This window comes from Acidimicrobiia bacterium (assembly GCA_009694375.1).
Lineage (GTDB): Bacteria > Actinomycetota > Acidimicrobiia > Acidimicrobiales > VFJN01 > VFJN01.
The window spans coordinates 1-112,903 of the sequence record SHVB01000007.1 but is presented as its reverse complement, the minus strand read 5'-3'; the positions used below and the strand labels follow the sequence as shown (position 1 = coordinate 112,903).

Below are 112,903 nucleotides of genomic sequence, written 5' to 3'. Positions count from 1 at the left end.
TCCTGGTCGGCGCCACGGGCCTGATCCCGGACGAGCGAAGCCGAACCCAGTGTTTCCGAAACCCTCACCACCGCCGCCATCAGTTGATCGATGGTCACCGGCGCAGCCAGTACGTCTTTCACGCCTGATCGCAGGGCTACCTGGAGCAGTTCGGTAGACAGCTCGTCCGTGACGAGGATCGCGGCCACCTCCGGGTGATCAGTCAGGAACGGCAGGATCTGACCAATCCCTTCTGTGCTGGCAAAGGAGGGACCGAGCAACAACACCAATGGCCCACCATCGGTGCTCAAGGTGAGTTCCTGAACTGATGCCAAAGACTCCGCGGGACCCGTAAGTTGACCCATGAGCAGGGAGCGAGCCGAGGGGTCAGCCTCAAGAACGATGAGAGGTACCTGATGGAGCGGGTTCGTAGCGATGTCAGCGGTCCTTCGAAGCTGTCGTGTGAGTCGGGATTCCGCCGGAGGAAACACTAGGAGGGCGGACGCCCTTCGGGGCCATAGGGCGTCACCTGACCGGGAGCCTCGCCCGGTAATGGCGCCGCGGTGTCAAGAGGCGGAAGAGGAGTGGGCTGATAATCCTTGGGGACCAATGTGAGGTAGAAGTCCGATCCGGCCACTGAGGCTATGCGTTGGGCAGCCTCGGCAGGCACTGCGAAGGTAATCAGGCCCGAGGAAATCCCGGTCGCCACAGGAGATCCGTCCGGAGTGGTAACGGCAGTCTCACCGGGCTCAAGTTTACGGTCCTGACCCACGGCGAGAATCTGAATCTTCTGGTAGAGGAAGCGGGCCGGCCGGGAGTAGACGGATGCGGCACCTTGGAGGTCCGAGTTCACCAGCATGTTCACGAAGTCACCGGGCACGAGTAGTGCCGCCACTCCATGAACCTGATCGACCGATATCGTGATGGCCACTTCGTTGTTCTTCAGAAGACTCGAGAACGACGAGAGAGATTCGGCCTGGGACACAAAATTATTTCCGACCACAATCGCATTGGCAGGCAAGTCTGAGATGGCCACCAAGCCCTCGATCTGACGCGGATCGGTGATGGCCGTAGCCGGGAGGTACTCCTTGGAGATGATGTCCTGTTCAATGAGACCCTGGGCAAAGGCTTCGTCGCCAAAGGTTCCTTTAGGAATGTCCTGAACGATCTTGAACATCTCGACTCGCTCAACATTGCGGTTGGCGTTGTCTTCAATACCGCCGACGTAAGTGTAGAGGGCAAAGGCCGACAAGAGCCCCACCACAACCGCCACTATCAGAATCAAAGTCCGTCGAGAACCCACGCATTCCTTCTTTCGCTGCGGTCAGTTGCAGTATCGGGCGTAGGTTACCCGCACCTTGAACACTACATCAGGATGCATTGACGTCACGGCGTCTGCTCATCGGAAGGCTACCCGCAAAACTACTCCGAGACGTCGTCAACTTCGACCACCGACGCAGCCTCGGTCGGCGCGGCGGAATCCACAAAATACTCGGCCCAGGCCGCCTCAGCTTCCTCGGAGTGCTCGATGGCGGGGCCGACGTAGTTGCCTTCGCTGTCGTACATCTGTTCCCCAAAATGATCCTGGTACTCCGCCGCCACCACGCCGCCCTCCGCGGCCTGCTTGATCGAGAGGCTGATGCGGCGACGCTGGAGGTCCAGATCGATGATCTTGACCCACAGCTCCTCGCCGGGAGTCACGACCTGCTCCGGCAGTTCCACGTGATGAGCCGACATCTCTGAGATGTGCACGAGGCCTTCGATCCCTTCCCCCACCTGCACAAAGGAGCCGAAGGGCACCAACTTGGTGACCCGGCCGTACACGAGTTCCCCGGCCTGATGGGATGTGGCGAACTCCTGCCATGGATCCTGCTGCGTGGCCTTGAGGGACAGGCTGATCCGTTCACGCTCGAGATCGACCTCAAGTACCTGGACGCTCACCTCGTCGCCGACCGCAACGACCGAACCGGGGTGGTCCACGTGCTTCCATGAAAGTTCAGATACATGGATCAGGCCGTCCATACCTCCCAGGTCGACGAACGCACCGAAGTTCACGACGCTGGATACGACGCCATCACGCACCTCACCCGGCTTCAGATTGGCCAAGAAGTCTTCGCGTTGCTCCTTCTGGGTCTCCTCCAGCCACCCCCGTCGAGACAGGACGACGTTGTTGCGGTTCTTGTCGAGTTCGATGATCTTCGCTTCGACCATCTTCCCGATGTAAGGCTGCAGGTCCCGCACCCGACGGAGCTCCACGAGAGAGGCGGGGAGGAAGCCGCGTAGTCCGATGTCGACGATCAGGCCACCCTTCACGACCTCAATAACCGGACCGGTGACGACGCCATCTTCTTCCTTGACGCGCTCGATATCTCCCCAGGCCCGCTCGTACTGGGCCCTCTTCTTAGACAAGACGAGGCGACCCTCCTTGTCCTCCTTGGTGAGAACGAGCGCCTCGATCTTGTCGCCCAGCGCCACGATTTCGTGTGGGTCGACGTCGTTGCGAATCGACAACTCGCGGCTGGGGATCACTCCCTCGGACTTGTAGCCGATATCCAGCAGGACCTCGTCCCGGTCCACCTTGACCACGGTGCCTTCTACGAGTTGGCCATCCTCCACTGATACGAGGGTGCCGTCGATGGCGTCCCCGAAGGCGCCGCCGAGGTCGTCGAAGGCGATCTCACGCGGGATGTAGGTGCCGTCCTCGGCAAAGGTGCCGAAGGTGGGAGGAGCGTCGGTCGCTTCCGGGCTGGGCTCGTAGGTAAGGGTGTCGTCGGACAATGTAGGGGGCCTTCAGGATGAGGGAATAAGGGATCGCAACGGACGCTGAGCGGATACCCAAGCGGACGTCGTATCGTACACCTGCACCGCCCGTCGGGTCACGGCCGAGCGGCCACCAAGAGCAGCTCGGGGGCATCCACGGAGACCTCCGAACGGGCGTAGGCACCAGGGGCAACCGACCACATGTGCTCCACTCGCAGACCATTCGCCGAGGCCAGTAGCCGAAGTTCCCGGGGAGTGAAACAGGTTGTCCAGAGCTCAACTTCCACCGCCCGACCCTGTTCATCCCGCACCTCCGTCCACTCATGATTGACCCCCGCCGCCGCGTCGAAGGTGTCGCTCTCCTCCAGAAATCGGACCTGGAAATACGCCGAGAAGGCGGAAACCGCTAGCCGACCCCCCGGACGCAGCGCCCGAGCCATCCCGTTGAGGACCGCCCCATCCCCGTCGAGGGGAGCCCCCGGTCCTCCGGTGAGGCCAAAGGCGCCCTGGCATAACGAGATGGCGGCGTCGAACTCGGCCACAAAGGTCAGCGATCGGCCATCAGCCCGCCGGAAGGTGGCGCCGGGCATTTCGGCCGCTATGGCGATGTCCACGAATCGCTGGCTGATATCGACACCCACCACCTCGATCCCCCGAGCCGCCAGGGCATGGGCATGACGGCCCGGGCCACACCCCACGTCGAGCACCCGCATGCCCGGCTCGAGATCGAGCACATCCACCAGAAACTCCACTTCCTGGCTGGTGCCCTTCGTGAAGGAGTAACGCAGATACGCGGCGCCGAGATGATCGGCCAGCGGCTCGAACCAGTGGTCCGGTGCCGTCACGTGGTGTAGCCCTGGGTCCGATCTATCTGGCAATGCCACCCGGGCGGCATAAACACCCACTGCCGGGTGCGGTATCCACAAGCATCGCTCGTGCCCAGCGCCACGGCCAGCGAGAATAGGCAATAGATGACGATGACGAGAATCAACCAGAAGGCCCACCAACTCATCCCGGGTTCTTTGAGCCTTATTTTGCTCCTTGCCATTCGTACCCTCCCTGTCCAGACAAGACGTCAACCTTTGGCTTCGGCCCAACTTGCACCCACCGAGAGGTGTACCTCCAGGGGCACCGTGAGGTCGGCTGCGCTCGCCATAACCGATACGACAAACTCGGTCACAGTCTCCACCGCCGGCGGTCGCACCTCAAGGAGCACCTCATCGTGCACCTGCAAGATCAGCCGACTGCCCAGCCCCTCGCCCACGAGACGCTCGTCCAGTCGCACCAGCGCTACTTTGAAAATATCCGCCGCTAAACCCTGGATCCCAGCATTCATGGCCTGACGCTCTCCCGCCTGACGTATCCGAGCGTTCGATGAAGCCAACTCTGGGATCTGACGGCGGCGACCGAAGAGCGTTTCGGTATACCCCCGCTGTCGGGCCTCGGCGACGGTGTGCTCCATATAATCCTGCACGGCCGGGAAGGCGCTGAAAAAGGCCTCCAGGATGACCACCGCCTCCGCGGTGGGGATGTTCAGGCGTTGTCCAAGCCCGTAAGCTTCCATGCCATACGCCAGCCCGTAGGAGACCATCTTGGCCTTCGAACGCATCTCTAGGGTGACCTCGCTGGCCGTCACGCTAAAAATACGCGACGCCATTTCGGTATGAATGTCACGACCAGACTCGAAACTCTCGATCAGTCCTGGGTCCTGTGCCAGATGAGCGATGCACCGCAACTCAATCTGGCTGTAGTCCGCCACCAACAGTTCATAACCCTCCGCCGGAACGAACGCCCGGCGAAACTCCCGACCCAGTTCGGACCTCACCGGAATGTTGTGCAGATTGGGCCGGTCCGAAGACAGCCGCCCGGTGCGGGCCACGGTCTGATTGAAGGTGGCGTGGATACGTCCGTCGCGCCCCACCTCCGCTAAGAGGCCCTCACCGTAGGTAGACCGCAACTTCTCCACCTCTCGATAGGCCAGGAGGTGCTCGATAATCGGGTGTTGTCCAAGCAGTTTTTCCAGGCTGGCCGCGTCGGTCGAAAAACCGGTCTTGGTCTTTTTCTGGGGGGCCAGTCCGAGTTCGTCAAAGAGGACCTGACGAAGCTGCAGTGTTGAGTTCACGTTGAAGTCGTGGCCGGCGGCCTTCACGATGGCCTCCCGATGCAGTTCAACATCAACGACCAGCTGGTCGCGCAGGCGTTGCAGTTCGCCGCGATCAACCCCCACGCCAATGTCTTCCATGCGGGCGAGCACGCCCACCAGCGGTACCTCGATGTCGTCGTGCAGCGACCGAAGACCTTGGGCATCGATGGCACCGAACAACGGGGCTATCAGAGCGTCTACCGCCAGCGCCCGCCGCGCCGCCACGATCGGGGTCGGGGTGGACGAGCCACCGAGGTCCAATTCACCCACGGCCGCGGCATCGCCTTCGGGGATGCGGGCCCCGGCATAGCGAACCACCAATTCCTCCAGGAGGTAGCGGCTCTCCGCCGGATCGAGGAGGTAGGCCGCCAGCGCCGTGTCGATGACCAGGCTCCGAACCTCAATGCCGGTTCGAGCCAGCGCGCGCACCAGGCGCTTGGCCTGATGCGCCGCGATGGGACGACCGCCCCGGCCCACCAGGGCGGCGAGCGCATCGGCTACTGCGATGTCATCGTGATAGGCGGCCGGCAGCCAGAGCACGGCTCGGGATGCCCCGTCGCGCACGAGGGCCAGTCCCTCCAGATCGTCGTGGCTGTCTTCGCCGGCCCACGCCCCCGCCACCGCCAACGGCGTCGCCTCCTGCGCCAGCGCGGCCAACGCCACCGCAGCCGCCCCGGAGGTAGCGGGGATTTCCACCACCGCCTCGAGCACCATCGATTCGGCGGTGGGAGGCCCCAGGTTGGTGTCGAGTGCCCCGGCCAGGCGGTCGAACAGCGTGGCGAACTCGAGGAACTCGAAAAGACGACGCACCTCGTCCACGTTGATGGCCGCCGGGTCGAAGGCGACATCGACCAAGGCGACATCGAGCGCCACATCCCGCACGAGGATCATCATCTCCAGGTTCTGGCGAGCCTGCGCCTCGTGAGTAGCGAGGTTCTCCCGCAGCTTCGGCGTCTGCTCATCAAGGTGTTGGAAGATCCCATCGAGACCGCCATAGGCCATGATCAACTTGGCGGCGGTCTTCTCCCCCACTCCGGGTACACCAGGGAGGTTGTCGGATGGGTCGCCCCGCAACGCGGCGTACTGCGGATAGAGCCTGGGCGGCACTCCGGTGCGCTCCGCAATACCGGCCTCGTCGTACAGAGCGTAGTCCGACACACCGCGCTTGTTGTAGAGCACGCGGATGTGTGGATCCTCCACCAGTTGGTAACTATCCCGATCACCGGTGACCACAAGCACGTTGTCGCCGGCGTCACGCGCCTCGGTAGCGAGAGTGGCGATGACATCGTCGGCCTCAAACCCGACCACCTCCGCGATGGGAATCCCGAGGCATTGCACAACCTCGCGAACGAGGCCCATCTGCTGTCGCAGAATGTCGGGGGCAGCCTCACGATTCGCTTTGTAACTCGGGAGCCGCTGGTGTCGGAAGGTGGGCTGCGGAAGATCGAAGGCCACCACGACGGCGTCGGGATGATGGTCGCGCAGCAGATTCACAAGCATCGAAGTGAACCCAAAGACCGCGTTGATCACCTGACCTGATGCCGTGGACAGATCAGTGGGGAGCGCGTAGAAGGCGCGATAGGTAAGCGAGTTGCCGTCGATCAGGAGGACGGATCGCCCTGCCAACGAGGCCTAACCCTCCGGCGACAAGTCGCCGACAAGCACGTCGTCGGCAACGGCCCGCATCGGCCGACGGTCCTGCATGGCCCGCTTCTGAATCCAGGAGAACGCGTTGGACTCGCTCAGTCCGTGCTGATCCATCAGTAATCCCTTGGCCCGATCCACCACCTTTCGGGTCTCGAGTTGATCTTCGAGGCTGGCGTTTTGGTCGAACAGGGCCTGGATCTCCCGAAAACGACCCAGCGCCACCTCCACGGCGGGGATGAGTTCCGATCGCTGAAACGGCTTCACGAGGTAGGCCAGCGCGCCGGCATCACGAGCCTTCTCGATCAAATCGCGTTGTGAGAAAGCCGTGAGAATGAGCACCGCAGCCCGGCGTTCGGCACTGATGGCGCGCGCCGCTTCTAGGCCATCGAGCCCCGGCATCTTGATATCTAAAATGGCGACATCGGGGGCGAGATCCCGAACGAGCTCAACGGCTTCATCACCACGACCCGTTTCGCCCACCACTTCGTAGCCCTCTTCTTCCAGAGTCTCCCTCAAATCAAGCCGAATGATGGCTTCGTCTTCGGCGATGACGACGCGGGTCTTCACGAGCGGGATCCTTTCATAGCGGGCGGTTTCCTAGGGCTTCATCTCGGCCAGCAGCCGGTCGAGGAGCTCGTCCTGCTGCTGTTCAAGGCGGGCGATCTGCTCCACCAGATCGTTGCAATGCCGTTGCATGGCCTCGGCGTGGCGTCGGGCATCGTGATGCTCGCGGTCCGCCAGGGGTGTCTCGGAAACCAACGACCGGAGGCGCGCCTCGTCGACGGCCTCGATCAGCGGCCCCTGTTGCTCCTCCGACACGGCCAGTTCCTCTCGAAGCTGACGCAGACGCGTACTCAGTTCCGATAGGCGCCGCTCCACCAAAGACTTAGACATCCCTTCGATCGTACCCCTCGCTGAGCCCGCGCCCTGATCTGGCATCCTGTGGGCACGGCATGGTTGGGAATGCCCGCAGGATCGAGCCCATCACCGCCACGCTGGCGGCGCGCAGCCACGGTGCCACCTCGGCCGGTGGTGGCGGTCCGATCACCATTCACACCCTCGATCCGGCCTATCTGGTGCACGTTTTCCACGACGACCTCCTCCGGTGATCCGCCTCTAATCCACCCACCTCGAGGGTCCATCAGCCCTTGCCCGCCGCGAGACCGCTAACGCAAGGGACGGGGCCGCCGGGAGAGCAACCCTGGCCTACCGGCCCATGGACGCTGCAGGTGTCCTCGGACGGCCCATCCGTCGCTGACCGCAAGGCTTCCCCCGGGGGGTCGCTCGCCCTACCTGCGTGCCCGGAGCGGGATTTGAACCCGCAAGCCCTTACGGGCAGCGCAGTTTGAGTGCGCCGTGTATGCCATTCCACCATCCGGGCGTGGGCGCAGAGCGTACCTCCCGTCCTCGCAGCATCCGCACCGTGACCCTGATCACATCTTCACGACCGGGCATGGCATTACCCGACGGGAACTTCCTCCCATTGTGAAACGCCAGCGGCCTTCACACAGTCAGACCACCAATGCTCGCTTTCATCTTCCCCGGCCAAGGTTCCCAAAAGCCCGGTATGGGCCGATCCTGGATCGACCACCCGTCGTGGTCTCTCGTCGCCCTCGCCTCCGAAGCCAGCGGCCGCGACGTCGCCGCTCTGCTCCTTGACGCCGACGCTGACGAACTCCGCCGGACCGAAAATGCCCAACTCTCCACCTACGTGCTGAGCCTCGTCATCCACGATGCTGTGCGAGCGCTTGGCGTGCGCACCGCGGTGGTGGCGGGACACAGTCTCGGCGAATACTCCGCCCTCACCGCCGTGGGGGCGCTTTCCCTCACTGATGGGGTACGCCTTGTGGCGGCCCGGGCGACCGCCATGCAATCGGCGGCCGATGCCCGCCCGGGCACCATGGCCGCGGTTCTGGGGGCCGACGATGACGTAGTGGCCGAAGCCTGCGCCCGCGTCGCGGGTGATGTGTGGGTGGCGAACACAAACGGCGCTGGCCAGGTCGTTATCTCGGGCGACGCCGACGCCATCGCCAGCGCCAGCGCCCTCGCCAAGGAGATGGGGGCCCGCAAAGTGCTGCTATTGAGCGTGGGCGGTGCCTTTCACACTCCTTTCATGGCACCCGCCGCCGATCGACTCCGGGCCGCCCTGGACAACACGCCCTTCGCCAATGCCGAAGTACCGGTCATCGCCAACGTGGACGGCCTCCCCCATCAGCACGCCGATCAGTGGGCCGACCTTCTGGAAGCGCAACTCACCGCCCCGGTGCTCTGGCGCCAAACCATGCAACGCATGGTGGCCGATGGCATCACCACCTTCGTGGAACTCGGCCCCGGCTCGGTACTAACCGGCCTCGCCAAGCGATCGGCGAGCGCGGGAACCGCCATCACCACCACGGAACCCGGTGACCTCAACGCCATCGTGGCCTCAGCGGCCGCCCGCGACGACCTCGACCATCACGGCGGCGAGCACCTCTTCGCATCCGAACGGCTGGTGGTCAGCCCCACGGCCGGCCTGTTCGTGCCCGCGTCGGACCTAGCCGAAGGTCAGCACATCGAGCGAGGGCGCATCATCGGACATGTGGCGGGCCACGAGATTCGCTCGCCGTTCCACGGCACCGTCAAAGGTCTTCTGGCCGTAACCGGGGAGCGGCTCACCCGCAGCCAACCGGTGGCCTGGCTGCGCACTGCATGATCGCAGAACAACCGGCCTCGACACGCTCCGGCCATCCAGCATGATGGGGGGCGTGCCGTCGTCCACCACGCGAATCATCGGGTGGGGCAGCGCCCTGCCCGACAAGGTCATTACCAATGCCGACCTTGAGCGCACGCTCGATACCACCAACGAGTGGATCCTGTCCCGCACCGGCATCCGGGAGCGCCGCATTGGCGGCACCACCACCGCACTGGGCATCGCCGCCGGCCGAGTGGCCATGGACCGCGCCGGGGTTACCGGCGATACCATCGACCTGGTGGTGTTGTGCACCTCCACCCCCGACGCCGCCCTCCCCGCCAGCGCCAATGTCATCCAGCACGAACTAGGCGTGCGCGGCGGCGCCGTTGACCTCAACGCTGCCTGCTCCGGATTCGTCTACGGACTCGTCGCCACCGACGGGTTCCTGCGGGCGGGGTTGCGGCGCATCCTGCTCATCGGGTCCGAAACAATGTCCCGCCTCGTCGATTGGGACGATCGCGGCACCGCCATCCTCTTCGGCGATGGTGCTGCGGCCGTGGTGGCCGAGCGCAGCGAAGGCCCCGGTGGACTGTTGGGCTTCGACCTCGGATCCGACGGGTCGATGAGTCACCTCCTGACCGCCGAGGTGGGCGGCACCATCCGCATGGAGGGCCCGGAGGTATTCCGCCAAGCGGTACGCGTCATGGTGGAGTCCGCCCAACGGGCCCTCCACCACGCCGGGTTAGGTATCGATGACGTTGCGCTCTTCGTGCCCCATCAGGCCAACGCCCGTATTCTCACTAGTGCCTGCACGCGCCTCGGCATCAGTGAGGACCGCACGATGAACAATCTCGCCAACGTTGGTAACACCTCAGCCGCCTCCATTCCCTTGGCCCTGTCCATGGCGGCTGAGGCCGGTCGATTGGCTCCGGGCGACCGGGTGCTGCTCACCGGTTTCGGCGCGGGCATGTCCTGGGCGTCCGCCGTGATCGAATGGGCCACATGACCATCGAGCCGACCCCTCGCACCATCCTGGTTACCGGTGGCAGCCGCGGTATCGGTCTCGCCTGCGCCCGCGCCTTCGCGGCCGATGGTCATCGTGTGGCGGTCACCTTCTCGTCCACGGCGGTAGACGAGCCAAGCCTGACGGCAGTGGCCTGCGACGTGACCGACCCGGCCCAGGTGGACGCGGCGGTGAGCGAGATCGAGGAACAACTTGGTCCCGTTGAGGTACTAGTGGCTAACGCCGGGATCACTCGCGACGGGCTCCTGGTGCGCATGTCGGAGAGCGACTTCAGTGAGGTAATCGACACGAACCTCACGGCCACCTGGCGCATGACCAAACGCGTGCTCCCGGGCATGATGAAGGCCCGGTGGGGGCGCATCGTGATCCTGTCGTCGGTGGGTGCCTATGTGGGTGCCCCCGGGCAGGCCAACTACGCGGCATCCAAAGCTGGCCTCATTGGCCTGGCTCGCTCCATCGCCCGCGAGTACGGACCCCGAGGTATCACCGCCAACGTGGTGGCGCCGGGCCCAATCGACACCGACATGCTCCGCACGCTGCCGGAGGACAGGCGGGCCGCTCTCGCTGGTGTTGTCCCGGTCGGCCGCATCGGCACGCCCGAGGAAGTAGCCGCTACGGTCGGCTTCCTCGCATCCGACCCCGCCGCCTTCATCACCGGCGCCGTCGTCCCCGTGGACGGTGGCCTCGGGATGGGCTTCTAACTCCCCCACCCACTCACCCCTACGTAGAGGAAACCCACCATGAGCGACACCTTCGAGCGATTCCAGGCCTTGGCGGTGGAGGTACTGGCGGTTGATGCCGCCGCCGTCACCAAGGAAGCCAACTTCGCCGATGACCTCAACGCCGACAGCCTCGATCTCGCCGAATTGATCATGGCCATCGAGGACGAGTTCGACATCACCGTGGAGGAGAGCGAGTTGGAAGACATCACCAGCGTGGGACAGGCCTTCGCCATGGTCGAGGGCAAACTCAGCGCTGCGTCCTAGCAATGGAACGGCGACGGGTTGCCATTACCGGTACCGGGGTTGTGTCCTCGTGCGGCACCGGGGTGGATGCGTTTTGGCAGGGCCTCAACGCTTCACCCCCCTCAGGGGAACGCCGCGTGCACGACTTCGATGCCTCGGCGATCTTCGACAACCCGAAGGAAGCGCGCCGAACAGACCGCGTCACCCAACTGGCCCTGGCGGCCGCTACGCAGGCCCTCGCTCAGGCTGGCGTCATCGACGGCGATCCACTGCGGCGCGGTGTGCTCATCGGTACCGGCATTGGTGGCATCGGCACCCTGGAGGAACAGATTCTCCTGTACGCCGAAAAGGGCGCCCGCCGGGTATCTCCGTTCCTGGTGCCGATGATGATGCCCAACGCCCCCAGCGCCACGGTGTCGATGCGGTGGGGTTGGCAGGGGCCGTGCCAGACCGTGAGTACCGCTTGTGCAGCGGGCACCCATGCCCTGATTGACGCGGCCGGGTGGATCGCCACCGGGCGGTGTGATGTGGTGGCCGCCGGTGCCTCGGAGGCCGCCATGACCCCGGTCGGCATCGCCGGATTTACCAACATGACCGCCATGTCGTCGCGTCAGGTCTCCGAGCCGTTCTCCGCCACCCGGGATGGCTTCGTGATCGCCGAGGGTGCGGCGGTACTCATCTTGGAGGCCTGGGAGAGAGCCGAGGCACGAGGCGCCACCATCCTCGGGGAGGTACTCGGCGGGGCTTCTACCGCCGACGCCCACCACATCACCGCCCCCGCCCCGGGTGGACGCGGGGCGTTCTCGTGCATGGAGATCGCGCTCGCCACTACCGGCCTCACCCCCGCCGACATCGCCCATGTAAACGCCCACGGCACTTCGACCCCGCTGAACGATGGTGCCGAAGCCGAGGCCATGGCCAGGCTCTTCGGCTCGACGGGACCGCCGGTGACATCCATCAAGGGCGTGACCGGCCATGCCCTGGGCGCCGCTGGGGCCATTGAGGCGGTGGCAGTGGTGGAATCAATGCGACGGGGCCTCATCCCACCTACTGCGGTTACCACCGAAGTGGACCCCGACCTCCCTGCCATCGATCTCGTGCTCGGCGATGCCCGGCCCTGGACCCCCGGCCCCACGCTGTCGAACAGCTTCGGCTTCGGCGGCCACAACGGCACCCTCATCCTCGCCCCCGCGTAACCCCTCGCCAGCGGTGATGCTTGGGCATCCACCCCCGCCCACCTACCGCTAGTGCCCCCAACCTCGCCCGCCCCGGCGATTAGCGTGTCAGGCACCGGCTTCGAGTTCGAGGAGTTGGGCCTTGACGGACAGACCGCCGCGATACCCGCCGAGGTGCCCACTGGAGCGAACGACGCGATGGCACGGCACGACGATCGGGATTGGATTCGTGGCCATCGCGCTGCCGACCGCCCGACTGGCTTTGGGGCGCCCCGCCATGGTGGCGAGCTCGAGATAGCTCACCGTGTGGCCGAAATCGACCTTCGCGTAGAGCGTCTCGCGCGCCGTGCGCCGAAATCCCGGCGACGCCCACCAGTGGATCGGCAGACTGAAGCGTCGGCGCTGGCCGGCGAAGTATTCGTCGAACTGACATCGGATCTGGTCGAGCGCGCCGACGGTGGCGACGGGGCAGGTACCGAAACGCCGCGCGAGGTCGGCCAGTACCTCGTCCCAACTCTCTCCGGCGAAGGCCACCCGCACGAGGCCCACGGGCGTGGCCGCCACCAGCAGCGGGCCGATGGGGGTGTCGGTGGCGGAGTGAATGACCGGCACCCTCGCGCCAGTCATCGCCGCCCGGTCATCACCCGTCGACGATCACAAAGAGCAGATCGACCTCACAGGCCGTCTCGCCATCCACCGAGGCCCTCCCGTGGCCCTTGCCGGCCCGGGCGGAGAGCCGACCCATCTCGACGTGGAGGTCGAGTGTTTCGCCCGGTTGGACCTGACGCCGAAAACGCACACCATCGATGCCCCCGAACAACGGGAGCTTGCCGGCGTAACGCGGCTCCAGCAGCACGGCGATTGCCCCCACCTGAGCCAGTGCCTCCACCATGAGCACGCCCGGCAAGGTGGGTCGCCCCGGGAAGTGGCCGGCGAAGAATGCCTCCTCGCCGCGGAGGTGCCACCGCCCGGTGGCTGAGATGCCCGGCGCTACCGCCAGCAGTTCGTCGACAAAAAGAAACGGGGCCGCATGGGGCAGCACCTCCGCTGGCGAAGGTAACTCAGGCAATGGTTTTGAGGAGGTTGGCCGGCGTGTCCTTGGGGCTGACCTTCGGCCATGCCTCAGCGATCTTGCCGGTCTCATCGATCAGGAAGGCCGAGCGGACAATGCCCATGTATTTCTTGCCGTACATCGACTTCTCGCCCCACACCCCGTAGGCCTCGGCGAGGGCGTGGTCCTCATCGGATAACAGCGGGAAGCCGAGCCCGTACTTCTGATCGAACTTGGCCTGCTTGGCTGGCGGATCCGGACTGACCCCGAGCACGACGATCTCGCCGATGTCGTCGAGCACGTCACGCATCCCGCACGCCTGGGTGGTGCATCCCGGCGTGTCGGCCTTCGGGTAGAAGAAGACGAACACCTTCTGGCCCTTGTAGTCCTTCAATTGCACCGTGTGGCCCGACTGATCAGTGAGCTTGATGGCCGGGGCTTTGTCACCAGGGTTGAGCGCCATACGACGACCGTAGCGCCCGAGAAGACCGCTGGGATCCGAACCAACCGAGAGGACTCGCCCCGCCCCCGCCACATTCCCTTCCTTTCCGACCATTTCTGTGGGTAATGTTCGTCTATGTCCATCGACCCGGCCGTCTCCCTCGCCGGGCTTCTCGTGGGCTTTACCGTGGGACTCACCGGGATGGGGGGCGGTGCGCTCATGACGCCCGTGCTGATCCTCTTCTTCAACATCAACCCGCTCGCCGCCGTATCGAGCGACATTGTGGCGTCGGTGGTCATGAAACCGATCGGCGGTTCAGTGCACCTGCGGCGAGGCACCGTGCACACCGGCATCGTGAAATACCTCGTCATCGGATCCATTCCCAGCGCCTTTATCGGAGTGCTCCTGCTGCAACTCCTCGGCGATGGAGCCGAACTCGAATCCCGCCTGCGCACGCTGCTCGGCGCCACCCTGCTGGTGGCCGCCACCGCTATGACGATCAAGACCTTGATCCAGGCCAAACGACCGGAGCAATCTGTGCCCGTCGATCAGGTACTGGTGCGAGCCATGCCCACCATCGCGGTAGGAGTGCTCGGTGGTCTCGTGGTGGGGCTCACCTCGGTGGGTTCGGGTTCGTTGATCATCGTGCTGCTGCTGCTGCTCTACCCCCGACTCCAAACCTCAACCCTCGTGGGCACCGACCTGGTACAAGCCGTACCCCTCGTGGCCTCCGCCGCCATTGGCCATCTCCTCTTCGGCGACTTCCAACTGGCCCTCACAACCTCACTTCTCCTCGGCTGTGTGCCGGGCGTGTACGCGGGAGCCCGCCTCTCAAGTCGTGCCCCCAGTCATGCCCTTCGCCCCGTCCTGGTAGCCGTCCTGGTGGCCTCTGCCCTCAAGTTGCTTGGCGCCCCCACGGCCATCGCGGCCGGAACCGGCCTGGGCCTGGGCCTGCTGACCACCGCCATCACACTGCGAGCTTTGCGGTCGGCGCGAGCCCAAGCGGAGGCGGAGGTGGTCCCCCTCAACGCAGAAATCGTTAGCGAGCGTTGACGAGAAAATCGGCAGCATTCACGAAATACTCCACCATCTCCGCCTCTCGTTCGGGAGCGATCCCGCGTGCGGTAACCACCGCGTCAAGGGCTGCCGTCATGGCGATGAGCCAGGCATCTCTCTCGGCCTCGCCGATGACGAAGGGCATGTGGCGGCCCCGCAGACGCGGGTGCCCACGCTCCTCGCTGTAGGTACCCGGTCCGCCCCAGTACTGCTGCAGGAACAGGACCAGGTGGCGCTTCGGCTCAGTGAGATCATCGGGGTAGAGCGGTCGCAGCAGGAGGTCGGAGGTCACCCGTTGGTAGAAACGATCCACCAGATCCACAAAGAATCCCTCTCCTCCCACCGCCTCGAACATCGTCACCTCGGAGGCGGCCATTACTTGTCCCGGCGGTGACCGTGACCGAAGAATCCCCCGCTCGGCCGGGCGTGGGCGTGGTAATGGTCGGGGATGTTACGCATGTTGTCGTCTACGTAGTGGTCGTCGAACACCGACGCACTCACCCGGGCCAACTCGGCGTGCATGTGGGCCAAATCATCCACCGAGGGGTCGATTCCGTGCCAGCGCCAGACCACCATCGGAGTGTCGCAGATCTCACACTCGGCGATCCAGCAAACGTCGTCTTCGTGGAACCAGCGGGTGATCTTGGCGGCCTCACAGAGATCACACTCCTCGGCTTTCTCTCCTGCGGGCATGGGGTCAATCTATCGGCCGCCGCTACCGTGCCCGCATGGATCCCCGGCGAGCCGGTACCGGCTACCTCGCGCTACCCGATGATGATCAGGGACCAGGTGTCCTGGTTCTCCACGCCTGGTGGGGCCTGACCCCGGCAGTACGGGCGGTGTGTGACCAACTCGCCGAAGCCGGTTTCGTGGCCCTGGCCCCCGATCTGTTTGACGGCGTGGTAGCTGAGACGATCAGCGAGGCCGAAGCCCACCTGGCATCGGTGGACGCCAATGAACTCGCTCACCGCACCCGCTCCAGTCTCCAGACCTTGCTCGACCTGCCCGCTACCACCGGCGCGAGCGTCGGGCTGTTGGGCTACTCGATGGGGGCATCGATGGCCCTGTGGCTCGCCGCCCGGGTACCGGCTCCGGTGGCGGCAACCGCGGTGTACTACGGAGGGCAGGACATCGACATGGGCGAGGCCACCAGCGCCTTCCTCGGCCACTACCTCACGAGCGATCCGTACGTCGACGACGACGAACTCGCTCTCCTCGAAGCCGAACTTCACCTCGACGGCCTTTCGGTGGAGTTCCATCGTTACCCCGGTGTCGATCACTGGTTCGCCGAGTCCGACCGCCCTGAGTACAACCTTGCCGCCGCCACCCTCGCCTGGGACCGCACCCTGGCGTTCCTCGCCACCCATCTCCCCCGCCCCTGAGGGCCCCGGGTCGCTCAGCGGGGCTCGTCGAGGCCGGCGCGCAGTTCGGCGACCGCCGCCCCCAGATCTTCCGGGCCTGCCCCATCAAGACGGAGACGCATGAGCGCCGACGCCACGATCACCCCGTCGGCTTGCACGGTGGCCGCCCGGGCATGCGACACGGTGCCGATGCCGAAACCCATGATGACGGGAAGATCGGTGGTGGCCTTGAGGCGCCCGGCGAGCACGGTCGAGGACTCCGAGAGATCCTGACGGGCGCCGGTCACCCCGAGCAGATTCACGCCGTAGACAAACCCCTGTGATCGAGCGCAGAGCCGAGCCAACCGCGCGTCATCGGTGAGCGGCGACGCCAGTTGTACCGTCGCCAGTCCGGCCTCGACGGCGTGGGGCTCCCACTCCCCCAGTTCCTCCAGGGGCAGATCGGGCAGGATCACCGCACTCACATTGGCCGCCACCGCCTCGGCGGCGAAGCGGGCGTACCCCATATGGAACACCAGGTTGACGTAGGTCATCACCACCAGCGGCACACCGGCGTCGATCCCCCGCAACTCCTCCAAGATCCCGGGCAGGTTGGCGCCCTGATCAAGGGCGACCTCGCTGGCCTGTTGAATCGTGGGCCCGTCCATGACCGGATCCGAAAAGGGAATGCCGATCTCCACCGCGTCGGCCCCGGCATCCGCATAAGCCCGCACCACCTCCGCCCAGTCGTGGCCGAGCCCTCCGGTGATGTACGGAACGAGGAGTTTTCGGCCGTCGTCACGCCGGGTGCGCAGATGCGCTTCCAACGACACCACTTCAGCCATCGGATTCCCGGTCCAAAATCTCCGCCACTTGGGCCACGTCCTTGTCGCCCCGGCCCGACAGGTTGAGCAATACCACCTTCCCCGCCAACTCCTCCTTGGCCCGTAGCACCCAGGCCAGGGCATGAGCAGGCTCGAGGGCAGGGATGATCCCCTCGGTGCGAGACAACACCGCAAAGGCGTTGAGTACCTCTGCGTCCGTGACCTTCTCGTACCGAGCCCGCCCACTGGCATCGAGGTGGGCGTGCTCCGGACCGATGCCGGGGTAGTCCAGACCGGCCGAGATCGACTGTGCCTCAATCACCTGCCCGTACTCATCCTGGAGTAGGTAGGACTTCGAGCCGTGCACAATCCCCGGGACACCCCGACCTACCGCCGCGCCCCCATCGGGCTCTACCCCCACCATCTCCACGGCAGGGAGTTCGGCAAAACCAGAGAACAGTCCGAGGGCATTCGAGCCGCCCCCTACACAGGCGGTCACGACGTCCGGATCACGCCCGAGAAGCGCTCGGCACTGTTCGCGAGCTTCGTCGCCGATCACCCGATGCAACTCGCGCACCATCCACGGATACGGGTGCGGGCCCATCACCGATCCGAGCAAGTAGTGACTCGTCTCCACACTCGCCACCCAATCACGCATGGCTTCGTTGATGGCATCCTTCAGCGTGCGGCTACCGGAGAGCGCCGGCCGCACCTCGGCGCCGAGCAGACGCATGCGAAACACATTGAGCGCCTGGCGCTCCATGTCCACCTCGCCCATGTAGACGACGCACTCCAAACCCATGAGCGCCGCCGCGGTGGCACTCGCCACGCCGTGCTGGCCGGCGCCGGTCTCCGCGATCACTCGCGGCTTACCCATCCGCTGGGCAAGCAAGGCCTGACCCAGGACATTGTTGATCTTGTGCGAGCCGGTGTGGTTGAGATCCTCACGCTTGAGCAACAACGTGCAGCCGATCGCCGCCGAAAGCCGCTTCGCTTCGTAGAGCAGGGACGGGCGCCCGGCATAGTTGGTGAGCAAGCCATCGAGTTCAGCCCGGAACAGGGGATCCACCCAGGCCGACCGGAACGCTCTATCCAGTTCCGCACAGGCCGGAATCAACGTCTCAGGAATGTATCGGCCCCCAAAGTCGCCAAACCGACCGGTGGTCCCGGGATCTCCCATGACAGGTGCAATGTCGCTCACCCTCCCAGGATCGACCGAGAGCATCGCTACGCGCCAGTTCATTGCCTCCCCGCACCCCGCCCGGAGCGCCGATCCGGGGAGGGCCGCCCATTCCGCCGACCCCTCCTTAGTCGTCGAGCATCCAGTCGAAGGGTCGTTCGGGAGCTTCGCTTTGGTAGGCGGCGGGTTCGGCGCCGGTGGCAGCACTAATAAAGCGACGCATCAACGACGGGTCCTTCACACCGGGAGCGGACTCCACCCCCGACGCAACGTCCACTCCCCACGGGCGCACTCGCCCGATAGCGGTCGCCACGTTGTCTGGTGTGAGTCCCCCGGCGAGGAGCAACCGGACACCCGAGGGGGCACCCTCGGCCAAGGACCAATCGAATACCTGCCCGGAACCCGGACTGGCGGAGTCCAGCATGACGACGTCGGCTCCGTAGGCCACCGACCGGCCTAAGGCGGGATCCCCACCGGAGAACGCCTTGATCACCAGCGACAGGCGTTGACGCACCCACCGGGTGTCCTCCACACTCTCGTAACCGTGCAGTTGGGCAGCCCGCAAGCCCGCCTGGTTCGTGAGTTCCACCACGCGCTCACGGGTCTCGTTGCGAAAGACGCCCACCGTGAGGATCTCGGCCGGAAGCCGCTTGGCGATATCGGCAGCCCGGCCCACGGCCAGAAAGCGTGACGAGGACGGAACGAAATTGAAGCCCACCGCGTCGGCTCCCATGGCGACGGCCAGGAGCGCATCTTCCTCACTGGTGATCCCACAAATCTTGACGAACACGCCCCCAGGTTAGCGACGGCGAACCCGCAGGCGGGTGACTGAACCGGCGCGGTCGCCACTGGTCACCACCGACTCGCCCACCAGCACGGCGTGAAAACCCGCCGCCGCCAGCACCACCGCATCGGCGGTACCGGCGATCCCCGACTCGGCCACCCGGACGATGCCTTCCGGCATCAGGCGAGCCACGCGGACGGCGCGTTCGGTATCCACGGCGAAGGTCACCAGATCTCGTTGATTCACCCCGATCATGGTGGCACCCACCGCCAGGGCGCGTTCCAGTTCCGCCTCGTCGTGCACCTCTACCAGCACATCCAGACCCAGTTCTTGGCCTAGCCCATGCAGATCAGCCAACTCGGCGTCGTCGAGGGCCGCCACGATCAGCAACAGGGCATCGGCGCCCATCAGTCGGGCGTCGGCCACGTCCCGGGCCGCCACGGTGAAATCCTTCCGAAGCACCGGGAGATCAACCGCCGCTCTCGCCGCTTGCAGATCGGCCACCGACCCCCCGAACCACTCCGTGTCGGTGAGTACCGACAAACAAGTGGCACCACCGCGGTCGTAGGCCAGGGCAACTTCGGCCGCATCTAGATCTACGGCCAGATCACCCCTCGATGGCGAACGTCGCTTTACCTCGGCGATCACCGCCAGTTGCCGTTCCCCCGTGAAGGCCAGGGCCGCCTCGAACGGACGGGCCGGCTCGCATTGGCGAGCCTCGTCCAGAAGCGCTTCGAGGGGCCGCAGGTCGGCGGCGGCGGCGGCCCGATGGCCCGCCAGAATGCGATCAAGATAGGTGCCCATGGCCCGACCGAACCTACCGGGTCGTGCGCCGGGAGGCGTACAGGGCAACGAAGGGCGATATCAGAAACAGCCCACAGGACAGCAGGAAGGCGAACACCGCCACGGTGATGAGGGTGGAGGCCATGAACAGCATGCCGAACATACCAACCACCAGCGACGACACAAACACCGCCACCGGCAACAGCGCCATCCAGCGCGGCAAACGGACGGTGCCCCCGATGGGACCGTCGTCGGCTAAGTCGGCCAGCAGATCCTCCTCCTCGCTGAGGATGTGGTGTCGGACCGGTTCGGCCGCCGGCACCGGCGCGGTTGCCCCGATAACCCGGTCGTACTGCGCCCGTCGTCCCGGATCACTCAACGCCGCCCAGGCCTCATTGACCACCCGCATCGCGCCGGGGTCGCCGCCGCGATCGGGGTGATGACGCCGGGCCTGTTCGATATAGGCCGAGCGCACCTCCGCCACCGGCGCCGATGGGGCCACCCCGAGCACTTCGTAGTGGTTCATCGGCAGTCAGCGCATCGGGAGGAGCGTGACGGTGGCGGACGCCTCGCCCACTGCCACCACCGCTCCCACCTCAACGGCACGCGCGAGCGGCACTAGGGCGATCGTGCCCAGCGCGGCGGAATGAGCCACTGAGGTCACCGTCCCCACCACGGCATCACCGGCCGTGACCGGAGCGCCAACGCGGGCATCAGGGGCATCAATACGCAGCCCTCGCAACGGCCGCGGCACGTTGCCCCCACGACTGTCGATACGTGCCACCAATTCCTGGCCCGTGTAGCAGCCCTTGGTAAAACTCACCGACGCATCGATCAGCCACTGCCCAGCCTCGGCGGGAATCGTGTCGCTGGTGAGTTCCGCGCCCATCGCCGGAACACCACACTCGATCCGCAGCGCCTCGAGGACATCTCCCGCCACCACCGGCCCCGGCGGCGGGGAGGCACCTGTAGGGGCGATCAGGTCGTAGCCCTCCACCCCCGGCCAGGCCGCCGCCCAGCCCGCACCGGATGCGCCCGGCCCACGCACCGCCCAGCCCGCCCACGTCTCCAGATCCAGATCCGCCTTGGTGCGGAGTTTGAAGCGCCGCAATCGGGCCAGCACCGCCGCCCCGAAGCCCGCTTCCACATCAAGCAGCACGGCTGCGTCCTCGACGCGGGTGGCCCGCAGCCATGCCTCCACCTTGCCGGTGGGTTGGAGCAGCAACGTGGGGACACTGGCCCCGACCGGAAGACCATCGATCTCCTGGCTCAACTGACCCTGCAAGAACCCGATGGCCTCGGGGCCGTGCACCCGAATCACGTCGCGCTCCAGCGGAGCCACCCCGAGCGTGGCGTGTAAATCGACGTCGCCCATGGGCTCGATGCTACCGGGGCGTCGGCGGCGTAGAAACGGCGTGGGCCCCGCGCCGGATGGTCATTCGCCGGGCCGCCGGGATAGCGGCGAGCAAGGCCTGGGCCTTGTTCCGACACTCGAGGTCCTCCTCCTCGGGGTCGCTGTCCGCCACGATGCCCGCGCCTGCCTGAACCGATGCTCGGCCGTCGTCACCCACTACCAGAGTGCGAATGGCGATGGCCGTGTCGATGTTCCCCGAGAAGTCGAGGTAGCCCACCACCCCCGCGTAGGGCCCTCGTTTGGTGGGCTCGAGCGCGTCGATGATCTCCATGGCGCGCACCTTGGGCGCCCCCGACACGGTGCCGGCGGGGAGGGTGGCGCGCAGAACGTCGATGGCGGTACAGCCATCCTTGAGTTTCCCCGACACCTGCGAGGTCATGTGCATCACGTGGCTATAGCGCTCCAACGTCATCATCTCGTCTACCTGCTCGGTGCCGAACTCCACCACCCGGCCCACATCGTTGCGGGCCAGATCGATGAGCATGATGTGCTCGGCCACCTCTTTGGGATGCTCCTTGAGTTCGGCGCCCAAGCGACGGTCTTCATCGTCGGTGCGGCCCCGACGGCGGGTGCCGGCAATGGGCCGGGAGATCACCGTGCCATCGAGCAATTTTACAAGAGGCTCGGGGGAGGAGCCCACGATCGTCACCCCGGGCTGACGCAGAAAATACATGTACGGACTCGGGTTCACCTGGCGGAGTACCCGGTAGACGTCGAACGGATCGGCGTCGAGGTCGAGGTCGAAGCGCTGGGCCAGCACCACCTGGAACACGTCGCCGGCCACGATGTGCTCCTTGGCCGCCACCACCGCTTGGCGGTAGCCATCGGAGCCCATGCTGGAGCGCACCTCCGGCAGAGGATCCTGGGGATCGGGGGGCTCCACCAGGGGCTCATCGATGAAACGGGCACCATCGCGACCGAGGGCGTCGATCCGGGCGACGGCGGCGGCGTAGCGGGCGTCCAGTTCGGCATCGGCCAGGCCCGGTTCCACGATTACGTTTTCAATCAGGTGCACCCGCTGACGCCAGTGGTCATAGGCCGCCAACTGCCCAATGACCGACACCATGGCATCGGGGTAGCCCAGGTCGTCGCCCGGCACGTCGGGCAATCGCTCCACCTCCCGCACCACGTCGTAACCGAGGTACCCCATGATGCCGCCGTGCAGAGGTGGGAGGCCAGCGAGGGTGGGGGCCTTCCAGGCAGAGAGGATGTGCTCCACGGCGGCGAGAATGCCCTGATCCACCGGCACCCCATCGGGCAGGGTGCCGGTGATGGCCACCGAACGCCCGCGGGCCACCAGGGTGGCGAGCGGATTCCGCCCAATGAAACTCCAGCGGCTCCACCGCTCGCCGTGTTCCACCGACTCCAACAAGAATCCCGGCTCATCGCCCACGAGGCGCAGAAAGGCCGACACCGGCGTAGAGAGATCGGCCAGCACCTCGCGCCACACCGGGATCACGGTGTGCTGGCGCGCCAAGGCGCGGAACTCCTCCGGCGAGGGTCGCAGCGTCACCCGAACGCTCGGAAGAAACAGGAGCGCTCCCCGGTGTGGCAAGCGCCCTTGCCCTCTTGCTCCACCACGAACAGGAGTGTGTCGCCGTCGCAATCGTAGGAGGCGTGTCGCACGAACTGGCGGTCGCCGGAGGTGTCGCCCTTGCGCCATACCTCCTGTCGGCTGCGCGACCAGAACACCGTGCGGCCCTCGGCCAGGCTCTGGCGGAGGGTCTCGGCGTTCATCCAGGCCATCATCAGCACGTCGCCGCTCCCCTGCTCCTGCACGATGGCCGGCACCAGGCCGTCGCCATCGTATTTCACCCGAGAGAGTTGGTCGTCGGTCACAGGGATCGGGGTAGCGACAGGCATGGGTCGCATCGTACGGGCCACCGAGGCGGAGATGAAACCGATATTGGGTGCCCCCCGCCACCGGCCAACCGCCAACAACCACGGAACCGGCGGCAGGGTTCCTAGGCTACGGCGGTGCCCGACCCGTGGATACGTTTCGAGGACGAGCAAGTGCTGGCCGTAGCCAAACCGGCGGGGGTCAACACCCACCGGGCCGACACCCACGCGCAAGACGGCATGCACGAGTGGGTCCAGCGGCAACGACCCAACGAACCGCTCTCGGTGTTGCACCGGCTCGACAAGGCCACCTCGGGGGTTCTGCTCTTCGGAAAGACCCCCCTGGCCAACCGCTCCCTCACCGAACAGTTCACCGACCGGTCGGTAACCAAGCGCTACGAACTACTCATCGCCCGCGATGATCACCGAGCACAGTCCATCATCTCCCGTCGTCCCATCGACGGTGCGGCCGCCCAGACCGACCTCCGCCACGAAGCCACCGGGCGCGCCCTCGAACGGTGGTCGGCTCACCCCCACACCGGCCGCACCCACCAAGTGCGGGTGCACGCCATGGAAGCCGGCATCCCGATTCTGGGCGACGCCGAGCACCACGGTTCCCCCGCCCCCCGCCTGTTTCTCCACGCCACGGCCATCGGGGCACGCCACCCGGTCTCGGGGGACCTGACCATCGCCAGTGATCCGCCCGAGAGCTTCAACCTCGCGCTGGCAGGCACCGGCGACGACGCGTCGCTCGCCGCCCTCGTGGCCCACGAAGCCCGGGCCTTGCTCTTCGATCCGGCCGACACCAACGCCTACCTGTGGATCGACCGTCACCACGACGGCTTCCCGACTACCCGGGTGGAGCGACTAGGCGATGTCGCCCTCGTCCTGCGCTATGGCGACGAGGCCCTGACCGCCGCCTGGCTCGACGCGTGGGGTGCCACTCTGCCGCTCACGAGCATCTACGAACAGCCCAAACCTCGCGGCGGGGGGGCCGGTCCCGCCCAGGTGGTGAGCGGCCCCCGCAATGATCGCTTCGAGGTATCCGAACTCGGGTTGCGCTATCTCATCGACCTCACCGCTAGCGCCACCTCTAGTGGGCTCTTCCTCGACCAGCGGGAGACCCGCCGGGAACTCCTCGCCATGAACCTCACGGGCAAGACCGTGCTCAACACCTTCGCCCACACCGGCTCGCTCTCGCTGGCTGCCGCCACCGCCGGTGCCGAAACGCTCACCCTGGACCTCAGCCCGCGCTACCTCGAGTGGGCGGCCGAGAACCTGCGGGCCAACGGCATCGACCCGGCCGACCACGACGCCATCTACGGCGACGTCGCTGATTGGCTCGACCGCTTCGCCAAGAAGCGCCGCACCTTCGACATGGTCTTGGTCGACCCACCGAGTTCCAGCACGGCGCGAAAAAAGGGTGGGAGCCGCTGGGTCCTGGATCGCGACCTCCACACGCTGGTGACGCGAGCGGCACGGGTGACCAAGCCCCACGGACTGTTGTACGTCTCGACCAACCTCCGCCGCATGACCTGGCCCACCTTCCTCGATCAGGTGGAGGCGGGGGTGGCTGCTGCTGGTCGCCTCGGGAGCATCGCCACGCGCACCGTGCCGCTCGACCATCGCAGCGGGCCTGGCGATCCGCCCTATCTCAAGGCGGCGTGGATCCACCTTGATCGTTGAGGGCCACCACGGCCCTAAGCCCTAGAGGTAGAGGCCCGTACCGGACTCCTCGAGGCGCTCCGCCGCCACGGCGTGGATGTCGCGCTCGCGCAAGATGATGTAGTCGTCGCCGCGTACCTCAACCTCGTAACGGTCCTCCGGGCTGAACAGCACCTGGTCACCCGGCTCCATCGTGCGCACGCTGGGCCCAGTGGCCACCACCTCACCCCACACGAGGCGTTTCTTCAACTCGGCCGTGGCAGGAATGAGGATCCCACCGGAGCTGCGCCGCTCGCCCTCCGGGTTCAAGTCGACCAGGATGCGATCGTTCAGCATCTTGATGGGCAGCTTGTCGCGCTTACGGGAGGCAGCCATGGCCCCACGATAGGTTCCCCGCCTCTCCCTGACGACCTCGCGGCGCCGCCGAACCCCCCTCAGGCCGGGCGGACGGCGATCCCGGCGGCGGCCATCGCCGCTTTCGCTTCAGCAATGGTGTGCTCCTCGAAGTGAAAGATCGAGGCGGCGAGCACGGCGTCGGCCTGGCCGGCGGTAACGCCTTCCACGAGGTGCTGCAGCGTTCCCACTCCCCCCGAGGCGATGATCGGGATGCCCACCGCGGCGGCCACGGCGGCGGTGAGGGTCGTGTCGAATCCCGTCTTGGTGCCGTCGCGGTCCATCGATGTGAGCAGGATTTCGCCCGCCCCGAGTTCCTCGGCCTGCTTCGCCCACTCCAGTACGTCCCGACCGGTGGGGGTACGGCCACCATGAATAAACACCTCCGCCGAGCCATCCGGCCGTCGCCGGGCGTCGATCGCCACCACACAGCACTGCACGCCAAACTCCCCGGCTACCTCTCCAATGAGCGCTGGCCGTTCCAGGGCGGACGTGTTGATCGAGACTTTGTCGGCCCCGGCCCGCAACAGTTCGCGGGCGTCGGTCACCGAACGGATCCCCCCACCGATGGTGAAGGGGATGAAAACCTGCTCGGCCACGCGGGCAGCCATCTCCACGGTGGTGTGTCGGTCTTCCGACGATGCCGTGATGTCCAAGAACACGAGTTCGTCGGCGCCCTCGGCGTCGTAGCGGGCCGCCAACTCCACCGGATCGCCCGCATCGATCAGATCCACGAAGTTCACGCCTTTGACTACCCGCCCAGCGTGCACATCCAGACAGGGAATAATGCGGGCGGTCTTCATGACCGGCGGGCCTGCAGAGCCGCAACGGCCTCGGCCAGGTCGAGGTGGCCTTCGTAAAGAGCGGTGCCCACGATGACCCCGGCCAACCCCCGACCCTCAACGCTGACTGCGTTGAGGGTCAGTAGATCCGCCAGGTTGCCCACCCCGCCGGAGGCAATGACCTCCAACGAGGTGGCGCCCAGCACTTCCATCAAACCGGTGGCGTCGGCGCCCCCCATGAGGCCCTCGACCTCAATCTGGGTTATCACCACCGCCTCCGCACCGACATCGGCCAAGCGGCGCAGCGCAGCCGGCCACTCCACCCCCGATCTCTCCCCCCACCCGCGCACCGCCACCTCACGGCCCCGCACGTCGAGCCCCAGCGCCACCGGTTGGCGGGCGGCAACCGCGGCGACCAGATCAGGGTTCTCCAGCGCAGCGGTGCCCATGATCACGCGAGCCACCCCCACCTCAGCCAGGGCGGCGGCGGCCGCTACGCTGCGCACGCCCCCACCCGCCTGCACCGGTACCTCCACTGATGCGGCGATAGCGGCGATGAGGGGCCGGTTCACGGGCTCACCGGTGCGGGCCGCGTCAAGGTCCACCGTGTGAATCCACGGGGCTCCCGCCGCCGCAAAAGCCTGGGCGACGGCCACCGGATCATCACCATGAATCTGCTCGCGCGAAAAATCGCCCTGGGTGAGTTGCACGACCTTGCCACCGCGCAGATCGATCGCCGGGTAGAGCAGCATCAACCCGGAACGGCCACAGGTACCGCGCATCGGTCCACGAAGGCCTGGAGTACCGCCAGGCCGGTACGGGCCGATTTCTCCGGGTGGAATTGAGTGGCCCACACCGACCCGCGACCCACCGATGCGACCACCGGCCCGCCGTAATCCACCGTGGCGGTGATGAAAGCGTCGTCGGTCTCCGCGGCGTAGGAGTGCACGAAGTACGCCCACGCCGGATCAGGGGCGAGGCCAAGTAACTCCGGGTTGCCCCGGCGTTCCAGGAGATTCCACTGCATCTGGGGGCGCTTGAGGGGACCGCGGAGCAAGCGCAGCGTGCCGGGGAAGATCCCCAAACCGGTGGCCCCGACCGTTTCTTCCGAGGCCTCGAACAACATCTGCATTCCAACGCAGATGCCGAGAAACGGCACGCTCGCCGTTACTGCGTCGTGCACCAACGGCTCCAGGCCTGCCCTGCGCACCGCATCCATGCAGGCCCCGAAGGCCCCCACCCCGGGCAGCACGATCCCCTCGGCCTCCCGGATCAGCCCGGGGTCAGCGGTGAGGCGGGCGTCGGCCCCGAGAAACTGCAAGGCCTTCTGGGCCGAGCGAAGGTTGCCGATCTCGTAGTCGAGAACGGCGATAAGTGTCACCCCTAGATCACGCCCTTGGTGCTCGGCACGCCGCCACCTTCGAGACGCACGGCGTCGCGTAGACAGCGGGCCACGCCCTTGAAGGTGGCCTCCACGATGTGGTGGGTGTTGCGCCCCTCGCGCAGGCGGATGTGCAACGTGATGCCGGCCGCCGTGGCGAAGGACTGCCAGAAGTGCTCGGCCATCTCCGGGTTGAAGGGCGGGTCGCCGAGGGGAAGCACCTCACCGAAGGGCACCTCGTAGGCGATGAAGGGACGGCCGGAAAGATCCAGGGCCACCTCCACCAGCGCCTCGTCGAGCGGGAACAACCCGCTGGCAAAGCGACGAACCCCGGCTTTGTCACCTATCGCTTGGCGGAATACCTCGCCGATAGTGATGGCCACATCTTCCACCGTGTGATGCCCGTCTACCTGCAGATCACCGGTGGCTTCCACCACCAAGTCGAAGCCCCCGTGACGCCCAAGTTGATCGAGCATGTGGTCGAAAAACGGGAGGCCGGTCGTAGCCGACACCACCCCGGTAGGGCCATCGAGGTCGAGCACCACCGAGATCGTGGTCTCCTTCGTGGTGCGCTGCTGGCGGGCTGATCGACTCATCTGAGGGCTACCTCCAGGGCGGCGATAAAGGCGTCGTTCTCAACGGGTGTTCCGATCGTGACACGGAGGCAGCCTTGGAGGCGAGGCCACGACGAACAATTCCGGACGAGGACCGACTGCTCGAGTAGGGCCTGCCACACGGCATCAGCGGGTCGTTCCTCGGGCCGGAACAGCACGAAATTGGCGGCCGAGGGCCACACCGTGACGGGAAGATTCGTCAGTCGTTCCACCACCGCCGCTCGCTGCGCCACCAGGGCCACCGTGCGGGCCTCCATGGCGTCGAGGTAGTCCAGGGCCAGGCGACCGGCCACCTGCTTCACCGCATCGAGGTGATAGGGAAGCACGACCTGGTCGAGTTGGGCCACCATCGAGCGGGGACCGATCAGATAGCCGAGGCGAGCTGCCGCCATCGACCACGTCTTGGAGTAGGTGCGGGTCACGACAAGCGGCACCTCTTCCTCCACCAACGCCAGCGCGCTCCAGGGGGCGAACTGACCGTAGGCCTCGTCCACCACCAGCACCCCGGGCACCTCACGCAACACGGCGCGCACCGTGGCTTCGTCCTCGACCATCCCGGTGGGGTTGTTCGGCGAACAAAGGAAGGTGATAGCCGGTTGCGCTTCGCGGGTGACGCGATCTACTTCGGCGAGGTCCAAGGCAAACTCGGCGGTGCGTTCCCCGATCGCCACCTCGGTGCCCGTGATGCGAGCAATGTGGCTATGCAAGGCATAGGTGGGCTCGAACACCGCCACCGACCGGCCCGGACCGCCGTAGGCCAGGCAGAGTGTCTGGAGGACCTCATTGGAGCCGTTGGCCGCGAAGACCTGGGCGGGATCGACGCCGTGATGAGCGGCGATCGCCCGCCGCAGCGCGGTGTAGGAACGGTCGGGATAGCGGTGCCACTCCAACGTGGCGATCTCCGCCGCTAACGCGTCGGTAAACCCGCTCGGCGGCGGCTCGGGGGCCTCGTTGGTGTTGAGTCGCACCGCCACCGCCACCTGAGCCGAGTGGTACCCCGCCAACAGCGCAAGATCCGGTCGCGGGGTGATCATGTCGGACCCTGGCGGATGCGGATCGACTCGGCGTGGGCGGGAAGGCCCTCGTAGGTAGCCAGGGCGATGACGTGCTCCCCCACGGTGGCCAGGCCGACCTGATCAACCGATACGACGTGGACATGCTTGAGGAAATCATCAACCCTCAGCGCACCGGAGAACCGGGCCGATCCGTAAGTGGGTAGGACGTGGTTAGGACCGGCGAGATAGTCGCCAAGCGAGGCTGGCGCGAAGGGGCCGCAGAACACCGCCCCGGCGTGACGGACCATGGCCAGCAGGGCATCACTGTCCTCGACGAGCAACTCCAAGTGTTCCGGGGCAATGGCGTTCGCCACCGCCATGGCCTGCTCGGGACCATCCACCAACACCAGGTAGCCCCCCTCCGCCAGGGTGGCCTCGAGATGCTCTCGCCGGGGTGAGCGCGGCACGATCTCGGCCACCGCCTCCGCCACGCCGTCGGCCACCGCCTCGTCCCAGGTAATCAGCCAGGCCAGACCGTCGGGGCCGTGTTCGGCTTGCAGCACAAGATCAATGGCGGCGTAGCTAATCGGCGTGGTGTCATCGGCTATCACCACCACCTCGGAGGGTCCGGCGAAGGCCGAGGGCACACCCACCAACCCCGAGGAGGCGACCTCCCGTTTGGCTTGCGCGACGCGAGCGCTCCCTGGTCCTACGATCACGTCGACGGGCCGGATCGATTCGGTGCCGTAGGCGAGCGCGCCGATCACCGCCGGGCCGCCAACGCGATACAACTCATCCACCCCCGCCAGGGCTGCCGCCGCCAGGATGCCCGGGGAAACGGTGCCGTCGGAACGCGGCGAGGTCACGAGGACCACCTCGGCTACACCGGCCACCTTCGCAGGGATCACTGTCATCAACACGGTGGACACCAAGGGAGCGAGCGCCGAAGGCACGTAGCACGCCACCCGATCCACCGGCCGCTGCATTTCACGTACGGCGATGGCACCGTTGCGGTGTTCCGCGTCGGGGTGACGTTGCGACTGGTGGTAGGCAGTGATGTTCCGATGGGCCACCTCCAAGGCGGACCGGAGATCCGGCGGGATCCGCGCCAGCGCGACCTGCAGCGCGGACGAAGGCACCCGCAACTCATCGATCACGGCGCCGTCGAAGCGCTGAGTCATCTCGCGCAGGGCAACGTCGCCGCGCTGGGCTACCTCGGCCAGAATGGCCCGCACCTCGTCAATCGGCGGCTCAATTTGCGCCGTCGGTCGGGGTAGCACCCCGCGAAAATCGCCAGAAACCCCACGGAGATCAAGACGCTGTAGCACAAGGCCCCAGGATAGATGCGCACTGGGAGAGGCCCGAAACCGGTTTGGTCTGGAAGGCTGCCGGAATGGATCTGGACATCGCCCATCTCTCATCCCTGTCAAGTTCCCTGCGGGAACTCACCGAACGCGTCACGGCCCTGGCCGAGGGCCTCCAGGGATCACCCCGGGCCAACGTGGCGGCGGACCTTTTCGATGTGGAGCGCAGCCTCAAAGCCGCCAGCCGAAGGCTGGCGGCTCTAGTGGCGAAGCTGGACTGACCGCCAATGGGCCGTTGGTCCCCCGAACGCGAAGAGGGTGCCCTCGAAAGAGCACCCTCGTTCGTGGTGACGCCAGGCGGCGGATCCCGACGTCACATGCCGGCGATCAGACGAATCCGATCAGCCAGGCAAGGGGATCTTACTCGGCCCACCTCGCAATTCCTCAACCCCATCCAACCTTTCACCTCAGGACCGCCGCCCCCGCCGGGTCGCTACGGCCTCAGCCGATCCCGGCGCTCGGGCAAAAATCGGCCAAGCCGCACTCGCCGCAACGGGGCCGCCGGGCGGCGCACACCGCCCGTCCGTGGAGAATGAGGCGGAGGCTGAACATCCCCCGCTCGGCGGCTGGAACCATCGGGTTGAGCTCGAGTTCCACCTTCACCGGATCTGTCTCGACGGTGAGGCCGAGGCGGCGTGCCAACCGCCCCACGTGGGTGTCCACCGGCAAGCCGGGCAGGTCCATGGCCACGCTGCGCAACACGTTCGCCGTCTTTCGGCCCACCCCTGGGAGGCTCACCAGATCGGCCATGGTGCTCGGCACCACACCGTCGAACCGCTCCACCACGGCCACCGCCATCCCGAGGAGGCTCTTGGTTTTGTTGCGGTAGAAGCCGGTGGACCGCACGAGATCCTCTACCGCCGCCGGTTCGGCGTCGGCAAGGGAGGCCGGCGTGGGGTACCGGGCGAAGAGACCAGGGGTGACCATGTTCACCCGCTCATCGGTGCACTGGGCCGACAAGATCGTGGCGGCCAAAAGTTCGTAGGGATTGCGATGGGTGAGGGCGCACAGGTCCCGGGCCGTCCCGGGGAACTCCACCCCGAGGCGCTCATGGGTGCGCCGAGCCCGGCCCGCCGCACTACGCGGTGAGCGGGAAAGGGGCGGAGGGGCGGCAGCGGGCATCGGTGGTGGAGGGTACACACCGGTACGGTGGAGGTATGCCCCCGTTTGAGATCTCTGCCGCGGCGGGAGGGGCTCGGGTGCGCCAGAGCGGCACCGAATGGGCGATCGAGGTCGATCCCGGTCTCGGCGACGCCGCCATCACCCATCTGCTGGCCGCCGCTTTGGCGTATGTCGCCAGCCAGGGTGGAGGCCGCGCTCGCCACTGGGGCCCCGCCGAGGGATCGCCGGCGGCGAGTTTGGGGTTCCGCGCCGATCGCCATCTCCACCAGATGCGCCGCACCCTCCCGGTAGGCATTCCCTGCGGCCTCACCACGCGTCCCTTCGTGGTGGGCCAGGACGAGCAGCAGTGGCTGGCGGTGAACAATCGGGCTTTCTCGTGGCACCCCGAACAGGCCGGCTGGACCCTTGATGACCTCCTGGCCCGCCAAGCCGAAGGTTGGTACGACCCCGCCGGATTTCTGCTCCACGAAAATGACGGCGCCCTCGACGGCTTCTGTTGGACGAAGGTACATCACCACCACGAGCCTCCCCTGGGAGAGATCTATGTCATTGCCATCGATCCTGGCGCCCAGGGCACCGGCCTCGGGCGTGCCCTGGTCCTGGCGGGCCTCGACTACCTCCATCAGGCCGGCATGGAATGGGGAATGCTCCATGTCGAAGACACCAACACCGCGGCCCTGGACCTTTACCGGCGGTTGGGATTCGAGATCGACCACACCGAGGTCAACTATGTGATCGACGTCCCCACCCCATGACCACTCCTGCTCCCACCCCCACTCGCTATGGCGCCAGTCGAGCCGACCTCGCCACCGTGCTGGCCGGGCAACCGGCCTACCGGGTGGACCAGGTGTGGTCGGGCCTCTACGAACACTTCGCCGACCCGTCCGAACTCACCGCCGTACCCAAGACACTGCGCGCCGAAGTGGCCGACGCCCTACCCCTAGCTCTGGATGTGGTGACCGAATCCACCAGCGACGGTGGCGACACGGTGAAGTGGCTCTGGGAACTACGCGATGGGATGCAGGTCGAAACGGTGCTCATGCATTACGCCGAGCGCTCCACGGTGTGCGTGTCGAGCCAGGCGGGCTGCGCCATGGGGTGCGGGTTCTGTGCCACCGGGCAGGCTGGATTCGACCGCCACCTCACCACCGGGGAGATCGTGGAACAGGTGGTGCGAGCCGGCCGACGGGCCCTCGACGACGGTCGGCGCCTCTCCAACGTGGTCTACATGGGGATGGGCGAGCCCCTCGCCAACTACGACGCCACCTGGGCCTCAGTGGAGCGCCTCCACGGCGATGTCGGGCTCTCGGCCCGCCACCTCACCGTGTCCACCGTGGGCATCGTGCCGGGGATCCGAAAACTAACGACCGAGACGCTCCCAGTGAACCTGGCCGTTTCCCTCCACGCCGCCGACGACGACCTGCGCGATGACCTCGTGCCGATCAATAAGCGCTACCCCCTCAGCGCCCTGATGGATGCCTGTGCCGACTATTTGTCCATCAAAGGTCGGCGCTTGTCATTCGAGTGGGCCCTCATCGACGGCGTGAACGACCGGGACCGCGACGCCCAGCTCCTCGCTGAGCGAGCGCGGTCCCTTCCGCTCCCCGCCCATGTCAACCTGATTCCGCTAAATCCCACGCCGGGCTATGCGGTACGCGGCACTCCGGCACGCCGGGTGCGCGAGTTCTGCGACCAGCTCCGCCGCCACGGCGTGAACGCCACCGTCCGTCGCACCCGCGGTACCGAGATCGACGCCGCCTGCGGCCAACTGCGGGCCACCCACGCCGGCGCTGCCCCGGTGACGATCCGCCCCCGGCCCCCCGCTGAGCGGGTCTGATCAGCGCACCAACACGGTGACCCCGCCGGGCAGTCGGATGGCCCGATGGAGCGATTCCTGGCGGTGAACCACCGCGCCGGACCACACCACGCACCCCTCCACTACCCCATCCACCTCGGCCCCGTCCTCCACCACGCTGCGGCCGCCACTGGCGAGCAGGTTGGCCGCCAAGTACTGGGTCGGAGTGCCGCAGTCCACGAAGGGGCCGTCGTGGCGCACCACCTCCACCCGGCCCTGCTGCTGGGCCTCCCGCCAGGAAACCTCGTACAGACCGGTGGACTCGGCCGCCATCACGGCTACCTCCGACCACGGCATCAGCGCCCCGGCGATGCGGCTGCGGGGATGCAATACCTCCTCCCCCACCACCAAGAGCCGGATGCACTCCCCGTCCCACCCCTGCGCGAAATCCGCCAGCGAGCCCGGACACCATGCATCGGCGTTCACCACCAGCACCGGGCGACCATCGAGCCAGGGCCGCATCAAACCGAGGGCACCGGCGGTGCCGAGCGGCTCGACCTTCTCCCAGGAGCGGTGCACCTCGGGCGGGAGATGGTCATCCAGGGCGCGTCCGCCATAATGCAGGTTCACCGCCACCTCGGCCACCGACGGCCGCACTCGCTGCACGGCGAGATCGACCAGCGCCACATTGCCGACCGGGCAGAGGGCCTTGGGCCGCCCGCGGGTGAGGGGACGCAGACGGGCGCCCGCTCCCGCTGCCAACACCACTCCCACGAGGTCGTCCATGGCGCACCATCCTCGCGCGTGCGGCATGATCTCGACATGACCACCACCGTGCACGGCATCGCCGAACTCAAAGAACTCGTTGGCCAGCACCTCGGCTACAGCGACTACCTCGAAATCACCCAGGAACGGGTGAACCTCTTCGCCGAGGCCACCGGTGATCACCAGTGGATCCATGTGGATCCAGAACGGGCCATCGCGGAGAGTCCGTTCGGCGGACCCATCGCCCACGGCTACCTCACCCTGTCGCTCGGCCCGGTGCTGGTGCCACAGGTAGTGAGGGTGGAGGGCATCAAGATGGGTGTGAACTACGGAGCTGAAAAAGTGCGATTCCCCTCGCCGGTACCGGTGGGTGCCAAGTTGCGAGTGGGCGTCGATCTCGCATCGGTCACCGACATCCCCGGGGGCTGCCAGGTGCAGATGCGCTTCACCTTCGAATGTGAAGGGGCCGCCAAGCCAAGTTGCGTGAGCGAAAATCTCTTCCGCTACTACGAGTAACCCACCGCGTCGCTAGCGGAAGTGCGGAACGACCTTCTCGGCGAAGAGACGCAGGGTCTCCGTCTCGGGGTAGTCGCTACACCAAGGATAAAAGCCGGTACACCCGATGTCGATGTATTGCTGGATCTTCTCCGCCACCTGCTCGGGCGTGCCCACGATATTGCCGGCCGTCCACGCCTCTACCGGCTCACCCCAGAAGGAACGAGACCCCGCCGCCCGCACCTCGGCCTCGGTCTCGCGTATGAAGATCTCCGCTGACCACGTCTTTTGGATCTCGTCGTAGTCGCGTCCGACCTCACGGCAGTGCTGCTTCAGAATCTCGGTCTTGGACGCGAACTCGGCCAGGTTGCCTTGGAAGTTCGACGCATCGGCGTGGCGGGCCACCACCCGCAGGGTGAGTTGCTCGCCCCCACCCCCGATAAGTATCTGGGGATGCGGTTGCTGTAAGGGCTTGGGATCACACTGCGCTCCCTCGAGTTGGAAGTGCTTCCCGTTGTAGGAGACATCGGCTTGGCTCCACATGGCCTTCACAATCTCCACGGTCTCACGCATCACCCGAATGCGATCAGACGCCTTCGGGAAGTCGTAGCCGTACCCCTTGAACTCGTGCTCGTACCACCCCGCGCCGATCCCCCAGATCAGTCGGCCACCCGACATCACATCGATGTTGGAGGTGATCTTCGCCAACAGCGCCGGACTGCGATACGGAGCGCACCCCACCATCTGCCCGAGCATGATCGTGCTCGTGCGTTGGCTGATCGCCGCCAGCGTGGTCCAGCACTCGAACATTGTCTCGTGGGCCGGCACCGGGACGTTGTGAAAGTGGTCGTAGGTCCACAGTGAGTCCAGCCCGAGTTCCTCGGCTAGCACCGCCACCTCAATGGCCTTGGCCCACTTGGCCTGCGGACCACTAATGGAGGCCAGTTCCATCTTCCAACCCTGTGGAATGAACACACCGAAGGTACGCGACATGCCTCTCCTTCTAGCGTACGCGTGCCGCCGCCGCGCACTTGAGGGCTGCAGACCTCCATCGGGGGGTGGTCCAACTTCACCGACGGCGCTTGATGCGCGTACTGTCCGGTGCTTCGATCACAGCATCCAGGGGAATGAGTCACATGGAGTTCAACCTCGCACAGGTCCACGATGCCGTGAGTCAGGCGGTGCCCGAGCGCGAATGCATCGTGTGGCGCGATCGGCGCCTCACCTACGCCCAGGTCGCCGAGCGCACCAACCGTTTGGCCAACCATCTCCTCGGCCAGGGCCTCGGCCACCGGACCTCGCGTGCCTCGCTGGCGGGCCATGAATCGGGCCAATCCCACCTGGCGTGCTACCTGCACAACGGCAACGAGTACCTCGAGGCCATGCTCGGCTCCTACAAGGCCAGGGTGGCGCCAATCAACGTGAACTACCGATACGTGGCCGAGGAACTCCGCTACCTGCTCAACGACGCCGGCGCCGAGGCCATCATCTTCCACTCCGCCTTCGCCGCCCGCCTCGCCGAAGTGCGACCCGACCTCCCCGCGCTTCGCGTGCTGCTCCAGGTCGACGACGGCACCGGGGCGCCCTTGCTCGACGGGGCCGAATGGTACGAGGAAGCCCTCGCGGCCGCGCCGCCAACATCGCCCGCGGTAGAGCACAGTCCTGATGACCTCTACATCCTCTACACGGGCGGTACCACCGGCATGCCCAAGGGAGTCCTGTGGCGCCAAGCCGACATCTTCGTGGGGGCGATGGGCGGACGGAATCTGGCCACCGGCACCGAATGGGAAAGCCTCGATGAAGTGGTGGAGGCGGCCATCAACGGCGGTGCCCGCCTGCTGCCGGCGCCCCCGTTCATGCACGGCGCCGGCCACTGGCTGGCCTTCAACGCCTTCACCGGCGGCAATACAGTCTGCATCCAAGACGACACCGTCGGCTTTGACGCCGACGACATCTGGCGCACCATTGATCGCGAGCAGGTGAACATTGTGCTCATCGTGGGGGATGCCCTCGGACGCCCCCTGGTGGACCAACTCGAAGCGGCCCTGGCCACGCCGAGTGCCTACAACGTCTCCTCCTTGCTGATGGTCGTGTCGGGGGGAGCGCCACTCAACTCGACGATCAAAGACCGCTTGCTGGCGCAGTTGCCTACGGCCATGGTGATGGATGCCGTGGGCGCCTCCGAGACCGGGAGTCAAATGTCGCAGATGAGTGCCGCCGGGCAGTCTGCGAGCACCGGCACGTTCACTCCCGGACCGGGAGCCGCCATTGTCAGCGAGGATTTTTCTACTGTGCTCGAAGCTGGGCATCCCGAGACCGGCTGGTTGGCCCAGCGAGGCCGGGTGCCGCTCGGCTACCTCGGTGATGCCGACAAATCGACCCGCACCTTCCCGATGATTGACGGTATCCGGTACTCGATACCCGGCGACCGTGCTCGCCTCACGGCGGCGGGCATCATCGAGTTGTACGGGCGCGACTCAGCCACCATCAACTCCGGCGGGGAGAAAATCTTCGCCGAGGAAGTGGAGCAGGCCATCGCCCACCATCCCGATGTGTACGACGTGGTGTGCGCCGGTCGCCCGTCGGAGCGTTGGGGCCAAGAAGTGGTGGCAATCGTGCAACTCAGGGATGGGGCGATGGCCACCGAAGCCGACCTCTTGGCGGTCGCCGGCACCCATGTCGCCCGCTACAAACTGCCGAAAGCGTTCGTGATGGTGGAGCAGATCATGCGGTCACCGGCTGGGAAGGCCGACTACCGCTGGGCCAAGGAACAGGCCAGCGTCTCCCCCTAGGGCACCCACGCCCCCCGAGCCCGCCTCAGATCAGGCGGACCCGCAGCGATGCCCAGCGAGGGTCCTGGCGCACCAACGCCAGATCGGGCTCACCGTCCACCACCGACGCGGCTCGGAAGCCGGCATCGGCAGCGCGACCGAGCCACTCCACCGCCTCTGACACCGCGCCCGCCTGCGACCAACTGCAGGCCACCTCGAAGGCGGTCTGGGCCGCGCTGGCCGGATCGGCGGCGTACACCGCTTCGCCCACCTCGGCCGCTTGAGCGAAGTGACCGGCGTAGTGCAGGTGGGTTTGTAAACTGATGGCGCCGTCTCGGCCCCGGCCGTCGGGCCGATCCAGGAGCCGATGAGCCAAGGCACCCGCAACCCCCGCCCGGGCCAGTGTCTCGGTGGCCACCAGATTGGGCGGACCCCCCGGCGCGGCTAGATAAGCGGTTTCAAAGAGTGCCAGTGCCTGGGAATCGCCTTCGATGAGGCTCACCGTGGCTCGGAGATACGCGTCGGCGGCCGGGCCGAGACTCACCACCAGCCGCCGGCCGACGGCAGTATCGCCATCCCGCAGGGCCTTCCACGCCATCTGTTGCACCAGGGCGGGATCCGGCGGCGATGGCACGGCCCCCGGCCCGATGGCAGGCACCGAACGCAGTTTGGCTCGCTTCGGGGCCACCGCCGGGGCCTCCACCGCAAAGACGTCGACGCTCTCACCACCGCGCTCTGCCCGAATCTCCTGCCAGTTGTTGTAGGCCAGAAAGAGGAGGAAGAACGCAGCGTAATTTGAGCCAGTGAACAGGGCGATCACGCCTCCGAGAATGGCTGCGCCAATCGAGATGCGTCGCGCCCGGTGGATTCCGAACAACTCCGCCGTCACGTTCCCGCCATCGAGGGGACGAATCGGGAGCAAGTTGAGTACCGACCACCACAGGTTCTGGAAGGCGATGAATTGCACGCCGGCGAACAGCATCTTGGGCAGGTCGTACAGCGACCCGGAGGCGGAGGCCATCCCGATGTAGGTGCGCGCCGGCAGCCACAACACCACCATGGCGGTGAGCGAGCCCGCCACGCTGACGAACACGCTGCGGGCCTTCGACAAGCCCTCACGCCGGTTGCTCACCGTTACGCCGCCGAACCCGTGGAGCACGATGGCCGATGGCTCACCGAGCACCTTGAGCGCCACACCATGACCGAGTTCGTGCACGAGGATGGAGACGAACGAGGCCAGAACCCAGACCCCCACCACATCGAGGCCGATCTGGAGATACGTGAGGCCCCACAGGGTTGAGATGACAAAGAACACCGGTTCGACCCGAACCGGGATGCCGGCGATGGAAAAGTGGGGACGAGATGACAAGACGGTAAGCCTAGGGCGCGGCGCGCAGAACGGCGACGGGTTCAGCGCCCCCCAGATCCGACGTTCGGGCATCGAAGCGATACCCCAGCGGGTGCTCAAAGTGCACCAGCGCTTCCGGACCAGCGGGCTGCTCGGTGAGCAACCATCGCACCAGCGCCCCCTTCAGCAGTTTGTTCCAATGACTCACCAGCCGGCCATCTCCATCCAGGAATCGCACCGTGACGCGCCGGGAGGGACGGGTGAGGCGCCAATCCAACGCGGCTCGATGCTCAAGGGGAAGGAGGTCCCACACCACCGTTCCCTCGACCAGGTCTGCCACCACCGGAGTCAGACGCGGTTTCCACCATGTCGCCAAACGACCGAGGTCGGGAAGGGAGGCAGACATCTTCAATTTGTAGAAGGGAATGGGATCAACCGGAGCCACCACTCCCCACAGGCCCGATACCGTGCGTAGTTGCGCCGTACCGCGACGCCGGGCGGCCACGGGCAAGGTGGCCCACGCCAGTTCCCGGTAGAGCACCCCGGTGTAGCGCTCCATCGCCGGGCACACCCCCTCGGGCGGCGGGGCGGCCCCCGCCGCCCGGGCGGCGGAAAGCACCGTGGCCCGGGCCTGGTCCAGACCCCCCTCGGCCATGGTCCCCGCGGCCCACGAAGGGCCGGCGGCGCCAGGTGCTTTGCCCTCGGAGGGGGGCAAAAAGATCGTGAGTGGTGGCTTCGGCACGGCAGGTTCCTACCATGAGGGCGATGACAAAAACGACCGTGCCTGAGGTCCTTCCCGTGGGCGAGGAAAAAGTGGAGGCGGTGCGGTCGATGTTCGACGCCATCGCCCCGCGTTATGACCTCGTCAACCGCATCATGACGTTCCGCCTCGATGTGCGCTGGCGACGACGCACCGTGGCCGCCCTCGGCCTCCCCGCCGGAGCCACCGTGGTGGACTTGGCCTGCGGTACTGGAGATCTGTGCGGCGAACTCCACCGGCAGGGCCTCACCCCCGTGGGGGTAGATCTCTCGTTTGGCATGTTGGCCTCGGCGCACACAAGCGCCCCCCTGGTCCACGGCGACGCGCTGCGTCTGGCGTTCCCGGCGCGATCGCTCGACGGTGCCACCTGCGGATTTGCTCTTCGTAACATTGCGGCCCTCCCACCCTTTTTTGCCGAACTCGCTCGCGTCGTACGCCCGGGGGGTCGCATTGCCCTCCTCGAGGTGGCTGAACCCCCCAACCCGCTCCTGCGAGCTGGCCACCGGCTGTACTTCGGCAAGGCGGTGCCGCTGGTGGGCGGGTGGCTCTCCGATCCCGCCGCCTACCGCTACCTGCCGCGCTCGGTGGCCTACCTGCCCCCGGCTGGGGTCATGTTGGGCGAATTGGCCGCCGCCGGATTCGTGGACGTGGAGCGGCGGTTGCTCTCGGCGGGCATCGCCCAACTCGTGACGGCCACCCGCCGCCTCGATCCCTTGCCCTCGTGACCCACGGGCCGCCTCTGCTGGCCCGTACCCGGCGGGTAGACCACGACCTCGACCTCCTGGCGCTGGCCGGCGGCGAGGGGGTGCTGCTCGAACGGTCCCGAGTGGGACTCGCAGGCCGCGGGGTGGCCCGTCGGGTAGGTCAACATGAAGTAGAGGCCGCCCTCGCCGCCATCGAGGTTGATAACCCCCTCGCCCTCCCCGGTACCGGCGCGGTGGCCTTCGGCGCATTGCCCTTTGTCCGTACCGAACACGACACGCACGATGAAATGGTGATCCCGGAGGTGGTGTGGGGACGAGACGCCGAGGGCACGAGGTGGGTCACCACCATCGGGGCCGCCGATGCCCCCCGTCGCGAGTTGGCCGACTTGTGCGAGGCTCCCCTCACCGCGCCGACCCCCCTTCCCCAGCACATCAACGTCACGCCTGTTCGTTCCGCCCAATGGTGGTGCGAGCGGGTGGCGCAAGCCACCGAGGCCATTCGTGCCGCGGGCCCCGACGGACTGGCCAAAGTGGTGTTGGCTCGAGAGATCCTCGTCGAAGCCGACGTGCCCTTCGATCGAGCCATGCTGCTGGCCCGGCTGCGGAAGGCCTACCCGGGGTGCTTTCTCTTTCACGTCGATGGCTTTCTGGGGGCCAGTCCCGAGTTGCTGGTGGGCCGAGCCGGCGACGTCGTGACGGCCCAACCCATGGCGGGCACGGTTCGTCGAGGTGAGAGCCCCGACGACGACGCTCGGTTGGCGGCAGGGCTGTTGGGCTCCCGCACCTACCGCGGCGAGCACCAGATCACCATCGACATGGTGTTCGACACCTTGCTGCCATGGTGTTCCTACCTTGATTACGAACCCGAACCGTCGGTGGTGACCATCGCGAACCTGCAACATCTCGCCACCCTGGTGGAGGGGCGCCTCTCTCATCCCGCCCCGTCCGTCCTGGAACTGATGGCGGCGTTGCATCCCACTCCGGCGGTCAACGGTTGGCCCCGCGATGATGCGCAGGCCTGGATTGCCGCCCACGAAGGGTTTGCCCGAGGCCGCTACGCCGGCACCGTGGGCTGGGTGGATGGGGAAGGCAACGGAACCTTCGCGGTGAGTATCCGCTGTGCTGAGGTGCACGGCACCACCGCTCGGGTGGTCGCGGGCAACGGGATCGTGGCGCACTCGGACCCCCGGGCCGAATTGGCCGAGACCGAAGTCAAGCTGCAGGCCATGCTCGGTGCACTGACGCAGGAGTAGAGCCCGCTACCGCACCCGCACGAGACGCAACGTATCGGTGGAGGGCTCGGTGGTGGACGGTGAGCCCACCAACACCCCCACGAGATCGCCGGGCCGCACCACGCCGAGACGCATGGCGGTATCCACGGCGTGCCACACGGTCTCGTCGGGCGTGGCATGGGCCGCACCCACCACCGGCTGAATACCCCACGCCATCGCCAATTGACGGGCCGTGCTCCAGTGCGGGGTGATGGCCAGGATCGGACAGATGGGCCGGAAGCGGCTGATCATGCGCGCCGTGGTGCCGCTGTTGGTGCAGGCAATGATGGCAGCGAGTTCGGCGTCTACCGACGCCCGCCAGGCCGCCGCCGTGATCGCCGAGGTGGTGCGCACCATGCTGGACGCCGTTGCGAGGCCCGCCATTTGCTGCTGACCGAGGCGGGTGCCCCAGCCCTGGTAATCGAAGTCGTGCTCGGCCCGAGCCGTGATGCGAGCCATGGCTTCCACGGCCAGAACGGGGTGAGCCCCGATGGCGGTTTCACCCGAGAGCATCACGGCACTGGTGCCGTCGAACACGGCGTTGGCAACATCGGATACTTCGGCGCGAGTGGGAGTGGGGGCCGCGAGCATTGATTCGAGCATCTGCGTGGCGGTGATCACCGGTTTTCCATGAGTGACACCGCGGCGAATGATCTGCTTTTGGATATGGGGGACGTCCTCTAAGGGGAGTCGCACACCAAGATCTCCGCGGGCCACCATCACCGCATCGGCGACGTGGAGGATGTCCTCCATGTGGTCTACGGCCGAGCCGGTCTCGATCTTGGCAACCACCACCGGCCCACCCGACCCGATGGCTCGTTTGATGGTGACCACATCATCGGCGGTCTCCACGAAGGAGACCGCCACCGCATCGACACCCGCTTCCAACACACGCTCCAGCATGCGCAGGTCGGCTTCAGTGGGCGAGCGTTGGGTGACCCGCGCCTCGGGCATGGTCACTCCCGGGCGCGCTCGGAGCACTCCGCCGCCCACCACCGTGGCCACCACGCCGTCGTCACGGCACTCCTTCACCACCAGCGCCACACCACCGTCGCCCAACGCCACCCGGTCTCCCGGCTCGAGGGCCTTTACCGCCCCAGTCAACTGCACCGCCACCACTTCCGCAGTGCTCACATCTCCCTCGGTGGCCTCGGTGAGGCGAACCTCCGCGCCGGTGGACAGCACCACGCCATCACCACTGAAGGGGGCCGTGCGAACCTTGGGCCCGGGCAGGTCCACCAGAATCCCTACCGGGCGCGACGCCCCGATGGCGGCGGCGCGCACCCGACTGATGCGCTCCAGACTCGCCTCGAGGGGGCCATGGGCGAGAGACAGGCGAGCTACATCGGCACCGGCCGCGAAGAGGGCTTGGAGTACCTCCGGCGGATCCGAGGCCGGACCTACGGTGGCGATGATCTTGGTGCGGCGACCGGACATGGCTTAGACGCTACGACGTTGACGTGGCGCGGCGGAGCCTATGCCCGCGACAGGGCTTCCACCGCCAGGACCACTGCGTCGTTCAATCGGCGGTGAACGGCCACGTTGGCGAGCCGATCCGTGCGTACCAGCAGCACCTGCACACCCCCCCTTCTCAACGCGTCGAGAACCGCGGGACCGAGATCATCCACTCGGCGAGCCTCAACTCCATAGGCCTGCGCCAACGCCACGAGGTTGAGGCCGTGGGGCGTGCCGTAGAGGGCTTCGAACTGATCGGTGGCCAAGACGTCGGCGGGCGGAAGGAACGAGAAGATCCCGCCACCATCGTTGTCCACCACCACCACCACGAGGTTGAGGCCACGCTCGGAAGCACCCAACAAACCGTTGCTGTCGTGGATGAACGCGATGTCGCCGATGAGCAGCGCGGTGGGCCGGGTGGGAGCGGCGAGGGCGATCCCCACCGCGGTGGACACCACGCCGTCGATTCCGTTGGCACCCCGGTTGGCATACCCCTCCAGTGCCACCTCAGGGCGGACATACCATTCGAGGTCCCGGATGGGCATTGACGACGACGCCACCAGCGCCGCTCCCGTGGGCAGAACACCAACGAGGGCACGGGCGATCCCCGGCTCGGTGGGCTCGATCTCCGCCGCCAACGCGGCGCTCACCGCATCGGCAGCGGCGTCACCATGCTCGCGCCAGCGGCGCGCCCAGGCACCGCCATCGGTGGGCGTGATGGTGGCCACCTCCAGGAGCCAGGAATCGAGGAGATCATCGGCAGTCAAGGGAAGGACAACGCTGGCCGTGCCGTGGGGATCGGCCCAGCGCAACGCGCCGGCGGCCACCACCTCGGCGGCACCACTAGCGGCCAACCACTCGCCCACCACCCGCGACGCCAGTGGTCCGCCCAGTCGCACAATCACCTCGGGCGCCAGGTCCACCCGACTGGCGCGCAGGAGGGCATCGGGGGCGGGGACTACCGGCGCCCCCGGCTCGCTCCACACGGCGGCCGCGGGCGAGGCCATCACGGGCCAACCCAGGGCGTTGGCCACCCGGGCCACGGCGGCTCCGGAACCCGATCCCGCCCCCGCCACGATCACGCCGCGTCGTCCTGCGAGGTCGTCGGCCAACCCCACCGCGGGCACGGTCGGCGCACCCGCCGCCGGACGCCATGCCCATGCTCCACCCCCGGGCCGAGCCGGGGGGAGGTCGCCAGGGGTGCCAATGAGTGGCTCCCGGAAGGCCAGGTTCAGATGCACCGGTCCCGGAGCGCCCCCGGTGGCCTCGGCATAAGCCCGCGCCGCCAGGGCCCGCCAACCCCCCATCGCCGCCGCGTCCGCCACCCCGGGGGCGTGAAACCAGCGCGTCGAGCGGCCGTAGAGATGGGTTTGGTCGATGGCCTGCGGGGCCCCCACGCCGATGAGTTCGGGGGGCCGGTCGGCGGTGCAGATCAGCAAAGGCACCCCGGCGAGGTGGGCTTCCATCACGGCGGGATGCAGTTCCACCGCGGCGGTCCCGCTGGTGGTGAGCACCACGGTGGGCTCACCGGTGGCGGCGCCCAAGCCCAGGGCCATGAACCCGCCGCTGCGCTCGTCGTGATGCACATGCACGGTGATTCGCCCCTCGGCCCACAAGGCGAGGGCCAAGGGGGTGGAGCGCGAGCCGGGGCACACCACGGCGTGGACCACGCCGTGGCGAGCCCATTCATCCACCAGGGTGGAGCAGAAGGTGGCTTGGAGATCTTCGGTTGAATCGACCATTGCACCCCTATCCGACCACATGCCGTGTGCCAGCATCCATGCCGTGGAGTTGTACGCCGATCTTGAAGGGGCCGGACCCCGCATCGTGCTGGTGCACGGATTTACCCAGACACGCCGCTGTTGGGGGGCTGAAGCCAACGATCTGGCGGCTGACCACCAGGTCATCCGCGTCGATGCTCCCGGTCACGGACGGTCCCAGGCCGTAGACGCCAGCCTCGCCACGGGCGCGCAACTCATCGCCGACCGGGGCGGCGAGGCCATCTACCTGGGGTACTCGATGGGCGCTCGTTTCTGCCTGCAGCTGGCGTTGGACCACCCCTCTCTGGTGCGCCGACTGGTGCTGATCAGCGGGACGGCGGGCCTGGAGGATCCTGCCCAACGGGCGGAGCGGCAGGAACGCGATGGGCGCACCGCTCGTCGCCTCGAAGCAGAGGGAGTAGACCAGTTCCTGGAATGGTGGCTGTCCCAGCCGTTGTTTGCGGGTCTGCCTCCCGAGCGGGCTTTTCGGGCGGAGCGAATGGAGAACACCGTGGCCGGGCTCGTATCGAGCCTGGAGTGCGCCGGCACCGGGGCCCAGGACCCATCGTGGTCCCGCCTGGCGGGCCTGACCATGCCGGTGCTCGTGCTCGCCGGGGCACTCGATGCAAAGTTTGCCGCCCTCGCCGAGCGCCTGGCCCGCGAGATCGGGACCAATGCCACCGTGACGTTGGTACCAGAGGCGGGCCATGCCGCCCACCTCGAACAACCCGCTGCCTTCCGGTCGATCCTGCGCTCCTGGCTCACCGAGCACCCCTGAGAACCCGAGTATCGCTCGGGGCGCACGACGGTAAACCCGATGAACGCGTTTCTCATCCACCAACCAGAACGTGGTGAAATCAGTTAGATAGCCCGACCCTGCACACCGCACTGACGCGGTGGCTTCATTGAGACCGCCGTCGCCGCATTCGGAGCCGGGAACTGGTTCGAAAGCAGGGTGAGGGCGTCTTGGGAGTCCGGGTTGGGGACAGCAAAAGTGTCCGACAGGTCGTGTCTGTCGTGCACGCTCTGGTAACCAGCGAAGACCAGCAGAACGACCCACACCAGCAGGGTCCGGCGGTGATGCACGGAAACGAACCGTCCGAGCCGTCCCAGGAAACCCAGATTGGCCGGAAGGCTAGATCGGCGGCTGTTACCTCAGGCTTGGTTCGTCGGATTCATGGGGCAAACCTAGTGAATCGAGCACTGGCGACCGCGAAAGGTGGGGAATCCGCCGCCGTCCCTACGTGGCGGCGAGAAAGCCCCTAACGTTCGGTTCTGACTGCAGGTAGCTGGTCTTTCGACGTAGTCGGCGATGAAACGGAGTTTCTCAATGAACATGACCCCATTGCGTGCTGCGAGCGCCGCTGCTTGAGCCCTGGCGCTTTTTGCCGGGTCTTCCTGTAGCAAGAGCGATTCAACCACGGAGGCCGCGGAGACCACCGAGCCCACGGAGACCACTGCCGGCGGCCAGGTGGACGCCACCGGCCTGCTGGCCAGATTATCGGCCGTCCTGCAGAAAAATGGTGATGACTACAGTAAGGAGAAGAGCGACTGCGTTGCCAAATTAATTGTCGATACGTTGGACGCGGACGACCTGCAAGGCTTCGATATCGACGGATTGGAGAACAATTCCCCTGATGCGGCTACCGCCCTAGCCCTCAAGGAAGCCTCCGAGAAAGTTGTGCAGGAAGCCACTGATCAGGCAATGGCGGCAGTCGCCAGCGGCCAATCGATTCCGTCGAACCCTTTGCCCGCCGCCTGCGTGGAGTGACCCCCCCAACTAGCCCACTCCACTGGAAAAACCGATGGGATCCTACCCGGGAGCCAACTCCCCCGCTCTCCCATTCCCGCCATGGGGATGACTATCGTCGTCTCCGTGGCACTCACCCTGTCGGCCTGCAGCAGCACCAGCGACAGCGGCGAGAAAGAGGCGGCAGCTCTCAAGGGCCAGCTTTCAACACTCCTTCAGCGCAAAGACAACGCCGGAATGAGTAAGGAGGTTGCCGACTGCTACGTCAACATCGTGGTGGAGGAAGCCGGTGTCTCGGCCCTGCAAGCCATCGACTTTACCTCCGGTGAATCACCCCCACCGGAGGTGGGGAAGGCCATCGACGCCGACTTCCTTCGCACCCAGACGGAAGGCCCGGGCATCGGGGACTAGGGCAAAGCCAGCCCCCCCGGATTCGTGATCGTAGACCGCATCGGATCCATGCTCGATTTGATCCCGAACATTCGCGAAGCGAACCAACGGCCGACCGGCCACCGCGGTGCTCTGTTCTGGTTCCGGACAGGCTCGAAGGTGATCAGCAAAGCGGCGCGGTGCATGTCGGACGTGCCGACTACCGCCTAAAAGCCTCCCGTCGGCCCGTTTCATCCCCCCGCCCCCGGGGCGGCCGGGTTCGACCGTCTTTGATCTCTGGCTGACCGTGACCGAACGAACCATTCCCGAAGGACCGCAGCTGAAGAAACTCCCACCCCGGCGGAGGTTCTAGGGAGCGCCGATCCAGAGACCGGCGGCGAGCAGCGCGCCGGTGACCAACTGCACGCGTCCGGTGGCGCCCAGCACCGGAATCAGCGCCACCCCGCGGGCCCCTTCGAGCACGCGCGCCACCGGCTGGCGGGCCAGCACGATGCCTACCAACGCCGCCGCCGCCGGACCGCGCCCAAAACCACCAGCCACCAACGGCACGGCCATGAACGCCAGCACGAGCAAACCCACGTAGAGCACACGAGTGCGGCGATCACCGAGGCGCACCGCGAGGGTCCTCTTACCCGAGCGGCTGTCGCCGGGGATGTCCCGCAGGTTGTTGACCACCAACAACGCAGTGGCGAGGAGACCTACCGGCACCGCTGCCACCGCCGAGAGGCCAGTGAGGTACCCCGTCTGCACATAGGCAGAGCCAACCGTGGCTACCAGTCCGAAAAACACGAACACGAACACTTCCCCGAATCCGTAGTAGCCGTAAGGCCGCGAACCACCGGTGTAGAACCATCCTGCGGCCACCGACGCCGCGCCGACGAGCAACAACTCGGGGCCCACTGCCACCGCCAGCGCCAAGCCGGCCACTACGGCGATGAGAAACGACGCCAGGGCGGCGCGCTTCACGGCGGCGGCCGGTTTGATCCCCCAGCCCACCAGACGCACCGGACCAACCCGCTCGGTGGGATCGTCGGTACCCCGCACCCCGTCGCTGTAATCGTTGGCGAAGTTCGTGCCGATCTGGAGCCCGAGGGCTACGACCCCGGCGGCGACCGCCCGCCACGCATGTATCTCCGCCACCCCGACGGCGCACGCGGTGCCCACGAGCACCGGCACAATCGCGGCGGGTAGGGTGCGAGGGCGGGCCCCGGCCACCCAACAACGCCAGCCCACCGGCGGGGACGGCGAGGCGGCAACAGTCATGACATCGCCGAGTCTCACCCAGGAGTCCGTAGCCTGCCAGCCATGGCCCGCCTGGTGGTGCTCGACACCGATGACCCCACGTTCCTCAACGGCCTCCGCCGGGCCTGGGACGACGGCGATGCGATACTGCCGGTCGATCCCCGGTGGCCGCCCCCCATCCGCGCGGCGATCCTGGACACCGCCCGGCTCGCCGAACCCTGCGGACCGGGCGACGCGGTGGCCATCGCCACCAGCGGGACCACCGGCGCGCCCCGGGTGGCCATGCTCACCCATGCCGCCGTGGCGGCCTCGGCGAGCGCCACCAGCCGCCGGTTGGAGGTAGATCCCGCTCGCGACCGTTGGCTGGCCTGTCTTCCCCTCGCCCACATCGGCGGGCTGTCGGTGGTCACCCGGGCCCTACTCACCAACACGCCCCTCACCCTGCAACCCCGCTTCGATGCCGGGGCGGTAGGGCAAGCCGCCGCCGATGGTTGCACCCTCACGGCGCTGGTTCCCACCACCATGAGCCGCGTGGATCCGGCCCGGTTCCGAACCATCCTGGTGGGCGGGCAGGCCGTGCCCGAGCAGCGCCCGCCAAACGTCATCGCCACCTATGGGATGACCGAGACGGGCAGTGGGGTGGTGTATGACGGGGTACCCCTCGATGGGGTGGAACTACGCATCAGCCCTGCCGGCGAGGTGCAGGTGCGGGGAGCCATGCTACTGCGGGCCTACCGCGACGGACATGACCCCAAGGATGCCCACGGCTGGTTACCCACCGGCGACATGGGCAGCCTCACCAAGGGCATCCTCAGCGTGTACGGGCGCGGGAGTGACCTGATCATCACGGGCGGTGAGAACGTGTGGCCCGTCGCGGTGGAAGAGGCACTGCTCCACCATCCGAAGGTGGCCGAGGTGGCAGTGGTGGGTCGCCCCGACCCCGAGTGGGGAGCACGGGTGCACGCGGTGGTGGTGCCCGTCGAGGCCACCGATCCCCCCACGCTGCACCAACTCCGCCAGCACGCGAAGGAGTGGCTCCCGACCGCTGCCGCTCCCCGCTCGCTGCAGATCGTGGCGGCCTTGCCCCGCACCGCCACCGGCAAGATCATCCGCGCCGACGATTAGCGGCGGGCCGCCGGACCCAGCAACGCGCCGCCGTCTACCACCATGACGTGGCCCGTGATCCACGACGCCAAATCACTGGCCAGAAAGAGCGCAGCATTGGCGATGTCGACCGGCTCGCCAAGGCGGCCCAAGGGCATAGAGGCCGCGATACGCGCCTCGTTCGGCTCCCAGAGCGCCCGGGCCATGTCGGTTTTCACCAGCCCGGGGGCAATGGCGTTGACCCGCACCTTCGGGGCCAACTCAGCGGCCATGGTGCGAGTGAGGTGCAACAGGGCCGCCTTCGTGGCGTTGTAGATCCCGATCGTAGGTTCCACCGACAGGCCCCCCACCGACGCGATATTGAGCACAGATCCACCCCGTTGCGCTAACGACCGCTGGTAGGCGAACTGCGTCCACACCAGTGGGCCGCGCAGGTTCACCTCGAAGGTCTTGTCGTATCGAGGCAGATCGATATCCATGGTAGGACCGCTGTAGGGATTGGTGGCGGCGTTGTTCACCAAGATGTCAATGCCCCCGAAGCGTCGCACGCAGTGTTCCACCGCCGCTTCGGCCTGATCGGGATCGCCGGCGTTGGCGGCCATCACGTCCACGTCGCCACCGATCTCGGCGGCTGCCGCGATGAGGTCGGGTAACTTGCGCGATGTGAGGAGCACCGAAGCACCCGCATCGGCGTAGGCCCGAGCGATGGCTTTGCCGATACCGCGTGATGCCCCGGTGATGAGAGCGACCCGTCCTTCTAAAGAGATCTCCACCCCAGGACCGTACCGTGCGCCACGGGTTCCTAAGGTGGGCAGGTGAACCGCCTCGCCACTGAGACCAGCCCATACCTCCGCCAGCATGCCGACAACCCCGTAGACTGGTACCCCTGGGGGGAGGAAGCCTTCGCGGCGGCCGCCCTGACGGATCGCCCGATCCTGCTGTCGATCGGCTATTCGGCCTGCCACTGGTGCCACGTGATGGCCCATGAGAGTTTCGAGGATCCGGCGGTAGCGGCGGTGATGAACGAGAGATTTGTGAACGTGAAAGTGGACCGCGAGGAGCGGCCCGATGTGGACGACATCTACATGGAGGCCACCCAGGCCATGACCGGCAGCGGTGGTTGGCCGATGACGGTGATCTGCACGCCCGATGGCCGTCCCTTCTTCGCGGGCACTTATTTTCCCAAGGAGCGACGCGGCGGCATGATCGGCTTCGTTGAGTTGTGCGAGAGGATCGACGAACTGTGGCAAACCCGGCGACCTGAACTCCTTGCGCAAGCCGATCAACTCACCAGCGCCCTCGGACGCTCCGCTCTCCTGGAAGCCACCGGCAACCTCCCCACCGTGGCCGACCTCGACGGAGCCATCGACATCCTCCTGACCGCCAGTGATCCGCACTGGGGGGGCCTGGGTCACGCGCCCAAGTTTCCCCAGCCGATGGCCCAAGAGGTCCTCGCCACCGCCGCCGCCCGCGGCCACACCGCAGCCCTCGCCGCCCTCACGACCAGCCTGGATGCCATGGCCGCCGGGGGCATCTACGACCACCTCGGCGGCGGCTTCTCCCGTTACGCCGTGGACAACGTATGGCTCGTGCCCCATTTCGAAAAGATGCTCTACGACAACGCTCTCTTGATCCGCCTCTATCTCCATGGCTGGCTCCTCACCGCCGAGCCACGGTTCCTCCAGACCCTCACCGAGACCATCAACTACACCATCACCGAACTGCGCCAACCCGGGGGCGGCACCAGTTCGGCGGAGGATGCCGACAGCGAAGGCGAGGAGGGCCGGTTCTATGTGTGGACCCCCGAGCAGATACGCGACGTGCTGGGCGAGGATGCCGATGCCGCCATTGCCTTCTACGGCGTCCAGGCTCCCGGCAACTTCGAGCACAACACCAGCATCCTGAACCGGATGCACGCCCGCGGGGTGCTCGATCGGCCCGTCGAGATCGAAACCGCCCGGCAGGCGTTGTTCGATGCACGTGCCACCCGGGTGCGCCCCGGCCTCGACGACAAGGTGCTCACCGAGTGGAACGCATACCTAGTGGCGGCACTGGCTGAGGCTGGGGCCGCCTGCGATGAACCGTCCTGGGTGGCCGCGGCGGTGGAAACCGCCGAGTTCCTCCTCACCCACCTGCGACGGCCCGATGGGCGCTGGCTGCGGTCCTGGCAGGCCGATGCGGGCGCGCGTCACCTGGCCTACGCCACCGATCACGGAGCGCTCATCGATGCCTTTACGCGTCTGGCGGAGGCCACCGGCGAGGCCCGCTGGATCGCCGAGGCGCGCCGGGTGGCCGACGCGCTGATCCACCTGTTTTGGGATGAGGAGCGAGGTGGTGTGTTCACCACCGGCCACGACGCCGAGGCCCTCATCACCCGCCCGAAGGATCTGATGGACAACGCCACGCCGGGGGCCAACGGCCTGGCGGCGGTGGGGTTGCTGCGCCTGGCGGCCCTCACCGGCCACGAGCCCTACCGGGCCGGCGGCGAGGCCATCGTGGCCCTACTGGGCCCTCTGGCGGTGGCCCAACCCACGGCCTTTGGTCAGGTGCTGGCGGCGGTGGATCTTCTGGTGCGGGGGACCACCGAGATTGTGATCCCCGGCCATCGTCCCGATCTGGTGGCCGCCACCCGGGCCCGTTACCTCCCCGGGGTTGTGCTGGCGTGGGGGGAACGCTACGACTCGCCGCTGTGGGAGGGCCGGGAGGATAACCGCGCCTACCTCTGTCGGCACTACACCTGCGCACTACCCACCGACGACGCGGCCGCCCTGACGGCCCAACTCATCGCCTGAGCTACCGCGCCGAGGCCGATCCGCCCGGGCGGATCAGACCCTGACCACGATCTTGCCGATGTTCTCACCGAGAAACATCGCGTTGAGCGCCCGGGGGGCCGAGGGGAGGCCCTCGAAGATGTGACTGCGGTGCTCAAGACGCCCATCAGCCACCCACTCCCCCAGAGTGTCCATGATGTCGGCGTAGCGGCCCCAGGAGTCCCAGGAGATGAAGCCCTCCATGCGGGCCCGCCGGGCGATGAGGTTGAGGTAGTTGGCCGGGCCGGGCGGCTTGAACAGATCGTTGTAGGAGGAGATGGCCCCACAGAGAACGACCCGAGCGTGATCGGCCAGTCGGCCGAGCACGGCCTCAAGGATCGGGCCGCCGGTGTTGTCGAAGAACACATCCACCCGCTGGGGACACAGCGCCCGCAGCTGGGCGGGGACATCGTCGGTGCGGTGGTTGATGGCACCGTCGATCCCGAGGCCCTCCACCAGCCAGGCGGCCTTCTCATCGGTTCCGGTGATCCCGATCACCCGGCACCCCAGGATCTTGGCGATCTGCACGGCGATGGATCCCGTGGCCCCGGCGGCGGCCGACACGACCACCGTCTCGCCCTGGGCGACCCGGCCGATCTCGGTGAGGCCCACATAGGCGGTGAGCCCGTTGGCGCCGAACACGCCGAGCGCGGCGAGGGGGTCGATCCCTTCGGCAAGGGGCGTGGTGAGCATCGGGTCGTCGCTCACCACGGCGTACTCCTGCCATCCGGTGAGCGTGGACACCAAGGCGCCTTCGCGTACACGATCGCTACGCGACGCCACTACACGGCCGACGCCGCTACTTCGCACCACTTCCCCGATCTCGACCGGGGGGATGTAGCCCTCCGCTTTCGACAGCCAGGTGCGGACGGTGGCGTCGATGCCGATGTACTCGGTCTGCACCAACACCTCGCCGCTGGCCAGATCGGCCACGTCCACCTCGTCGTGGCCGAAGTCGTTTTCGGTCACCAAGCCTTCGGGACGTCGAGCCAACACGACACGACGGTTTTTCAGGTCTCCCACGGCGGTGACCTTATCGGGCAACCCGACCGGCCCGAGGCAAGGCTGGGTGGGGTGGGAGGGCTACCAGGCCCCGCGGTGAAGGACGTCGGCGAGCGGCAGACGGCCCCGGCTCTGGGAGCGGCCCGGCCGATCTGGCGCCGGGTGCCCCAGGGCGACTGTACCCACGCTTCTCCATCCGCTGGGTACGCCCAGGGCGGCCAAGACGGCCTCCTCATGGTCGAACAGACCAAAGAAACAGGCCCCCAAACCGGCCTCAACCACGCCCAGCAACAGATGCTCCACCGCCATGCCACCATCCACCCACCAGTAGGGCACCGGCCACTCCTGTCCCCTGCCGCCCAGGCCCGCCGAGGCCTTGTCGGGCTCGGCGTAGCGGTCGACCCATGTATCGGGCCGGATGAGGACCACGATCAGCACCGGGGCGGTCACCAGCCCGGGCCAGCGAAAATCGACCCGTCGCTCCGGGGGCAGGGTGACATCCCAGTAGCGATCGGTCTGGCTCGCCCCTTCCAGCACCACGAACGCCCACCCCTGACTGTTTCCAGCCGATGGGGCGCGCCGGGCCAAGTCGATCAGGCCATCGACCACGCTCGGGTCGATGGGCTCGGGGGTAAAGGCCCGCACCATGCGACGCCGCCGGACGGCGTCGCTCAGGTCCAAGAGCGAATCAGCCCAGTTTGGCGAGGTCTTCGGCCATAGCCCAGCCGAAGGCCACGAGGGAGTCGCCCCGCTTGAGGTTGAACCCCTTGAACAACGCCACCACCCCGGCCGGAATGGCCTCAGGCTTCAGGCTGTCGTGGTCGAACACCTCCGGGTGCGACCCGGTGCCCTTGGCGGTGAAGGTCCGATCGTCGTAGGACGCAGTATCCACGCCGAACCGCTTGGCCAACCGTCGACCCCAGGCCCGCTCCTCGCCGCTCGCCTTGTGGTCAGGCCGGGGCACCACATCGTTGAGGGCCCGCAACGCATCGAAGCCTGACGGCACGATGAAACGTGTACCCACCAAAACGTCTTCGTCGGGGAAGGCCAGCATGGCTCGGCGCAACTCGTCTTGCATGACGGCGCGCAGCACGGTGTCGCGCTTGGCGCTGCGCTTCACTGACGCCAATCCCACCAGCACGGCGGGCGTACCGCCGATGCGCTCGAGGGTGGAGAACGCGAAGCCCTTGAGCTTGCCGTTCTCGCGGGCCTGAGTCACCAGCACCCAGGCCTCGGCCTGCTTGGAGAGCAGTCCGGCCTCGTAGGGAATCGGGCCCTCGGCGCACAGGTCGGCCAACTCAGCGAGTTCGGCATCTCCCAGTGCGGTGCAATCTTTAGTTTCGACCTGGATCGACATTCTCTTGCCTGCCTCCAGAAACCTCGTGGTTAGACCTCTACAGTCCAGTAGACGCGGCCGCCGAACGCAATTCGACGGCGTAACTGCCACCGACAAACCACCTGCTCAATGGGCGTGACCAGCGGGTCAGGAAGCCCCTTAGGCCACGATGGCACTCGCTCCCAGCATCACCCGTAGCTCGGCCAGGAGTGGGGGCACCACCTCCACCGTCCAGGCCTCCGGGAGGCGCAGGACCTGCCGCTCGCCGAGATGCAAGAGCACCGGCGACTCCCCCGGATAGGCCGCCAGGACGCGCTTGAGTTCCTCGATCAACGTCTCCGACACCGCCGCCGCGGGGATGTTCACCTGCAGCGGAAACCCCTCGCCCGACATCGGCTCGAAGATCTCGATATCCATGGCGATCAACTTGGGTTGATCGTCCCGGGCATCGACGCGCGCCTTCACCACGACGATGGCATCCTCGGTCAACTTGTGGCCGTGCTCCGACATCGACTTGGGGAACACAATCACCTCAACCGAACTCTGCAGATCCTCCAGCACAAACACTGCCATCAGATCGCCCTTCTTCGTCCATTTGCGCTGCAGGGTCGTAAGCACACCGCCGAAACTCATGACGTGCCCGTCGGGTAGCTCGGCCAGGTCGGCCAACGTCGCATCAGTGCGACGACGCAACGACGCCTCGGCCCCCATCAGCGGATGGTCGCTGACGTAGAGGCCCAGCATCTCCTTCTCGAAACTCAAGCGTTCCCGTTTGGCAAACTCAACCATGGGGATGGGCGGGCGCTCATCGAACATCTCGCCGGCGTCCTCTACCTCACCGAAGAGCGACATCACCCCCATGTCGCGTTCTCGGCGCCGGGCGATGGTGGAGTCGATGATGTGCTCGAAGGATCGCAACAAACCCTGACGGGTGTGCCCCAGGCTGTCGAACCCCCCGGCCTTGATCAGCGACTCCATGGTCTTCTTATTAAGAACCTGAAAATCCACCCGTTCCACGAAATCGTAAAAATCCTTGAACGGCCCGTTGGCGTCGCGCTCGGCGATGAGCAGACCCACCAGGCCCCCGCCCACGTTACGAATCGCCGACAGGCCGAATACGATGGAACGCTCGTCGCTGCTGGCCCCCGCCACCGGCGTGAAATCAGCCACCGACCGATTCACGTCGGGCACGAGCACCAGGACCTTCATGGTGCGACACTCGGAAAGGTAGATGGCCGCCTTATCGAGGTTGGTCTTCACGCTGGTGAGGAGGGCGGCGAGGTACTCGGCGGGGTAATGCGCCTTGAGGAAGGCAGTCTGATAGGCGATGAAGCCGTACCCGAAACTGTGCGACTTGTTGAAGGCGTAGTCGGCGAACTGCTCGATCGTGATGAACAGCGAAGTGCCCAACGCCTCGCCGTAGCCGGTGGCCTCCACCCCCTGCACGAAGGCCGCCTTCTCCTTCGCCATGACCTCACGCGATTTCTTACCCATGGCCTTACGGAGGTTGTCGGCCTGAGCGAGGGAGTAGCCGGCGAAGCGTTGCGCCACCCGCATGATGAGCTCTTGGTAGATCATCAGGCCGTAAGTGTCGGCGAGCAGTTCCTCGGCATCGGGATGGAAGTACTCAATGGGCTTGCGCCCGTTCTTACGGTCGGCGTAATCGTTGTGCATGTTGGCCGCCATGGGCCCCGGCCGGTAGAGCGCCACGAGCGCCGCCACGTCTTCGAAACTCGATGGGGCCAACGACCGCATCAGCGCCCGCATCGGGCCGCTCTCCAGTTGGAACACTCCGATGGAGTCGCCCCGGCACAGCAGCCCAAGGGTCTCGGGATCGTCCAGCGGGACGCCGTCGATGTCCAGTTGGATACCACGAGTCTCCTCAAGAATCACCAGGGTGTCGCTGATCACATCGAGGTTCCGTAGGCCCAGGAAATCCATCTTGAGGAGGCCCAGTTCTTCCACCCCGTGCATCTCGTACTGGGTGACTACCGGCGTGTTGTCCGTGGCCTCGCCCCCCACGGGCTTGCGCTGGATGGGAAGGTAGGTGGTGAGCGGCTCCTTGGTAATCACCACGGCGGCGGCGTGAATGCCGTCCTGGCGTCGCATGCCCTCGAGCCCCTTGGCCACCTCGATGACCTTGGCGGCATCGGGATCTTCGTCGCGCATCTTGCGCAGATCCCCCGCCATGTTGAAGCCCTCCTCGTACTTCGGATCGAGATCCAGACAGGCCCGCAGCGGCGTGTCGCGGCCCATGATCAGCGGCGGCATGGCCTTGGCCACCTTGTCGCCCACGATGTAGGGATACCCGAGCACTCGGGCGGCGTCGCGTACCGCCGCCCGAGCCTTGATGGTCGAGAAGGTAACGATCTGAGCCACATGGTCGCGCCCGTACATCTCCGCGGCGTACCGGATCATCTCATCCCGGTAGCGGGAGTCGAAGTCCATGTCGATGTCGGGCATCGAGACCCGACTCGGGTTCAAGAACCGCTCGAAGAGAAGGTCGTAGCGGATCGGATCGAGGTCGGTGATCCACAAGGCGTAGGCCACGGCGCAACCGGCCGCACTCCCCCGGCCCGGGCCCACCCGGATGCCGTTATCGCGGGCGTGTTTGATGAGGTCCCACACGATGAGGAAGTACGACGAGAAGCCCATCGTCTCGATCACCTGAAGTTCGTACACAATCCGATCCACGGTGGCATCGGCAAGGCCGTCCCCCCAGCGGCGACGGGCTCCTTCCATCGTGAGGTGGCGGAGGTACTCGGAGTCGGTGGCGAAGCCTTCCGGCAGGGGGAACATCGGTAGTTGCGGCTTGCCGAACTCGATCTCCACATGAGCCCGCTCGGCGATCCACAGCGTGTTGTCGCAAGCCTCGGGAATCTCCTCGAACAGACACCGCATCTCCTGGGACGACTTCAGGTAGTGCTCAGCACCGTGGAATTTCAAGCGATCCGGATCGCTCATAAGCGACGAGGTCTGGACGCACAACAAGGCATCGTGCGCGACGGAGTCCTCTCGCGCCACGTAGTGGCTGTCGTTGGTGGCCAACAGGGGCGCTTGCAGTTGCTTGGCGATCTCGAGCAGGGCCGGATTCGTGCGGTGCTGCTCGGGGATGCCGTGATCCTGCATCTCAATGAAGAAGTTGTCGCGTCCGAAGATGTCTTGGAATCGCCCCGCCGCTTGAAGGGCCCCGTCGTGGTCGTCTCGGAGGAGTTTCTGCAACACGTGCCCGCCGAGACAGCCCGAGGTGACGATCAATCCCTTGCTGTGCTCCTCCAGTAGTTCCCAATCCACCCGAGCCTTGTAGTAATAGCCCTCGAGATAGGCCCGAGAGCTCAGCTGGATCAGGTTCTTGTAGCCCTCGTTGGTCTCGGCGAGAGCAGTGAGGTGGTAATAAAGTTTTCTCCCACCATCCGCTTCGCCACCTCCGTCATCCATGCGGCCGCGGCGGGAGGGGCGCTCGCTGCGGTGCTCGTGGGCCATGTACAACTCGGAGCCGATAATCGGCTTGATACCCTGCTGCCGGCACTCTTTGTAGAATTCCAGCACCCCGTACATGTTGCCGTGATCGGTGATCCCGAGCGCCGGTTGGCCGTCGGAAACAGCTGCCCCCACCACTTCGCTGATCCGAGCGGCCCCATCGAGCATCGAGTACTCGGTGTGCACGTGGAGGTGGGTGAAACTATCTGCCACTCCCGACCCCACCTCCTTCCACGGCCACAAGATGCCCACAAGGACATATCCACAACCTGTGGACGAATCACACGGGTGTGATTCGTGACCGTAGCACCGCCATCCCTGACCGGTCTAGGGGAAAAAGTCAGCGGTGCTGATCGGCGTCGAGTTGGCGGAAGGCGGCCCGCAATTCCTCCATCTCGGCTTCGTCACCGGGCAAGACGATGGCACGCGCCGCCCCTGCGGAATCCAGGGCCACTCCCCGGGCGGCGAAGAAGAGCCGAACCCGCTCATCGAACCGTCCGCGAAAAACCTCCGCACCCTCAGGACCCGTCTCGGGAAGGATCGCCACGAGTCGGTGCAGGTGGTGATCGGAGGCGTGCACCACATGGTCCACCGCGCGCACCCCCTCCGCTAGTTGCCGACCTAGATCACGCAACACAGCCCGGCGTTGGCGGGTGGAGAGCGACTGAAAGGACGTGACGGGCACGTCGAGGGCCACCACGGAGAACAAGGTCTGGTACCGGAGGGCGCGCGCCATTTCTAGATCCGTCTGGTGGAGGAGGTAGCGGGCGTTGTGGAGCCCGGTCTCATCATCGATCTCGTCGTAGAGCGCCAGTTTGTCGAGGGAACCCTCCAGCACCTGGGTGGACCAACCCCCCAGCGCGCCAAAGATCAGATAGGCCGCAGCCCGCGCGGCGAGCAGACCGGTGAACTCGCCGATACCGATGGCCTCGATGGCTGGGGTCCGCAAGGCTGCGTAGATACCCGTGGCCACCACTGCCGCCCCCACGCCGCCGCGCATCCCGCCGTACACAAAGGCCAGAAAAATCGGCAGGAACAGCAGGGTGGCGACCACCTCCACGGTGTCGACCCCGCGCACGAAGGACACCAGTGCCACCAACCCCAACACGGTTAGCCCGGTGATCAGCAACACCCTGCGGGCCTGGGTGTAACTGAGCCGAGTCAGTCGATCTGACAAGGGTGCGGTCACGAGGCGCCAGGCTAGTCACCCCCTAGTCCTCCACAGGGTTTATGGTGACGCCATGCCATCAGCACTACGGGCCCAGGTCGCCCTTGTGGTACTCCTGGCCATTCTGCTGATCCCCATCGGCACTTCCTCGCTGCGAGGGTTAACCCATGTGCTCACCTGCAACGAGGAGGCCGCCGCCGACTTCAGCGTGAACTCCGGGGGCGACGCCCCCTCCATGGTCACCTCCTCGATGACCATCACCCGAGGCGATGTCAACGACGGCACCACCAACGCAGAGGGGGATGTGACGGTCAACGAATTGTGCGGCGGACTGACCCTAGATCTGGCCGTGGGCACAACACCCCAGGCTGATCGGTTTCCCGTCACCCTCACCATCACCAACAACAGCGCCTACGGGTGGCGGGGTTCGGTACAGATGCAACTCGACAACACCGACATCCCGATCACCATCGGCCGCATCGATGCGGGCGGTGTCGCCAAGAACACCTTCGTGCTCCGGGTAGACCCCGACCGGCGCTACGACCTCAAGGGCTCGCTACTCATCGGCCCCTGAGCCTGGTTAGAGGTAGGCGCCCGGGGGGACGCTGGGCGTCCCATCGACAGGAGGGGCCATGCCGGGGGGCAACTCGCCTCGCATCTGCTCGAGTTGCTGACGGGCCACCATCTGTTGGGCAAACAGCGTGGCTTGGATCCCGTGAAAGAGCCCCTCGAGCCAGCCCACCAGTTGCGCCTTAGCGATCTTCAATTCCGCGGCACTGGGGGTGGCCCCCTCGTCGAAGGGAATGGTGAGGCGAGCCAACTCCTCCTGCAGATCAGGCGACAGCGAGCCCGCCAACTCCTCGATAGACGTATCGTAGATTTCACGGAGCCGATCTCGGCTGGGTTCGTCGAGTTCGCTCTGGTGGACCTCATCGAGCAACTGCTTGATCATCGAGCCGATCCGCATGACCTTGCCGGGCGACTCCACCGCTTCGTGGGGGCCATCGGGGGTTTCGGGCACGACAGCGGGGACGAGTATGTCGTCGAAAGCAGTGGGAACGGTATCGGACATGGCCTGTACCCTACCGACCAAGACGAACTAGTGGGCCACGCCCGCCAGCAAAGGCACCAGCATTTCGTCGGCGGTTAGAGACCCATGGCGACCCACCAGTTGAAAGGGTCCTGTATCGGTGGGGTCCCCGAAGGCCACTGTGCCCTTGGCCGCGAGCAGCACATCACCGAGTCGACTGGCCGCCGCCTCAGTCACCACAGGGCCATACCACCCCTGCGCGATAGCCTCGGCCCGGGTACGCACCCAGGCGTGGTCACCCAGCCGAGCCCGACACGCCTCTTCGAGATCGGTGCGACGCCCGGCCCGGGCGTGGAGCCACCGAAAGCGACCCTCACCCGATTGCTGGCCCACATGGGCCAGCACGTCCCCCGGCAGGGACACCACGTTGTCGCCGGTCTCCACCTGCCCATGGTCGGCGGTAACCACCAAGGCAGTGCCGGACGGAAGTGACTCCAGAAGGGTGGCCACCAGGTGATCGACCCACCGCAACTCCTCGTCGTACTGGCTGCCGAGGCCGTACTCATGCGACACCGTGTCGAGCCCGTCGTAGTAGGCGTAGAGGAAGGGCTCGCCGTCCGTGGCCAGTCGGATGATCTCCGCCGCCAGGGTGCCCACGGTGCGATAGCCGGTGAAACGCACCTGGTGGAGATGCGCCTGGGTGAAGCCCGACGTCGCAAACTCCGCCCGGGTGATCACCGGTGGACGCTGACCTCCGAAACAGGGCTGCGACTGCATCCGGCTCGGGGCAATGGTGCGACGGGCATCACCGGATTCCACCGACCAGCGCAGCACGTTGAGCACCTCGCCCTCTACCGCCATCCGGTACCCCATGATGCCGTGCTCACCCGGCGGCAAGCCGGTGGTGATGGAGGTGAGGGCGGTGGCGGTAGTGGAAGGCGCCACGGTGGAAATGGGTCCTCCCTCGAGGCCCGACAGGGCCGGTGCCACCTGACGGCGGGCCTCGAGTTGGTTCCAGCCCAGGCCATCGAGCACCAGCAGCACCACCCGAGGGGCCCCAAGCGCCACGGCGGGCATCCACGGCGGGATCTGGGCCGGGGGGTGGAGCAAAGTGGGTACCACGTTGGTAATGCAGGCGCCGTCATAGGCAGGGAGGTGAGGGGCATCGGACATGAACGGTACGAGCGTACCGTGACCGCGCCCCCTGCCCTAGGGTTGGGCCTGTGAAGGTGTCCACCCGGGGTGACTACGCCAGCCGAGCACTTGTCTCCTTGGCCCTGCAACCCGACGGTACCAGCCCCACTTCTGTGCGAGATATCGCGGAGCGCACCGGCCTACCCCAGCCCTACCTCGAACAGATCCTCCTTGCTCTCAAAGGTGCCGGCCTCGTGCATTCCAAACGCGGCGTAGGCGGTGGCTACACCCTCGCCCGCCAGCCGGAAAAAATCACCCTCGGCGAGATCGTGTCGGCCGTCGATGGTCCGATTGGGCTGGGTGATTTCGGCGAACCCCACCAGGACGGCGCCTGTGACCACGAAGGCCAATGCGTCCTCCTCGCCGTGTGGGCCGGGATCAGTGGTCGCATCCGCACCCACCTGGACAGCTTCACCCTGGCCGACATCGTGGCCATGTCCCGAGGGCAGGCCGATTGGCCCGACCCTATCTTGGGCTAAGGAGCCCTCAGCGCAAGCGGCCGAGGACCTCAACGAGGTCGGCGGGAATGGGCGAGGAAAACGACAGCGGGTTCCCCGTGACGGGGTGGGCCAGTTCGAGGAGTTCGGCGTGGAGGAAGGGTCGGCCCATGGGGAGGGACTGGCGGGCGCCGTCGTAGCGGTTGTCGCCCACTACCGGGTGACCGATCGAGCGCAGATGCACCCGGATCTGATGGGTACGACCCGTCTCCAAGGTGCAGGCAAGTTCGGTCACCGCCACCGGCTCGGTGAAGGTAGCGAGGACCTCATAGCGGGTGCGGGCCTCCTTGCCCCGCGCGTCGATGGCCTGCCGGGTTGGTTCTCGCATCGATCGAGCGATGGGAGCGTCGATGAGGCCGCGGACAGCATCGAAGGTGCCCCACGCCAGCGCCCGATACCGGCGGTGAACTGACCGAGCCGCCAGCGCTGCCACCAGGGCCTCATAGGCCGCGGGGGTGCGGGCCACCAGCAGTAATCCCGACGTGCCCTTATCGAGACGGTGAACAATGCCCGGCCGGGCTGCGTCCACTCCCACCGCCACGATCTCGGGATAGCGGGCCAGGAGACCGTGCACGAGGGTGCCCGTGCGCTGACCGGCCCCCGGATGCACCACCAGACCCGCAGGCTTGTCGATCACCAACAAATCGTGGTCCTCGTAGACCACCGGCACGACCAAGCCGGGTTCGGGCACCAGACGGGCCGCCTCGGCCCGATCCGGCACATCGACCTCCACCACCGCACCGGCGCGGAGCCGCGCCGAGCGCGACCCCACCACCGTTCCGTCTACCAACACCACCCCGGCCGACACCAACTCCGCCACCTCAGACCGACTGATCCCGGTGATCATGGCGACGATGCGATCCACCCGTTCACCCGCCATCGCCTCGGGCACGACGTCGCTCACGATCATGCTGGCTCCGCCGCACCCCGAGAAGACAACACGAGCAAACCAATCCCGATCCATAGCGCCGCGTCGGCCAGATTGAACACTGGCCACCACCCCAGGTCCGCGAAGTCCACCACCTGCCCACCAAAGAATCCATTGCCGGCTCGCAGGGCCCGGTCCACTTGATTGCCGAGCGCCCCGCCCAGGATGATGCCCAGGCCCAGCGCCCGAGCACGGTTGTCGGCCCGCCAGGCCAGCACCGCCACCACCGCCATAACGGCCAGCCCCCCGAGCACGATCACCGGCGCCCACCCGCCGCCGCTCCCGATACCGAAAGCCACTCCGGGGTTGAACACCAGGCGCAAATCCATCGGCCCGGCTACGCGGATCGGGCCATCGGCGAGAGCCGAGAGGGCCCACTGCTTGGATAGTTGATCCAACACCACTACCGCCGCAGCCGCCCCAAAGGCCAGACCCGGATAGGAGGCCGGAGCGGTAACTGACTCAGCGACGGGAAAAGCCCGCGCTCTTGCACTGCACGCACAGGGCAGCATGTGGAAGGGCCCGCAGGCGCTCCTTCGGGATGGTGGCGTGACACTGCTCACACCACCCGTAGACACCGTCTTTGATCTTGACCAGGGCCGTGTCGATGTCTTCGACGGCGATCAGTGCCTGAGCGCTGAGGGTGAGGTCTCGTTCGCGTTCCACCGCAATGGTGTCGCCCTCCCCGGACTCCTCATCGAACTGGACATCGCCGGGATCTCGCTCGAACACCAACGAGTCGGCCTCGGCCTTGAGGGTGGCGGCCTGATGAACGTAGACGGCTCGCTCTGCCTTGAGCGCCTCCACCTGGTCGAGGAGGAACTTGTCCAACTGACCGGTGCGCTTGGCTGGGGCCTTTCGGGCGGAACGGGCACCGAGGGCATTCACTTCGGCCAGGCGGGGCGGTGATGCCACCAGACGAGCCACCGGCGCCTTCTTCACCACGGCCTTCTTCACCACGGCCTTCTTGACCACGGCCTTCTTCACCACGGCCTTCTTCACCGGCGCCTTCTTCACCGGCGCCTTCTTCACCACCGCCTTCTTCACCGGCGCCTTCTTCACCACCGCCTTCTTCACCACCGCCTTCTTCACCGGCGCCTTCTTCACCACGGCCTTCTTCGCCACGGCCTTCTTCGCCACGGCCTTCTTCGCCGGAGCTTTACTGGCCTGTGCCTTGGTTGCCACGTTCACTTCCGTCCTGTCGAAGCCCCGCCGGTGTCCGGAAAGGGTGGCGCATCTTAGGCACGGACGCTCCGGAGAACAACCTACCGCTCCCCCGCACCGAGCCTGCCCGGCGGCCCGGTAGCCTGCGCTGATGCCATTCGGCCCCGTCGACCCCAACCTCGACCTCGTCGGCCTTGAGACCGCCGTCCTCGCCCGCTGGCGCGACGAGGACGTGGTGGAGCAGGTTCGCCGCAGCCGCGAGGGGGCCAAGCCGTGGGTGTTCTACGAGGGCCCACCCACCGCCAACGGCAAGCCCGGCCTGCATCATGTGTGGGCTCGCGCCTTCAAAGACCTCTACCCCCGCTTCCAAACGATGCGTGGCCATGCCGTCCCCCGCAAGGGGGGATGGGACTGCCACGGCCTGCCGGTGGAACTGGAGGTGGAGAAGGAACTGGGGCTGTCCACCAAGCCCGAGATCGAGGCCTTCGGCATCGAGGCCTTCAACCAGCGCTGCCGCGACTCCGTCACGCGTTACGTCGAGGACTGGTCGGCGCTCACCACCCGATCCGGCACCTGGATCGATACCGATGATGCCTATTGGACCCTCAGCAACGACTACGTCGAGTCGGTCTGGTGGCTGGTCAAACAACTATGGGACAAGGGCTTGTTGTACGAGGGCCACCGGGTCAGTCCGTACTGCGCTCGCTGCGGCACGGCCTTGTCCTCCCACGAGGTGGCCCAGGGCTATCAGGACGTTGTCGATCCCTCGGTGTACGTGCGGTTCCCCATCACCACCGGCCCGGTGGAGGGTGCTGATCTCCTCGTGTGGACCACCACACCGTGGACCCTCGTCTCCAACGTCGCCGCCGCGGTGGGCCCTGCGTTGCGCTATGTCCGCATCGCCGATCCCGCCGGCGGACGCGACTTGCTGCTGGGGGCCGCCGCCGCCGGGCGCCGCTATCCCGATGCCCCCTTGCTCGGGTCGTGGACCGGCACCGAATTGGTGGGCGGGCGCTACGACCGGCCCTTTTCCTATCTGGAGGCAACCGATGGCCAGCCGTGGCGCATCGTGGCCGCCGACTATGTGTCCGACGCCGACGGCTCGGGCATCGTCCACCTCGCCCCCGCCTTCGGCGAGGACGACGCGGCTGTGGGCCGGGCCGAGGGTCTTCCCACGCTGAACCCTGTCGATGAAACCGGCACATTCGACGACCGCATCGGCCCCTGGGCCGGTCGATTCGTGAAGGACAGCGACCGAGACATCATCACCGACCTCACCACCCGCGGCCTGCTCGTGGCGGAGGAGGCCTACGAACACTCCTACCCGCACTGCTGGCGTTGCCATACCCCCTTGATCTACTGGGCCAAGACTTCGTGGTTCGCCCGCACCTCCGACCGCCGCGCCGAGATGATCGAACAGAACGAGACGATCGGATGGCATCCCGAACACATCAAGCACGGGCGCTTCGGAAAGTGGCTCGAAGGAAACATCGACTGGGCCCTCTCGCGCGACCGCTACTGGGGAACCCCCCTCCCCATTTGGCGCTGCGACGACTGCCACCACGACACCTGTATTGGTTCGGTGGCGGAACTGTCGGACCGATCGGGACGGGACCTCACCGAAGTCGACCTGCACCGGCCGTTCGTGGATGCCATCACCTTGCCCTGCACCGAACCGGGCTGCTCGGGTTCGGCCCGTCGCCTCCAGCCGGTGCTCGATGCCTGGTTCGACTCCGGTTCGATGCCCTCGGCCCAACACCATCATCCCTTTGCCAGCGATGGCTCCCTACCGGCCTACCCGGCCGACTTCATCTGTGAGGCCATCGACCAAACGCGCGGCTGGTTCTACTCACTGCTCGCCGTCAACACGCTGGTGTTCGGTGAGACGCCCTACCGAAACGTCGTGTGTCTTGGCCACATCGTGGATGAGCACGGCGCCAAAATGTCTAAAACCAAGGGCAACGTCATCGACCCCTGGCACATCTTCTCCACCTACGGTGCCGACGCGCTGCGCTGGTACTTCTTCTCCGCCGGCCAGCCCTGGTCGCCCCGTCGGGTGTCCGAGGACGGCATCCGCGAGGCCACCCGGCAGACCCTCGTGACCCTGTGGAATGTCTTCTCCTTCCATGCCACCTACGCCGATCTCGATGGGTGGGTACCCGGGCCTGATGCCCCTGCGCCGGCCCACGTGCTCGACCGCTGGGTGCTCTCCGAACTCGACGACACCGTCTCGGCCATGACCACTGCTCTCGACGACTTCGATGCCCTCAGTAGTTCCGCCCGCCTCGCCACCTTCATCGACGATCTCTCCAACTGGTATGTGCGACGCAGTCGTCCCCGCTTCTGGAAGGCCCCCGATCCGGTGGCCCACGCCACCTTGCACCATTGTCTCGTCACGGTGGCCGAACTGCTGGCCCCCTTCTGCCCGTTCCTCGCCGACCAACTCCACACCACCCTCACCGGTAGCCCCTCGGTCCACCTCGCCGATTGGCCCAGCCCCGGCGGGTGGCGCGACGAGACTCTGGCCCGTTCGATGGCGGCGGCTCGCCGGTTGGTCGCTCTCGGGCGAGCCGCTCGTACCGACGCCAAGGTGAAAACCCGCCAACCGCTGTCGCGTGCCCTCCTTCTGCACCCCGGCGCCACCCTCACCCCCGACGTGCTCGAGGAGATCGCCGTGGAACTGAACGTCAAGACCCTCGAAGACGTGGACACCCTCTCGGGCCTACTGACCTGGACCGTCGTACCGAACTTCCGGGTGCTGGGACCGCGCTTGGGCCCCCGGGTGAACGAAGTCAAAGCCGCCCTCGCCACGGCCGACGGCTCGGCCCTGCAGCGTCACCTCGAGGCCGAAGGCTGGATCGAGGTGGGGGGCATTCGCCTCGAGGCCGCCGAGGTAGAACTACGCGCCACGCGGCACGACGACTTCGCCCTCGCGGAAGACAGTGGCTGGGCGGTGGCGTTGGACCTCGAGCTCAATGACTCACTCCGCCAGGAAGGCACCGCCCGGGAACTGGTACGAGCCCTGAACGATCTTCGCAAAGACCTCGGTCTGGAAATCGCCGACCGAGTGCGCATCACCCTGGCGGGCCCTCCCATCGTAATGAGCGCCCTACAGACCCACGGCGCGTGGATCGCCGGGGAGGTACTGGCCACCTCCCTGGATGCCGGAGAGCCTGGACCGGGGGCATCAGAGATCACCATCGACGATCAGGCGGTAATAGTCGCCCTCCGCCGCGACGACAGCTATTAGCGCTTACGACCGAAGCGGGGACGATCTGTCTCCGGGGCTTGGTCAAACAGGCCACCAATCTCGTCGTCTTCCCGGGGACCAAGAGGCGACTCGTCGGTCATCGCTTTGCGAAGTTCCGCCAGGTACGCATCGTCATCACCGAGCACATCAGTGGCTTGAGTGGGTAGATCGGTGACATCGATGGGGTCGGGACTATCGGCGTAGGCCGGCGAGGGCGTTGGCCCGGTGACCGCCTCGGGAGGCGCTACCGCCTCCACCGGCGCCAGCCGAATAGGAGCCGGGGCGGGATCGAAGGTTGGGGTGCTGGGCGAACTCTGGCTCAGCACGGGAAGATCTACCTCCCGCAACGAGGCCGGATCATCAAGCAGTCGTTGGAGTTCACGGGTGGTGAGACGCAATCGATCCCGCTGCTCAGAGAGGTGTCGCTGCAGCATGTCTACGTCTCCGTGCAACTGATCGCGCGCCAACTCCAGCTCACGCAACTCCGCCACCACCAGGCTCTGGGCGGTTTCTTGGGCACGGCGGGCTTCGGCATCGGCATCGGCCCGGGCCCGGGCGGTGGCCTCCTGCGCATCGAACAACATCCGACTCGCCTGATCGGTGGCAGCCGCCAACGTCTGAGCGGCGTGCTCCTCAGCTTCCTTAATGGCGGCATCGGCGGTGCGCTGCGCCAGCACCAGCGTGCGCTTCAAGGTCTCGTCCATGTCGCTGGTTGCGGTGGCCCGATCATTGGCCTCCGCCGCCCGGCGCTCGGCGTCCACAATGCGGGCTTCGGCACTCCCAGCGCGCTGGAGGGCCTCGTGCAAAGCGGAGTCTTGGCGCTCGAGGCCCACCGCCAGGCGTTCGAGAAACTCGTCCACGTCCTGTGTGTTGTAACCACCCCGCTTCGCCTCGCGGAACTCAACGTCGTTCAGTAACTGCGGGGTTACGTCCATGCCCTCCAGCGTAGTCAACGATCGAGGTGGCCGGGGGACAACTTCGATCAGCCGCAGATCAACAGGATGCCCACGAAGACAATGATCGGAGAAAGGTCAATGGCCCCCGCCCCCATCCGCACCGGGGGGATGACGCGACGCAATGGCCCCAGCACCGGTTCGGTGAGGGTCAGGATCACGTTGTTGACGCTCGCCAGCGCGGTGCCGGGGGTGGAGCGGACGTAGGAAAACAGAATGCGCGCCAAAATGATCCACAGATAGAAATTCAACAGTTGACAGATGAAGTCCATGGCTCGCGCTCAGCCGTCGAGGTAATCGTGGTCCCGCAGGCGCAGGCGATCTTCGGCAGAGACGTTGGCGGGCGAGAGAAGCAGGACGTTGGCGCTCACCTTCTCCATGTGACCGCCGATCCCATAGACCAAACCGGCGGCGAAGTCGATCAGGCGACGACGCAGGAGGCCGTCGACGTTCTCCAGATTCAAGATGACCGGTTGGTTCTCTTTGAGCCGGTCCGCCACCTCTTGGGTGTCGTTGAACGTGGCGGGAGCGATCACCTCAGGCTTGACCGCGGCTTCCGCCGGCAGTGGTCGCACTACCGCAGTCTGGGGCCGACGGGCCGGATCACCGCCGGTGCCCGACGCCTGCGGGCGCACACTGGGAATCGTGCGCACTGAGCCCTGGACCGGGGCCGACTGGCCAGGGTCTTCCCGGCTCGGGGGGTAGCGGCTGGGGGCGGGTGCCGGTCGGTCACGTTCCGGCGGGCGCTCATCGGCAGGTTCGTAGTCGTCGTACTCTTCGTCCGGACCGAGACCCAGATAGATCATTGCTTTTCGCCACATCGAAGCCCCTCGGTTTCTTGAGATTACGACACTACTGTCCCACGACCGAGGCGCCGTCACGCGGACCAAACAGGTCGGTCCCGATTCGCACCATCGTGCTCCCCTCGGCCACCGCCGCCGCCAGATCTCCGCTCATGCCCATCGAGCGTTCCGGCAGCCCTAGTCGATCGGCCAAGGCCCGCACCGAGGCAAACGAGGCTCGTACCAACGTGTCCGGTCCCCGGGGACCGATTGCCATCAGACCGCGCACTTCGAGCCCTAACTCCAGGCACCCCTCTACCAGCGCGGCCACTTGCTCCGGGGAGCAACCGGCCTGCTGAGGGAGACCCGTCACATTGACCTGCACCAGGACCGCCGCCGAGGGCGCGTGGCGGGCGATCTCCGCCGCCAGTGACAGGCGATCAACCGAGTGCCACAAATACACAAACGGGGCGATTCGTCGCACCTTGTTGCTTTGCAATCGACCGATGAAATGCCAGCGCACCCCGACCTGGACGGCCTCGGCTTTCGCGGCGAGTTCCTGGGCGTAACTCTCCCCGAGGTCCATCAAGCCGGCCGCAGTGGCGGCCTGGACCGTGGCCAGGGAGTGGCCCTTGGTGACGGCCACCAGACGTACACCCTCCGGGTCTCCCCCGGCGGCGGCAATCCGTTCCCGCACCGCGCCGGCGGCGGTCGCGATGCTCACGCTTCTTCCAGCCAAGCCATCGTCGCCATGCGCTCGGCGTCGCCGTTTTTGCGGTGGCTGTACCAACGCGGATCACAGGCCGTGCACCCCGAGGTGTCCTCCACCTGCGCCACGCCCGCCGCCTGCAACGCGGCGATCACCGCGACAGTCAGATCCAACCCGGGGGTGCCGGTAGCGGTGGTGCCCAGCACCGCTGATCCGTACAAGGCGGCCATCTCGTGTCGCTCTGACCCAACAAACTCGTAGCACTCAACGCGAATACAAGGGCCGATGTGGGCCACTCGCGGCGGGTCTCCAAGATCCACCAGCGCCGCCACCGCCTGCTCCACCACTCCGCCGCGCAAACCGCGCCACCCCGCGTGCACCACCCCCACGCTGCGCTCACCGAGCAGAACCACCGGCGGACAGTCCGCCGTACGCACCACCAGCGGACAGCCCGCCGTGGCCGTTACGGCGGCGTCGGCCGCCGCTCCGGCATGGTCACCCGGGGCCGCTACCACTACCACCCGATTTCCGTGCACCTGTCGCAACCAGGTCCAGGTGGGATGGGCGGCGCGAAGATCACCGGCCTGGTCACCCTCGGCCCGGGTCGTCCAGGCGAATCGCGGAACGAGCAGGGCTATTTGAGGAAGGACGGAACGTCGAAGTCATCGTCGTCGCCATCGTCGTCGTCGTCGGCAAACACGCTGCCCCCTCCGACTCCCGGACTGGCCGGACGGGTACCGCCGGCCCGGCCATTCTGCTCGTCCCATCGATCGAAGCCGGCGGCGATCACCGTCACCCGAACCTCATCGCCCATGTCGTCGTCGATGACCGTGCCGAAGATGATGTTGGCGTCGGGATGGGCCACACCGTGGATCACCTCGGCGGCTTCGTTCACCTCGAACAGGCCCAGATCGCTGCCGCCGGCGATGGTGAGGAGAATGCCGCGTGCCCCTTCGATGGAAGCCTCCAGGAGCGGGCTGGAGATGGCGCCGCGGGCGGCGTTCAGTGCCCTACCCTCGCCGCTCCCGTACCCGATGCCCATGAGGGCGGATCCGGCGTTGGTCATGATCATCTTCACATCGGCGAAGTCGGTGTTGATGAGACCCGGCGTGGTGATGAGATCGGTGATCCCCTGAACGCCCTGGAGGAGGACCTCGTCGGCCATCTTGAAGGCGTTGAGCATCGATGTCTTGTCGTTCGAGACGCTGATGAGGCGGTCGTTCGGGATAACGATGAGGGTATCGACCTTCTCCTTCAGTCGCTGAATGCCCTGCTCCGCCTGGACCGAGCGGCGGCGTCCTTCGAAGGCGAACGGGCGAGTGACTACGCCGATGGTGAGCGCCCCGAGACTCTTGGCCATCTCGGCAATAATCGGGGCACCACCGGTCCCGGTGCCGCCGCCCTTGCCCGCCGTGATGAAGACCATGTCGGCGCCCTTGAGCACCTCCTCGATCTCCTCGCGATGCTCCTCGGCGGCCTGGCGGCCGATCTCCGGATCGGAGCCCGCTCCCAGGCCACGGGTGAGTTCGCGACCAATGTCGAGTTTCACGTCGGCGTCGCTCATGAGCAACGCCTGCGCATCGGTGTTGATGGCGATGAACTCAACGCCCTTGAGACCGGCGTCGATCATGCGGTTCACGGCGTTGACACCGCCACCGCCGATCCCCACGACCTTGATGACCGCTAGATAATTCTGCGGGTTTCCGACCATCGAACTAGTTACCTCCATGTATGACTCCACTTCGGTCCACACTGTCGCGCAACGCACGGCCCAACGCTGGAGCCGCCCCTAACCGTCGAGGTGAAGTCGAACGTGACCCCTGCGGAAAGAATCAAGATTACGAGCACCCTTCCACCCTGGTCAACACCGGACTTCCCGGCAATCGAACGTCGAGTTCCGCCAAGCAACGGAGATCCACGCGTTCAGCCACGGTGCGAAGGGATCGAACCTTTGCTTCCAGTAGATCGGCCGTGCCGAAACGCACCGTCCCGCCCTGCAGGAGGGTGGCGGTGACCTCGTCGCCCATATTCACCGTCGCCACCAAACCCGGTGCCACCGTGCCCAAACGCTCGGCGAGGGCCAACGCATCGCTCGAGCCGGCCCCGATCGTCTCCCCCACCCGGCGCCCCGTCGGTACCCCCCTGAGCCGCACGAGGGAACCCGCCAACGCGGCATCGGAGGCCGCCGGGGCCAGGATCCGGCCGCTGCGGTCTACCAGGGAGGCCTCCGCCGCCTCTCCCACCACCGCCACCGCCGTTCGTTCGCTGATCGACACCTCGATCACGCCGTCGAGGCCCCGGTGCAGGTACACCTCTTTCACCCACGGCAGGAGCGCCACGGCCTCGCCCGCCGAAGAAAGATCCACATCCATGAGCTGGCTTCCGGTGGTGAGGCCGAGGTTGTCGACGATCGCCTCGCTACTGGTGTGAGCACCCCCGGCCACACGAATGTCGTCCACATCGAGCAGCGGGGAGCGCAGGGCCACGACGAAGCCCGCCACCACCGCGAGCACCAGGCCCACTTCGACGACGCGCTGCAGTCGACGCTGACCCACCCGACGCTGCACCTCCACCCGACGGGCCCGTATCCGAGGGTCGATCGCCGAACTTGGACGCCGAGTCGTAGCGGTGCCCATCCCTAACCCTCTACCATAGGTATAGGTTGAGGGATGGGACCGAAACCGACACAGTGAGTTTCGGGCCGTAGCTCCACTCCCGCGTGCTCCCTCACCAACGTCTGCACCGCCAGCATCAGGGCATACACATCATCGGCCCGACCCTTGTCGTCGGCTTGGATGAAGTTGGCGTGCTTCGTCGATACCACGGCGGTACCCCTTCGAAGACCTTTACCGCCCGCTGACTCGATCAATCGACCCGCCGAGTCGCCCGGGGGATTGGTGAACACCGAGCCTGCGTTGGTGCCGCCGGGCTGATGGGCCCGTCGCCAGGTCACGATCTCCGCCAGCGTGGCCGCACCGGTGGCTTCGTCGTCGCGAGCCAAGCGCATCTCGGCGTGCACGACGAGATGCGCCGGGGCAATCGAGGACTGCCGATAATCCAACAGAAGCGAGGCAGCCGACACCTTCCTATCCTCACCGGTTTGGAGGTCCACGACGCGGATCCCAACCAGCGTGGCGGCCATGTCGGACCCATGCCCGCCGGCGTTCATCCGCACGGCCCCGCCGATGCTGCCGGGAACACCCACCGCCCATTCGAAGCCGGTGAGCCCCGCCGCCACCGATCGCCGGGCTACCACCGGCAGCGCTGCCGCCCCACCGGCTCGCACCGTGGTGCCCTCTACCTCTACGCCGGCATAGCCCTCCCCCAGCACCACCACGAGCCCGGCGAAACCCCCGTCGGCCACCAGCAGGTTGCTCCCGTTCCCCACCACGAGGGTTTCCACCCCGGTAGCCCGCACCGTCTCACTCACCGACGCCAGATCATCCTCATCGTTGACGGTGACCAGCAGCGCCGCCGCCCCGCCAACCCGATAGGTGGTGCGCGCTCCGAGCGGCACCTCCGTCTGAGCGCGAGAGCCCAGGAGAGCCGCCGCGGCTTCCAACGCGCCAGGAGGGCTCACTTCGCACGCTCGTCGAGCAGGGCCAAGAGGCGATCGGGCACGGTGGTGAGATCACCGGCGCCGAGGGTGAGGCAGAGATCACCGTCGCGCAACGTGTCTCCTAGGTACGCCACGACATCATCGAGGGAAGGCTGCCAGATCACCTCCTGATCCGGATGGGCCTGCTGCACCGCCGTCACCACGAGTTCACCGGTAACTCCGGGCCGAGGAAGTTCACCCGCCGGGTAAATATCGGTGACCACGAGTACGTCGGCATCACCGAAGGCATCGGCGAAGGTGGGCCACAACGCCTCCGTGCGGCTGAAGCGATGCGGTTGGAAACAACACACGATCCGGCGCCAGTTCCCCGCTCGGGCGGCCGCTAAGGCGGCGAGCACCTCGGTGGGCAGATGGTCGTAACTGTCCACGAACACCACCCCGGCCGCTTCCCCGCGCACCTCGAAGCGCCGGGCCACTCCGCTAAAGCGCGCCATCGCCCCGACCGCGTCCGCAAGACCAAGGCCGAGTTGGTGCGCCATCGCAATTACGGCGGCTGCGTTGCGGGCGTTGTGCTCCCCCGGTGCCGCCGGCACCACCACGTCACATTCGGTATCGCCATGATGTAAGCGGAACCCCACCCCCGTGGCCTGCGGGCGGATGGGGCCGAGGCGGTAGTGGCTGGCGGGATCGGTGCCGTAGGTCACCGGGTGAGAAGCGGCCGCCACCAGCGCGGCAGCACCCGGATCATCGAGGCACAGCACCACCGGACCAGCCACCGCCTTCACAAAACGCTCAAAACCAGCACGCAGTTCGACCTCGCCCCCCCAGTGTTCCAAGTGATCGGGTTCCACGTTGGTCACGATGGCCGCATCGGCGCCGAGGCGAAGAAACGTCCCGTCGCTCTCGTCGGCTTCCACCACCAACGGCCCTGCTCCCCCCCAGGCCGCGCTGGTCCCGAGCGCGGCCACGCGTGCCCCCACCAACCAGCCCGGCGCCCGCCCCGCTCCCACCAGCAGCGTGGCCAACATGGCCGAGGTGGTGGTCTTGCCGTGGGTACCGGCTACCCCGATGGTGAAGCGTCGGCCACAGATCGCCGCCAGGGCATCAGAGCGGTGCAATACCGGGATTCCCGCCACCGTGGCGGCGATGACATCGGGATGATCGGCGGGGGTGGCGGTAGAGGTAATCAGCGCGTGAACACCCCGCAGGTCGGCACCACTGGCCCCGGTGTGGATCGTTACCCCCATGGCCGCCACCGCCGCCAGGAACGGCGTATCCGGCACCGGATCGTGGCCGCTGACCGAGTGGCCCATCTCGACGAGCAGTATGGCGAGGCCACTCATCCCGGCTCCGCCCACGTTGGTCACGTGCAATCGCCGGGGCGACCCGAGATCGAGCCCCTCAACCACGGCTATGCTCCTGCACAAGAGCCGCGATAGCGGCGGCGGCGTGAGGCCGCGCCCGCGTGAGTGCCGCACGTCCCATCGCCATCCGACGTTCCTCATCGGACAAGAGGGCATCCACCTCGGCCACGAGACGCGCGGCATCGAAGTTACCGTCGGGCACCATCACCGCCGCCCCGACCTCCACGAGGTACCGGGCATTGCTCGTCTGCTGGTCGGCGGTGACAAAGGGCGAGGGAACCAGCACGGCAGGCAGGCCAGCGGCCGCCAGCTCAAAACAGGTGCTCGAACCCGAACGGCACACCGCCAGATCCGCGGCGGCGAGGGCACTGGGCATGTCCTTCTCGTAGACCACCTGCCGGTACTCCAGCGCGCCCGATACAGGGGGCGTGGTGGCACGGATCGTGTCCCAGTCGCGACTTCCCACCACATGGTGCACCGCGAGGTTGGCGCGATCTCGCCAGATCGGCAGGGCTGCCACCACCGCCTCATTCAAACGGCGAGCACCCAGGGAACCGCCAAACACCAGCACCACCTGGCGGTCATCGCCAATTCCGAACGCTCGGCGGGCGGCGGCCCGATCACGTCCAGGAGGTAGGGCGGTGATGTCCTGGCGAACGGGATTACCGGTGACTACTGCTCGGGGCAGGGGGGTGCCGGGAAAAGCCACCGCTACCACCTTGGCAAAGCGGGCCAGGAACCGGTTCGCCGCTCCCGGAGCCAGGTTTTGTTCGGCGACCACCAGGGGGACGCGCCGAAGTACCGCCGCTACCCCCACCGCCACGCTGGCGTAGCCGCCCACCGCCACCACCACCTGGGGTCGAAGCCGACCGAGTAGACGCATGGCCCTGAACCCCGCCACGAGAAGTCCGGCGACGGCTTGCACATTGGCCACCGTAAGTCGGCGCTGGATCCCCCGCCCCGGCAACAGCGTTGTGGGGTAGCCGGTGGTGGGCATCAGCGTGGCCTCAATCCCCCGCTCGCTTCCCACGTAATGAATGGTGTCGGCCCGGTGACCGGCGGCCACCAGTGCGTCGGCGATCGCCAGAGCCGGATTCATGTGACCGGCGGTGCCCCCTCCGGTGACGACGGCGAAGGTGGCGACATCGGTCACCGCGTGGGCGCCGAGACCCGGCGCCGGGGCGGCTTGATCTGCCCCGGTTGGAGGGGCGCCTGGGCCTGCCGGGCCACGTTCAGCAGTATGCCCGCCGAGGCCATGCTCACCACGAGGGCGGTGCCGCCGTAACTCACGAAGGGCAGGGGCAAACCGGTGATGGGCAGGAGTCCCAATACCGCGCCGATATTGACGAACGCCTGGGCCCCGAACCACACGGTGATACCCGCCGCCACCAGGGAACCAAAGCGATCTGGGGCGAGGATGACGACGCGAACCCCCACGACGCACAGGGCCGCGAACAGGCCCACCACCACCAGCGCACCGATAAGCCCGAACTCCTCGCCGATGACGGCGAAGATGAAGTCGGTGTGCGCCTCGGGCAGAAACCCCCATTTAGCCCGACTACCGCCGATGCCCGTACCCGTCAGCCCCCCCGAGGCCACGCCGACGAGCGATTGGATGTTTTGGTACCCAGAGGTCTTATAGGTGGCCCAGGGATCCAGAAAGGCCATCACGCGCGCCATCCGATAGGGGGCGACGACCGCCAACAGCGTGGCCAGTGCGCATCCGGTGACGGCCACGATGGCCAAGGGACGCACTGGTGCACCGGCGGCGAACAACATGGAGAGAACCACAATCCCCATCACCAGCGTGGTGCCGAGGTTGGGCTCGAGCATCAGCAGCACGGCGATGGCGATAAACACCACCAGGGTCGGTTTCACCGTTGCGCGCCAGTCGTCCATGCGGCGCACACGGCGATCAAGCAGGTTGGCCAGGAACAACACGAGGGCGATTTTGGCCAACTCGGAAGGCTGAAGGTGGAGCGGCCCCAAGGCAAACCAGCGGCGGGCACCGTTCACCTTTACCCCCACCCCGGGCACCAACACCAAGACGAGGAGAGAAATGCACATCACCAACATGGGCACCGCTAGCTTCCGCCATCGGCGGTAATCCAAACGACTGACGCCTAGACAGATCACCGCTCCGGCCATCACCCAGAGGAACTGTAAGCGCGCGATATACCACGACGATCCGTAGGTGTCGAAGGCCGAAACCGACGACGCCGTGAGCACCATCATCAGACCCACAAAGTTGAGCGCGGCGATCAAGCCAACGAGCCAGGTGTACAGGTTGGAACGAGCCACGGTGGGTGTGGGGCGCGCCGTGGGGTGCCGACGGCGGGACACCCAAACATCGTCTGGAGCCTTATTCCGGGAGGGCGAGGTACGGCGGGGCGTCATCGGGAGTCCTCCAGCCGCGCGGCGACGGCCCGCACGAAATCGTCGCCTCGTTCCCCGTAGGACTGATACCAGTCAAAGGAGGCGCAGCCCGGCGACAACAGCACTACGTCACCTGGCTCCGCAACACCAGCGGCGGCGGCCACCGCCTCGTCCATCGAGCCCACCGGGTACACCGGTCGCACCGCCTCGAACGCCGCCACCACCTCTGGGGCAGCCTCCCCGATCGCCACGACGGCACGGATGTGCGCGCGATCGGCGGCGAGTTCGTTGAGGTCCAGACCTTTGTTGCGCCCCCCGGCGATCAGCACCACCGAAGGGAAACTCCGCACCGCCGCGCGAGTGGCGTGGGGCGCAGTGGCTTTGGAGTCGTCGTACCAGCGCACCCCCCCAGCCTCCCCCACCAGGCAGACGCGATGGGGGAGGCCCCGAAACGCGAGGAGTGCTTGGCGTATCCCCACCGAGGTGGCCCCACCGTGAAAGGCCGTGGCAGCCGCCGCCAACGCGTTGGTGATGTCGTGCGGAAACGCCCGGGCCAACTCCCTCACCTCGGCCACCACCTCACCGTTTGCCAGCACCAAATCGTCGCCATGGAGGTGATACTGCGCCGAGGGATCGAGGCCGAAGGTGACCTGCTGCCCCGCGGCCCGGCGCAAGTGCTCCTGTACCACGGGATCATCGGCGTTCCCGATCGCCACATCGCTCGAGGTCTGACGCGCCCAGAGGCGTGCCTTGGCCGCGGTGTAGGCCTCCAGGGAAGCGTGGTGGTCGAGGTGGTCGGGTGCCATGTTCAACCAGGTGCCGACCCCGGGCGCGAAGTCCTGGGAGTGCAGTAACCGAAACGACGAGGCCTCCACCACAAACACGTCGATGGCCGGGTCGGCGATGGCGGCCACCAGCGGGACGTCCAGATTGCCTACCGCCACGGCGCGCCGTCCGGACGCTTCCAGCATCGATCGAGTGAGTTCGGCCACGGTGGTTTTACCGTTCGTGCCGGTGATAGCCACCACCGGACGATCATCCCAGCGCTGGGCGAGGTCGAACTCCGAGAGCACCGGCACTGTTGCGGCTCGGGCGGCGGCAAAGACGGGGTGGTGATCGGCCACCCCAGGGCTGGGGAGAACCGCTGCCATCCCCGCCACCAGTCTCGGCCAGTCCCCCTGGTCCGGCGCCTCCACGAGGCGCACCCCCAGATCCTTCGCCAGGGCCCGACCCTCGACGGTGGACTGATCGTCCACCACCACTGCGCTTTCGCCGTGGGTCAACAGGGCGCGCAGCACGGCCTGGGCGGTGCGCCCGAGTCCCACGACGAGGTAGCCGCTCAATCGAGTCCACCGATGCTGATGAAGTCGGCATAGAACAACCCGAGCCCAATCGCCGAGCAGGCGCCGGCGATCAGCCAGAAGCGGATGATGACCGTGGTCTCGGGCCATCCCCCCAACTCGAAGTGATGATGGATCGGAGCCATCCGGAAAATGCGCCGCTTGAACAGCCGGAAGCTACCCACCTGCAGAATGACCGACAACGACTCGGTGACGTAGAGAGCACCCACGATGGGGAGGAGAAGTTGGGTGTTCAACATCAGCACCAGCCCCGCTAATCCGGCGCCGATCGCCAGGGATCCGGTGTCGCCCATGAATATCTGCGCCGGCGCCGCGTTCCACCAGAGAAAACCGGCGCACGCCGCCGCCATGGCGGCGGCCGCGACGGCCAGATCGAGCGCGTGGCTGACCTGGTATTGCTCGAAATGACGGAAGGCCCAGAAGCCAATAACCATCAAACAGGCGAAGGCGAAGATGGACGACCCCGCGGCCAAACCGTCGAGACCATCGGTGAGGTTCACCGCGTTGGTGGTGGCGTAGATCAACAGGACGGCCCACACACACCATCCACTCGCACCCAACTCCCAGCCGGGATAGTCCCAACGGGTAAAGGACAAGGTGGTCTCCACATCGGTCCAGCGCACCGACAGCACGGCGAAGGAGACGGCGACCACCAGCAGACCCACCGTCTTGGCTCGCCTACTGAGCCCGAGGTTTCGTTCGTTCCGAACCTTGATGAGATCGTCGACCAGGCCCACCAGACCCGCCGCCGCGATGCAGGCCATGACCAGCAATCCCGAACGGGTGAAGACGAGACCGCTGCGCACATGGGCGGCGATGTACCCCACCAGCGCCGCTCCGACGATGGCCACGCCACCCATCGTGGGAGTACCGGCCTTGATGGTGTGGCCCGTCGGTACGTCCTCGTGGATGGGCTGTCCCAGACTCCGGGCGCGCAAGACATCAATGAGGAGTTTTGTGCCGATGATGGCGACGCCCGCCGCCAGGCAGGCGGTGATGAGGAGCGCTACCACCGGTGGGCCTCCCGAAGCTCACAAAGCACCTGGCGGGCCACCACCCGGTCGTCGAAGGGATACTCCTGATCGCCCACCACCTGAACGGTCTCATGACCTTTCCCGGCGATGAGCACCACATCACCCGGCACCGCTTCACTCAAGGCCTCGAAAATGGCGGCCGCTCGGTCGGCTTGCACGCGCACGTTGGACGAGTCGGTGATCCCGGCCTGAATGTCCCTGATGATGGCGTCGGGGTCCTCATTGCGCGGGTTGTCGGTCGTGATGACCACCCGGTCAGCCATGCGGGCCGCCAGGGCGCCCATGAGGGGCCGTTTGCTGGCATCCCGATCGCCACCCGCGCCAAATACCAGCAGCACCCTGCCCCCCCTTGCCGCGTCGCGAGCGGCGTCGAGGGCCCCCGTCAAGGCTCCCGGCTTGTGCGAGTAATCCACCAGTACCGAGAACGGTTGGCCTTCATCAATTGATTCAAAACGCCCGGCCACGGGCTGAGCCTGACCCAACCCGGCCACGATCGCCTCGATCGGCACTCCCAATTGCGCCGCCGTGGCCGCCGCCGCGATGGCATTGCTGACGTTGAAGCGCCCCCCGAGGGGAAGCTCCACCTCGGCCTGACGCCACCGAAACGAACACCGGTCGGCGGTGACCACGAGAGCATCGACGTCAAGGATCGAATACCCATCGGTGGGCACCAGGTTCCGCCGCACTAACTCGCGTCCGCGTTCGTCGTCAATGTTCACCACCGCCACATCGCAGTACTCCCGGGTAAATAGACCGGCTTTGGTCTCGAAGTAGTCGTCGAGATCGTGGTGGAAGTCGAGATGGTCTTGGGACAGGTTCGTGAAGACGGCCACCGCAAACCGGGTGGCCCGGACCCGCCCCATCGCCAGGGCGTGGGAAGACACTTCCATCGTGATGGCCTGGCGACGCCGATCTCGTTCCCCGGCCAGGAAGGCTTGCAACTCAGGTGCTTCCGGCGTCGTGCGGGTGCCGCTGAGCGTGCCCAATACCGTGGTGCCCCACCCGTGCGCCTCGAACACGGCGGCGAGCAGATGGGCCGTGGTGGTCTTGCCACTGGTGCCGGTGATGCCGATCACCGTCAGGTCGCTCGACGGGTGTCCCCAGAAAGCGGCGGCCACCGGCCCCATGGCGTCGCGCACGGAGGGAACGATCACCTCCGGTACCCCCAACGACAGAGGCCGCTCCGCCAGTACCGCGACGGCTCCCGCCCCTACCGCCGTCGCCGCCAGATCATGTCCGTCGACGTGGGCACCGGGCACACAGCAAAATAGCGCGCCGGGGGTAGCAACCCGACTGTCCTGGATCACCGTGGAGATCTCCGTGGCACCCCAGCGGGGATCGACCAGGGTGGCGGTGACCTGAGCAGTGGCGGCGAGGAGCGCGTCGAGTCGCACCGCTCAACCGCCGGCAGCGATGGTGGTCGAGGTGGCGGTGGTTGCCCGAACCCGTTCCTGCTCCACCACCGCAACAATCTCTTGAGCCGACCCCTCAACCGCACCGGCCGTGGTAGCCCTCGGCGGCGGGATTCGCAGCAGGCGCATACCGTACTGAGCGAGATCGGCGAACACCGGGGCCGCCACTGTGCCGCCAAAGATGTCGGCGCTGGGCTCATCGATGACCACGATGATCGATAGTTCGGGATTGTCGGCCGGCAAGAAGCCCACGAAGTTAGCCACATAGTGGTAGTTGCCGGCCCCATCCCGGTAGCCGCCCTGGGGCAATGGCTTGCGGGCGGTACCCGTCTTACCGGCCACCGTGTATCCCGTGATGCCCCCGCGCTTCCCCGTACCTTCGGCTACCACGTTGACGAGCATCGCACGCAGTTGACGGGCGGTCGTAGCCGACACCACCCGATGGGGCTTGCCCGAGGGAACCTCATGGCGCTGCCCGGCCGAATCCACGGTGGCCATCACGAGTTGCGGAGGCATGTACAGGCCATCGTTGGCCAGCACGTTGTAGGCCTCGAGCATCTGCATGGCAGTGACCGCGATGCCTTGACCAATCGGGATCGCCCCGATCGATGTGCCGCTGTAGTCGTCAGGATCGAGGAGGATACCCGCCGCCTCATGGGGAAAATCCAGGTCGGTGGCCGTCCCGAAGCCGAAGCGCCTCAGGTACGAGTCCACCCGATCACCACCGAGCATCTGGGCCAGCTTGATCGTGCCGATATTGGAAGACTCCGTCAGGATCCGGGTAACGGAGTAGTCCTCGGTGGGGTGGGGATGGGAGTCGCTGAAGCGATGGTCACTTACCTGGAGTGAGTCGGGCACATTGATGAGCGTCTCGGGGACGACGAGACCCTCCTCGATGGCCGCCGCCACGGTGATCACCTTGTTCACCGATCCGGGCTCGTAGACGGTGGTGACCGCCATGTTGTTTCCGGTGGCCACTAGTTCGCCGCTCTCGGCATCGCGCTGAAAGTTGGCCAGGGCGAGGATCTCGCCCGTTTCGGGACGTGACACCACGACCATGCCGCCCTGGGCATCCTTGGCCTCGATTTGGGCTCGGAGGGCCCGCTCGGTCTCGTACTGCATCGAGCGGTCGATGGTGAGCACGAGATCCTCGCCGCGCTGCGCCGCTTTGAGTTCGTGCTCGCCACCGGGCAGGGCCCGGCGTTGGACATCGGTCTCGATGATGAGTTGACCCTCAGTACCGCTCAATAACTCGTTGTACTGCCGCTCGAGACCGGACTGACCAAGGTTGTCAATCCCCACGCCGCCGAGCACCGAGTGGGCGAGCGAATCCGCCGGGGTAAAGCGCTTCGATTCTTCGAGGAACGCGATGCCGGGGAGTTTGAGTTTGGCCACGCTGTCGGCCACGGAGTCATCAACCTGACGCGCCACATAGGCGAACTGGGTACCGGAGTTCCGGCCATCGAGGCGTCCGGCTAGGGCGGCGGTGGCGGCGGGGTCGAGGACCAGCGGTCCGGCGAGTGCCGCCGCTACCTCGACCGGATGGGCGATCAGGGTCGGGTTGGCCCAGATCGTGCTCTGCGCCAGACTCACCGCCAAGTCGTTGCCGTTGCGGTCAAAAATCGACCCCCGGACACCGGGCAAGACGATTGTCTGCATCCGCTGCGAGGTGCCGAAGTCGGTGAAGCGATCTCCGCCGAGGGCCTGGACCTGCACGAGCCGTACCGAGATCCCGCCAAAGCCCACGAGGAGGGCAACCAAGATCATGCCGATCCGCCGCCGGGGCCGGGGCGCGTTGGCGCTGGAGCGCAGTGACGTCATGGAGCGGGTGCCGCCAGCAACGGCTTCACCGTGGACCAAGCAGTGTCCGCTTCGACCCCTCCGGTCGGCGAGGCCCCCTCGACCTCCGGGGTGGAGGGCTGGAGGTACACCACGTCTTCAGGAACCACCATGCCTTGCTTTTCGGCAGCGGCCACGATGCGAATGGGCGACTCAAGTTCGGCCACATCCTTGCGAAGGGTCTGATAGCGATCCTGTTCGAGGCTGAGTTCCTCTTCCATCTGGTCAAGCCGAACCTGGCTCTGGGCAACGAAGACCTGGGCGATGGCTACACCGAAGGTCACCAAAACCACCATCAACAGCGACGTCACCACCAAACCTGGGCTGACGCGGAGGTGGGGGCGCTTGGAGGGGACCACCACGCGCAGGTGTCCGGGGCGAGACGAAGGCTTGGGTCGCGCGCTCGGGGAACGCGACGGTGCGGCCGAGGACACATGGGCGCGAGCGCTGAGCGGGCTCATGTGACCGACGTCGAATCGTGATCGGCGGTGATGGGGACAAGCTTTTCGACGGCCCGCAGGCGGGCACTGGCGGCGCGGCGGTTGGCGGCGATTTCGTCGTCGGCCGGCGTCCAGGCCCCTGCCTTCAGCAGTCGAACCGTGGGGTGGATATCGCTCGGTGGCGGAAGGTGGGCCGGACCTTTCCAACCCCCAGTAGCGCCGTGACGGAAGCGCTCCTTCACGATGCGGTCTTCGCCCGAGTGGTACGCCAGCACCGCACAGCGCCCGCCGGGCTGGAGGACCGCCAGACCAGCGTCTATCGCCTGCGGCAGCACATCGAGTTCAGCATTCACCGCGATGCGGATGGCCTGGAAGGTGCGCTTGGCGGGATGGCCCCCGGTCCGACGGGCCGGGGCCGGGATGGCGTCCCGCACGATCTCCGCGAGCTGCCCGGTGGTTTCCACGGGACGTTCTCGGACGATGGCTTTGGCAATCCGATTGGCGAAGCGTTCGTCGCCATAGGCGCGCAGGAGGCCAGCCAACTCGCGCTCATCGGTGTGGTTCACGATGTCGTCGGCCGAGCGCTGCTGGCGCTGATCCATCCGCATGTCGAGCGGCGCGTCGTGCTGGTAGCTGAAGCCGCGGTCGGCGCGGTCGAGTTGGGGGCTGCTCACCCCCAAGTCGAAGAGCACGCCGCTCACTGGAGTTGTTCCAAGCTGTTTCACAATGTCGTCCAAGGCGTCGAACCGGCTGCGGTGAAGGAGCGCCCGGTCCCCGAAAGGACGAAGCCGCTCTGCTGCCGCCGTGAGGGCGTCGCCGTCCTGGTCCAGCCCCAGCACCTTGAGGTGTGGGTGCTGCTCCAGCAGCGCCGTCGCATGCCCCGCACCGCCAACAGTGGCATCTACCAACCAACCAGGGGGTACCGGGGTGAAGAGCGCCACGATCCGCTCCAACAGGACCGGCTGGTGCCGGAACCCGTGGGGGGAGTCGTGGTTGGTATCGCTCACCTGCAGTTCCCCGGACAGCGTTTGTCCGCCGAGGTAGTTCCCCGGAACGGACTCGATGGGAAGCGGGTGGAGAGGGGGCCTTCCATCACCCTGCCCGAGGGACTGCAGGGGAGCGATACCGCTCCTCGCACGTTTTCGGTTGTCGTCTTTCTCCTCTCGGTCGTTGGGTCGGTCCAGATCAAAGGCGTAGGGCGGCAAACGCGTCGCTTACGGTGGAACGCTCGGAGGAGATGCCGGTCATCGGCCCGACCAGCGCATCCCAACGAGCCTTGGCCCAAATCTCGGCTCGATCGCGCCGACCGTTCACCACGACATCGGTTCCGAGACCGGCGTAGTCGCGCAGGACTTGGGGGATGACCACCCGTCCCTGCTGGTCGGGGGTTACCTCCGCGGCGTAGGCCATGAAGGTTCGCAACACGGAGCCAGCGGTGGCGCCTTGATCCACCGACTTCCACAAGCGATCGGCGAGGTCGTCGAACCCGTCGACGGTCCAGAGGCCGAGACAGCCCTCGGCCATCCCCACCATGCCACTTTCCCCCAATTGAGCTCGGATCTTGGCAGGCAGGACCATGCGGCCCTTGTCGTCCAATCCGTGCTCGTGGGTCCCAACAAATCGGGGCCTCGTCTTGGCCATGGGGGTTACTGCCTCGCTAGGTAGCGGAACCCACAAGAGCCCTCTCCCGTGCCGCTATGAGCCATCGTATGCCAATTTCCTACCATCGTCAACCACTATCCCCCACCAGGGCACACCACGAGGAGCGCGCGCCATCCCACGAAACGCGTTGAGGCGAGGGTCAGGCGGTCGACCTCTCCCACCAACAACCCGTTGATTGGCTTAGGGCAGGGTCGCCAGAAAACTCGCCAGCAGCCGGTCCAGGGGTACGCCCACGCCAGCGGCCACCGACCGCAGATCATCAGCGGCCGGGGTCGGCAACGCCAACAACCCCGCCACCGCCTCCGGATCCCAGCGGGCCAGCGCCGCACACTGCAGCCGCGCCACTGACCGAGTGCGGCGCTGGGCCATGCCCACCACCTTCTGGCCGGCGGCGTTCACTACTTCCCCCGGCCCGAGGCCCGCGAAACACACCGAATCACCCCACGGTGATCGGCGCGATGCACCCCGGTGGACCGTCGTGGCCACCCCAAGTTGGGCCAGGGTCGCCGACCACAGGTCGCCCAGCCATCCGAAGGCCCGACCCACATCATCGTCCCAAAGCGGATCACCGGCCGGCACCAACACATCCACCCACAGCACCTCACCGGGAACCACCAGCACCGCACCCCCACCGCTACGCCGATGCACCACCTCATGGTCGCCCTCGGCCACCTCCGCCTGCTGGGTGCTCCCGAGCACCATTGCGGCCACGGTGGGCTCAAACACCCACACCGCTCGGTGGGGCGCGACCGGCAGCGGCCGGGCGTGGGAGACCGACGGAGGCTCCTGGAATCGTTCGATGGACCAGGTCAAGCCGAGCCCGCCGCCGACGCGATCCGACGAGCAACGCCGGCCCCATGACGAGCCATCGCACCACACCGCCACCAGGAGGCATTGAGCACCACGGCCCCAGACATTTCGTTCAGCCTACCTCTCACCGCCGTCGCAGGGCCCACTTCACCATCGGCGCGATGCCTCAATGAGGCTTCCGGAGTCGATTTGGGCGAGACTAGGCAGCCGGGCGGCCGGGGATCGCCGCTACGTCGAGCAACCAGGAGCGCCTCATGTCCGTGTGCCCGCAGTGTCAGACCGATGTGAATCTGCGCCTGCAGCGGCGCGATGGGGAGCCTGGCTACCAATGCTCGAAGTGCGATACCTGGTTGCAGTTCGGTGCCCTGCCGCCCAAGGCCCCCACGAAGGGGCGGGCCTCTGCCCACAAGGCCAGCGCCGGTCGCTGGCCCGACGATTTCCCCCTTGATGCCGACGGCAAGATCGCCGAGGGCATCGTTGTCACCTCCAAGTCTGGCGACATCGAAGGCCGTACCACCGGCGCCCGCCTGCGCTGCAACTCCATTGGTTGCCCGGGCTGGTTTATCGCCGTCACCTGGGAATCCGGACAGGCCCTCCGGCCGTGCTCGGAAGGGTGGCACTACGACGCCGCCACCAACACGATTCGCATCACCGGTGGCGGCGAGATCTCCGGACGCTTCATTGCCCCCGCGCCTCTCGGCGTGGCGCCGCTGCCGCGGGAGGATTGGCCCGAGCGAGGCTCGCTCTCCAAGCGCAAGGGCTGGCGTATCAGCCACGCCGCCGCCCGCGGCTGACCCCTACCCCTTCGACGCTCGACACCAGCGCAGGTAGGTGATGAGGTGGCCCGGTTCCGGGGCCTGATCCCCCGCGCCCCCGTAGGCGGTTTCCATGCGAAAGCGCAGGTAGCCCTCGTCGGGGACCGGCAGGAACGGCGCCCGTCGCCACCACCCCGGGCGGGCCATCCGATATCCCTGCCGGAGGGCCGTGCCCCACAGACTCGGATGCGCCAGCACCTCCCCCACCGCTCGACCAATCCACTTTCGCGTCAGGACCGCACCGCCTGCTCGTCTCGCCAGGTGGGAGGCGTGGCGCCACGCGGTTCCTTCGCCAGTCCGAGCACCAACTCCCCCAGGATGTTCCGTTGGATCTGACTGGAGCCGGCGTAGATCGTGCCCGCCCGAGCGTTGAAAAAGGTACCCACCCAACTGGCGCTGTCGTTCGGAGCGCCTGGATCATCGGTTTGGAACGACGACGCCGGCCACCGGCCATCCGGGGTCATCGCATCGGGCCCAAGGATGTCGATGGCTAGTTCGCTCACCACCTTGTGGTACTCGCTCCAGAAGAGTTTGAAGGTGCTGCCCTCCGGGCCGGGCTGATGCCCCTGCACGAACTGGGTGAGGGTGCGCAGCCCAAGGAAGCGCATGACCTCCACCTGGGTGTGGCACCACGCTAGGCGCTGGCGAATGACCGGATCGGCGGTGGCCCCTCGCTCCCGGGCCAGGGCGATGAGACGGTTGAGCTCGGTGCGGAACATCAGCGGGAAGGTGGCGGCCGCCTCGCCCCGCTCGTAGCCCAACAACGTCATGGCGACACCCCATCCGCCGTTGACTTCGCCAATCACGTTCTCCTTGGCGCACTTGGCGTCGGTGAAGAACACCTCATTGAACTCCGACTCCCCCGAGATCATCTTGATCGGCCGCACGTCGATGCCGGGTTGGTCGAGCGGCACCAGGAGGAAGGTAATGCCCTTATGCTTCGGCACGTCCGGATCGGTGCGGGTGAGCACGAAGATCCAGTTAGCGAGGTGCCCCGCCGAGGTCCAGATCTTCTGACCGTTGATCACCCATTCGTCGCCATCGAGGACCGCCCGGCAGCCGATGTTGCCGAGATCGGATCCGGCATTCGGTTCCGAGTACCCCTGGCACCAGATGTCCTCACCGGAGAGGATCCGCGGGATGAAGTGGCGCTTCTGGTCTTCCCGACCCCAATCAAGGATCGTGTTGCCCACCATCTGAATGGAGAAGACGTCATTCATGCCACCCATTGGCACACCGGCCCGTTGAAACTCCTCCGCCAGGATCACCTGTTCCAGCGCAGTAAGCCCAGGACCACCGAACTCCTTCGGCCAGGAGGTCGCGAGGTAGCCGTGTTCATGGAGAGTGGCTCGCCAAGCCTTGGTGAAGGGCTCAACCTCATGACGCGGCAAGGCGCCGATCCCCTGCCAGGTCGTCGGGAGCTGCTCGGCGAGAAACGCCTGCACCTTTTCACGATAGACAGTGGCCTCCGGCGGATAAGTGGGATCCATGCCCCAGGACACTACCGAGGTCAGGGAGCTATCCCCACGGAGTGACCGAGAGCCCGCCACGACAAGCCACCCGCGCCCACCCATGGACCCGCATCACCAAAACGAGCGGGACGAATGCGCACACCGCGGATGAATCCAATACGAGCAGAGCGGTCGAGTTCAGCCACTTGTTTGTTGCGTCGCACAGGGCGATCTCGATGGACCAAAAAATGGGGATACTCATCGCGACGGGCTCCGGCCCGGCTCAGCCCCAGGGTTACCTGACGGGCAGAAGCCTCGCGGTCCAGGCGGCCGGCGCGATCTCACCCGATTCGGTGATCCGGTTGCAACACTCGATCAACTCGACGTATCGCAAAAAGGGTCGGATTGTAACGACCGATGGCAACGTTTCGGTTCCGGTGTCGGTCGATGGCGTTTGGCGATTGGCAACCCGATTATATGATCCACACCGGCGGGTTCGGTTACGAAATTTCACGCAGCTACGCGTTCGGTAACCATCTCGTTTCGTATCGTGGAACGTGACGGCTGGATGGCAGCGTGCATGACATCAACGTGATCGCGTTTATAAAACGACCGCGAACCAGCAGACAGTTTCGTGGACCGCCCATGGAGCATGACCGGTTCACATGGAGCGCGGCCCCTGATTTGTTGTTGTGGCCACCACGGGCCGCGCCACGTCTATCGCTGCGACTGTCCTATCCAGCCGTTGGCTATCCGGTGAATGCGGGGGTAGCAGCAACGGCCACTGCCGCCACATCAGATGGGGCTACCGTTGTGGTTGTCGTGGTTGTCGTGGTTGGTACCACGACCGGGATCGACTGCCACGCCGGTGCGCCACTGAACCCCTCTGCGGTGGTCGTGACCTGGGCTTGATCGGTGCCATCCGCGTTCATCACATAAATCTCCGGGTTGCCATCCCGGTCGCTGACGAATGCGATCTGGGTACCGTCCGCCGACCACGACGGCTGATAATCTCTGCCGCCGCTGTTGGTGATCTTGGTTTGACCGGTACCATCCGCGTTCATCACCCAAACGTCGAAGTCGACCAACAAACCATCGCCGCTATTGAATGCGATCTTAGTACCGTCAGGCGACCACGACGGCTCAGCGTCGTAGGCGAGGTTGTTGGTGACCCGGGTTTGATCGGTGCCATCCGCGTTCATCACATAAATCTCCGGGTTGCCATCCCGGTCGCTGGTGAATGCGATCTTGGTACCGTCAGGCGACCACGACGGCCCACGGTCGTTGGCGACGTTGTTGGTGACCCGGGTTTGATCGGTGCCATCCGCGTTCATCACATAAATCTCGTTGTTGCCATCCCGGTTGCTGACGAATGCGATCTTGGTACCCTCAGGCGACCACGACGGCCCACGGTCGTTGGCGACGTTGTTGGTGACCCGGGTTTGATCGGTGCCATCCGCGTTCATCACCCAAATATCCAGGTCGCTGGTGAATGCGATCTGGGTACCGTCAGGCGACCACGACGGCTCAAGTTCGCTGTCGCCGGCTGTGAGTTGGGTGTCGTTGGTACCATCCGCGTTTATCACCCGGATTTGGTAGCAGACGTCGCAGCCAACACGTTGGGTGTAGGCGATTTTGCCGTTCGCTCCGGGGAACTGATCGGCATCGGAGGGAGGAGAACCCGACAGTGCGAGAATCCCACCAACCAGCGCTAAACCGGCCACAACCGCTACAACACGAAAACGTTTCACCTGAACCCCTCGTTTTGAGCCACTACAAACACCGGTTTACGACTCTACCCTGACATCGGGAACCGAACCTGCCATCGGCTGCACTGATACCGACCGGCAAAGGCGAACAGCTCCTCCACCGCAGCAGCGGTGGCACTCGACAGCACGGCGGTCTGGCCCCAGATGTCCTCACCGGAGAAGACCCACGAGATAAAGCCGCCCTTGTGTCCACGTTGATAAAGGGTGGCTCGCCATGCCTTCGGGAAGGGCTCAACCTCACGACTCGGCAAGGCGCCGATCCCCTGCCAGGTCGTCGGGAGATGCTCGGCGAGAAACGCCTGCACCTTTTCACGATAGACAGTGGCCTCCGGCGGATAAGTGGGATCCATGCCCCCGGACACCACCGAGGTCAGGGAGCTATCCCCACGGAGTGACCGAGAGCCCGCCACGCCAAGCCACCCGCGCCCACCAATGGACCCGCATCACCAAGACGAGCGGGACGAATGCGCACACCGCGGATGAATCCAATACGAGCAGAGCGGTCGAGTTCAGCCTGCGCGGCCTCGAAGAACGCCGTGCCGAAGCCAAGGGCCACCGAACCCGCCACCACCGCCAGGCGTAGATCGAGTAGGGCCGCCGCCGACGCCACCGCTCGCCCTACCAATTGGCCGGTCCGAGATCGCTCGGCGGCATCGGCCTCGGCGGCCGGACGAGCCGTGCGGGCCTGTATCGCCGTACCGGACACCTCCGCTTCCAGGCACCCACGACCGCCGCAAGCGCAGCGCGCGCCATCGGGTTCGACGATCACGTGACCGATGTGCCCGGCGTTGCCTGCCGCGCCGTCCAGCAGACGGCCATCGAGCACGATGCCCCCGCCAACGCCGGTGGATACCACCATGGCCATGAAGTTCCGTTCTCCTTGCGCCTCCCCGACCCATGCCTCGGCCACCGCCAACGCCTTGGCGTCGTTATCCACGTGCACATCAACCCCCAGGCTCTGCTGGAGCCGTGCCCGCAGGGGGAACTCGCGCCAGCCGGGGATGTTGATCGGCGACACCATCTCGCCCCCGAAGGTCATCGGACCGCCACTGCCCACCCCCACCGCCACCTCGTCGCCCTGGCGCACCGCCGCGGCCACGGCGAGCAACGCCGCAAACACTTCCTCTCCGGTGCCCTCCGGGGGCGTCGGCCGACTGGCCCGCGCCAGCAATCGACCGGCGGAATCAACCAGGCCCGCCGCCACTTTCGTGCCCCCGACATCCAGCGCCAACACGGTTCCTTGCATCGCCCCGAAGTTACTGGGGCTGGCGCGCCGACGCTGCGGTCATCGCCGTAGGGGTTGATGGGATACCAACCCGGGGTTCCCGATGCCCCGTCGGTGACCCTGCGCGTGGGTGCTCAGAGGTGTCGGTGTGACGAGGGCGCTCTACTCGTCGGCTTGACGGAAACGGTCGCGCACACGACCTCGCGCACCGTCGATGGCATCGCGGAGGTGGGTGGCCTTCATGGATCGGGAGACCTCGTCGAGCCCAGCCCTACCAAGTTTGCGCAGGTTGCGCTCGAAGAAAAGGGCGCACGCCAACATCACCAAGAAACCGCAGAAGGCCAACAGGTAGCCCGTAGACAGCGAGGCCACCAAGAAAATCACCCCGAGCACGAAACCAAGGCCCGACCACTTCATACGGCGCAGCGTGTGGGTGTAGAGCGTGGTCTCGCCTACCCGACCGGCGAAGTCGGGGTCATCGGCGTAGAACTGCTGCGCTATGTCTTGGAGGATGCGTTCTTCGTCTTCTGATAGCGGCACGCTTACCCCCTCGACCTTCGCTAAAGCGGATCCTTCGCTTCGACTGAATCATTCCACAAGGTCCTCGGGGAGACAACGCGAACCCCTCATCTGGTCACGGACCAGGCTGATCCGTTGGCCCCCATTGCTGGTCGCCACGGCGCTTTACCCGGATCCCGTTGGCGTCCACCAGGGAAGCCGGACCAATAGCAGCGGCGCCATAGCGAGCCCGTATCGCGTCGATAGCCCCGGTGGCGTCGTCCCAGGAAGGGGCCTGGACATCGTCGAGGGTCAGTTGGCGAGCGCGGTCGTCCAACAGATGGCTGACATGAACGCCCAGCAGACGCACCCCCGGGGATGGGTCGATCTGCGCTAAGAGGGCCCCTGCCGCCCTCACCACATCGGGCCCGGTGTCCACTGCGGAGGGCAACGTGACCGACCGGGTGATGGTGCTGAAATCATGGAAGCGCACCTTGAGGGTGACCGTGCGTCCCGCCATTCCTGCGTGGCGCAGCCGGGCGGCCACGGCATCACCAAGGCGCACCAGTTCACGCCGGAGCGAGCCCAGCTCGCAGTGATCGTGGGCGAAGGTCTCCTCATGACCAACGGACTTGGCGCGCCCCACGGGCACGACCTCCCGCTCGTCGTGGCCGGTGGCCAAGCGCAGCAGATGGGTGCCGGCCGCCACCCCCAAGGCGGTGGTGGCGGCGCGGCGGTCAAGTGTGGCGAGATCCGCCACGGTGACCACGCCCATTCGGTGCAACTTCTCCAACGTCTTGGGCCCAACACCCCAGAGCGCCTGCACCGGCAGCGGCAGCAGAAACGACAACACCGCCGCTTGCTCCACCACCTTCACCCCCAGACCCGGCTCAGGACCGCGGCGCCCGATCGTTGGCTTCGCCGCTTCCGATGCAAGTTTGGCTATGAACTTCGAGGGGGCCACGCCCACTGAGCAGGTCAGGCCCTCTTGCGCGAACACAGCGGCACGAATGGCGGCACCGATCGTGGACCCATCACCGTGGAGGCGCAGCGACCCACTCACATCGAGGAACGCTTCATCGAGAGAGATTGGTTCCACCAGAGGAGTAAATGATTGGAAGATCGCCATCAGGTGGCGGCTGATCTCGGCGTAGTGGTCGTGGTCACCGGGTACGAAGACGGCGTGCGGACAACGTCGTTGGGCCTGAGCGGAAGACATCGCCGAGCGGATCCCGAACACGCGCGCTTCGTAACTAGCCGCCGCCACCACCCCTCGCGCCCCCGGTGCCCCCACGATCACCGGTTGACCGCGCAGTTCCGGATGACGTTGCTGCTCTACCGACGCATAGAACGCGTCCATGTCCACATGCAGGATCGTGCGGATCAACGGGGGTGTCATGGATCCACTCGCACAACGACCACGTCGTTGGGTGGTGCGCCGGTTACCCGATAGCGATAGGACCGCATCTCGGGGTCGTCCCACCGCTCGCACAGCCAGTCCGTGAGGGGCTCGAGCACCCAGGGATGGTTGCCCGCCAACAACGCCGTGAGCTCGTCGTCGGCCACGAACCGTGCCTCGACCACGATGCCATCGGGGTCTTCCACCTGCAGTTCACCCTCGTAGGAAACAGCCAGATAGACCTCCACCCGGAGCGTCCAACCCATCTCCTGCGCCTCGCAGTGAACCTCATAGACCGGCCCTCGCCACTCGGCCACGGCCAGGCCCGTCTCTTCGAGCACCTCGCGGGTAAGCCCCCCGAGGAGAGGTTCCCCCGCTTCAATCACCCCGCCCGGTGGTGTCCAGTCCTCCCGGTTGTTGCGACGGAGATTGCGCACGAGGAGAAGGCCCTCCTCACCCACGATCAGGCCTGCGCCCACCGTCCAGTCCTGCATTGCTCCATCCTCGCGCGAACTTGAGCCGACCCCGCCGAACCCCGAGAAGGCCACCGCCGGCGATAACCGAAGGTCCGTAGGTACTACTTGAGACGGAGGCGCACGCCACACACGTCGTGCTTGGCGGCCTTCTCCAGCACCAGATCCGCCCGTTGACGGCTCGGCAGAATGTTCTCGCGGAGGTTCGGTCTATTGATCGACGCCCAAATACTGCGGGCGGCCGCCTCCAGTTCCGAGTCAGACAACGCGGCGAAGTGACGGAAAAAGGAGGTTGCGTCGCTAAAGGCGATGTCTCGTAGCACGAAAAAGCGGTCCACATACCACTGCTCGATGTCGGCTTCCTCGGCATCGACATAGATCGAAAAGTCGATCCAGTCGGATACGAATCGAGCATCCGCGCCCGCCGCCGCGCCGGCCTGGAGCACGTTGAGGCCCTCCAGGATGACGATGTCGGGATCATGAAGCACTTGCTCTTCCCCGGCCATCACGTCGTAGACAACATGGGAGTACACCGGCGCCCGCACCACGGGCTCGCCGCGCTTCACCTCCTCCAGAAACTGCATGAGGCGGCGGACGTCATAACTCTCGGGGAACCCTTTCCGCTCCATGAGGCCGCGCTGTTCCAACACCGCGTTGGGGCGCAGGAACCCGTCGGTGGTGACTAGTTCCACGTTGGGGTGACCCGGCCAGCGGGCCAGGAGGGCCTGCAGCACGCGAGCCGTGGTGCTCTTTCCTACCGCCACGCTGCCCCCGATGCCGATGACGAACGGCGTGCGTTGATGAGGGCGCCCCAGGAACGTGTCGGTGGTCCGCTGCAATACTTGCGTCGCCGCCACTCTGAGATGCAGGAGACGAGATAGCGGCAGGTACACATCGGTGACCTCGCGCTGATCGAGACGGTCATTGAGTCCTCGCATCGCATCGAGATCCTCGGCCCCGAGCGACATCGGGGTGGCATCGGCCAGGGCCGCCCACTCCGAACGGTTGAAACTCCGGTATCCCGCCCACTCTCCACCAGTCACAGCCGCCACGCTACGCACGGCGGCACCGGGCGCGACAAGCCGAGCCCGTTCCCTACGCTGGGGCAATGAACACTCCACGGGAGAACCCCGAGTACGCGCCGTCATCGCTCCCCCCCCGCCGCGCTCGCGTGTTGGCGTTCCTCTCCATCGTGGTGGGGGGGGTCTGTGGTGGTCTGATTGGCTACGGGTTCGCCGACCTCACCTGCACCACCAACTGCGCCATCATCGCCGGCGCTACCGGGGTGCTCGGGGCGGTGGTGGGCGCCGTGGGCGTGGGCGCGGTGGCCATCCTCGCCCTGCGGGCCATGGGCGAATGGAACACCCGCGCCGACTCGTCGCCGTGAGGGGTGTTTAGGTAGCGAAGCGAAGCCCACGGAAGGCTTCGGCATACTCCAGGCCGCTGCGCTGTCCCTCTTCGGCGGCGCGATGCGCCAAAAGTTCCCGCACCAAATCGGGATCACCGCCCAGGCGACTCTCGTGGCACACCACCGCCTCCACTTTGGTGGCCAACACCGCCTCGATGTCTACCCAGGTGTCGGCCTCCAGCGTGCCCGAGAGCAACACAAGCCCTACTTGATGGGCGGTGCCGGCGGCGGGTTCGTAGAGCGGGCTCGCGGCAGGAACGAGCGAGTCGACCACGGCCCAGCCGAGTTGCCGGTGGTCCCGATGGTTCACGTAGCTATCGCCGAAGAACACTGCGGTGGGATCGGGTGCGATCAGAGCATCGGGCCGCAGTCGGCGGATGATCTCCAACAGGACCAGACGCAGAGGGGCGTCGTTGTCGATCTCCCCGTCGGGGTACCCGAGGTACTCCACTCCCGCAAGGCCAAGCACCGCGGCCGCCCGGCGCACCTCCTCGGCCCGGTGGTCGGCGAGCGCATCAGGGTCCGTGGATGGGTCGAAGCTCCCCTTATCACCCCGGTTGGCGATCACCAGATGCACCTCGGTGCCGAGCGAAGCCCAGCGAGCGAGGGTGCCGCCGCAGCCCATCTCAGGATCATCGGGGTGGGCGAACACGGCGAGGGCGCGCCGGGGAATGGTGCCCTCAATCACAGCGCCCATCTCCTGACGGCATCGCAAACAACGGGTGCTTCACACATTGCACCGTACTGCCCGGCCAGGCCGGGCCGGGCCCCCTGTTATCCCGGTGCTGATCGCCCCGCTCCCGCCCGTCGATCCACCACAGAACCTATCGTCGTGCCATGACCGCTGAGCCCGACCTCGCCACCCTCCGCTCCCTGTGTGAACGGGTGGCCCAGGAGGCCGCTCGCCTGCTGCGCAACGGCATGACACGAACCGACATACGGGTGGAGGCAAAACGAACCGAGACCGACCTGGTGACCGAGATGGACCGAGCCTCGGAAGCACTGATCACGGACCGGCTCATGGAGTGGCGGCCTGACGACGGCATCCTCGGGGAGGAAGGGGCCTACCGGGACGGCACCAGTGGTGTGCGCTGGATCGTGGACCCCCTCGACGGCACCACCAATTATCTCTACGGCCTTTCGGGGTTCAACGTGTCTATCGGTGTTGAGGTGAACGAACAACCAGCGGCCGGAGCGGTGTACGACATCGTGCGCGATGAACTCTTCAGCGCATCACGCGGCGGCGGGGCCACCCGCAACGGTGAGACCATCCAGACCACCTCGGCCCGCCATCTCCCTCACGCCCTCGTGGGGACCGGCTTCTCCTACGAGCCCCGCCAGCGCCGCCATCAGGCCGAGATTCTCGTCACGCTGCTACCGCGCGTTCGCGACATCCGCCGACAAGGAGCCCCCGCCCTAGATCTGTGCTCCGTGGCCTGTGGGCGGCTCGACGCCTATTACGAACAAGGGCTGTCGCCCTGGGACGTGGCGGCCGGTGGTCTGATTGCCAGCGAGGCAGGGGCAGTGGTTACCAACCTGGCTGGCGATGCGGTTACCGCCGGCACGGTCGTAGCCGCTGCCCCGGGCATCGCGCCCGCGCTGCGAAGGCTGCTGCAGAGCGCCGGAGCCACCGACGCCTAACGCCCGAACGATTGTTGCTATCGCTGGCAGAGGGGGCCAGTCCGGCTGTAACCCGATCGCAACACAAACGCCACCGAACCGGCAACCCGGGCGGGCAAGGTGGCGCCCATGTCTTCTTCCCCCGGGCAACGAGAGCCAGTCACGATGCGGACCAATGGTGCTGGCGTGGTGATCGAGTTGACCGATCTTCTCGACGCACAGACGGGGGCTGCGCTGGTGACGGCGACCAACCTGGCGGTGGAGACGGCCCCCGACCGCGTCGACATCGACCTGCGGTGCTTGCAGTCCTGGACGCAGGATGGGGCTGCCTCGCTGTTGCGCTGTCGGGAAATCTGCAGTGACCTGCCTGATGGCCTCCACTACCGCACGGGCCGTGGGCCAGGTCGAGCTGCGCTGCTCGCCGCCTACACCTGAGCCATACAGTCGCCCTGCGGCGACGATGTCATCACTAGGATGCGTTCTGTGTCCACGCGCATCCTGGCAGTCGAAGACGACGAGCGGATCCGTACCGCGGTCAAACTCGCCCTCGAAGATGAGGGATGGGTGGTGGCCGAGGCCGCCACCGGCGAGGACGCCCTCACCTCCTTTCAGCAGCAGCCTGCCGATGTGGTGCTCATCGACATCATGCTCCCGGGAATCGACGGCTTCGAGGTGTGTCGCTCCATCCGCCGCCTTTCTGACGTACCCATTGTGATGATCACCGCTCGGGCGGACACCCACGACGTGGTGGCGGGCCTTGAAGCCGGGGCCGACGACTACCTCACCAAACCCTTCGCCCCCAAGGAATTGTCTGCTCGCATCCGGGCCCTATTGCGCCGGGCCCGGACCTCCGAGGTCGCTTCACCGCATCTTCGCTTCGGCGACCTCGAGATCGTGGCCGAGGAGGGCGTAGTGCGTCGCAGCGGTCACGATGTCCACCTCACCAAGACCGAGTTCCGGGTGCTGGTGGAGCTCGCCCAAAGCCCCGGGCGGGTGTTCAGCCGTGAGGTGCTGCTCGAACGAATCTGGGGCTACGGCTACTTCGGCGATGGGCGCTTAGTTGATGTGCACGTGCGGCGGCTCCGCACCAAGGTTGAGGCCGATCCTGCGCATCCCCGGCACGTCGTCACGGTGCGCGGGCTCGGCTACAAGCTCCAGGTCTGACATCGCCGCTCTCCGCCGTTTCCTGATGACCCAGCACCTCGGGTTGCGAGCCAGAATCACCCTGGCGTTCGCCATCGGCACCCTCGTGCTCTCCGCCCTGCTTTCGGCGACGGCGTGGGGCCTCACGCGCCAGAACCTGCTCGATCAACGAGAGGACTCCTCCGGCGTGGTCTTCTACCGGAACGCCGAGATCGTGCAACAACGCCTTCCCACCGAAACCGACGCGCTGACCCTGGTGGGAAGTCTTGCCACCCCCCTCGGGGCGCACCCCATCGTGTACTCCGACGGCGCCTATACGCCTCTCACCACCGAGTTCGGGCGAGAGGCGTTGCCAGCGGCTGTTCGAGACGCCGTGCTGAGCGGTGAACCCGTTCGCATGCGCTTCCGACTGCGCGGGGACATGCAACTGGCGCTCGGCATCCCCATCCCCTCCGCTAACGCGGCCTACTTCGAGATCATCCCACTGGAGGACATCGACGCCACCCTCGCCGCGTTGGGCATGTCCCTGCTGGCTGCCTCGCTGGTGACCGCCCTGGCGGGCGCCACGCTGGGATGGTGGGCCTCCCGCCGCGCCCTTCGGCCGCTCTCTGATGTGTCCGCCGCCGCCATGGCCCTGGCCGCGGGGCGCCTCGACACTCGTCTCAGCCCCAGTCGAGACCCAGACCTGCGTCCGATCTCGGCCTCCTTCAACGACATGGCGCAAGCGCTCCAAGATCGCATCGAACGAGACGCCCAGTTTGCCTCGGACGTAAGCCATGAACTGCGCTCCCCCCTGATGACCCTGGCGGCGTCGATTGAGGTGATGGACAACCAGCGCGATGACCTCACCGAACGTGCCCAGGCGGCGCTCGACCTCATGACCGGTGACATCGCTCGCTTTCAACAGTTGGTCGAGGACCTCCTGGAGATCTCGCGATTCGATGCCGGCGTGGTCCGGCTTGAGTTGGAGGAAGTACATCTGGCCGAACTCGTGATGCAGGCGGTGAGGCACTCCACCGATCGCGATATTCCCGTGGAACTCGACGCCGAGTTGGCGGGCATCGTGGTGCGGGCCGACAAGCGCCGGATCGTTCGGGTCATCGCTAACCTACTGGACAACGCCTCCAAGTACGGCGGGGGGGCCACTAGCGTGTCGCTGCGTGGGGTCGACAACGGTGTCCAGATCGCCATCGAGGATCGTGGCGAGGGTGTGCCTGAGGAAGACCGAACGCAGATCTTCGGCCGGTTCAACCGGGGGGGATTGGCCGGTCGGCGAAGCGCCAGCGATGGGGTCGGGCTCGGGCTGGCGCTGGTGACCGAACACGTGAGTCTGTACGGCGGCCGGATATGGGTGGAAGACCGAACCGACGGCCTCAGCGGTGCCCGATTCGTCATTGAGTTACCGGTAGAGGAGCCAGGATGATCCGGGGTGGCCGTCTCCTGATGTTGGCCGTATTGCTCGCCACCGGCTGCGGCGTGTCCGCCGACGGCCAGCCACAGGCTATCGAGCCAACGAACCTGCCCCCGGGCCTGCTCGATCCCAATCCAACTTCCAGCACCACGCTCCCCCAATCCCTCTCCACCACTACGGTCTTCGTGTATTTCTTGGAACGCCAGGGCGATACCAGCGTGCTTGTTTCGGTGCCCCGAGAAGTAAGGACCAGCGAGGCCACCCTGCCCGGGGCCCGCATCGCCCCGCTGCTGGCGGCCCCCACTCTTGAGGAACAGCAGGGAGGACTCACGTCGGCGATTCCTCGCGCCACCAAGCTTTTGCGGGCGCCGGCACCCGCCGGCTCCGACGATCTACTCATCGACCTTTCCAGTGAGTTCTTTGATGCCCAGGGTCAAGATTTGGCCAACGCCTTTGGCCAGATCGTTTGGACGGTGACCGAAATTCCCGGGATCACCGGCGTGCGCTTCCTGCGCGACGCCCTGGTCATCAACGCCGTTGATGACCAGGGCGTTGAGCAGCAAGGAGCGGTGACCAAAGCCAACTACCGCTCTCTGGCGCAGGGGTAAGCACGTTCCCGCCTGATGTCCGAGAGCGTCTAGCGTGAGGGTTGGATGTCTGTCATCGTCGCCATTGACGCCGGAACCACCGGTGTGCGGGCCTTTGCCCTGCGCGACGACGGCACCGCCGCCGGCATCTCCTACACCGAGTTCACCCAACACTTCCCGCGACCCGGCTGGGTCGAACACGACGCGCTGGAGATTTGGCGGGCCATCCAGCACACGCTGAGCGACCTGACCAGTCGGCTCACTGAGCCCATCGCGGCGGTGGGCATCACCGACCAGCGAGAGACCGTAGTCGCATGGGATCGTCGTACAGGCCAGCCTCTGCACCGGGCCATCGTGTGGCAGGACCGCCGCACTGCCGAGCGCTGCGATGCCCTGAATGAGAGCGGCTTCGGGCCGCTCGTGCGCCGCACCACCGGCCTCGTAGTCGACCCCTACTTCTCCGCCACCAAGTTCGAGTGGCTCCTCACCGAGGGCGGAGTGGCCATTGGCCCCGATCTCGCCCTGGGCACCATCGACAGTTGGATCCTCTGGAACCTCACCGGCGGACCGAACGGCGGTGTGCACGCCACGGAACCTTCCAACGCCAGCCGCACCATGCTCTTGGATATCCGCACCCTTACCTGGTCGGCGGAGCTGAGCGATCATTTCAGTGTGCCGACGGCGGCACTACCCGAAGTCCGGCCCTCCTCGGGCCGCTTCGGTGTCACTGCGGCGGGCACCGGCCTGCCAACGGGCCTCCCCGTATCGGGCATGGCGGGCGACCAACAGGCCGCCCTGTTCGGGCAGGCCTGCTTAGAACCAGGGATGACCAAAAACACCTATGGCACCGGCAGTTTCGTCCTCATGAACGTGGGCACAACGTGTCCGGAGCCGGCCGAGGGCCTGCTCACGACGGTTGCTTGGACACTGGCAGATGGCACCTCGGCCTACGCGCTCGAGGGCGCCATCTTTTCCGCCGGCAGCGCCGTGCAATGGCTCCGTGACGCCCTCGGCATCATCGATCAACCCCAAGACATCGAGGCCCTGGCCGCCTCCGTGCCCGACTCGGGGGGGTGCTACATCGTTCCCGCATTCACCGGACTCGGCAGCCCCTGGTGGGACCCGCACGCCCGGGGCACCATCATGGGCATCACTCGCGGCACCAACCGGGCCCACCTCGCTCGAGCGGTGCTGCAGGCCATCAGCCTCCAGACTCGCGACGTGGTCCGTGCCATGAGCGAGGCGTCGGGCTATCCCATCACTGCGCTCAAGGCCGACGGCGGGGCCGCGGCCAACAACCTGTTACTTCAACTGCAGGCCGATGATCTCCAGGTCGCAGTGTCGCGACCGGTGATCCAGGAGACCACCGCCATGGGCAGTGCCTACCTCGCTGGGCTGGCCGAGGGAGTCTGGGACTCCCCCGCCGACATCAGCGCCAACTGGAAACTTGACGCCACGTTTACGCCCACGGTTCCCGCCCGGCCCAACACCGAGGCCACGGCTGCCTGGCAACGGGCCATCGACCGCTCCCGCGGCGGCAACTTCTAACCCCTCACACTCAGCACGGCACGGAGGGGTGGGGGCGCCGGGCCGCTCCCCTCAGGATCTCCCCCAAACGAGTGTCCACGATCTGGGCCAGGGCCGCCACCTGTCGTCGCTCCCGGGCCCGGTAGGCCGTACCAACCCTGCCGACCACCAAGGCCAGGCCCGCCGTCGGAAGCGGCGACCACACCACATCATCGGGTCCGGTGTCGCCAGCGAGCACCCGAGCCGAAGACTGACTCCCCCCCACGAACGCCTCCAGCCAGGGGGCAGCAGGCGCGTTCCCCTCCTGCGTGACCACCGACCCGTCCTCGATGGATAGCACCGCCGACCAGTGCGCACCCACGGCGCGCCGAGCGTGGAGCACCACGCCGGCTAGGAGTTCATCCCGATCCGTAAGGCCCACCAGGATGGCCACCGTCTCCAGAGCATCCAGGCGCGGATCGTGTATGACCTCCACCACCCGCCGAAGCTCCTCCACATCAACCCCATCTACCTGTTGGATCTCCTGCACCAGCAGCCCTTGTAGCGCACCGTCAGGCAGGTCCACCACCAACTCGTCAATGGCCCGACCCGCCCCACGCTCGAGAATCTCGATCCCCACGATCTCGCCCCGTACCGCCCCGATCCGGCTCGCTACCTGACCCAGCGCGCCCGGTCGGTCGGGCAACCAGACCCGCACGATGAATGTCTCCATGACCGGAAAGATATCTACCGCAGGTGAACAACGTGTTTCCGGGTGACGACGCCGCCAACAACACCTCGACTCGAACGTTGGGGTCCAAATAGTCAAGAGGACTACCGTTCCCGTCCATGACACGGCGGCTCACCCAACGAGGGCTCCAGCGGCGTGAAGAACTCATTACCTTCGCCACGGCCCGCTTCGCCGAACAGGGCTACCACCCCACCTCGGTGAGCGAAATCGTCGCGGGTCTCGGGGTGGGTAAGGGCGTCTTCTATTGGTACTTCGACTCGAAGGAACAGTTGTTCCTCGAGATTCTCAAGGATGCCCAGATGGATCTACGCCGCCGGCAACAGCAGGCCATCGGCGAGGAGGCCGACCCCTTGCAACGCATCCGGCTCGGGCTACACGCGTCATTGGCGTGGGCCGAGGCTCACCGCGACCACAACAAGTTGATCCAATTCGCGTCCACCGAGAGCACGTTTGTCGACGCGCTCCGGCGAGGCCAGGACATCGCGGTGGCCGACGTAGTGCAACACGTGAAGGAGGCCATCACTCGCGGCCACATTCGCGATGCCGACCCCGATGTGCTGGCCCACGCCATGGTGGGGGTTGCGGCACACCTCACGCGGGTGTTTATCTACGAACGAGGCGAGTCGGCCGAGGTCATTGCGGAGGCGACGGTGGCGTTCTGCCTGGATGGCCTCAGCCCAACTTGATCAGAACCTTCTTGAGGCTCCTCATAGCCTGACTGATCCGTTGTTCATTCTCGATCAGCGCGAAGCGAACGAAGCCATCGCCACCGGGTCCGAACCCGACCCCCGGCGAAGTCGCCACTTGAGCCTCGCGCACCAGCATGGAGGAGAACTCGATGGAACCCATCTCCCGGTAAGGCTCGGGAATAGGAGCCCACGCAAACATGGTTCCCTTGGGCCGAGCCATGGCCCATCCCATGCGATCGAGACCATCACAGAGAGCGTCGCGACGGGCCTGGTAGATGGCGCCCACCTCCTTGGGGAAGTCGGCCGCTTCGTTGAGGGTAACAGTGGCGGCAATCTGGATCGGCTGGAAGGCGCCGTAATCGAGATACGACTTGAGCTTCGCCAACGCCTGAACCACCTCGCGATTGCCCGCCAGGAAGGCCATTCGCCAACCGGCCATCGAGAACGACTTGGTCATCGAGTACAACTCGACGGCACATTCCTTGGCGCCTTCCGCCTGCAGAATCGACGGCGGCTCCCACCCGTCGAACCCCAACTCGGCGTAGGCGTTATCGTGCACCACGATCACGTTGTTGGCCCGAGCAAAGTCCACCAGGTCCTGAAAGAACCCGAGATCAACACACGCGGTGGTGGGGTTGTGCGGAAATGAGCAGACGATCACCTTCGGGCGCGGCCACGAGTACTCGAACACCGTCCGGATCCGTTCCAAAAACTGGCCGTCATCGTTGACATCGGTGGTCATAGGGATCTCGCGCACCACCGCACCGGCAAAAAGCGGGCCCCAAATGTGGATCGGGTACGACGGCGACGGCACGATGGCCGCGTCGCCGGGGCCTAGCAGCACCCACATCAGGTGACTGAAGCCCTCCTTGGCTCCGATGGTGGAAATAACCTCGGTATCGGGGTCGAGGTCAACATCGAAGCGTCGCTTGTACAGACTGGCCACCGCCTGCCGCAGTTTCGGGATGCCCCGACTGGCCGAGTAGCGGTGGTTCCTCGTGTTCCGGGCGGCCTCGCAGAGTTTTTCCACCGCAATCTCCGGGCTGGGGATGTCGGGGTTTCCGAAGCCAAGATCCACCACATCGTGTCCGGCTCGCCGAGCCTCCACCTTCAATCCGTCGATGATGGTGAACACGTACGGGGGCATCTCGTTGATGCGACGGAACTCCATCTTCTGAGGCTACCCCTGGCTCCTTCACCGCCCCGAGTTCTTTGGTGGCAAGATCTCCTGGTGGACAACAAGATCGAAGTCATCATCGAAATACCCCGCGGTAGCCGCAACAAGTACGAATACGACCACGAGCACCACATCATGCGCTTGGACCGTCGGCTCTTCACATCCACGGGTTACCCAGCTGATTACGGATTCATCCCCAACACCTTGTCCGAGGACACCGATCCGCTCGATGCCCTCGTACTCCTCGACGACCCCACCTTTCCGGGATGCTGGGTGTCCTCCCGCCCGATCGCCGTGTTCTGGATGACCGACGACGCCGGCCCCGACGCCAAGATCATTTGCGTCCCCGCCGACGACCCCCGCTGGGAGCACATCACCGATGTAAACACCCTGCCCAGCCATCTGGCGCAAGAGATCAGCCACTTCTTCGAGGTCTACAAGGCGCTCGAGCCCAATAAATACTCCAATGTGGAGGGCTGGGAAGGGGCGGCGGCAGCCTGGCAGGAGATTCGAGATTGCCAGGAACGCTTCACCCAACAAGCGTTGCCCTAGGGGGCACCTCAGCCCCCTTCGGCGGCGAGGAGGGCCGCACCGATGGCGCCCGCCCGATCCCCTAGTGCGGCGGCCACGATGGGCACCGCCGGTCGTCGGTCGCCTGCCATCACGAGATCCGAGAAGCGCATCTGCACCTCCGGCAGGAGGAGATCAGCCGCCTCCACCAGACCGCCCCCGATCACGATGACAGCGGGATCGAGCACATTGACGAGGTTGGCCAAGCCGAGGGCGATCCAGTGAGCCAATTGCCCCACCACCGTCAACGCCTCCGCGTCCCCGGCCCGGGCCGCGGCGGTGACGTGTTCACCTCGTAGGGCTTCGGGGTCCCCGCCGGCTCGCTCGACAGCTCCATCAAGACGCCCTCCGTAGGCTGCGTCACGTCCGAGCCGAGCAAAGCCCGTACCCGACGCGAACCGCTCCCAGCAGCCGCGCTTCCCACACGGACACGGAGGGCCGTTGGGGTCCACCACCATGTGTCCGGGCTCACCGGCAAACCCGTTCGCCCCCCGCAGAAGCCGTCCGCCCGTGATGATTCCTGCCCCGATCCCCGTGCCGAGCGTCACCACGAGCGCCTCGTCGTACCCGCGGGCGGCCCCGGCGACCTGCTCCGCCACCGCATGGCAGTTGGCGTCATTGTCCACCACCGTCGGGCGACCCGACCGCTGCGTCAGAACTTCGGCAAGGCGGACATCGTGTAAGCGCCGGAGGTGCGGACCCATCCGCAAGGTGCCCTGACGATCGACCAAACCGGGCACCCCCACCCCCACCCGGGCGGCGGGGGCCGACAAGCCAACCACCAGCGCTAGGAGGGTGTCGACGAGGCCATCGCCACCCTCGGGCGTGGGCACTCGCTGCTCGGCTCGGACCACATCGGGGCAGGACGGGTCAAGAGCCACGCCCAACACCTTGGTGCCGCCCACATCAATCCCGATCGTCTCCACGACCAACAGCATGCCCGCCGGGGGCATGCCGCGAGGCCACCCAACGCCCGGCCCTAATAACGCAACAATGCCCCGATCCGCCCCAACACGTCGAGATCAGCGTTGCCCACGCAAATGGTCACCGGAACACCCTGCGTCAGGGCCGCCTCGAGGCAGGCTTCGACCACGTCATCCACCCGCACCATCGCCACCCCGTTGGCGGGGTTGATGGGCCCCACCAACCGGAGGGCATCGGTGGCGGGACAACGCCATCCCGCTTGGGCAAAGCCACGTGAGATGAGCAGTCGCTCGACGCGATGTTCATTGAGGGCCAGCAGTGTTGGCCCTAGTCCAGCCACCCCCTTGCCGCCCCCGGCCACCGCCTGGCGCAGGCGCGCTACTAGGGCCGTCTCCTGTCCTCGCTCCACGCTTAGTTCCACCTCTTCAGCGGCGCGCTGGACGTCCTCAGGGGCAGCCCCCACGCCCAAGGGGACCCGACCGCAATAACGCTCGCGAAGATACGGGTGCAGATTCTGTACGAGCTCGTTCACGATGGCATCGGGACCACCGATCACGAGGTGATGGAATCCCCGGTCCTGCCAGAGGTCGAACGCAGCCTGCGCGGCGTGACGGAGATGGCGCTGGGCCAACTCCTTGCGGCGCGGTGCAGGGGTATCCCGCTTGCGCTCCCCCCGAGTGGTGAAACCACGCCGCGGTGCATCCAACCATTCGCAGTGTTCGATCAACTCGCCCATAGCGAAGACGTACAGCTGCACGCACTGCTTGTCGGCCAAGAGCACCCCGACGGGTTCGTACTCCTGCAACATCAACTCAAGTTGGCCCACCACCGGCGCATGGTTGATCACAAGTTGGGATTGCACCGGCTTTGGTAGTTCGATGACCTTCCACAAGCCACAAGCCGAGCCGGCAAACATCGCCAGCCCACGAGCATGGTGTCGGTCGATGCCAGCCCGGACGAACGCCTCGATCCGGTTGAGGTCTTCGTGCACCGACGGGTACCCGTTGGCCCGTAGGCGAGCCCCCCGGAGCAAACCATCCATCTCGTGCTCAACGTCGGAGCGCCGCACCAGCCGACGGCCGTCCACGTTGAGGTAACAGGAAGTGATCGGAACGGTGTGTCCCCTGAGCCCAGCTAGTTCCCGAATGGCGGCTTCGGTGATGACGACCACTACACCTCCTTGTCAAAAAGGACTCCCTGATCGTAGGCCGCCCCGCAAGCCCGTGCGCTGAGCACGGTGAATGACATGCATGGGCGGGGTTTGGTTCCGGGAGCACGACAGCGAGGGCCCGTTCGGGGGACACGATCACAAGCCTTGGAATCCGGGGGACTGTCGCGCTAGTGCTCTCGGGGGATTGCCGTACCCGGCCCCTCACCGGCTGTTTTTTTACCGGTTCCGGGGGCGGGGCTGATTTCCGGGTACCGGTGCGGCGGCCGGTATGCCGTTTGAGGCCATGAGGAAACTCGGCGTGTTGCCAGTGGTGGTGAGTGGCTTGTTGGCCTTGACGAGGTGCGGTTCGGGTACCGCTCCCGCTCGGGTGACGGGAACGCCAGGGCCGAGCCAGGTAACGCTGTCGCGGGGGCGGCCATAGCTGCCGATGCCAGAGCGGTCGTTACTGGGCACAAAGTGATCCCCTCGGTTGGTTCGGTGGCGCAACCCGCCCAGCTGTTCTCCAGCTCAGCCACGACCCAGATCGTCACCGGCCTCACCCCCGGGACGACCTACCCGTTCCGGGTTCGGGGGATCTTCGATGACGGCACCAGTAGTGATCTCTCCGTCCCCTCAGCCGCTGTTACCCCCGCCCGCGCCCCCGCTCCCGCTCCCGCGATCGCCGCCGGCGGGAATCATTCGTGTGCGTTGTTGACCAGCGGAACCATCCAATGCTGGGGCCAAAAGACCTACGGGCAGTTGGGGAACGGCACCACCCTCAACGCGAATGTTCCGTTGACGGTGACCGGGTACTGAGTTGCCGGTGGGTTGACTGATGGTTGAGTCGCCTGTCGGCGGCCTAGTCATCGGCACCCGGCGACCAGCAGGGACCGAGCCCGCTGTCGCCCACGCCTTAGACCACAGCGTCGTCACAACCCGGCGGCGTGCACGATCTTGGCTTGTTCGGCTCCCGCCAGTAGGACCCACTCCAACACGTCGGAAACGTCACTCACGATGATCACCTGCACATCCTCCGCCATGGTCCTCAACCGATCGAGCACATGGTGGCAGGCCGACCCATCGAGGTCATGGAATACGTCGTCGAGGAGAAGGGGCATCGCACCAGCCAACGAGGCGGCCCGATGAGACCCCAGGCGTCTCAGCAGGTGCCACTCGATCTCCTCGGCGACGGTGGTCTCGTCATCGCGGCTATTCGCCGCCCGGGTTGGCCGAGAGCCGTTGGAAGGCAGATCGCCCGCATGCACCACTGGCCGTATCTCGCCCAGTCCCAGATCGATGAGGGCCAGCATCTCCTCCGAGAGGTCGAAGAGCACCCCGTGGGCTTCGAGTAGCCCCGGCCCAACCGGGGCTACCCCTTGGGCCATGCCCATCAGGGCGGCGACGAGGCGCTTGCGCTGCTGCTGGTCCATTCCTGCCACCACCGTGATATTCGGATGGAAGGTCACCTCCAGGCCAGGGGAGATGGTCAGCTTCACCAACCTCATCCTTAGGACACCCGAATCCGCTGCACACCTTCGTCGCCGCCATCCTCGGCACCATCACCGGCCTGGGGGGTAACCGTCGAGCGCAGCCGATCCGCGGCGGCCGTCGCCACGGTGGCCACGGTAGCCACGATGTCCTGCACCACCGTGGGGTCATCCAGAAGATCCTCGGCCGCATCCAAGAAAGCGCGCGTTGCCTGAATCACCTCACGAGCAGCAGCCTGGAGATGCTCAAGAACCCTCTGGTCCGCGTTGTTTTGGTACTTAGGAATGTCCACCAACGTCTCCTTCAAAGATCACCCTCAGACGCCCGGCCGACATCTTAGCGTCGAGGACTGCCCGATTCCGGAGAGAATCGGGCAGGGTCACCGCCCGCCGGTAGGCCCCCACCTTGAGGAGCAACTCGTCGCCTTTGCGGCCCAGCTCTACATCGTCGCGGTCGGCGAAGGGCAACTCGATCACCAGAGTGGTCCGTCCATTGCGTCGGGTGATCTTGAGCGGCTGTCCCTGGAACAGGATGGCCGCCGCATCGAGGTCGCCATAGAGCCGCTGGGCGAACCCCCGGAGCGCGTCGACACCGATGAGTTCCTCGGGGGCGAGTTCCACCTTGAGCACCGGCAAGGGGGCAAACCCCTCCTCGATGGTCTTCAGATGTTCGAGGTGAAGTTTCTTCCAGCGATCGAACCACGGATCGCAGACCCCCTCGGGAAGAAGCCGATTTACCACCACAGCATCCACCCGGTAACCGAACAGCGAGAGGTAGGTATAGGTGCGTCGGGCCTCGGCGATGACCATGCGCTCCGGATTCACGACCAGTCGCACACTGGAGCGGGCCGGGTCCATGAGGATCTCCTTCACCCCCTCGAGTCGTTTGTAAAAGGCGTTGGTGGCTTCGAACACACCGTCTCCGGCCACCGGCAGGGAGGTGAGGCGTTGCAGTACCGGCGCCACGACCCGATTCACCCGTCGACCGGCCGGAAATAGGCGCTCCATGTAGCGGGAGAGGACGTCGGGAAGGGAGAGGAAGCGGATCGTCTCGGCGGTGGGGGCACAATCGACCACCACGACATCCCACTCACCGCTGTCGGCATGCACCTTGATGTCGGAGAGCGCAAAGATCTCGTCGAGGCCCGGAACAACCGATAGTTCCTCGGCCTCCAGGCCCTCCACGCCCGCCCAGGAAAACACCTCGCGCAGGTACTGCTGGATCTCGTGCCAGGACTCCTCCATCCGCTCTTGAGCATCGAGTTGCTGACCCCATAGCGATTGACTGATCGCCACCGGCAGGGGACCCAAAGGCAGGTCGAAGGCGTCGGCAAGGGAATGAGCCGGATCGGTGGATAGCACGAGCGTGCGCAGGCCGACATCGGCACAGGCCAGCGCAGTGGCCGCCGCCGTAGTGGTCTTGCCCACGCCACCCTTGCCGGTGAACAACAGAACGCGCGTCACCTCTGACCCATCAAACCTGCTGCCACCTCAGGACTCGATGTGGGCCCGCAACTCGCGGAGCGCCGTGTGGATGATTTTCGTTTCCGCCCGCCGCTTCACGAAACCGGGGATGGGAATAAGTAACTCCACCGCCAAATGGTACGTGACCTGGGTACCGCCGGGGAGGTCGACGGCGGGCTCAAGCAGGTACGAACCATCGAGTCGGCGCATGATGTCGCCGCTCACCAACTCCCAACTGATTCGACACGGGTCGTCCAGGTAGGTGTAGCGGAGGGTGTACTTGGTGCTCCGACCCATAGCGGCGGCCCGATAACTGACCTCATGGCCGCGACCGTGGGCATCACGGGAATCTACGGTGACCCCTTTGATATCCAACGCCCAAGAGGGGTAGTGCTCGAAATCCAGGAGACGCTCCATGATGCGCTCCGGCGAAGCGGCCATGTCCATTGTCTCAGTTGCTTGCTCGGACATTCCTACAGTGTGGCCGAACGACGCGAGGCGGTCGATTCCCCGGGCGGGTTACGCCGACTGCGGGCCAGGACGATCCTCGAAGTGGGCATACCGACCACCCCACAAGGCCATGCATCCAAGACCGAACAGGGGCGCCAACACCCCGAAGGCCACCTCGGTAAATGGATGCAAAGCGGCCACCACCACCACCACCACCATCTCGAGGACCACTGCCCTCCGGAACCGCCGTCGCACCGCCGGCGGGGCCGCCGGCGCCGACAGCAAGAACAGACCAGGGATGGTCACCTCCTCGAGGCGACTGCGCGAGATGCCCCGGGCGAAGGCCCACAGCAACGCCACGGTACCGACGAGGAAGAACAGACAGGAGATGGCGGCATAGGCAGGGCCGAACAGGTCGGGAACCACCGCCACCACACCACTGCTCACCACCAACACACCGGTACCCACACCGGTCACTCGCCAGAGGGCGCCACCCTCGGGCCCTTCGAGCGAGTCAGCCATGCGCCGTGGCCTCCCATGTAGTGATAGCGGCGCCGAGACGCTCCGCCAGATCGTCGTAGGCGAAGGAGGCCACTGCCCGCTCCCGACCAACGGTGCCGAAGCGCGTCCGTTCAGCGGGGTTATCGAGCAACCGGGCCAGGGCATCGGCCACGGCACGGGGGTCGTGCGGATGGGTAACAACCAAACCCGTTTCGCCGTGGACCACGGCCTCGGCGGCTCCCCCGCTGTCACCGGCTACTTGGGCCACTCCCGTGGCGGCGGCCTCCAGGAACACGATCCCGAAGCCCTCCTGTTCCAACCCCGCCCATCGATTCCGACAAGCCATGGCGTACACGTCGGCGCAGCCGTACAAGCCCGGAAGATCCTCCTGCGACACGCGGCCCAGCAACCGCACTGGCGCGGCAGTCGCGGTGATCAGTCGGGCCAGTCGGCGCCGATCACGCCCGTCGCCGCCAATGGCTACAACGAGATCGGGCCGGCTCGGGGCCAGCAGGGCCGCCGCCCGGATGAGCACATCCATTCCCTTGCGGGGCACCAACCGACTCAGGCTCACCACCACTCGGCCGTCAACCGGCAGACCCAGCCGGGCCCGGGCCGCGCCCCGCTGATCGCGACTCAGCGGCACGAACCGCTCGGTATCCACCCCGGGCGGCACTAACACGCTTGGCAGCGCGCGACCGGCGGCGCGTTCCGCCTCTGCGAGGGGGTACCCCCCAGCGGCGACCACCAACGAGGCGCCCTGCAGTACGCCGCGCAATACCGAGCGGGATCCGGGCAGGCGACCGGGCACGGTGATTTCGGCACCGTGGAGCACTACCCCGTAGGGCCGGGATAGACGCGGGCCCACCAACCCCACCGGTAACGCAGGGTCGAGTATGACCACCGAAGCCCCCACCTCATCGGCGAGAGCATCGATTCGGCGCACGAGGGCGGGGGTAGGCAGGAGCACCCGCTGGCGGCTGCGCACCACGCGAAACGCCTGCGTGGCATCCCAGGCCGCCGCGCCGGGCGAGGGGGTGGTCAACACCACGAACGACGAGGGATCCAAGCGCCGCCACAACTCCCAGAGCATGCTCTGGATCCCACCGATTTTAGGTGGGAAATCATTGGTAACAAAAAGATGAGTCATCAGGGAAGCCGGCCGAGCTCGGCCTGCACGAGGGGGTCGGGGTCCTGGTCGAGTCCCATCAGTAGATCCTCGCGTCCCAACCGCCCGGCGGCCCAGGCAGCGTGGGCCCGCAGCAAGCCATCGGGATGAGCGAGGTACCGAGCGAGCACCGCCTCCACCTTGGGGTCGTCGCCCATCCCCACATTGCCGAGTACCACCAGGGCATTGCGGCGCACGTAGCGCACCTCCCGGCGCCAGATGTACCAGCGATGCGCATACGCCAGGACCACCGCGTCATCGGTGTCGAGCAAACTCAACAGGGGGGCCCAGGGCATCTCCTGGCCGCCGGGGGCCCGGATGGGAGCTCGACGGTTGGGGGGGCACACCTCCTGGCACTCGTCGCAGCCATAGATGCGATCACCCAAGGCAACGCGGTACTCGAACGGGAAGACGCCCTCGGCCTGGAGGAGCCAGGACAAACACCGGCGAGCATCGATCACTCCGGGAGCGGTGATGGCGCCGGTCGGACACCCATCGCTGCAGCGAGTGCACGAACCGCAGCGGTCGGCCACGATCTCGTTGCTGACCGCCACCACCGCGTTGGTGACCACACTGCCGAGCACGTACCAACTCCCGAGGCCCGGGAGCAGGAGATTGGCGTTCTTCCCCCACCAGCCGATGCCGGCCCGGTGGGCGGCGGCGCGATCCACCAGGGCGTTGTCGTCTACCAGAACCCGCGTGCGCCATCCGCAGGCGCGCAAGGCCGCGGCGACGGCATTCAGGCCCTGGGTAAGCGCGGCGTAGTGATCGTCCCAGGCGTAGCGGGCGATACGCCCCTGGAGGCCGTCGGGCGGCGCCTCGACGGGATCCTCCACGAGATAACTGCGGGCCCCCACCACGATCGAGCGGGCCCCGGGGAGAGCCAGGGCAGGGGTGGTGGAGCGTTCGGGGCGACGATAGGTGAAGGCCATGCCGCCGTGGAGGCCTTCGGCCTTGCGGCGCTCAAGGGTGGTCCGTACCTCCAGGAACGGATCGGCGGTGGTGGCGGCTAGCGCATCGACGCCCGCCGCCCGGCCCACCTCCCGGAGTTCCTCCATCGTGGGGACAAGTAACACCAACCCGCACGCTAGCGGCCCGGCCTCAGCCCGTTCGGCGGCGGTGACGCAAGGCGGGCACCAAGCCACCCTTTTCCATCAGACGGAGCGCCCGGGCCTCGGCAACGTCGATCACCACGGCCTCGCCAGCCTTCCGGCCGCACAGGAAGGTGACCACGCAATCGGAGCACACATCGGTGCCCTCCATGACGCAATCCCCACAACTAATCAACATGGTTTCAGCCATGCCACAAAACCTACGCCGGGGGTGTGACAGTGGTCTTGCCCCCGTTTCAGGAGGTTTGGTGCTCAACTTCCTCCACTGTTCCCCCGGCGCCACACCAGCGACACAGCACCTCGTCCACGGTCGCGGCGATCACATCATCTTCCTCCACCACTAACTCTCCGCCCACCGAGTAGTGGTGGAAGGCGCGCCTCGTGGAGGTGGTGGTGACGTCGAACCGGGTGATGTTTCCGCAAGAGATGCAGCGGTAGCGAACGGGGAGCACAGTGGTCAAGGTTAGCCACGGGGTGCCCCTATAACGCGCGAGGACCCGGCGCTCCCCCCGAAGTACCGGGCCCTGTGCCCCCCGATCATCAATGCCCGGGGGTCGGCGAGCACAGACTAGGCCACCTCAATCTCGTCTGCTTGCTCACTGGCCAGGGCCTCAAGACTCATGCTTTCGTAGTCGGATCCGGTATCGACCCAGTCCTCGAACTGGATCACGCCCATCTCGCCAAACTTGGTGCGCAACCAACCGTTGTTGCGATCGAGCAGCCCCAGTTTTTTGCAGTTGGGCACGATCTTGCTGAAGAGGAGCTGCTGGAAGGGGTCCTCGTTCTTGTCGCCCCCATGCTCGAGTTGGAGCTTGACCATCGTGCGGACATCCACCCCCATGCGCTCCCACACCTCTTGCTGGAGGAAACGGTCGCGCATGCGCACCGCCGCCTCGAAGGCAAACTCTTGACGCTCCAACATCTCAGCATCGGTGAGCTCGCCGTAGTACTCCTTCAACGACAACACCCCAAAGGCCACGTGGCGGGCTTCG

The 112,903-nt window shown here is 66.2% G+C and carries 122 protein-coding genes and 1 tRNA gene (1 of these 123 cut by a window edge); 34 read left to right on the top strand and 89 right to left on the bottom strand.

What is annotated here, in order from left to right:
* The 8 genes from EXQ71_06695 to EXQ71_06660 form a co-directional block, all read right to left on the bottom strand.
* Positions 1 to 344: the 5' end (the start) of a hypothetical protein gene (locus EXQ71_06695; protein MSO87194.1), read on the bottom strand. 781 nt of this gene lie to the left of the window's left edge; only the first 344 of its 1,125 coding nucleotides appear in the window; it begins with the start codon at positions 342 to 344; its stop codon lies beyond the left edge, outside the window.
* A 125-nt stretch (positions 345 to 469) separates the two neighbouring features.
* Positions 470 to 1,282, bottom strand: coding sequence for a Flp pilus assembly protein CpaB (cpaB, locus tag EXQ71_06690; protein ID MSO87193.1), 813 nt, complete (start codon positions 1,280 to 1,282; stop codon positions 470 to 472).
* A 119-nt stretch (positions 1,283 to 1,401) separates the two neighbouring features.
* Positions 1,402 to 2,667 (bottom strand): 30S ribosomal protein S1, encoded by a 1,266-nt coding sequence (rpsA, locus tag EXQ71_06685; protein MSO87192.1) that lies wholly within the window; start codon positions 2,665 to 2,667, stop codon positions 1,402 to 1,404.
* Positions 2,668 to 2,855: 188 nt separating this feature from the next.
* Positions 2,856 to 3,617, bottom strand: a complete 762-nt coding sequence (locus tag EXQ71_06680; GenBank protein MSO87191.1) for a class I SAM-dependent methyltransferase — start codon at positions 3,615 to 3,617, stop codon at positions 2,856 to 2,858.
* Between the two features lie 197 nt (positions 3,618 to 3,814).
* Positions 3,815 to 6,508 (bottom strand): DNA polymerase I, encoded by a 2,694-nt coding sequence (gene polA, locus EXQ71_06675; GenBank protein ID MSO87190.1) that lies wholly within the window; start codon positions 6,506 to 6,508, stop codon positions 3,815 to 3,817.
* A 6-nt stretch (positions 6,509 to 6,514) separates the two neighbouring features.
* Entirely contained in the window at positions 6,515 to 7,105 is a 591-nt protein-coding gene (locus EXQ71_06670) for a response regulator (GenBank protein ID MSO87189.1), read from the bottom strand.
* A 21-nt stretch (positions 7,106 to 7,126) separates the two neighbouring features.
* Entirely contained in the window at positions 7,127 to 7,423 is a 297-nt protein-coding gene (locus tag EXQ71_06665; GenBank protein ID MSO87188.1) for a hypothetical protein, read from the bottom strand.
* A 404-nt stretch (positions 7,424 to 7,827) separates the two neighbouring features.
* Positions 7,828 to 7,910: transfer RNA gene (locus tag EXQ71_06660), tRNA-Leu, on the bottom strand.
* Positions 7,911 to 8,051: 141 nt separating this feature from the next.
* Between EXQ71_06660 and fabD the strand changes: the two genes are divergently transcribed.
* The 5 genes from fabD to EXQ71_06635 are packed head-to-tail and all read left to right on the top strand — an operon-like array spanning position 8,052 to position 12,385.
* Complete coding sequence (fabD, locus tag EXQ71_06655; protein ID MSO87187.1) at positions 8,052 to 9,221, top strand: [acyl-carrier-protein] S-malonyltransferase; 1,170 nt, start codon at positions 8,052 to 8,054, stop codon at positions 9,219 to 9,221.
* A gap of 43 nt (positions 9,222 to 9,264) precedes the next feature.
* Positions 9,265 to 10,206, top strand: a complete 942-nt coding sequence (locus EXQ71_06650; GenBank protein MSO87186.1) for a ketoacyl-ACP synthase III — start codon at positions 9,265 to 9,267, stop codon at positions 10,204 to 10,206.
* Entirely contained in the window at positions 10,203 to 10,925 is a 723-nt protein-coding gene (locus EXQ71_06645) for an SDR family oxidoreductase (GenBank protein ID MSO87185.1), read from the top strand. Before EXQ71_06650 ends, EXQ71_06645 begins: the two co-directional genes overlap by 4 nt.
* A 39-nt stretch (positions 10,926 to 10,964) precedes the next feature.
* Positions 10,965 to 11,210, top strand: a complete 246-nt coding sequence (acpP, locus tag EXQ71_06640) for an acyl carrier protein (protein ID MSO87184.1) — start codon at positions 10,965 to 10,967, stop codon at positions 11,208 to 11,210.
* Between the two features lie 2 nt (positions 11,211 to 11,212).
* On the top strand, positions 11,213 to 12,385 hold the full coding sequence (locus EXQ71_06635) for a beta-ketoacyl-[acyl-carrier-protein] synthase family protein (GenBank protein ID MSO87183.1): 1,173 nt from the start codon (positions 11,213 to 11,215) through the stop codon (positions 12,383 to 12,385).
* Between the two features lie 87 nt (positions 12,386 to 12,472).
* Here EXQ71_06635 and EXQ71_06630 read toward each other — a convergent pair whose 3' ends face one another.
* Genes EXQ71_06630 through EXQ71_06620 form a run of 3 tightly spaced genes read right to left on the bottom strand, consistent with a single transcriptional unit; the run spans position 12,473 to position 13,878 of the window.
* Complete coding sequence (locus EXQ71_06630) at positions 12,473 to 12,991, bottom strand: methylated-DNA--[protein]-cysteine S-methyltransferase (protein MSO87182.1); 519 nt, start codon at positions 12,989 to 12,991, stop codon at positions 12,473 to 12,475.
* Positions 12,992 to 13,004: 13 nt separating this feature from the next.
* Positions 13,005 to 13,508: a 3-hydroxyacyl-ACP dehydratase FabZ gene (gene fabZ / locus EXQ71_06625; protein MSO87181.1), complete on the bottom strand. Its 504-nt coding sequence runs from the start codon at positions 13,506 to 13,508 to the stop codon at positions 13,005 to 13,007.
* Entirely contained in the window at positions 13,426 to 13,878 is a 453-nt protein-coding gene (locus EXQ71_06620; GenBank protein ID MSO87180.1) for a thioredoxin-dependent thiol peroxidase, read from the bottom strand. The genes fabZ and EXQ71_06620 overlap by 83 nt, the downstream gene beginning before the upstream one ends.
* 114 nt (positions 13,879 to 13,992) lie before the next feature.
* Between EXQ71_06620 and EXQ71_06615 the strand changes: the two genes are divergently transcribed.
* The gene (locus EXQ71_06615; protein ID MSO87179.1) at positions 13,993 to 14,910 is read left to right on the top strand and encodes a sulfite exporter TauE/SafE family protein; all 918 of its coding nucleotides are present in this window, start codon (positions 13,993 to 13,995) and stop codon (positions 14,908 to 14,910) included.
* Here the strand turns inward: EXQ71_06615 and EXQ71_06610 are convergent.
* Both EXQ71_06610 and EXQ71_06605 read right to left on the bottom strand, forming a co-directional pair.
* Positions 14,897 to 15,289, bottom strand: coding sequence for a globin (locus EXQ71_06610; GenBank protein MSO87178.1), 393 nt, complete (start codon positions 15,287 to 15,289; stop codon positions 14,897 to 14,899). The genes EXQ71_06615 and EXQ71_06610 overlap by 14 nt on opposite strands.
* Positions 15,289 to 15,606, bottom strand: a complete 318-nt coding sequence (locus tag EXQ71_06605) for a hypothetical protein (protein ID MSO87177.1) — start codon at positions 15,604 to 15,606, stop codon at positions 15,289 to 15,291. The genes EXQ71_06610 and EXQ71_06605 overlap by 1 nt, the downstream gene beginning before the upstream one ends.
* A 35-nt stretch (positions 15,607 to 15,641) precedes the next feature.
* Between EXQ71_06605 and EXQ71_06600 the strand changes: the two genes are divergently transcribed.
* Positions 15,642 to 16,295, top strand: coding sequence for a dienelactone hydrolase family protein (locus tag EXQ71_06600; protein ID MSO87176.1), 654 nt, complete (start codon positions 15,642 to 15,644; stop codon positions 16,293 to 16,295).
* 14 nt (positions 16,296 to 16,309) lie between these two features.
* On the opposite strand, the gene trpA is transcribed toward EXQ71_06600, so the two are convergent.
* The 8 genes from trpA to hisI form a co-directional block, all read right to left on the bottom strand.
* On the bottom strand, positions 16,310 to 17,098 hold the full coding sequence (trpA, locus tag EXQ71_06595) for a tryptophan synthase subunit alpha (GenBank protein ID MSO87175.1): 789 nt from the start codon (positions 17,096 to 17,098) through the stop codon (positions 16,310 to 16,312).
* Entirely contained in the window at positions 17,091 to 18,257 is a 1,167-nt protein-coding gene (trpB, locus tag EXQ71_06590) for a tryptophan synthase subunit beta (protein ID MSO87174.1), read from the bottom strand. Before trpB ends, trpA begins: the two co-directional genes overlap by 8 nt.
* A 127-nt stretch (positions 18,258 to 18,384) precedes the next feature.
* Positions 18,385 to 19,047, bottom strand: a complete 663-nt coding sequence (locus EXQ71_06585) for a phosphoribosylanthranilate isomerase (GenBank protein ID MSO87173.1) — start codon at positions 19,045 to 19,047, stop codon at positions 18,385 to 18,387.
* A 9-nt stretch (positions 19,048 to 19,056) separates the two neighbouring features.
* Positions 19,057 to 19,845: an indole-3-glycerol-phosphate synthase gene (locus tag EXQ71_06580; protein ID MSO87172.1), complete on the bottom strand. Its 789-nt coding sequence runs from the start codon at positions 19,843 to 19,845 to the stop codon at positions 19,057 to 19,059.
* Between the two features lie 13 nt (positions 19,846 to 19,858).
* Positions 19,859 to 20,350, bottom strand: coding sequence for a J domain-containing protein (locus EXQ71_06575; GenBank protein MSO87171.1), 492 nt, complete (start codon positions 20,348 to 20,350; stop codon positions 19,859 to 19,861).
* A gap of 6 nt (positions 20,351 to 20,356) precedes the next feature.
* Entirely contained in the window at positions 20,357 to 21,199 is an 843-nt protein-coding gene (locus tag EXQ71_06570) for a folate-binding protein (protein MSO87170.1), read from the bottom strand.
* Positions 21,200 to 21,209: 10 nt separating this feature from the next.
* The gene (trpE, locus tag EXQ71_06565; protein ID MSO87169.1) at positions 21,210 to 22,751 is read right to left on the bottom strand and encodes an anthranilate synthase component I; all 1,542 of its coding nucleotides are present in this window, start codon (positions 22,749 to 22,751) and stop codon (positions 21,210 to 21,212) included.
* Positions 22,748 to 23,083: a phosphoribosyl-AMP cyclohydrolase gene (gene hisI, locus EXQ71_06560; GenBank protein ID MSO87168.1), complete on the bottom strand. Its 336-nt coding sequence runs from the start codon at positions 23,081 to 23,083 to the stop codon at positions 22,748 to 22,750. The genes trpE and hisI overlap by 4 nt, the downstream gene beginning before the upstream one ends.
* 132 nt (positions 23,084 to 23,215) lie before the next feature.
* Here hisI and EXQ71_06555 point away from each other — a divergent pair, with 132 nt between their 5' ends.
* Positions 23,216 to 24,763: a hypothetical protein gene (locus EXQ71_06555; protein MSO87167.1), complete on the top strand. Its 1,548-nt coding sequence runs from the start codon at positions 23,216 to 23,218 to the stop codon at positions 24,761 to 24,763.
* 21 nt (positions 24,764 to 24,784) lie between these two features.
* Here the strand turns inward: EXQ71_06555 and EXQ71_06550 are convergent, their stop codons facing one another.
* Genes EXQ71_06550 through hisD form a run of 7 tightly spaced genes read right to left on the bottom strand, consistent with a single transcriptional unit; the run spans position 24,785 to position 30,328 of the window.
* Complete coding sequence (locus tag EXQ71_06550) at positions 24,785 to 25,117, bottom strand: co-chaperone GroES (protein ID MSO87166.1); 333 nt, start codon at positions 25,115 to 25,117, stop codon at positions 24,785 to 24,787.
* A 59-nt stretch (positions 25,118 to 25,176) separates the two neighbouring features.
* Entirely contained in the window at positions 25,177 to 25,938 is a 762-nt protein-coding gene (gene hisF, locus EXQ71_06545) for an imidazole glycerol phosphate synthase subunit HisF (GenBank protein ID MSO87165.1), read from the bottom strand.
* Positions 25,935 to 26,669 carry a 1-(5-phosphoribosyl)-5-[(5-phosphoribosylamino)methylideneamino]imidazole-4-carboxamide isomerase gene (gene hisA / locus EXQ71_06540; GenBank protein ID MSO87164.1) on the bottom strand — a complete coding sequence of 245 codons (735 nt, stop codon included), beginning with the start codon at positions 26,667 to 26,669 and terminating at the stop codon, positions 25,935 to 25,937. The genes hisF and hisA overlap by 4 nt, the downstream gene beginning before the upstream one ends.
* Positions 26,669 to 27,298 carry an imidazole glycerol phosphate synthase subunit HisH gene (gene hisH, locus EXQ71_06535; GenBank protein MSO87163.1) on the bottom strand — a complete coding sequence of 210 codons (630 nt, stop codon included), beginning with the start codon at positions 27,296 to 27,298 and terminating at the stop codon, positions 26,669 to 26,671. Before hisH ends, hisA begins: the two co-directional genes overlap by 1 nt.
* 2 nt (positions 27,299 to 27,300) lie before the next feature.
* A complete protein-coding gene (gene hisB / locus EXQ71_06530; protein MSO87162.1) occupies positions 27,301 to 27,894 on the bottom strand; it encodes an imidazoleglycerol-phosphate dehydratase HisB in 594 nt (197 codons plus the stop codon).
* On the bottom strand, positions 27,891 to 28,946 hold the full coding sequence (gene hisC / locus EXQ71_06525) for a histidinol-phosphate transaminase (GenBank protein MSO87161.1): 1,056 nt from the start codon (positions 28,944 to 28,946) through the stop codon (positions 27,891 to 27,893). Before hisC ends, hisB begins: the two co-directional genes overlap by 4 nt.
* Positions 28,943 to 30,328 (bottom strand): histidinol dehydrogenase, encoded by a 1,386-nt coding sequence (hisD, locus tag EXQ71_06520; GenBank protein MSO87160.1) that lies wholly within the window; start codon positions 30,326 to 30,328, stop codon positions 28,943 to 28,945. The genes hisC and hisD overlap by 4 nt, the downstream gene beginning before the upstream one ends.
* Between hisD and EXQ71_06515 the strand changes: the two genes are divergently transcribed.
* Positions 30,301 to 30,492, top strand: a complete 192-nt coding sequence (locus EXQ71_06515; GenBank protein ID MSO87159.1) for a hypothetical protein — start codon at positions 30,301 to 30,303, stop codon at positions 30,490 to 30,492. The two genes, hisD and EXQ71_06515, sit on opposite strands and share 28 nt — an antisense overlap.
* Positions 30,493 to 30,712: 220 nt before the next feature.
* Here EXQ71_06515 and nth read toward each other — a convergent pair whose 3' ends face one another.
* Entirely contained in the window at positions 30,713 to 31,393 is a 681-nt protein-coding gene (nth, locus tag EXQ71_06510; GenBank protein MSO87158.1) for an endonuclease III, read from the bottom strand.
* Between the two features lie 35 nt (positions 31,394 to 31,428).
* Between nth and mshD the strand changes: the two genes are divergently transcribed.
* Positions 31,429 to 32,148, top strand: a complete 720-nt coding sequence (gene mshD / locus EXQ71_06505; GenBank protein MSO87157.1) for a mycothiol synthase — start codon at positions 31,429 to 31,431, stop codon at positions 32,146 to 32,148.
* Entirely contained in the window at positions 32,031 to 33,230 is a 1,200-nt protein-coding gene (gene rlmN, locus EXQ71_06500) for a 23S rRNA (adenine(2503)-C(2))-methyltransferase RlmN (GenBank protein MSO87156.1), read from the top strand. Before mshD ends, rlmN begins: the two co-directional genes overlap by 118 nt.
* Here the strand turns inward: rlmN and EXQ71_06495 are convergent, their stop codons facing one another.
* Positions 33,231 to 34,001 (bottom strand): hypothetical protein, encoded by a 771-nt coding sequence (locus tag EXQ71_06495; GenBank protein MSO87155.1) that lies wholly within the window; start codon positions 33,999 to 34,001, stop codon positions 33,231 to 33,233.
* A 9-nt stretch (positions 34,002 to 34,010) separates the two neighbouring features.
* Here EXQ71_06495 and EXQ71_06490 point away from each other — a divergent pair, with 9 nt between their 5' ends.
* Positions 34,011 to 34,469 (top strand): MaoC family dehydratase, encoded by a 459-nt coding sequence (locus EXQ71_06490; GenBank protein MSO87154.1) that lies wholly within the window; start codon positions 34,011 to 34,013, stop codon positions 34,467 to 34,469.
* Between the two features lie 12 nt (positions 34,470 to 34,481).
* Here the strand turns inward: EXQ71_06490 and EXQ71_06485 are convergent, their stop codons facing one another.
* Positions 34,482 to 35,441, bottom strand: coding sequence for an LLM class F420-dependent oxidoreductase (locus tag EXQ71_06485; GenBank protein MSO87153.1), 960 nt, complete (start codon positions 35,439 to 35,441; stop codon positions 34,482 to 34,484).
* Positions 35,442 to 35,584: 143 nt separating this feature from the next.
* On the opposite strand from EXQ71_06485, the gene EXQ71_06480 reads away from it, so the two are divergent.
* Positions 35,585 to 37,240 carry an acyl-CoA synthetase gene (locus tag EXQ71_06480; protein ID MSO87152.1) on the top strand — a complete coding sequence of 552 codons (1,656 nt, stop codon included), beginning with the start codon at positions 35,585 to 35,587 and terminating at the stop codon, positions 37,238 to 37,240.
* Between the two features lie 25 nt (positions 37,241 to 37,265).
* Here the strand turns inward: EXQ71_06480 and EXQ71_06475 are convergent, their stop codons facing one another.
* Entirely contained in the window at positions 37,266 to 38,588 is a 1,323-nt protein-coding gene (locus EXQ71_06475; protein ID MSO87151.1) for a hypothetical protein, read from the bottom strand.
* A 10-nt stretch (positions 38,589 to 38,598) separates the two neighbouring features.
* Positions 38,599 to 39,309: a peroxide stress protein YaaA gene (gene yaaA / locus EXQ71_06470; GenBank protein ID MSO87150.1), complete on the bottom strand. Its 711-nt coding sequence runs from the start codon at positions 39,307 to 39,309 to the stop codon at positions 38,599 to 38,601.
* A gap of 14 nt (positions 39,310 to 39,323) precedes the next feature.
* Here yaaA and EXQ71_06465 point away from each other — a divergent pair, with 14 nt between their 5' ends.
* Both EXQ71_06465 and EXQ71_06460 read left to right on the top strand, forming a co-directional pair.
* The gene (locus tag EXQ71_06465) at positions 39,324 to 40,052 is read left to right on the top strand and encodes a ubiquinone/menaquinone biosynthesis methyltransferase (protein ID MSO87149.1); all 729 of its coding nucleotides are present in this window, start codon (positions 39,324 to 39,326) and stop codon (positions 40,050 to 40,052) included.
* A complete protein-coding gene (locus tag EXQ71_06460; GenBank protein MSO87148.1) occupies positions 39,869 to 41,284 on the top strand; it encodes an isochorismate synthase in 1,416 nt (471 codons plus the stop codon). Before EXQ71_06465 ends, EXQ71_06460 begins: the two co-directional genes overlap by 184 nt.
* Positions 41,285 to 41,290: 6 nt before the next feature.
* On the opposite strand, the gene pyk is transcribed toward EXQ71_06460, so the two are convergent.
* Positions 41,291 to 42,739 carry a pyruvate kinase gene (gene pyk / locus EXQ71_06455; protein ID MSO87147.1) on the bottom strand — a complete coding sequence of 483 codons (1,449 nt, stop codon included), beginning with the start codon at positions 42,737 to 42,739 and terminating at the stop codon, positions 41,291 to 41,293.
* Between the two features lie 38 nt (positions 42,740 to 42,777).
* On the bottom strand, positions 42,778 to 44,499 hold the full coding sequence (menD, locus tag EXQ71_06450; GenBank protein MSO87146.1) for a 2-succinyl-5-enolpyruvyl-6-hydroxy-3-cyclohexene-1-carboxylic-acid synthase: 1,722 nt from the start codon (positions 44,497 to 44,499) through the stop codon (positions 42,778 to 42,780).
* 19 nt (positions 44,500 to 44,518) lie between these two features.
* Here menD and EXQ71_06445 point away from each other — a divergent pair, with 19 nt between their 5' ends.
* Positions 44,519 to 45,295: an alpha/beta fold hydrolase gene (locus EXQ71_06445; GenBank protein ID MSO87145.1), complete on the top strand. Its 777-nt coding sequence runs from the start codon at positions 44,519 to 44,521 to the stop codon at positions 45,293 to 45,295.
* An 83-nt stretch (positions 45,296 to 45,378) separates the two neighbouring features.
* Here EXQ71_06445 and EXQ71_06440 read toward each other — a convergent pair whose 3' ends face one another.
* Positions 45,379 to 45,603, bottom strand: coding sequence for a hypothetical protein (locus EXQ71_06440; protein MSO87144.1), 225 nt, complete (start codon positions 45,601 to 45,603; stop codon positions 45,379 to 45,381).
* 385 nt (positions 45,604 to 45,988) lie between these two features.
* Between EXQ71_06440 and EXQ71_06435 the strand changes: the two genes are divergently transcribed.
* The gene (locus EXQ71_06435; GenBank protein ID MSO87143.1) at positions 45,989 to 46,288 is read left to right on the top strand and encodes a hypothetical protein; all 300 of its coding nucleotides are present in this window, start codon (positions 45,989 to 45,991) and stop codon (positions 46,286 to 46,288) included.
* A gap of 87 nt (positions 46,289 to 46,375) precedes the next feature.
* Complete coding sequence (locus tag EXQ71_06430; protein MSO87142.1) at positions 46,376 to 46,678, top strand: hypothetical protein; 303 nt, start codon at positions 46,376 to 46,378, stop codon at positions 46,676 to 46,678.
* A 327-nt stretch (positions 46,679 to 47,005) separates the two neighbouring features.
* Here the strand turns inward: EXQ71_06430 and EXQ71_06425 are convergent, their stop codons facing one another.
* Positions 47,006 to 47,920: a 1,4-dihydroxy-2-naphthoate polyprenyltransferase gene (locus EXQ71_06425; protein ID MSO87141.1), complete on the bottom strand. Its 915-nt coding sequence runs from the start codon at positions 47,918 to 47,920 to the stop codon at positions 47,006 to 47,008.
* A gap of 42 nt (positions 47,921 to 47,962) precedes the next feature.
* On the opposite strand from EXQ71_06425, the gene EXQ71_06420 reads away from it, so the two are divergent.
* On the top strand, positions 47,963 to 49,024 hold the full coding sequence (locus tag EXQ71_06420; GenBank protein MSO87140.1) for an AMP-dependent synthetase: 1,062 nt from the start codon (positions 47,963 to 47,965) through the stop codon (positions 49,022 to 49,024).
* Here EXQ71_06420 and EXQ71_06415 read toward each other — a convergent pair.
* Positions 49,021 to 49,776 (bottom strand): SDR family oxidoreductase, encoded by a 756-nt coding sequence (locus tag EXQ71_06415; GenBank protein ID MSO87139.1) that lies wholly within the window; start codon positions 49,774 to 49,776, stop codon positions 49,021 to 49,023. The two genes, EXQ71_06420 and EXQ71_06415, sit on opposite strands and share 4 nt — an antisense overlap.
* A 42-nt stretch (positions 49,777 to 49,818) precedes the next feature.
* Between EXQ71_06415 and EXQ71_06410 the strand changes: the two genes are divergently transcribed.
* The gene (locus EXQ71_06410; GenBank protein MSO87138.1) at positions 49,819 to 51,795 is read left to right on the top strand and encodes a thioredoxin domain-containing protein; all 1,977 of its coding nucleotides are present in this window, start codon (positions 49,819 to 49,821) and stop codon (positions 51,793 to 51,795) included.
* Between the two features lie 33 nt (positions 51,796 to 51,828).
* Here EXQ71_06410 and EXQ71_06405 read toward each other — a convergent pair whose 3' ends face one another.
* The 5 genes from EXQ71_06405 to EXQ71_06385 all read right to left on the bottom strand — a co-directional run bounded on the left by EXQ71_06405 (position 51,829) and on the right by EXQ71_06385 (position 58,820).
* A complete protein-coding gene (locus EXQ71_06405) occupies positions 51,829 to 52,836 on the bottom strand; it encodes an NADP-dependent oxidoreductase (GenBank protein ID MSO87137.1) in 1,008 nt (335 codons plus the stop codon).
* 60 nt (positions 52,837 to 52,896) lie between these two features.
* Positions 52,897 to 53,496 (bottom strand): nitroreductase family protein, encoded by a 600-nt coding sequence (locus tag EXQ71_06400; GenBank protein MSO87136.1) that lies wholly within the window; start codon positions 53,494 to 53,496, stop codon positions 52,897 to 52,899.
* Between the two features lie 7 nt (positions 53,497 to 53,503).
* Complete coding sequence (locus EXQ71_06395) at positions 53,504 to 54,172, bottom strand: hypothetical protein (protein MSO87135.1); 669 nt, start codon at positions 54,170 to 54,172, stop codon at positions 53,504 to 53,506.
* A 138-nt stretch (positions 54,173 to 54,310) separates the two neighbouring features.
* Positions 54,311 to 57,844: a DNA polymerase III subunit alpha gene (locus EXQ71_06390; protein MSO87134.1), complete on the bottom strand. Its 3,534-nt coding sequence runs from the start codon at positions 57,842 to 57,844 to the stop codon at positions 54,311 to 54,313.
* Positions 57,845 to 57,971: 127 nt separating this feature from the next.
* Complete coding sequence (locus tag EXQ71_06385) at positions 57,972 to 58,820, bottom strand: hypothetical protein (protein MSO87133.1); 849 nt, start codon at positions 58,818 to 58,820, stop codon at positions 57,972 to 57,974.
* 52 nt (positions 58,821 to 58,872) lie between these two features.
* Here EXQ71_06385 and EXQ71_06380 point away from each other — a divergent pair, with 52 nt between their 5' ends.
* A complete protein-coding gene (locus EXQ71_06380; GenBank protein ID MSO87132.1) occupies positions 58,873 to 59,373 on the top strand; it encodes a hypothetical protein in 501 nt (166 codons plus the stop codon).
* 6 nt (positions 59,374 to 59,379) lie between these two features.
* Here the strand turns inward: EXQ71_06380 and EXQ71_06375 are convergent, their stop codons facing one another.
* Positions 59,380 to 59,871, bottom strand: coding sequence for a bacterial proteasome activator family protein (locus EXQ71_06375; protein ID MSO87131.1), 492 nt, complete (start codon positions 59,869 to 59,871; stop codon positions 59,380 to 59,382).
* 27 nt (positions 59,872 to 59,898) lie between these two features.
* Complete coding sequence (locus EXQ71_06370) at positions 59,899 to 61,002, bottom strand: PglZ domain-containing protein (GenBank protein MSO87130.1); 1,104 nt, start codon at positions 61,000 to 61,002, stop codon at positions 59,899 to 59,901.
* Between the two features lie 50 nt (positions 61,003 to 61,052).
* On the opposite strand from EXQ71_06370, the gene EXQ71_06365 reads away from it, so the two are divergent.
* On the top strand, positions 61,053 to 61,502 hold the full coding sequence (locus EXQ71_06365) for an Rrf2 family transcriptional regulator (GenBank protein ID MSO87129.1): 450 nt from the start codon (positions 61,053 to 61,055) through the stop codon (positions 61,500 to 61,502).
* Between the two features lie 7 nt (positions 61,503 to 61,509).
* On the opposite strand, the gene EXQ71_06360 is transcribed toward EXQ71_06365, so the two are convergent.
* The 3 genes from EXQ71_06360 to EXQ71_06350 are packed head-to-tail and all read right to left on the bottom strand — an operon-like array spanning position 61,510 to position 63,633.
* Complete coding sequence (locus tag EXQ71_06360) at positions 61,510 to 62,430, bottom strand: RluA family pseudouridine synthase (GenBank protein ID MSO87128.1); 921 nt, start codon at positions 62,428 to 62,430, stop codon at positions 61,510 to 61,512.
* The gene (lspA, locus tag EXQ71_06355; GenBank protein MSO87127.1) at positions 62,427 to 62,960 is read right to left on the bottom strand and encodes a signal peptidase II; all 534 of its coding nucleotides are present in this window, start codon (positions 62,958 to 62,960) and stop codon (positions 62,427 to 62,429) included. The genes EXQ71_06360 and lspA overlap by 4 nt, the downstream gene beginning before the upstream one ends.
* Positions 62,911 to 63,633 (bottom strand): hypothetical protein, encoded by a 723-nt coding sequence (locus EXQ71_06350; protein ID MSO87126.1) that lies wholly within the window; start codon positions 63,631 to 63,633, stop codon positions 62,911 to 62,913. The genes lspA and EXQ71_06350 overlap by 50 nt, the downstream gene beginning before the upstream one ends.
* 130 nt (positions 63,634 to 63,763) lie before the next feature.
* Here EXQ71_06350 and EXQ71_06345 point away from each other — a divergent pair, with 130 nt between their 5' ends.
* Positions 63,764 to 66,862 carry an isoleucine--tRNA ligase gene (locus tag EXQ71_06345; protein ID MSO87125.1) on the top strand — a complete coding sequence of 1,033 codons (3,099 nt, stop codon included), beginning with the start codon at positions 63,764 to 63,766 and terminating at the stop codon, positions 66,860 to 66,862.
* Here EXQ71_06345 and EXQ71_06340 read toward each other — a convergent pair.
* The 19 genes from EXQ71_06340 to EXQ71_06250 all read right to left on the bottom strand — a co-directional run bounded on the left by EXQ71_06340 (position 66,859) and on the right by EXQ71_06250 (position 85,064).
* A complete protein-coding gene (locus EXQ71_06340; GenBank protein MSO87124.1) occupies positions 66,859 to 67,797 on the bottom strand; it encodes a DivIVA domain-containing protein in 939 nt (312 codons plus the stop codon). The two genes, EXQ71_06345 and EXQ71_06340, sit on opposite strands and share 4 nt — an antisense overlap.
* A 47-nt stretch (positions 67,798 to 67,844) precedes the next feature.
* A complete protein-coding gene (locus EXQ71_06335) occupies positions 67,845 to 68,087 on the bottom strand; it encodes a YggT family protein (protein MSO87123.1) in 243 nt (80 codons plus the stop codon).
* A 9-nt stretch (positions 68,088 to 68,096) separates the two neighbouring features.
* Positions 68,097 to 68,636, bottom strand: a complete 540-nt coding sequence (locus EXQ71_06330) for a DUF552 domain-containing protein (GenBank protein ID MSO87122.1) — start codon at positions 68,634 to 68,636, stop codon at positions 68,097 to 68,099.
* A gap of 31 nt (positions 68,637 to 68,667) precedes the next feature.
* A complete protein-coding gene (locus EXQ71_06325; GenBank protein MSO87121.1) occupies positions 68,668 to 69,315 on the bottom strand; it encodes a YggS family pyridoxal phosphate-dependent enzyme in 648 nt (215 codons plus the stop codon).
* 2 nt (positions 69,316 to 69,317) lie between these two features.
* Complete coding sequence (locus EXQ71_06320) at positions 69,318 to 69,944, bottom strand: laccase domain-containing protein (GenBank protein MSO87120.1); 627 nt, start codon at positions 69,942 to 69,944, stop codon at positions 69,318 to 69,320.
* A complete protein-coding gene (gene ftsZ, locus EXQ71_06315) occupies positions 69,941 to 71,017 on the bottom strand; it encodes a cell division protein FtsZ (protein ID MSO87119.1) in 1,077 nt (358 codons plus the stop codon). The genes EXQ71_06320 and ftsZ overlap by 4 nt, the downstream gene beginning before the upstream one ends.
* Positions 71,018 to 71,144: 127 nt before the next feature.
* Positions 71,145 to 71,942 (bottom strand): FtsQ-type POTRA domain-containing protein, encoded by a 798-nt coding sequence (locus tag EXQ71_06310; GenBank protein MSO87118.1) that lies wholly within the window; start codon positions 71,940 to 71,942, stop codon positions 71,145 to 71,147.
* 2 nt (positions 71,943 to 71,944) lie between these two features.
* The gene (gene murB, locus EXQ71_06305; protein ID MSO87117.1) at positions 71,945 to 72,886 is read right to left on the bottom strand and encodes a UDP-N-acetylmuramate dehydrogenase; all 942 of its coding nucleotides are present in this window, start codon (positions 72,884 to 72,886) and stop codon (positions 71,945 to 71,947) included.
* On the bottom strand, positions 72,883 to 74,385 hold the full coding sequence (murC, locus tag EXQ71_06300) for a UDP-N-acetylmuramate--L-alanine ligase (protein MSO87116.1): 1,503 nt from the start codon (positions 74,383 to 74,385) through the stop codon (positions 72,883 to 72,885). The genes murB and murC overlap by 4 nt, the downstream gene beginning before the upstream one ends.
* Entirely contained in the window at positions 74,267 to 75,382 is a 1,116-nt protein-coding gene (murG, locus tag EXQ71_06295; protein ID MSO87115.1) for an undecaprenyldiphospho-muramoylpentapeptide beta-N-acetylglucosaminyltransferase, read from the bottom strand. Before murG ends, murC begins: the two co-directional genes overlap by 119 nt.
* The gene (gene ftsW / locus EXQ71_06290) at positions 75,379 to 76,626 is read right to left on the bottom strand and encodes a putative lipid II flippase FtsW (protein ID MSO87114.1); all 1,248 of its coding nucleotides are present in this window, start codon (positions 76,624 to 76,626) and stop codon (positions 75,379 to 75,381) included. The genes murG and ftsW overlap by 4 nt, the downstream gene beginning before the upstream one ends.
* Complete coding sequence (gene murD / locus EXQ71_06285) at positions 76,623 to 78,056, bottom strand: UDP-N-acetylmuramoyl-L-alanine--D-glutamate ligase (GenBank protein ID MSO87113.1); 1,434 nt, start codon at positions 78,054 to 78,056, stop codon at positions 76,623 to 76,625. The genes ftsW and murD overlap by 4 nt, the downstream gene beginning before the upstream one ends.
* Positions 77,945 to 78,979, bottom strand: coding sequence for a phospho-N-acetylmuramoyl-pentapeptide-transferase (locus EXQ71_06280; protein MSO87112.1), 1,035 nt, complete (start codon positions 78,977 to 78,979; stop codon positions 77,945 to 77,947). Before EXQ71_06280 ends, murD begins: the two co-directional genes overlap by 112 nt.
* Positions 78,973 to 80,394, bottom strand: a complete 1,422-nt coding sequence (locus tag EXQ71_06275; protein MSO87111.1) for a UDP-N-acetylmuramoyl-L-alanyl-D-glutamate--2,6-diaminopimelate ligase — start codon at positions 80,392 to 80,394, stop codon at positions 78,973 to 78,975. The genes EXQ71_06280 and EXQ71_06275 overlap by 7 nt, the downstream gene beginning before the upstream one ends.
* A gap of 3 nt (positions 80,395 to 80,397) precedes the next feature.
* Positions 80,398 to 82,233, bottom strand: a complete 1,836-nt coding sequence (locus EXQ71_06270; GenBank protein ID MSO87110.1) for a penicillin-binding protein 2 — start codon at positions 82,231 to 82,233, stop codon at positions 80,398 to 80,400.
* The gene (locus EXQ71_06265) at positions 82,230 to 82,610 is read right to left on the bottom strand and encodes a hypothetical protein (GenBank protein ID MSO87109.1); all 381 of its coding nucleotides are present in this window, start codon (positions 82,608 to 82,610) and stop codon (positions 82,230 to 82,232) included. The genes EXQ71_06270 and EXQ71_06265 overlap by 4 nt, the downstream gene beginning before the upstream one ends.
* 98 nt (positions 82,611 to 82,708) lie before the next feature.
* Complete coding sequence (gene rsmH, locus EXQ71_06260; protein ID MSO87108.1) at positions 82,709 to 83,698, bottom strand: 16S rRNA (cytosine(1402)-N(4))-methyltransferase RsmH; 990 nt, start codon at positions 83,696 to 83,698, stop codon at positions 82,709 to 82,711.
* Positions 83,699 to 83,876: 178 nt separating this feature from the next.
* Entirely contained in the window at positions 83,877 to 84,332 is a 456-nt protein-coding gene (locus tag EXQ71_06255) for a cell division/cell wall cluster transcriptional repressor MraZ (protein ID MSO87107.1), read from the bottom strand.
* A gap of 201 nt (positions 84,333 to 84,533) precedes the next feature.
* Complete coding sequence (locus EXQ71_06250) at positions 84,534 to 85,064, bottom strand: hypothetical protein (GenBank protein MSO87106.1); 531 nt, start codon at positions 85,062 to 85,064, stop codon at positions 84,534 to 84,536.
* Between the two features lie 353 nt (positions 85,065 to 85,417).
* Between EXQ71_06250 and EXQ71_06245 the strand changes: the two genes are divergently transcribed.
* Positions 85,418 to 85,957, top strand: coding sequence for a hypothetical protein (locus EXQ71_06245; protein ID MSO87105.1), 540 nt, complete (start codon positions 85,418 to 85,420; stop codon positions 85,955 to 85,957).
* Between the two features lie 251 nt (positions 85,958 to 86,208).
* Here the strand turns inward: EXQ71_06245 and EXQ71_06240 are convergent, their stop codons facing one another.
* The 8 genes from EXQ71_06240 to EXQ71_06205 form a co-directional block, all read right to left on the bottom strand.
* On the bottom strand, positions 86,209 to 87,468 hold the full coding sequence (locus EXQ71_06240) for an acyl-CoA dehydrogenase (GenBank protein ID MSO87104.1): 1,260 nt from the start codon (positions 87,466 to 87,468) through the stop codon (positions 86,209 to 86,211).
* Positions 87,469 to 88,178: 710 nt separating this feature from the next.
* Complete coding sequence (locus EXQ71_06235) at positions 88,179 to 89,180, bottom strand: hypothetical protein (protein ID MSO87103.1); 1,002 nt, start codon at positions 89,178 to 89,180, stop codon at positions 88,179 to 88,181.
* Between the two features lie 44 nt (positions 89,181 to 89,224).
* On the bottom strand, positions 89,225 to 89,548 hold the full coding sequence (locus tag EXQ71_06230; protein MSO87102.1) for a hypothetical protein: 324 nt from the start codon (positions 89,546 to 89,548) through the stop codon (positions 89,225 to 89,227).
* Between the two features lie 20 nt (positions 89,549 to 89,568).
* On the bottom strand, positions 89,569 to 90,444 hold the full coding sequence (locus tag EXQ71_06225; GenBank protein MSO87101.1) for an ROK family protein: 876 nt from the start codon (positions 90,442 to 90,444) through the stop codon (positions 89,569 to 89,571).
* Between the two features lie 141 nt (positions 90,445 to 90,585).
* Entirely contained in the window at positions 90,586 to 90,963 is a 378-nt protein-coding gene (locus EXQ71_06220) for a DUF3040 domain-containing protein (protein ID MSO87100.1), read from the bottom strand.
* Between the two features lie 94 nt (positions 90,964 to 91,057).
* Positions 91,058 to 92,320 (bottom strand): DNA polymerase IV, encoded by a 1,263-nt coding sequence (locus EXQ71_06215; GenBank protein MSO87099.1) that lies wholly within the window; start codon positions 92,318 to 92,320, stop codon positions 91,058 to 91,060.
* Positions 92,317 to 92,814, bottom strand: a complete 498-nt coding sequence (locus tag EXQ71_06210; protein ID MSO87098.1) for an NUDIX hydrolase — start codon at positions 92,812 to 92,814, stop codon at positions 92,317 to 92,319. The genes EXQ71_06215 and EXQ71_06210 overlap by 4 nt, the downstream gene beginning before the upstream one ends.
* Before the next feature lie 83 nt (positions 92,815 to 92,897).
* Entirely contained in the window at positions 92,898 to 93,941 is a 1,044-nt protein-coding gene (locus tag EXQ71_06205; protein ID MSO87097.1) for a type I pantothenate kinase, read from the bottom strand.
* Between EXQ71_06205 and EXQ71_06200 the strand changes: the two genes are divergently transcribed.
* Complete coding sequence (locus tag EXQ71_06200) at positions 93,902 to 94,180, top strand: hypothetical protein (protein ID MSO87096.1); 279 nt, start codon at positions 93,902 to 93,904, stop codon at positions 94,178 to 94,180. The genes EXQ71_06205 and EXQ71_06200 overlap by 40 nt on opposite strands.
* Before the next feature lie 7 nt (positions 94,181 to 94,187).
* On the opposite strand, the gene EXQ71_06195 is transcribed toward EXQ71_06200, so the two are convergent.
* Positions 94,188 to 94,898 carry a PIG-L family deacetylase gene (locus EXQ71_06195; protein MSO87095.1) on the bottom strand — a complete coding sequence of 237 codons (711 nt, stop codon included), beginning with the start codon at positions 94,896 to 94,898 and terminating at the stop codon, positions 94,188 to 94,190.
* A gap of 140 nt (positions 94,899 to 95,038) precedes the next feature.
* Between EXQ71_06195 and EXQ71_06190 the strand changes: the two genes are divergently transcribed.
* From EXQ71_06190 to glpK, 6 genes are all read left to right on the top strand, one after another.
* A complete protein-coding gene (locus EXQ71_06190; protein ID MSO87094.1) occupies positions 95,039 to 95,842 on the top strand; it encodes an inositol monophosphatase in 804 nt (267 codons plus the stop codon).
* A 108-nt stretch (positions 95,843 to 95,950) separates the two neighbouring features.
* The gene (locus EXQ71_06185; GenBank protein ID MSO87093.1) at positions 95,951 to 96,256 is read left to right on the top strand and encodes a hypothetical protein; all 306 of its coding nucleotides are present in this window, start codon (positions 95,951 to 95,953) and stop codon (positions 96,254 to 96,256) included.
* A 39-nt stretch (positions 96,257 to 96,295) separates the two neighbouring features.
* On the top strand, positions 96,296 to 96,985 hold the full coding sequence (locus EXQ71_06180) for a response regulator transcription factor (protein ID MSO87092.1): 690 nt from the start codon (positions 96,296 to 96,298) through the stop codon (positions 96,983 to 96,985).
* Positions 96,885 to 98,387 carry a HAMP domain-containing histidine kinase gene (locus EXQ71_06175; GenBank protein ID MSO87091.1) on the top strand — a complete coding sequence of 501 codons (1,503 nt, stop codon included), beginning with the start codon at positions 96,885 to 96,887 and terminating at the stop codon, positions 98,385 to 98,387. Before EXQ71_06180 ends, EXQ71_06175 begins: the two co-directional genes overlap by 101 nt.
* On the top strand, positions 98,384 to 98,983 hold the full coding sequence (locus EXQ71_06170) for a hypothetical protein (GenBank protein ID MSO87090.1): 600 nt from the start codon (positions 98,384 to 98,386) through the stop codon (positions 98,981 to 98,983). Before EXQ71_06175 ends, EXQ71_06170 begins: the two co-directional genes overlap by 4 nt.
* A 45-nt stretch (positions 98,984 to 99,028) precedes the next feature.
* On the top strand, positions 99,029 to 100,510 hold the full coding sequence (gene glpK / locus EXQ71_06165; protein ID MSO87089.1) for a glycerol kinase: 1,482 nt from the start codon (positions 99,029 to 99,031) through the stop codon (positions 100,508 to 100,510).
* Between the two features lie 10 nt (positions 100,511 to 100,520).
* Here the strand turns inward: glpK and EXQ71_06160 are convergent, their stop codons facing one another.
* On the bottom strand, positions 100,521 to 101,201 hold the full coding sequence (locus EXQ71_06160) for a hypothetical protein (GenBank protein ID MSO87088.1): 681 nt from the start codon (positions 101,199 to 101,201) through the stop codon (positions 100,521 to 100,523).
* Positions 101,202 to 101,317: 116 nt separating this feature from the next.
* Between EXQ71_06160 and EXQ71_06155 the strand changes: the two genes are divergently transcribed.
* Positions 101,318 to 101,905, top strand: coding sequence for a TetR/AcrR family transcriptional regulator (locus EXQ71_06155; GenBank protein MSO87087.1), 588 nt, complete (start codon positions 101,318 to 101,320; stop codon positions 101,903 to 101,905).
* Here EXQ71_06155 and EXQ71_06150 read toward each other — a convergent pair.
* A complete protein-coding gene (locus EXQ71_06150) occupies positions 101,892 to 103,079 on the bottom strand; it encodes an aminotransferase class I/II-fold pyridoxal phosphate-dependent enzyme (protein MSO87086.1) in 1,188 nt (395 codons plus the stop codon). The two genes, EXQ71_06155 and EXQ71_06150, sit on opposite strands and share 14 nt — an antisense overlap.
* 60 nt (positions 103,080 to 103,139) lie before the next feature.
* Here EXQ71_06150 and EXQ71_06145 point away from each other — a divergent pair, with 60 nt between their 5' ends.
* Complete coding sequence (locus EXQ71_06145) at positions 103,140 to 103,637, top strand: inorganic diphosphatase (GenBank protein MSO87085.1); 498 nt, start codon at positions 103,140 to 103,142, stop codon at positions 103,635 to 103,637.
* 8 nt (positions 103,638 to 103,645) lie between these two features.
* On the opposite strand, the gene EXQ71_06140 is transcribed toward EXQ71_06145, so the two are convergent.
* Together EXQ71_06140 and EXQ71_06135 are read right to left on the bottom strand one after the other, a co-directional pair.
* Positions 103,646 to 104,608, bottom strand: a complete 963-nt coding sequence (locus tag EXQ71_06140; protein ID MSO87084.1) for an ROK family protein — start codon at positions 104,606 to 104,608, stop codon at positions 103,646 to 103,648.
* 26 nt (positions 104,609 to 104,634) lie between these two features.
* Positions 104,635 to 105,750, bottom strand: coding sequence for a hypothetical protein (locus EXQ71_06135; protein ID MSO87083.1), 1,116 nt, complete (start codon positions 105,748 to 105,750; stop codon positions 104,635 to 104,637).
* A 339-nt stretch (positions 105,751 to 106,089) separates the two neighbouring features.
* Between EXQ71_06135 and EXQ71_06130 the strand changes: the two genes are divergently transcribed.
* The gene (locus EXQ71_06130; protein MSO87082.1) at positions 106,090 to 106,545 is read left to right on the top strand and encodes a hypothetical protein; all 456 of its coding nucleotides are present in this window, start codon (positions 106,090 to 106,092) and stop codon (positions 106,543 to 106,545) included.
* 113 nt (positions 106,546 to 106,658) lie between these two features.
* Here EXQ71_06130 and EXQ71_06125 read toward each other — a convergent pair whose 3' ends face one another.
* The 9 genes from EXQ71_06125 to EXQ71_06085 are packed head-to-tail and all read right to left on the bottom strand — an operon-like array spanning position 106,659 to position 112,363.
* Complete coding sequence (locus EXQ71_06125; protein ID MSO87081.1) at positions 106,659 to 107,225, bottom strand: hypothetical protein; 567 nt, start codon at positions 107,223 to 107,225, stop codon at positions 106,659 to 106,661.
* A gap of 11 nt (positions 107,226 to 107,236) precedes the next feature.
* Positions 107,237 to 107,509: a hypothetical protein gene (locus tag EXQ71_06120; GenBank protein ID MSO87080.1), complete on the bottom strand. Its 273-nt coding sequence runs from the start codon at positions 107,507 to 107,509 to the stop codon at positions 107,237 to 107,239.
* Positions 107,496 to 108,680, bottom strand: coding sequence for a hypothetical protein (locus tag EXQ71_06115; protein ID MSO87079.1), 1,185 nt, complete (start codon positions 108,678 to 108,680; stop codon positions 107,496 to 107,498). The genes EXQ71_06120 and EXQ71_06115 overlap by 14 nt, the downstream gene beginning before the upstream one ends.
* A 27-nt stretch (positions 108,681 to 108,707) precedes the next feature.
* Complete coding sequence (locus EXQ71_06110) at positions 108,708 to 109,151, bottom strand: SRPBCC family protein (protein ID MSO87078.1); 444 nt, start codon at positions 109,149 to 109,151, stop codon at positions 108,708 to 108,710.
* Positions 109,152 to 109,199: 48 nt separating this feature from the next.
* On the bottom strand, positions 109,200 to 109,652 hold the full coding sequence (locus EXQ71_06105; GenBank protein MSO87077.1) for a hypothetical protein: 453 nt from the start codon (positions 109,650 to 109,652) through the stop codon (positions 109,200 to 109,202).
* Complete coding sequence (locus EXQ71_06100; protein ID MSO87076.1) at positions 109,645 to 110,781, bottom strand: glycosyltransferase family 1 protein; 1,137 nt, start codon at positions 110,779 to 110,781, stop codon at positions 109,645 to 109,647. The genes EXQ71_06105 and EXQ71_06100 overlap by 8 nt, the downstream gene beginning before the upstream one ends.
* Complete coding sequence (gene queG / locus EXQ71_06095; GenBank protein MSO87075.1) at positions 110,781 to 111,875, bottom strand: tRNA epoxyqueuosine(34) reductase QueG; 1,095 nt, start codon at positions 111,873 to 111,875, stop codon at positions 110,781 to 110,783. The genes EXQ71_06100 and queG overlap by 1 nt, the downstream gene beginning before the upstream one ends.
* Before the next feature lie 25 nt (positions 111,876 to 111,900).
* On the bottom strand, positions 111,901 to 112,101 hold the full coding sequence (locus tag EXQ71_06090; GenBank protein ID MSO87074.1) for a hypothetical protein: 201 nt from the start codon (positions 112,099 to 112,101) through the stop codon (positions 111,901 to 111,903).
* A 46-nt stretch (positions 112,102 to 112,147) separates the two neighbouring features.
* A complete protein-coding gene (locus EXQ71_06085) occupies positions 112,148 to 112,363 on the bottom strand; it encodes a hypothetical protein (protein ID MSO87073.1) in 216 nt (71 codons plus the stop codon).
* Positions 112,364 to 112,903 lie beyond the last annotated feature (540 nt).

Excerpts from the sequence above, each read along its gene's own strand:
- EXQ71_06665 (MSO87188.1), bottom strand. The coding sequence starts at position 7,423 with ATGTCTAAGTCTTTGGTGGAGCGGCGCCTATCGGAACTGAGTACGCGT.
- fabD (MSO87187.1), top strand. The coding sequence starts at position 8,052 with ATGCTCGCTTTCATCTTCCCCGGCCAAGGTTCCCAAAAGCCCGGTATG.
- EXQ71_06650 (MSO87186.1), top strand. The coding sequence starts at position 9,265 with ATGGGGGGCGTGCCGTCGTCCACCACGCGAATCATCGGGTGGGGCAGC.
- EXQ71_06645 (MSO87185.1), top strand. The coding sequence starts at position 10,203 with ATGACCATCGAGCCGACCCCTCGCACCATCCTGGTTACCGGTGGCAGC.
- acpP (MSO87184.1), top strand. The coding sequence starts at position 10,965 with ATGAGCGACACCTTCGAGCGATTCCAGGCCTTGGCGGTGGAGGTACTG.
- EXQ71_06635 (MSO87183.1), top strand. The coding sequence starts at position 11,213 with ATGGAACGGCGACGGGTTGCCATTACCGGTACCGGGGTTGTGTCCTCG.
- EXQ71_06630 (MSO87182.1), bottom strand. The coding sequence starts at position 12,991 with ATGACTGGCGCGAGGGTGCCGGTCATTCACTCCGCCACCGACACCCCC.
- fabZ (MSO87181.1), bottom strand. The coding sequence starts at position 13,508 with ATGAGACCGGCAAGATCGCTGAGGCATGGCCGAAGGTCAGCCCCAAGG.
- EXQ71_06620 (MSO87180.1), bottom strand. The coding sequence starts at position 13,878 with ATGGCGCTCAACCCTGGTGACAAAGCCCCGGCCATCAAGCTCACTGAT.
- EXQ71_06615 (MSO87179.1), top strand. The coding sequence starts at position 13,993 with ATGTCCATCGACCCGGCCGTCTCCCTCGCCGGGCTTCTCGTGGGCTTT.
- EXQ71_06610 (MSO87178.1), bottom strand. The coding sequence starts at position 15,289 with ATGGCCGCCTCCGAGGTGACGATGTTCGAGGCGGTGGGAGGAGAGGGA.
- EXQ71_06605 (MSO87177.1), bottom strand. The coding sequence starts at position 15,606 with ATGCCCGCAGGAGAGAAAGCCGAGGAGTGTGATCTCTGTGAGGCCGCC.
- EXQ71_06600 (MSO87176.1), top strand. The coding sequence starts at position 15,642 with ATGGATCCCCGGCGAGCCGGTACCGGCTACCTCGCGCTACCCGATGAT.
- trpA (MSO87175.1), bottom strand. The coding sequence starts at position 17,098 with ATGGCTGAAGTGGTGTCGTTGGAAGCGCATCTGCGCACCCGGCGTGAC.
- trpB (MSO87174.1), bottom strand. The coding sequence starts at position 18,257 with ATGGGAGATCCCGGGACCACCGGTCGGTTTGGCGACTTTGGGGGCCGA.
- EXQ71_06580 (MSO87172.1), bottom strand. The coding sequence starts at position 19,845 with ATGGGCACCTATCTTGATCGCATTCTGGCGGGCCATCGGGCCGCCGCC.
- EXQ71_06575 (MSO87171.1), bottom strand. The coding sequence starts at position 20,350 with ATGAACCACTACGAAGTGCTCGGGGTGGCCCCATCGGCGCCGGTGGCG.
- EXQ71_06570 (MSO87170.1), bottom strand. The coding sequence starts at position 21,199 with ATGGGCGACGTCGATTTACACGCCACGCTCGGGGTGGCTCCGCTGGAG.
- EXQ71_06550 (MSO87166.1), bottom strand. The coding sequence starts at position 25,117 with ATGGCTGCCTCCCGTAAGCGCGACAAGCTGCCCATCAAGATGCTGAAC.
- hisF (MSO87165.1), bottom strand. The coding sequence starts at position 25,938 with ATGAAGACCGCCCGCATTATTCCCTGTCTGGATGTGCACGCTGGGCGG.
- hisA (MSO87164.1), bottom strand. The coding sequence starts at position 26,669 with ATGCTGCTCTACCCGGCGATCGATCTGCGCGGTGGCAAGGTCGTGCAA.
- hisB (MSO87162.1), bottom strand. The coding sequence starts at position 27,894 with ATGAGTCGATCAGCCCGCCAGCAGCGCACCACGAAGGAGACCACGATC.
- hisC (MSO87161.1), bottom strand. The coding sequence starts at position 28,946 with ATGATCACCCCGCGACCGGATCTTGCGCTGTTGGCGGGGTACCACTCG.
- EXQ71_06515 (MSO87159.1), top strand. The coding sequence starts at position 30,301 with ATGGATCTGGACATCGCCCATCTCTCATCCCTGTCAAGTTCCCTGCGG.
- hisD (MSO87160.1), bottom strand. The coding sequence starts at position 30,328 with ATGAGAGATGGGCGATGTCCAGATCCATTCCGGCAGCCTTCCAGACCA.
- nth (MSO87158.1), bottom strand. The coding sequence starts at position 31,393 with ATGCCCGCTGCCGCCCCTCCGCCCCTTTCCCGCTCACCGCGTAGTGCG.
- mshD (MSO87157.1), top strand. The coding sequence starts at position 31,429 with ATGCCCCCGTTTGAGATCTCTGCCGCGGCGGGAGGGGCTCGGGTGCGC.
- rlmN (MSO87156.1), top strand. The coding sequence starts at position 32,031 with ATGGGGAATGCTCCATGTCGAAGACACCAACACCGCGGCCCTGGACCT.
- EXQ71_06495 (MSO87155.1), bottom strand. The coding sequence starts at position 34,001 with ATGCCGCACGCGCGAGGATGGTGCGCCATGGACGACCTCGTGGGAGTG.
- EXQ71_06490 (MSO87154.1), top strand. The coding sequence starts at position 34,011 with ATGACCACCACCGTGCACGGCATCGCCGAACTCAAAGAACTCGTTGGC.
- EXQ71_06485 (MSO87153.1), bottom strand. The coding sequence starts at position 35,441 with ATGTCGCGTACCTTCGGTGTGTTCATTCCACAGGGTTGGAAGATGGAA.
- EXQ71_06480 (MSO87152.1), top strand. The coding sequence starts at position 35,585 with ATGGAGTTCAACCTCGCACAGGTCCACGATGCCGTGAGTCAGGCGGTG.
- EXQ71_06465 (MSO87149.1), top strand. The coding sequence starts at position 39,324 with ATGAGGGCGATGACAAAAACGACCGTGCCTGAGGTCCTTCCCGTGGGC.
- pyk (MSO87147.1), bottom strand. The coding sequence starts at position 42,739 with ATGTCCGGTCGCCGCACCAAGATCATCGCCACCGTAGGTCCGGCCTCG.
- menD (MSO87146.1), bottom strand. The coding sequence starts at position 44,499 with ATGGTCGATTCAACCGAAGATCTCCAAGCCACCTTCTGCTCCACCCTG.
- EXQ71_06445 (MSO87145.1), top strand. The coding sequence starts at position 44,519 with ATGCCGTGTGCCAGCATCCATGCCGTGGAGTTGTACGCCGATCTTGAA.
- EXQ71_06430 (MSO87142.1), top strand. The coding sequence starts at position 46,376 with ATGACTATCGTCGTCTCCGTGGCACTCACCCTGTCGGCCTGCAGCAGC.
- EXQ71_06425 (MSO87141.1), bottom strand. The coding sequence starts at position 47,920 with ATGACTGTTGCCGCCTCGCCGTCCCCGCCGGTGGGCTGGCGTTGTTGG.
- EXQ71_06420 (MSO87140.1), top strand. The coding sequence starts at position 47,963 with ATGGCCCGCCTGGTGGTGCTCGACACCGATGACCCCACGTTCCTCAAC.
- EXQ71_06395 (MSO87135.1), bottom strand. The coding sequence starts at position 54,172 with ATGTCGATCCAGGTCGAAACTAAAGATTGCACCGCACTGGGAGATGCC.
- EXQ71_06380 (MSO87132.1), top strand. The coding sequence starts at position 58,873 with ATGCCATCAGCACTACGGGCCCAGGTCGCCCTTGTGGTACTCCTGGCC.
- EXQ71_06375 (MSO87131.1), bottom strand. The coding sequence starts at position 59,871 with ATGTCCGATACCGTTCCCACTGCTTTCGACGACATACTCGTCCCCGCT.
- EXQ71_06370 (MSO87130.1), bottom strand. The coding sequence starts at position 61,002 with ATGTCCGATGCCCCTCACCTCCCTGCCTATGACGGCGCCTGCATTACC.
- EXQ71_06360 (MSO87128.1), bottom strand. The coding sequence starts at position 62,430 with ATGATCGTGAGCGACGTCGTGCCCGAGGCGATGGCGGGTGAACGGGTG.
- lspA (MSO87127.1), bottom strand. The coding sequence starts at position 62,960 with ATGCTGCCCTGTGCGTGCAGTGCAAGAGCGCGGGCTTTTCCCGTCGCT.
- EXQ71_06345 (MSO87125.1), top strand. The coding sequence starts at position 63,764 with ATGCCATTCGGCCCCGTCGACCCCAACCTCGACCTCGTCGGCCTTGAG.
- EXQ71_06340 (MSO87124.1), bottom strand. The coding sequence starts at position 67,797 with ATGGACGTAACCCCGCAGTTACTGAACGACGTTGAGTTCCGCGAGGCG.
- EXQ71_06335 (MSO87123.1), bottom strand. The coding sequence starts at position 68,087 with ATGGACTTCATCTGTCAACTGTTGAATTTCTATCTGTGGATCATTTTG.
- EXQ71_06330 (MSO87122.1), bottom strand. The coding sequence starts at position 68,636 with ATGTGGCGAAAAGCAATGATCTATCTGGGTCTCGGTCCGGACGAAGAG.
- ftsZ (MSO87119.1), bottom strand. The coding sequence starts at position 71,017 with ATGGTCGGAAACCCGCAGAATTATCTAGCGGTCATCAAGGTCGTGGGG.
- EXQ71_06310 (MSO87118.1), bottom strand. The coding sequence starts at position 71,942 with ATGGGCACCGCTACGACTCGGCGTCCAAGTTCGGCGATCGACCCTCGG.
- murC (MSO87116.1), bottom strand. The coding sequence starts at position 74,385 with ATGCCCTCTTGTCCGATGAGGAACGTCGGATGGCGATGGGACGTGCGG.
- ftsW (MSO87114.1), bottom strand. The coding sequence starts at position 76,626 with ATGACGCCCCGCCGTACCTCGCCCTCCCGGAATAAGGCTCCAGACGAT.
- murD (MSO87113.1), bottom strand. The coding sequence starts at position 78,056 with ATGGCCCGAGACCACGGTCATCATCCGCTTCTGGCTGATCGCCGGCGC.
- EXQ71_06270 (MSO87110.1), bottom strand. The coding sequence starts at position 82,233 with ATGACGTCACTGCGCTCCAGCGCCAACGCGCCCCGGCCCCGGCGGCGG.
- EXQ71_06255 (MSO87107.1), bottom strand. The coding sequence starts at position 84,332 with ATGGCCAAGACGAGGCCCCGATTTGTTGGGACCCACGAGCACGGATTG.
- EXQ71_06245 (MSO87105.1), top strand. The coding sequence starts at position 85,418 with ATGTCCGTGTGCCCGCAGTGTCAGACCGATGTGAATCTGCGCCTGCAG.
- EXQ71_06240 (MSO87104.1), bottom strand. The coding sequence starts at position 87,468 with ATGGATCCCACTTATCCGCCGGAGGCCACTGTCTATCGTGAAAAGGTG.
- EXQ71_06230 (MSO87102.1), bottom strand. The coding sequence starts at position 89,548 with ATGGATCCCACTTATCCGCCGGAGGCCACTGTCTATCGTGAAAAGGTG.
- EXQ71_06225 (MSO87101.1), bottom strand. The coding sequence starts at position 90,444 with ATGCAAGGAACCGTGTTGGCGCTGGATGTCGGGGGCACGAAAGTGGCG.
- EXQ71_06215 (MSO87099.1), bottom strand. The coding sequence starts at position 92,320 with ATGACACCCCCGTTGATCCGCACGATCCTGCATGTGGACATGGACGCG.
- EXQ71_06210 (MSO87098.1), bottom strand. The coding sequence starts at position 92,814 with ATGCAGGACTGGACGGTGGGCGCAGGCCTGATCGTGGGTGAGGAGGGC.
- EXQ71_06200 (MSO87096.1), top strand. The coding sequence starts at position 93,902 with ATGAACACTCCACGGGAGAACCCCGAGTACGCGCCGTCATCGCTCCCC.
- EXQ71_06205 (MSO87097.1), bottom strand. The coding sequence starts at position 93,941 with ATGACGGCGCGTACTCGGGGTTCTCCCGTGGAGTGTTCATTGCCCCAG.
- EXQ71_06195 (MSO87095.1), bottom strand. The coding sequence starts at position 94,898 with ATGGGCGCTGTGATTGAGGGCACCATTCCCCGGCGCGCCCTCGCCGTG.
- EXQ71_06190 (MSO87094.1), top strand. The coding sequence starts at position 95,039 with ATGACCGCTGAGCCCGACCTCGCCACCCTCCGCTCCCTGTGTGAACGG.
- EXQ71_06185 (MSO87093.1), top strand. The coding sequence starts at position 95,951 with ATGTCTTCTTCCCCCGGGCAACGAGAGCCAGTCACGATGCGGACCAAT.
- EXQ71_06180 (MSO87092.1), top strand. The coding sequence starts at position 96,296 with ATGCGTTCTGTGTCCACGCGCATCCTGGCAGTCGAAGACGACGAGCGG.
- EXQ71_06175 (MSO87091.1), top strand. The coding sequence starts at position 96,885 with ATGTGCACGTGCGGCGGCTCCGCACCAAGGTTGAGGCCGATCCTGCGC.
- EXQ71_06170 (MSO87090.1), top strand. The coding sequence starts at position 98,384 with ATGATCCGGGGTGGCCGTCTCCTGATGTTGGCCGTATTGCTCGCCACC.
- glpK (MSO87089.1), top strand. The coding sequence starts at position 99,029 with ATGTCTGTCATCGTCGCCATTGACGCCGGAACCACCGGTGTGCGGGCC.
- EXQ71_06160 (MSO87088.1), bottom strand. The coding sequence starts at position 101,201 with ATGGAGACATTCATCGTGCGGGTCTGGTTGCCCGACCGACCGGGCGCG.
- EXQ71_06155 (MSO87087.1), top strand. The coding sequence starts at position 101,318 with ATGACACGGCGGCTCACCCAACGAGGGCTCCAGCGGCGTGAAGAACTC.
- EXQ71_06150 (MSO87086.1), bottom strand. The coding sequence starts at position 103,079 with ATGGAGTTCCGTCGCATCAACGAGATGCCCCCGTACGTGTTCACCATC.
- EXQ71_06140 (MSO87084.1), bottom strand. The coding sequence starts at position 104,608 with ATGCCCCCGGCGGGCATGCTGTTGGTCGTGGAGACGATCGGGATTGAT.
- EXQ71_06110 (MSO87078.1), bottom strand. The coding sequence starts at position 109,151 with ATGTCCGAGCAAGCAACTGAGACAATGGACATGGCCGCTTCGCCGGAG.
- EXQ71_06105 (MSO87077.1), bottom strand. The coding sequence starts at position 109,652 with ATGGCTGACTCGCTCGAAGGGCCCGAGGGTGGCGCCCTCTGGCGAGTG.
- EXQ71_06100 (MSO87076.1), bottom strand. The coding sequence starts at position 110,781 with ATGACTCATCTTTTTGTTACCAATGATTTCCCACCTAAAATCGGTGGG.
- EXQ71_06090 (MSO87074.1), bottom strand. The coding sequence starts at position 112,101 with ATGGCTGAAACCATGTTGATTAGTTGTGGGGATTGCGTCATGGAGGGC.